The sequence below is a fragment of the Azospirillum humicireducens genome (genome assembly GCF_001639105.2).
In the GTDB taxonomy this organism is placed as follows: Bacteria; Pseudomonadota; Alphaproteobacteria; order Azospirillales; family Azospirillaceae; genus Azospirillum; species Azospirillum humicireducens.
Map to the genome: position 1 here is coordinate 1 of NZ_CP028904.1, position 115,343 is coordinate 115,343.

Sequence of the window (115,343 nt, forward strand, 5' to 3'; positions counted from 1 at the left end):
CCTTGAACCCCTGCCCAAGCTGCTGGCGGCGGCATAATCACGCCCTGAATCCGCCTGAATGGCGGTTCCGGGAGCCGAGGAGCGCGAAAAGACGCTCAATTCTGATAAAAACGGGCTTCAGAACCTCCATTCTCAAGCCTAAGCGTGGGAAAAAGGCCAGAATATGTTCGTTTTCCGCGCCCTGCTAGGCCCGGTTCGCTGCTGTGTCGAACGAGCGGACTGAACCGCACTCTCCACAACCCCACAACGCCCAACCGCGTCTCCTGCCTTCCCCAAATCGGAAGACACTCGATGATCAGAATTGGTCAGATTCGATCATACTTGATGGGTTGAGCCCGTCTGATTGCAGATGAAGTATATAAGAATCAGAAATATGGAAGATGTTCTTTCAGGAAATCAGACGTGATTTTAGAAGTACTCAATCAAACTGGATCCAAAATGACGGTCGGTTCGGTGGGTGCAAAGGATTATTGATGAAAATGCCGGAAAGAACTGCAGCCACCCACGCTCTTGCGCTGATCTTTTCGGTCGCGGGCGTCGTCTTGCCGATGGTTCCGGCCATGGGGCAGACGCTGCCCAACGCCGGCTCCCTACAGCGGATGCTGCGGGACGGCGTGCCCGACCTCGCCCCGCAGCGGCCGCCGGCGGCACCGGCCGTACCGGAGGAGGCGCCGGACACCGGCCCCCGCCTGCTGGTGAAAGGCTTTGTAATCGAAGGTGCGACGCTGATCCCGCAGGCCGAGCTTCAAACACTCCTGCGCGGGCGTGTCGGCAAGGAGCAAAGCCTGCGCGATCTCCAGGACGCAGCGCGGAGCATCGCCGACGCCTACCGCGATCGCGGCTATTTCGCCCGCGCCTTCCTTCCGGCCCAGGATGTCATCGACGGCATCGTGCGCATCCGGGTGGTCGAAGGGCGCTTCGGGCGGGTGATCCGGCAGGACGAGTCGACCCGCACCGATGGGGCCTTCGTCGAATCCGTGGTCGCCGCCCGCTTGAAGCCGGGGGAACCCTATTCCCTGGCGGATCTCGAGCGCGGTCTTCTGCTGGCCAACGACCTGCCGGGTGTCAACGCGGACGGTACCCTGAAAGCCGGGGCCGCGCCGGGCACCAGCGATCTGGAGCTTACCGTCCGCGACGCGCCGGTCGCCACGGCCCAGATCGGCGCCGACAACGCCGGCACGCGGAGCACCAGCCGCCACCGCACCAACGCGGGGCTGTCGCTGAACGGCCTGACCGGGTACGGCGACCAGCTGGCGGTCAAGACGATCGCATCGACCCGGTTGACCTATGGCCAGGCGGGGTGGAGCGTCCCGCTGGGGCCGGACGGCTGGCAGGCCGGGCTGCTGATGACGGCGCTTCGCTACCGGCTCGGCGGCCCATACGAGGATACCGATGGGCACGGAATCGCGATCACGCAGGGTGCCTCCGTCTCCTTTCCGCTGATCCGCAGGTCGGCGGAGACGCTGCGGCTGCGCGCCTCCTACGAGCATGGCCGCTTCGACGACGACATCCTCGGCGAACCCCTCCACCGCAAGCGGATGAACAAGGGCAGCCTGGCACTGGTGGGCGACCGGTCGGACGGCTGGGGCGGCGGTGGTCTGAGCAGCTATCAGTTCGTGCTGACCAGCGGCGTCCTGGATCTGTCGCGGCTGGCCGCCGACCTTGCCTTGGATGCGCAGTCGAGCCGCAGCGACGGCCGGTTCACCAAGCTCTCCTTCGAGGTCCAGCGCGATCAGGCGCTCACAACCGACATGTTTCTCCGCGCCCGCATCGCCGGCCAATGGTCCGGCGGCAATCTCGACAGCTCCGAGCAGTTCGCCCTGGGCGGTCCGGGTGGGGTCCGGGCCTATCCGGTCAACGAGGCGTCGGGGGACAGCGGTCTCCTCGCCACCCTGGAACTGCACCGGCCGTTCACCGAGGGCTGGGCCTCCGGCCTCGACCTGTTCGGTTTCGTGGACGCCGGCGTGATCCGCCAGCATGCCGACCGATGGGACGGCTGGGACGCGGGCAGCGACGTCCCCAACAGCTACCCGCTGTTCGGTGCCGGCGTCGGCGCTTCCTATGCGGTGTCGGGGCGCCTCGGCATCGCCCTGACCGCCGCGGTGCCGGTCGGGGCGAACCAGGGGGCGGCCACCTCAGGCTACAACCAGGATGGAAGCCGGACCGGTCCCTGGGTCTGGTTCTCCGTCACCACGATGTTCTAGGTGTGAGGCGACGATGTATGATCACGGCGGCATGAACCGGGCCTTCCGGCTGATCTGGAACCGCGCCAAGGGGCGATGGGTTGTCGCACCTGAGACAGCGAAGGGAGGCGGATGGACAGTCGGCGCCGTCGCGGTTGCCGCTCTGATCGCATCCACCGGCCCAGCGCGGGCGGAGCCCGCCACGACCGCTCTGCCAACCGGCGGGCAGGTGGTCGCCGGGTCGGTGAGCATCGGCGCCAACGGCTCCAGCATGACGGTGACGCAGCAGTCGGCGCGCGGCATCGTCAACTGGAAAAGCTTCGATGTCGGATCGGACGCCAGCGTCACCTTCAAGCAGCCCGACTCTTCGTCGGTGACCTTGAACCGGGTGACCGCGGGAGCGGGCAGCGTGATCGCCGGCAAGCTGTCGGGCAACGGCAAGGTCTATGTCGTCAACCCCAACGGCGTGCTGTTCACGAAAACCGCGCGGGTCGATGTCGGCGGGCTGGTCGCCTCGACCGCCGATATCGCCGACAACGACTTCATGGCCGGGCGGGAGGTGTTCACCAGCAACGGCGCCACCGGCTCGGTGATCAATCAGGGCACGATCAATGCCGGCGACGGCGGTGCCGTCGTGCTGATCGGCGGCACCGTGTCGAACCAGGGAACCATCAACGCCCGCAACGGCAACGCGGTGCTGGCGGCCGGCGCCAAGGTGACGCTGGATGCCGGGGCGAACGGCCACCTGAAGATTGAGGTTGACGGTGCCACCACGGCGGCGCTGGTGGAAAACGGCGGCCTGATTTCCGCCAGCGGCGGACAGGTGGTGATGACGGCGAAGGGCGCCAGCGAGGCGGTGTCCTCCGTGGTGTCCAATACCGGCACCGTCGAGGCGCAGACCCTGGGGTCGCGGGCCGGCAAGGTGGCGCTGCTGGCCGGGATGAAGGGCGGCGAGGTCAAGGTCGCCGGAACCATCGACGCATCGGCCCCGTCCGGCGGCAATGGCGGGGCGGTGGAAACCTCCGCCGCCAAGGTGACGGTGGCCCCATCGGCCAAGGTGACGACACTGGCGGCCAAGGGCAAGACCGGCAACTGGCTGATCGACCCCTACAACGTGACCATCTCCACGGCGGCGGACAGCGGGGCCGGCTTCACCGCCACCGCCGACGACACGGTGATCAACGTCACCACCCTGACCAACGCCCTGGCGTCCACCGGGGTGACCGTTTCGACCGGATCAAGCGGCAGCCAAGCCGGAAACATCACGGTTGCGGCGCCGATCAGCTGGAGCGCCAACACCACCCTGACCCTCGACGCGGCGGGCAGCATCGCCATCAACAAGGACATCACGGCGACCGGAACCAGCGCCGGCCTGAGCCTGACCTATGGTGGTAACTACATCCTCGGCGGCGGCGCCCGCGTCACCCTGTCGGGGGCGAGCGCCGCGCTCAGCCTGGGCGGTACCGCCTACACGCTGGTTCACGACGTGACGGCGTTGCAGAGCATCAGCGGCAGCGGGAATTACGCCCTGGCTGAAGACATCGACGCCGCCGCCACCAGTTCATGGAATTCCGGAGTCGGCTTTACCTCGATCGGTACGGACGCTGTCCCTTTCAGCGGGACGCTGGCCGGCCTGGGCCATGCGATCGACCGCCTGACCATGAATAGTTATCTGTTGGGTAACAAGTCAGGTCTGTTCGGCTTTACCCTGGGCGCGACCTTGCGGGACTTCACCCTATCCAACGTGTCGATTACCGGCACTGCGCGGGTGGGCGCCGTGGTGGGATGGTCGTCTAACACGTCTCTGACGAACCTCCATGTCACCGGCTCGGTCAGTGGCTATCAGGAGGTGGGCGGGATTGCCGGCTGGTTCAGCGATTCAACGATGACCGGATCATCGTCGACTGCATCGGTAACAGCGACGTCCAACACGGCCGGCGGGCTGATCGGAAACGGCTATTACGGTGTTACCGTCAGCGATTCCTATGCGACCGGTGTGGTAAGTGCTTCGACCAAAGCCGGCGGCTTGATCGGCGAGGTCAGCACCGATGGTTCAACCCTCACGCTCACCAATGTCTATGCCAGCGGTGCGGTCTCCGCTCCCACGGCGGCGGGTGGCTTGGTTGGCAGCGTCACAGGGGTTGGCACCACCGTCAATGCCACCAACGCCTATTGGGATGCCGATTCCACCGGGCAGAGCAGCAGCGCCGCCGGCACCAGCATCACCAACGCCAACGCCTATACCGAAGCCACCTACAGCGGTTTCGACTTTACCAACACCTGGGTGACGCTGGCCGGCGAGACGCGGCCGATGCTGCGCAGCGAATATTCGACCGTTATCTTTACGCCGCACGCCCTGCAATTGATGCAGCAGGATCTGACCGCCAGCTACAAGCTGGGCGCCAACCTGTCGATGACGCCGGCGTTTACCGCCAGCGGCGGCTATTACGGCGACGTCTGGGGTTCATCGGGCTTCAAGCCGGTCGGGGACTTTTCGGGCAGTTTCAACGGCCAGAGCCATACCATCGCCGGGCTGACCATCAACCGCGGTTCGACTCAGGAAGTCGGATTGTTCGGCGTCTTGACGGGGGCGGTTTCCGATGTCGGTCTCGTCGGCGGCAGCATCACGGCCAGTGACAGCAGCGGTTCGCTGGTCGGCAGTATTCCATCGACGGGTACGGTGACGCGCAGCTATTCGACCGCCTCGGTCTCGGGCACCGGCAATTTCATCGGTGGTCTGGTCGGGATAAACGATGGCGCGATCTCTCTGTCCTCCTTCGGCGGGGCGGTGACCACCACCGGTTCAGTGGTTGGGGGCTTGGTCGGCGGCCTTCTTTCTTCGGGGACCATTTCCGATTCCTACGCCACCGGCTCGGTCAGCGGCGCGAATTGGATCGGTGGCCTCGTTGGCGCCATGTATGGCGGGACAATAAGTCACGCCTATTCTACTGCCAGGGTCTCTGGGCCTGGAAATAAGGGCGGACTCACTTCAGGCGGCACCGGAACTGTCACCGAAAGCTACTGGGACACCCAGACCTCGGGAACAGGCGTTGGCCCAGGGACGACCAGAACGACGGCCCTATTGCAGGGTAGCCTGCCCACCGGTTTTTCATCCGCGATCTGGGGGACGGGAACCAACCTTTACCCCTATTTCAAATGGCAATACAGCACGACGCCGGTCGCGGTATCGGGAAGGGCGTACAGCGACGCCGGCGCCAGCGCGCTGGCCGGCGCTACGGTCACCGCCATCTCCAACGGCGCCTCGCTCGGTTCCGCCATCACCGGGGCCAACGGCTATTACTACATCCTCAAGCCGTCCGGCTCGATCAACACCAATGGCGCGCTGGCCTATCTCGATGGTCAAGCGACCAAAGCGGCGGCCTTCGGCGACACGGTGGCGGCGACCGGCGTGACCGGTCTCAATATCTATGGCTCCTCTATCCATCTGGTGACCGGTGAGAGCAGCCTGAGCGCCACCAGAACCGCCTATACCACCACCATGGGGTCGTATAGCGATACCGATCTGTCGTCATTTTTGTCTTCCAGCACTTTCGGCACTCTGACCACCGCGGCGGGATACGGCGTCTATCTTGACGCTTCATCCGGCTATTCCCTCAACACCGCGCTGGGCTCGGCGGGGCTGCTGTCGCTGACCAGCGGCGGCACCTTTGGGGTGAGTGGCACGGTCGGGCTGTCCGCAGCCGGCGCCTTGTCGGTGAACAGCCCGCTATCGTGGAGCGATGCCTCGACCCTGACGTTGGCCACGACCAGCAGCGGCAATATCACCCTGGGCAATACGGTCAGTGGGACGTCTGGGCGTCTCAATATTTCCGCGGGCGGGACGGCGACTTCCAGCAGCAGCTTGAGCGTCGGGACGTTCTCGCTGACCGGCGGCACCTGGAGCCAGATCGCCTCCTCCCTGCCCAGCTTCAGCGCCACCGATTTCCGCCTGACCACCAGCGCCAGCTTCATCCGCGCCAAAAGCGGCGATGGCTCGGCGGCGACCCCTTACACGATCGCCGACGCTTACGGTTTGCAGGGGATGGCATCGACGGCGCTGGCGACCAAGAGCTTCAAGCTTGGCAATGACATTGACGCCAGTGGAACGGCCAGTTGGAATTCCGCGGCCGGTTTCGTTCCGGCCGGCGACGGCACGACCGCTTTCACCGGTGCCTTCGACGGGCAGGGATACGCCATTTCGGGGCTGACGATCGCCCGACCGACCACCGATTACGTGGGTCTGTTCGGCGTCATCGGCGCTGGCGGCACCGTCAACAACGCGCGCCTGTCGGGGACGGTTTCCGGGCGAAGCTATGTCGGCATGCTGGCCGGACGGAACCAGGGGGTGATTTCGGGAAGTTACAGCACCGGCACCGTTACAGGGAGTGCCGCCGGCTCCTACGTCGGCAATCTGGTGGGGGAGAATAACGGCGGCACCATCGGTACGTCCTTCGCCACCGGGTCGGTCAGTGCGGGCGGCTCCAACCTGGGTGGGCTGGCCGGGGCCAACGACGGCGCCGGCAGCATTCAAAATTCCTATGCCACCGGGGCGGTGAGCGGCACCGGCGGCACTTCGGACAGCATCGGCGGTCTGGTCGGCTTGAACAGCGGCACCGCCACGGTCACCAACAGTTACGCAACCGGTTCGGCGACCACCAGCGGATCGGGGACCAACATCGGCGGTCTGATCGGACAACTGACCGGCGGGACGGCCAGCGGCAGCTTCTGGAACACGGCCAGTTCCGGCCTTGGCGTCGGCGTCGGTTCCGGGACGGTCGCCGGGGTCACCGGGCTTGATGCCGCCGGCATGAAGACGCTGTCGAACTTCACCGCCGCCGGCTGGAGCGCCGACGATCAGGGCGGCACCGCAACGACGTGGCGGGTCTACGACGGCTATACGGCGCCGCTGCTGCGTGGCTTCCTGACCAGCCTGACGGTGACCGGTGGCAGCGGCACGAAAACCTACGACGGCAGCGCCAGCACCACCAGCGTCGGCACGCTGACCTATGCGCCGGGGGGCTATACCACCGCTTTGGTCAGCGGCACGGCGCGTTATGTCGCCAACAGCACCAATGCCGGCACCTATTCCGGCGGTTCATTGACGCTTGGCGGGCTCTATTCCAGCCAACTCGGTTATGACATTACCTTCGCGCCCGGCACGCTGACGGTGAACCAGGCGGCGTTGACCGTGACCGCCAACAACGCCAGCAAGACCTACGACGGGCTGGCCTACAGCGGCGGCAACGGCGTCAGCTACAGCGGCTTCGTCAATGGCGAGACGGCGGCGGTGCTCGGCGGGACGCTGGCCTATGGCGGCACCGCCCAGGGTGCGGTGAACGCCGGCACCTACACGCTGACCGCGTCCGGCCTCAGCTCCGCCAACTACGCCATCGCCTACGCGCCCGGCGCGCTGACGGTGAACCAGACGGCGCTGACGGTGACCGCCAACAACGGCACGAAGACCTACGACGGGCTGGCCTACAGCGGCGGCAACGGCGTCAGCTACAGCGGCTTCGTCAATGGCGAGACGGCGGCGGTGCTCGGCGGGACGCTGGCCTATGGCGGCACCGCACAGGGCGCGGTGAACGCCGGCACCTACACGCTGACCGCGTCCGGCCTCAGTTCCGCCAACTACGCCATCACCTACGCGCCCGGTACGCTGACAGTGAACCAGGCGGCGCTGACGGTATTGACGGTGACCGCCAACAACGCCAGCAAGACCTACGACGGGTTGGCCTACAGCGGCGGCAACGGCGTCAGCTACAGCGGCTTCGTCAATGGCGAGACGGCGGCGGTGCTCGGTGGAACGCTGGCCTATGGCGGCACCGCACAGGGCGCAGTGAACGCCGGCACCTACACGCTGACCGCGTCCGGCCTCAACTCCGCCAACTACGCCATCTCCTATGTGCCGGGCACCCTCACCATCAATCAGGCGGCGCTGGTGGTGACCGCCAACAACGCCAGCAAGACCTACGACGGACTGGCCTATAGCGGTGGCAACGGTGTCAGCTACAGCGGCTTCGTCAATGGCGAGACCGCGGCGGTGCTCGGTGGAACGCTGGCCTATGGCGGCACCGCACAGGGCGCAGTGAACGCCGGCCGCTACACGCTGACCGCGTCCGGCCTCAACTCCGCCAACTACGCCATCTCCTATGCGCCGGGCACCCTCACCATCAATCGGGCGGCGCTGACGGTGATGGCGGGCAACGCCACGAAGACCTACGACGGACTGGCCTATAGCGGTGGTAACGGTGTCAGCTACAGCGGCTTCGTCAACGGCGAGACCGCGGCGGTGCTCGGCGGGACGCTGGCCTATGGCGGCACCGCACAGGGTGCGGTGAACGCCGGCATTTACGCGCTGACCGCGTCCGGTCTCAGCTCCGCCAACTACGCCATCTCCTATGCGCCGGGCACCCTCACCATCAATCGGGCGGCGCTGACGGTGATGGCGGGCAACGCCACGAAGACTTACGACGGGCTGGCCTACAGCGGCGGCAACGGCGTCAGCTACAGCGGCTTCGTCAATGGCGAGACGGCGGCGGTGCTCGGCGGGACGCTGGCCTATGGCGGCACCGCACAGGGCGCCGTGGACCCCGGCCGCTACACGCTGACCGCGTCCGGCCTCAGCTCGGCCAACTACGCCATCACCTACGCGCCGGGTGCGCTGACGGTGGACAGCATCGTGAACGGCGGGGGGAGCACCACACCGGTCGCGCCCGCGTCCGACGCGCCGACGGCGAGCACGCTCATCCGCATCACCCGCGCGGCGAGTGAAGGGGACAGTCCCGGCGGTACGGCGGCCGGTGACGGGGTCACACCCGCCGGCGGGGGCGGGGCGTTTCGTTCCCCGTCCAACGCTCCATCCACACCGGCGCAGCCCGTCCTCGTCGTCGCCCCGAACCCGATCCGGGTGGGGAGCGCGCCATGACCCGCCCCTGGCATCATCGTGGACGGAAGGGTGTTCAAGGACCTCGCCGGTGGTGCGTCCTCGCCGTCCCGGCGATCGTCGCCACCATCGCCGGGCATGCGGCGGCGACCGGCCTGCCCGGCGGCTCCAGCGCTCTGCGTGAAACCTACGACCGGTGGGAGGTCGCGTGCGTCGCCCAGGAGACGTCGCCCCGGTGTTTCATGATGCAGACCTTGCTCGACGGGGAGTCCCGGCAGCGCCTGCTGACCGTCGAGGTGCTGCCGGCTCCCGGCGGCACGGCGACGGCGACCCTGATCATGCCGTTCGGTCTGGATCTGGCCAAGGGCGTGACCCTGTCCTATGGAGATGATGCAAAGGGGCCGAGTCGGCCGATCACCACTTGCCTGCCGATCGGGTGCATCGTCCCACTGGCGTTCGACGCCGCCACGATCGCCGGCTTGAAGAAAGCCGCGACCCTGACCGTCGGCGCGGTCACCATGGATGGCGGCAAGGCGGTTCGGATCCCGGTTCCGCTCAAGGGATTTCCGGCCGCCTTCGCCCGGATCTCCGCGATGTCCAACTGAGGGCGCGCCGACCGCGCAGCCGCGATCTTTTCCACTGCCGCGGTCGTGGCGATATCCGCTACACAAAGCGTTCCAGCATCAGCCAGGTTGCAGCGCACCGATGTTCGACCTCAAGACAATCGTCGCCGTCCTGTTCTTCAACGCGCTGATGCAATCGGTCGTGTGGACACTGATGTGGTTGTCCTTGCGCCGCTTTGCCGCGTTGAAGTTCGTCGCCGGCGGGCTGCTGCTGGTCGCCATCGGCCTTTTCCTGTTCATGCAGCGGGAAACGCCCCCCGAGCCCTGGCGCGTCATTCTCGACAATCTGCTGATCAAGGCCGGTCTTCTGATGCTCGCCGACGCGCTGGCACGTTTTCTGGGACAGCCGCGCTATCCCCGGCTCGCTGTGGCGTGGTTCGGTCTCCACGCGGCGATCTGGAGCACCGCGGTCATTCTCACCCCGAGCGATCTCGGCCCGCGCGTCCTGTCGGCGGTGATCTACACCTCCGTCGTCATGCTCTTCATGTGCGCGACCCTGATGCGCGACCGCAGCCAGCCGAGGGCGTTGCGCTGGATCACCATCGGCATTCTGGTGGAATACATCGTGGCGATCAGCGGCGTGTACCTGATGGGAGTCACCCTGCGATCCGGCGGCACGGCCGAGACGGCGGTCCTGACGAACGGCGATGGTTGGTTCTTCCTGCAGGCGAACCTGTTCCTGATGGCCTATTTCGGCTGCATGCTGTTCATGGTCAGCAACCGATTGGCCGTCGATCTGAGGATGCAGAACCACGCCCTTGCCCAGGAAGTCCAACGGCGGCGCGAACTGGAGGCGGAACTGTCCGCCAGCCTGGAGGCCGAGATGGCGCTGCGCAAGGATCAGGAACAGTTCATCCGCATGGTCGGGCATGAATTCCGCACCCCGCTGGCGATCATCAAGCGGGCAACGGAGATGACCGGCCTGATGCTGCCCAATCCCCCTGCCGGCGTGACCGAGCGTCTGGGATGGATCGACGATGCGGTCAGCCGGCTGATCACCCTCATCGACCGGTTCCTGGTGATCGACAGCCGGGATGGCGGGGTGCTGCAGATCGAGGACATCGACGTCAACGCCATGCTGGAGGATGTCGACCGCCATTTCGAGGCGTTGGGGATGGCCCCGCGGCTGCGGGTCGAGCCCTATCCGGGCACGTTGATCTACCGCGGCGATCCCGACATGCTGCTGACGGTGATGATCAATCTCGTGGACAACGCGCTCAAATATTCTCCGCCGGACAGCGTCGTCGATGTCCGGGTGTCGAGCATCGACTCTGCCATTCTGCTGATGGTGACAGACGCTGGCATCGGAATCCCCGAGGAGGAGAAGGGCCGGATCGGAAGCCGTTTCTATCGCGCGTCCAACACCCGCGCGGCGACCGGCACCGGCCTGGGGCTGTACAACAGCCGCCGGCTCCTGGCCTATCACAACGGGACGCTCACGCTGGCCCGGCGCCAAGTCGCCTCCGGGGGCGACCCCAAGGGCGACCGCAGGAACGGTGGCGCGGGAACGGTCGCCACGGTCAGGCTACCGCTGCCCGGCCCGAACGCCGCCATGGACAGTGCGCGAAAGGTCGATGCACCATGAGCTGGATTCTGGTGGTGGAGGATGAGCCGGCACTGCGCGCCGATCTCGTGACGTATCTCGGCATGCGGGGCTTCACCGCGGAGGGGGCGGGGTCCGCCGCCGCCATGGCGGAGCTGATGGCGACGCGACCGGATCCGGCCGTGGTGATCCTCGACATCGGCCTGCCCGACGGCGACGGGCGGGAAATCGCGCGCCGGCTGCGCGCAGAGCGCACCTGCGCGATCATCATGCTGACCGCCCTCAGCGAAGCCGACGAGCGGGTGCGCGGCTATGACAGCGGTGCCGACATCTACATGGTCAAGCACACCTCGTTGCGGGAGATCGAGGCGGCGATCAACAGCCTGCTCCGCCGGATCCAGGAACCATCTCACCGGACGCAGCAGTCCCCCCCCCGACCCTGGGTCCTCCACCGGCCGAGCTGGAGCCTGATCGCTCCCGATCTCAGCGCGGTGAAGCTGACCGCCACCGAGGTGGCGTTTCTGACCGTGCTGATGAACACCATCAACGAGACCTGCCTGCGCGACGACCTGGTCCACGCCATGGCCCGCCGCTATACCACCTTCGACAATCGCCACCTCGACGCGGTGGTCAGCCGCCTGCGGCGCAAGATCGCCAAATCCACCGATCTTCCCTCGCCGATCAAGGTGATCTATGGCACCGGCTATGCCTTCACCAGCCCTGGACGGATCGACTGAGATGATGTGCATGCTCCCCTTTCCTCGGCATCGGAGTATGCCGGGATGCGGTGTTTGTCTGACATTGCAGTGGAGGGCAGTGTGGCCGAGGGCTCTGTTGCAAAGTTGGCAGGAAGGCGGCGAAATGGCTGGATGCTGTTGGGAGCCAATCCGTGTCGGGCTTCACGGGGCGCCACTTCGAGGGTGAGATCCTGCTGTGTGGGGTGCGCTGGGACTGCCGGTACGGCGTCAGCTGCCGTGATCTCGAGCAGATGACGGCCGAGCGCGGCGTCGCCGTCGATCAATCAACGATCTACCGCTGGGTGCAGAAGGACGCCCCGGAGATCGAGACGCGGCCACGCTGGCAGCGGTACTGCCCCCGATCAACCAGCTGGCAGGTCGACGAGACCTACGTCAAGGTGGGCGGCAAGTGGGCCTACCTGTACCGGGCCGTCGACAAGCATGGCGACACCATCGACTTCTCCCTCTCTCCCTCGCGCGACACCGCCGCCGCCAAGCGCTTCCTGTCCAAGGCGCTGAACGGTCTGAAGGCGTGGGAGACGCCGACGGCCATCAACACCGACAAGGCGCCAACCTATGGGCCGGCCCTGGCGGAACTGGAGGCCGAGGCCGTGCAGTTCATCAGCCGACAGCTCGAACTCCAGGACGCACAGCGTCGGCGGTGATGTCCATATCCATCATCTCCCGCCTGCCGGCCAACTTTGCAACAGAGCCCTTGGTCTTCCAGGTGCAGAAGGTCGCCTCGCTGACCCCGTGCCGGCGGTACATGTCCGCCGTTTTCTGCCCGGCCTCCTGCTCCTTCAGGATGCCGATGATTTGCTCCTCGCTGAACCGGCTGCGTCTCGTGTGTCCGTCTTCTCTCGATGACGGACTCTACCCAGTCCTGGAGGAGTTTTCGGGTCTCGGGTCAGAGGCCGTCGATCATTCCCCGATGATCGCAACAGCACGTGTCCAACCCGCAGATGCACCGCGGATCTTGTGGGGAAAGCAGGACATCATGAAGCCGAAAGGCGGCAGGGCTTCCAGATTGTGCAGCTTCTCCAGATGGCAATAGCCGATGTCGCGCCCGGCCTTGTGCCCTTCCCAGATCAGACTCTTGTCGCCGGTCTCGACATATTTCTTCGCGGTGTAGGAGAAGGGGGCGTCCCAGCTCCAGCCATCGGTGCCGGTCACCCGCACACCGCGTTCGAGAAGGTACATCGTCGCCTCATAGCCCATGCCGCAGCCGGCGTTGATGAAGTCATCATGGCCGTAGCGCGAGCCGGCGCGGGTGTTGACCAGCACGATCTCCAGCGGTTGCAGCGTATGGCCGATGCGGGCGAGTTCTGCCTCCACCTCCGCCGCGGTGACGACATGGCCGTCGGGCAGGTGGCGGAAATCCAGCTTCACACCGGGTTGGAAACACCAGTCCAGCGGTACCTCGTCGATGGTGATCGACCGGCGCGGCTCGCCCAGCTTGGCGTCCATCGTCGGATGGAAATGGTAGGGCGCATCGAGATGCGTGCCGTTGTGGGTGGTCAGCCTCACCCATTCCGCCGCCGCCGCCTTGCCATCCGGCAGATCCTCGCCCTTCAGGCCTGGGATCAGCCGCTCGAAGGTCGCGACTGACTCGTCATGCGTCTCATATTCGATCGTCGGGCGCAGGCCCGGGGGATCCGAAAAGACATCGTTTTCAAGATAAATGGAAAGATCGATCAGACGGCGAGCCATGGCTGGTCCTCCCCATGGGTGATTTTCTGAGCCTAACCACCCGGTTTCACTTGAGAAATTGATTGTCATGATCATGACAATCGGCGATACAGATGATCTGTTCCTATCGATTGCGCCGGCAGTGACCGCATGAATTTCAACCGTTTGGATCTGAACCTGCTGGTCGCCCTCGACGCCCTGCTGGAGGAACAGAGCATCACGCGCGCCGGCGAACGGCTGCATCTCAGCCAGTCGGCGATGAGCGGGGCGCTGGCCCGGCTGCGCGACTATTTCGGCGACGAGCTGCTGGTTTCGGTCCGGCGCAAGATGGTGCCGACCCCCCTGGCAGAGCTGCTGCGCCCCCGCATCCGCGCCATCCTGCTGGACATCCAGGCGACGCTGGAAACCCGGCTGGACTTCGATCCCGCCAGCGCCAAGCGCCATTTCCGCATCATTGCGTCCGACTATGTGCTGGCGGTGCTGGGCATTCCCGCCGTCACAAAGCTGTCGAAGCTCGCCCCCGGCATCACCTGCGAGTTCCTGTCGCAATATGCGCAGCCGACCGATCTGCTGGAACGCGGCGAGGCCGATTTCCTGATCATGCCGCACCCCTACCTGTCGCCCGACCACCCGTCGCGGCAGCTGTTCGAGGACGATTACGTCTGCGTCGTCTGGAAGGACAACGAGCTGGTCGGCGACAGCCTGACCGAGGCGGAGTATCTGGCGCTCGGACACATCACCACCCGGTTCGGCAACACAAGGCGCATGCCCTCCTTCGAGGAATGGTTCGTCTCCAACGGTGGCCGTGCCCGCCGGCTGGAGGTCGTGACGTACGATTTCAACTCCGCCATCCAGCTGGTGATCGGCACCCAGAGGGTGGTAACGGCCCACCGCCGGCTGGCAGACCGGCAGGCCCGCTTCCTGCCAATCCGCCTGGTGCCGTTGCCGTTGCCGATGCCCAGGCTGGCCGAGCATCTGCAATGGCACCAGTATCAGGACAGAGATCCGGCCAACCGCTGGATGCGCGACCTGCTCGCCTCCTGCGCCGAACGGCCGGACGGCTGATCCGGCCGGCGCGCCCGATCACGGCATCAGGTGCAGGTCGGGCAGCTTCGCGCGCAGCTCCTCGCTGAACTCGCCGTGCAGCAGCACGAAGGCCATGCGGGCGATGCGGTCGGAGCGGTTTTCCCACGCATGGTCCGTGCCGCGCTGGACCACCACGTCGCCGGCCCTCAGAGTGACCTCGCTGTCGGTCAGGATCAGCACCATCTCGCCCTCCAGCACGATGCCGTAATCCACCGTGCTGGTGCGGTGCATCGGGCTGCGCACCCCGCCGCCGCCGGCCGGGAGGAAGTCGATGATGCGGATGGCGCTGCCGCCTTCTTGGGGGTGGATGGCCGGGCGGTCGCTGGTCGGTTCTTCCGCCTCGACCGAGGTGATCGGCGCCGGGCTGCGGCCGGTGCCCCAGATCTCGTAGAAGCGGGCACCCGGCAGGGTCCGGCTGTGCGGCGGCGCTTCCACCGCCAGCGCGACGGAGGCGCCGGCGGCATCATGGCCGGTGACGATGCGGCGGCCCTGATAGGGGCTGTCTTCCTGGCTCACGCTTGCGCTCCCATTCAGGCCGTGCGGCCGCCGAGGGTCTCGGCCACCCAGTCGGCGATGTAGTTGGCGGCGTTGTCGCTGTTGTCGAAGCTGCTGTGCTGGATGCCGCCCTCGCGCGGGGTGAAGATCTTCAGCTCGCGCTTCGGGCTGTTGACCAGCTGCTCATAGCTGCGGTGGGCGTACTCCAGCGGGATCTGCTTGTCGGCCTCGCCATGGGTGACGAGGAAGGGCACACGGATGCGGTCGAGCACGCCGTCGAGCGTCACCTTCTCGGCGATCGCCATGAACTCGTCCATGTCGCGGGCGCCCCAGACCCAGCGGACATGGTCCCAGTAATGCGGCACCGGGCGTTCGCCCTCGCGGGCCAGCCGGCGCTTCTGCACCTCGCCCCAATTGTGGTTGGCGCCCCACACCACGCCCATGGCGAAGCGCGGTTCGAAGGCGACGGCGCGCGGGCAGTAATAGCCGCCGAGCGACACGCCCTCCAGCCCGATGCGCTTGGGATCGACGTCGGCCCGGCCCTCCAGCCAGTCGACCACCCGGCTCGCCCAGGCCTCGCTGTCGTAGCGGGCGGTCATGCCGTGCAGGCGCAGCGCCTCGCCGGTGCCGGGCTGGTCGATGATCAGGGAGGCGATGCCGCGCTTGGCCAGCATGCGCGGCAGGCCGACGCGGTATTTCATCTCCTTGGTGCTGTCGAGGCCGTTGACCTGCACCAGGATCGGCGCCGGCCCCTCAACGCCCTCTGCCACGCCCTCTGCCCGGACATAGAGGCCGGAGATGTGGGCGTCGCCATAGGGGATCTCGACCCGCTCGCAATTCTCCTTCGCCAGCCGGACTCCCTTGCGGAACACCTCCTGGAAGCGGGCGTAGAGGGCGGCGCGGCCGTCGCTGCCATGACCCTGCATCCGTTCCGCGGTGATCAGGTAGGTGGCGGCGCGGTTCAGCTTGTCGCCAGCCGACATCAGCCGTCCCTGCGCCTCGTCCTCCGCCGCCAGTTCGCAGAGCTTGTCGGCCATGGCGACCCAGGACTGCATGAACAGGCGGGTGCCGGCGTCATCGCCCTGCTTCGACACGTCGAGCAGCGGCGCGCACATCTCCTCGATCTCGCCGATCTTGGCGCCCATCTCCAGCGCCAGATCGACCGACAGATTCCAGACATAGTTGGTCGGGAAGTAACGGAACATACCCCATCCCCTTCTTGATCATTTCATCGCGTTGCGGACCAGCGCGTCGGCCGATCCGTCATGGCGAAATCCCAGCCGCTCCGCCGCCGTCGCCACCAGCGGCGGGAAGCTGCCGAAGACGGCCTCCAGCCCGGCGTCGGGGGCGTAGGCGATGCGGTCGCGGCAGCCGGCGCCGAAGCGGCGGGCCAGCGCCTCCACCACCTCCGCGATGGTCAGGCGCAGGACCGGCAGCGGCCAGACGCGGCCCGCCTCCAACGCCCGCCCGTCGAGCCGCGCGGCATGCAGCAGATTGTCGACGCAGCAGTCCGCCGACATCCACCAGGCGACCGCCTGGGGCGACACCGGGCAGACATAGGGTTCGCCCGCCGCCGCCGCCCACATCAGCTCGCTCATGAAGGCGGAGCGCAGCCCGGCGGAGGCGGCGCGCGGCCGGGCGACGATGCCGGGCAGCCGCAGCGCCCGGCCGTCGATGCGGCCGATGCGGCTGAGATCCTGCAACACCAGCTCCGCCGCCAGCTTGTGGGCGCCATAGCTCAGCACCGGGCGCGGCAGGGTCCGGTCATCCACCGGCGAGGGCAGCGGCGCGCCATAGACGGCGATGCTGCTGGCGAAGACGACGACCGGCGCGGCTTGTCCACCTGCGGAGCGGTGTCCCAGACGGTCGAACAGAGCGAGCGTCGCGTCGAGATTGACCCGCCGTCCGGCCTCGTAATCGGCCTCCGCCGCTCCGCCGGCCAGGCTGGCGAGGTGGAACACGACGTCCCCGCCGCCATCCTTGAGTGCGGCGTCCAGCGTCTGGTCGTCACCGAAGCTGCCGTGATGGCGGCGCAGCCGGGCATTCTCCGGCACCCCGTTGAAGCCCAGGTCGATCAGGTCGATCCGCTCGATCGGCGCAGCCAAGGCTTCCTCTTCGAGCAGCCGGGCGACCAGCCGCCGCCCGACGAAACCGCCGGCGCCGGTGATGAGGATTTTCATCGCGCCGCACCCTGTTGCGGAGCCTCGGCGGCAATCACGCGCTGGTCGATCGCACCGAAGAGGGGGCCGCCGTCGTCGCCCCTGGCCTCCATCCGCACCCGGTCGCCGAAGCGCATGAAGCCGGTGCGCGGCGCACCATGCTCGATGGTTTCGATGGCGCGGCGCTCGGCGATGCAGGCGGATCCGGCGCCGGGCTCGGCGCTCGACACCGTGCCGGAGCCGACGATGGTTCCGGCATGCAGCCGGCGGGTGCGGGCGGCATGGGCGATCAGCTCGAAGAAGCTGAAATTCATCCCGCCGCCGTTGGGATGGCCGAACCACTCTCCGTTCCAGTCCACCCGCAGCGGCAGATGGACCCGCCCGTCGCTCCAGGCCCGGCCAAGTTCGTCCGGCGTCACCGCCACCGGCGCGAAGGAGGTCGAGGGCTTGGTCTGGAGGAAGCCGAAGCCGGTCTTCATCTCGCGCGGGCCGAGGGCGCGCAGGCTGACGTCGTTCAGTTGCAGGACCAGCTTCACATGGCCGGCGGCCTCGGCGGCGGTGCAGCCCATCGGCACATCGTCCGTCATCACCGCGAACTCACCCTCGAAATCGATCCCCAGCGCCTCGTCGGGCAGCGGCAGATCGTCGTGGGGGCCGAGGAGATCGTCGGAGGCGCCCTGATACATCAGCGGGATGGTGGCGGCATCCTCGATCGGCGGCAGATTGTAGGCAAGCTGCAACAGCCGGCCATGGTTGAGGAAGGCCGACCCATCGACCCATTGATAGCCCCGCGGCAGCGGCGCGTGGGCCTGCGCCGGATCGAAGGCGAAGGCGCCATCCGCCGTTCCGGCCTCCAGCGCGGCGGCCAGCGACAGCAGCGGCTCCTCGCACTCCGCCCAGCGTTCGACGGCATCCTGCAAGGTGGCGGCGATGGGGGCGGCATCAATGGCGCGGGTCAGGTCGCGGGACACCACGACCAGCCGGCCGTCGCGCCGCCCGTTCTTCAAGCTGGCGAGTTTCATGACATCCGGCCTCCTGCCGGTCGCAACGGGGATCAGATCGGCTGGGCGGTCAGTTCCAGCATCTGCCGGACGATGGGGGAGCGGTCGATGTCGACCTTGTTCATCTCCCACTCGCCGATCTGGATCGAGGTTTCGGCGATGTATTTGCAGCGCGGCAGGCGGCGGTCCATGTAAGCGGCGAAGACCCGCTCCAGCGGTCCGCCGCGCTCCAGCTCCTCGGCCAGCACCAGCACATCCTCGATCGCCATGCCGGCGCCCTGGCCCAGATGCGGGGTGGTGGCGTGGGCGGCGTCGCCGATCAGCACGACACGGCCGCGATGCCACGGCTCCGGGGTGAAGACCACCTCCAGCGGCTTGTAGACCACGCCCTCGGGGTCGGTGATCTCCTCGCGCAGCTCGCCGATCAGGCCGCCGAAGCCGGCCAGCCGCTCCCGCATCAGGGCGGGCAGCTGCGCCGTCTCCATGCGCGGATTGCCCGGTTCGACCGAGGTCACATACATGTACATCAGCTCGTCGGTCAGCGGCACCAGCCCGGCATTCGCCTCCGGCCCGGTGAAGGACATCAGATGGTCGACCTCCGGCCTGCGGCGGAAATTGTAGCGCCAGACCGATTGGCCGGTGAAGCGCGGGCGCACCGCGTCGCCCCACAGCAGGCCGCGCACCTTGGAGAACAGTCCGTCGGCGCCGATCACCAGATCGTAGCGTTCGCGCCGGCCGTCGGTGAACAGGATGTCCACCCCGTCGCCATCGTCATTCAGCGTTTCGACGGTGACGCCGAGACGCAGCGAGGCGCCCAACTCGGCCGCCGACGCCACCAGCACATTGTGCAGGGCGCGGCGCGATACGCCGACATTGGCCGGATAATCGGGACCGGCCAGCCGGTGCCCCGGAATGGTGGCGATACGCCCGCCATCGGTGCGGTAGATGCTGACATTGTCGAAGCTGAAGGCGGAATCGAGGAAATGGTCGAGGATGCCGAGCTGGGCGATGGCGCGCACCACGTTGCATTGCACGATGATGCCGACGCCGTAGACCGTCCAGTCCGGCTTCACCTCAACCAGATCGACGGCGAAGCCGCGGCGGCGCAACGCGATGGCCGCGCCCAGTCCGCCGATGCCGCCACCCACCACCAGGATCTTTTCGACGGGTTTCATGCTTTTCGTTCCCTCCGGAGACCGGCGGATTCGCCGCCGGTCCTTGGCCCATTCCTTGTTTTCCAGGCTTTTTGAGTCCAGCTCCGCCGCGTCATTTCCGCGGCGGCAGGAATTCCTTGTAGAACTCGACGTCCCACGGCACCTCTTCCTGCATGAAGTGCGGCATCGAGTGCATCCAGGTCGCGGTACCGAAGCGGAACTCCCACTCGCGCGGGATCCAGTTGTCGTCGAGATAGTCGCTGTCGGCGCCGTATTCGGCCTCGCCGCCCGCCGGGCACAGCAGGTAGCAGAACAGGGCCGAGGCGATGCGGTGGCGGCCGGTGCCGAGGAAGCCGTGCTTCCAGCCCTGGCGCGTCATGTAGTTGGATCCGACCATCACCTCGTCGATGTCCTCGACACCGAAATTGCAGTGGTGGAAGGCCGGGTGTCCCGGCATGCCCGGCAGCTTGCAATCGGCCAGGAACATGTTGTGGTGATCGTTGGCGCCGTCGCAGCGGCTGTAGATGCCGACCTGCTTCTGGTGGTCGGACAGGCGGAACTTCAACCGGTCGCGGAAGAAGGCGAAGCTCTTCCAGTAATCCTCCACCGCGAAGACGACATGGTTCAGCGTCTTCGGCCGGGCGCGCCGCTTCCATTTGCGGTGCTGGTTCAGGCGGCCGACATGGCCCGGCGCGTTCAGCGGATCGGGGGCGTAGACCACCTTCTTGCGGTTGAAGACCCGCAGGCCGACCGGCAGGTCGCAGTCGGTGCGGAAACGCGCCGCCCCGTCCGGCCCGACCGTCACCTCGCGGTCGCTGCCGATGTCGCGCACCAGCCGGTCGAAGCTCTCCTGGCTGTCGACGCCCCAGATGGTCTCCTTGACGCCATAGCCCTGGTAGGTTCCCTTCGGAACGCTGGGATGGCCGTAGGGACGCAGCAGGACGGTTGAGCCCTCATCGAGGCGGAAGACGCTCTCCTCCGCGCTGCGCGACAGCAGCGGAAGGCCGAAATCCTCGAAGAAGCGGGTGCTGAGATCGAGATCCTCGACCCCGTACAGGACGGTATCGATGCCGACGATGGCCATGATGGAAGCCTCTTGATCAGGTGGCGTGCGACCATGCGGGAACCGGGACCGGGGCGCCGTCCGGGCAAGCCGGGGGCGTGGCGCACGGCGGCGCACGGATCAGCAGGGATGAATTCGGGAAGCGGCGGTCGGAAAGGTCGGTGAAGATCGTTCGTTGTCCGGACTGTTATTTCATACTGCACATTGGCCGAACCGCTGACCAATGGTCTGTTGCGATGTCTTGCATCGGTGGGACCGATGCATCGTCGGCGAAGGCTCGTCGTCCGTGATGCATCGGTCCGGCCGGATCAGAGCGGCGGCAGGCCGGGCAGAGTGGCGAGCAGCTGCGCCTCGACGGCACGGATGGCGCTGACGTCGAAGCCGTCCATGTCGGCGCGGAAGGCGTCGCTTTGCATATAGGCGGCGTTCACCGCGGCGATGTCGGCCCCTGGCGCGAAGGAGACCAGGGCGAGGACACGGGCCGGCGCGTCGGGATCGACCGACCGCCAGACGCCATGGACGGTGATGCCGAAGGCGGGCAGGCTTTCAAGATGGCGCGGCCAATGGACGGACAGGTAGCGGTCCGCCGCCTCGGCGCTGGCGAGCGTGTAGGTGCGAAGTTGGAACATGGCTGGTCCTTAAAAGGGTGGCTGTGGGTCAATCGGCGATCAGCGTACCGCCATCGACGACGAGCGTCTGCCCGGTGACGAAGGCGCCCGCCGGGCTGGCGAGGAATAGGACGGCGCCGGCCACCTCCTCCGGCGCCCCCATGCGGCCGAGCGGCGTGCGGTCGAGCCGGCGGCGCAGCGCCTCGGGTTTCTCCTTCAGCGGCCCGGCGAAGGCGGTGTCGATCAGACCGGGGGCCACCGCGTTGGCGCGGATGTTCGCCGCCCCCCATTCCACCGCCAGATTGCGGGCGAGCTGAGCGTTGGCCGCCTTGGTCAGCGCATAGACGCCGAGATTGCGGTTGCCGCGCAGACCGGCGAGGCTGGACATGACGATGATGGACCCACCGCCACCCTCCGCCATGAGGGGGGCGGCGATGGTGCAGAGCCGGACCGTGGAGTCCAGGTTGATCGTCATCATGGTCCGGTAGGCGTCGTCCGACACCCGGGCGCTCGGCCCCTCCTCCAGCGTGACGCCGGCATTGGCGACCAGGCTGTCGAGGCGGCCGAAGCGGTCGAGCGTGGCCGACAGCAGGGCGGACAGCTGTTCCGGCCGGCGGACGTCGCAGGCCACGGCCAGAGCCGTCAGGCCCCGGCCGCGCAGCCCGGCCGCCGCGGATTCGCAGGCCGCCCCATCCTCGCTGGACAGCACGACCGCCGCCCCGGCGAGGGCCGCCTGCTCCGCCACCGCCAGCCCGATGCCCCGGCCGGCACCGGTGACGACCATCACCCGACCGTCCAGGCGGAACAGCGGGCTTCCGCCGGCCCCTTCATGCTGCGATGTCATGACGATGCTTCCTTGTTGGGACCGTCAGAGCTTGAAGCCCACATTGAACCACAGGTTGTTTCCCTGGGTCCGATGTTCGGCCACCAGATCGCGCTGCCAGGATCCGCTGACATGCAGTCCGGGACTGAAGCTGTAGGTCAGCGACGGGCCGATGGCGAAGGCCTTGCCCTTGTTGCCATCGGAACCGACGCCGCGTCCCTTGTCGTCGGTGAGCTGCTGATAGGCGTAGCCGACCAAACCGACCTTGGTCGGGCCGAAATTCCAGCCGACCGCGTAATCGATATACAGCTCGTTGCCGGACGTGTAGTCGGTCGCCGTGTTCTTGGTGTTGAAAACGACGCGGGGCACCAGGGAGAGATCCAGCCCTTGCGGGTCGAAATACTTGTAGCCCAACACCGGCTGGATCGCCCAGTGGTTGGCCCCGATGTTGAACATGTTCTCCTTCTTGTAGCGGCCGGTGGGGGCGGCGATGTCCAGGCCGACGACCAGGGAATGGCCGTCCATGTGCCAGACCAGCCCGGCCGTTCCGGTCACGTCGGCGATGGAGGTCTGGGTGTCGCCACGGCCCATGATGCTGAGATCACCATGGACGACGGGAAGCACCAGCTGCCCCCAGACGTCCGCCCCCGCCAGCTTGATGTCGCTGACATGCAGTAGACGGAAGGTGTTGGAATAGGTCTTCAGCGAAAAATCTATGGGGATCTTGTTGCCGTTGCCGTCATTCAGACGGTTGGCTGCGTAAAAGTTCGTTTGCGACAATATATAAGTGCCGGGGAAGGGCGGAATGCCGGCGCCGTAGAACTGCGCCGAACCGCCGATATATTGCGAAGTTCCCCCTTCCGTCGCTTCGGCGGGGCTGGCGGCGAGGCCCAGCCATCCCGCCACGGCAACGGCGAGGGCCAGCGAGGAAACTCCACCGGAAATGCGGCTTTCACGAGAGTGCGCCATTACAGTCATCGTTCCCTTCCTGTCTTTTTTTGAATGCGGGGGTTTGTGCCGCCCCTCTGGATCGGGGGCGGTTCGGTCCGGCTTTTCGTGTTATTGGCCGGCTTCTCTTTATCGGCCGGTTTGGGTGCCGCGCAGGGTCAGCGTGGCGGTCACGGCAAGCAGAAGGCCGCAGAGGGCGAAGATCCCGATCGCGCGAACCAGTCCGCCGGACGCATGCTCGACGGCGGCCACGACCAGCGGGCTGAGGAACTGGCCGATGAACACCGCCCCCATGAACAGCCCGGTGCCGCGTCCGCGCAGATCGAAGGGCAGTTCGGCCATCGCCACCGTCAGCAGCAGCGGCAGCGCGATGCCCCAGCCGAAGCCGTGCAGAACCGCACCGGCGACGATGCTTGGAAAATCGCCGGCCATCGCCATCGCCAGCAGCCCCAGCCCCATGCCGGCGAAGGCCAGCGCCGCCATCAGCGGCGTGGATTTGCGCGACAGGCGGCGGAACAGCAGGGCGCCGACGGGGATGGCGAGACTGCCGGTGGCGGTCGCCAGCCCGATCATCTGCGGCGAGGCGATGCCCTGGATCGCCAGGAGAAAGCCCATCTGGATCGGCACGATGTAGAACAGCAGGCTTGCCGTCAGCACCAGCAGGCTGACGGTGGCGAAGCGCCGCCAGGGAATGGCGGACGCGGTCTCCACCGTCTTGTGAAGCTCCTTCGGCGCCTCTTCAACCAGGAACAGGATGACCGGCGCGAGGAAGGCCGCCAGCCCGTAGATCGCGAAAGGCGTGCGCCAGCCCTGCTCGCCGAGCAGGCCACCCACGGCGATCAGCGGAATCGCCGACAGCGAGGCCACCACCGACTGCATCGCCAGCCAGCGTTCCCGCTCGCGGCCCTGGTTGTGATCGCAGATCAGCGTGGTCGAACAGGTCATCACCGCCGCCTCGCAAATCCCCAGCAGCGCGCGGGCCAGGATGATCGCCGGCAGATGGTCGAGCCAGATCGGCGCCACGCCGCAGGCCGCATAGACCAGCAGGGCGGCAACCAGCAGGCGCTTGCGCCCGAAGCGGTCGGCCAACCACCCGGCGAGCGGTGAGAACAGGGCCAGCATCAGCGCCGGGATCGTGATGGCGACCGGAACCAGAAGTCCGGCGTTCGGATCGGCGGCGAAGGCCCGGCTGATGTCGGGAATGACCGGAGCGACGAGAACCGCCGCCATCACCGGCAGGATGACCGGCAGAATCAAGGACACGGATTGTGCGGTGGCGGCGCGCGACGGCACCACCTGCACCAAGGCATCGGACATCATGCACCCTCCCAAGGACGCGGTCCCGCACGGCCGGCAGCGGCGGCCATGGCGGTTGAATTTATGATTGTTGGTGGAAAGCGGCAGCGATGCCGAACTTTCAAATCCGGCGGCCATCTTGTGCGGCCGTTCCATCATCAGTCTACAAATCTGTTTGCGATGCGTGAAATCTTTCCTGCCGATGCGTCATATCGTCTGGACGGATGGATGGCCGGTTGCGCTCCTGTGGTTCACTCGGATTGGGGGGCTTCACCCCGCCGGCGACCATGCGGTCGCGCGCTGCGCATGACGGGTTCGTGTGGAGCCTTGCCCACGGGCGTTCATGCCGATGCCCTGGGAAGTGACGCCCACCCCCAGCGGCGATGTGGCGGAAGCCAGCGGCGAATGGGCGGGACCATCTCGGCCATCGGATAGGTCAGCCCATAACAGGCTGAGCCAAGATCCGCGTAAACCCGTGTCCACCGACCCGGTGCATGCCCGGTCGCCGGGCTTGCTGCCATTTCGGAGGAGGCTTATGTGCCTGCTGCGATATGTCGGTGCGCACCCTCGACGATCCTGTCCTTGAGCCACTGAACCCCAGCGTCGCTCCGGCGCTTCGAATGCCATTGCACATGCTCGCGGATGAGCGGTGCAGGCATCGGCAGCGGGTAGACGGCAAGCGGGTACAACCGGCTGAAATGAAGGGCGTGTAGACCGTTGAGCAGCGCGAGACGATCGGTTTCGATGACCGAGGCGAGCACCGAATTGAAATTGTCGACCCTGACTTCGACGTTCACCTTGAGGTCGGTACCCCTGATCAGTCGCTGAACGAAGGAAGGGGCACGCCCCGGGCCGAAGCGGATGTCCACACAGGGGCGTTCAAGAAACTCCTGCATCGTCAGAGTGCCGTTGCGCGCCGGCGCCCCGTTCCACGCTATCACTGAAAGCCGGTCTTCGAACAGGAAGCGGGCCGGGTGATCGGCGAACAGATAATCCTCAATCGTAATGAACAGATCGACTTCACCACGCTGGAAGCACTCCGCATGTTGGGCTGTCGGCGTGGCGAGATCGAATGTCAGCCTCGGCGCAACCTTTCTTATGTTCCGCAGAACTTCGGCCAGCATCACGTCGTATACATAGTCCGAAACCACAATGTGGAACTGCCGTTCCACCGTCGCAGGGTTGAACTCGATTGGTGTGGTGATCGTCGCGCGGACCAGGGTCAGGACTTCGCGCACCCGGCCGGCCAATTCGAGGCCGGTCTCAGTGGGCATCATTTTGTTCCCCACCTGCACCAGCAGGTCGTCGCCGAAGAACTGACGAAGACGTGCCAGCGAACCACTCATGGCCGACTGGCTCATGTTCAACCGCCTTGCGGCTCCGGAAACCGAGCTTTCCTCGATCAGGGCGTCGAACACGACAAGGAGATTGAGGTCCAGCCCGTCAAAACGCACGTCATTCCCCTGCGATGGCCGCGAACAGTTCAAGTTGACCAATTGGTGTTGGAAAAAGCAATCAGTCTTACCGATAGGTTCTATCCGAAGAAACGCGTTCCCGCTGCGGCGGGCGGCGGCTAGCCTCAGCGGACCGAAACCAGACTGCCGGGGATGGCCATGACAGGCAGTTTTCACCGCTGCGCCCATGAGGGCGACCACCCCATCGTGCGTCGCGACGGCCAGTCGCTGGTCGTCGATATTCACTGCCATCTTGCCGTCCGGCGGGCCGACGCACGCCTGCGGGAGGTTCTTCCCAACGCCCCGGCCGCGATGCCGTTCACCTCTTCCGCATCGCAGGCGGTGAACGGCAGCATGTTTGCCGCCATCGCCTCCCGCCTGCACGGCACGGAGGAGCGGCTGGCGGATATGGACCGCCTGGGCATCGATGTCCAGGCGATCAGTCCCTCGCCGGGCCAGTATTTCTACTTCACGCCGCCGGAACTGGGCCGTGAACTCAGCCGGATGGTCAATGATGGCTTGGCGGAGGCCGTGTCAGCGCACCCGGACCGGTTCGTGGCGCTCGGCAACGTGCCTTTGCAGAACACCGGGATGGCGATTGCCGAAATGCGCCGTTGCGTGACGGAGCTGGGCTTTCGCGGGGTGGAGATCAATTCGAACGTGAACGGACGGGAACTCGCCGATCCTGAATTTCGTCCCTTCTTCGCGGCGGCCGAGGAGCTTGGCGTTCTCGTCTTCCTGCATCCGCTTGGCTTCACGCATGGCGAGAGGCTGACGGAATACTACCTCAACAACATCATCGGGAATCCGCTGGAAGCAACCATCGCGCTCTCCCACCTGATCTTCGGCGGCGTGCTCGACAGCCATCCCGGTCTCAAGCTTTGCGTGGCCCATGGCGGTGGATATCTGCCGAGCTATTGGGGAAGGATGGATCACGCTTGGCGGGTGCGGCCGGAATGCCGGACCCACATCGCGCACGAACCTTCGCATTATCTCCGTCAGGTCTGGCTGGATACGCTCGTGTTCGACCGGAGCCAGCTCGATGCGCTGCTGCGCGTGCATGGACCGGAACGGCTGTGCCTGGGCACGGACTATCCCTTCGACATGGCCGAGCCGGACCCGCTGGCCTTCCATGCCGACTTGGAGCCGCAGATTCGTGATCGCATCCTCGGGCTGAACGCCGCCCGGTTGCTGGGGCTGCAAACGGACCGGATTACCTGAAATCCAGTGGGCTTCGACGGGCGAATCCGATCGTCAAACAAAGAGCCGAAGTGTCAAGCGATTGATTTTATTCGCATGACGCTTTGGGAAAAGTTCAACGGGAGAAACGTCATTGAGCTCAGTACTCATCATCGGCGGCGGTATCGGCGGAATGGCGACGGCTGTTCGTCTTCGCCAGCTTGGCCACACCGTCAAATTGATCGACATCGATCCCCAATGGCGTGTCTACGGCGCCGGCATCACCGTCACCGCCCCCACATTCCGCGCGTTTCGCCGGCTTGGCCTGTTCGACAGGATCGTGGAGCATGGCGCTTGCGTGATCGGGCATGAGCTCTTTCACTACAGCGGTGCGCCGATCCATCGGTTCGACGATCCGGAGCTTGAACCGGGGCTGCCGGCGGCGGGCGGGATCATGCGGCCGGTTCTTCACAAGATCATGTCCAGCGAGGTCCGCCGACTGGGCGTGGATGTCGTGCTGGGCGTCGGCGCCGAGCGGATCGTCAACCAGCCCGACCGGGTTGAGGTGACCTTCACCGATGGAACGACCCAGTCCTTCGATCTGGCGGTGGCGGCGGACGGAATTTATTCGAAGACCCGGTCCATGCTGTTCGCCAACGCGGTGACGCCGACGCCGAACGGGCAAGGCAGCTGGCGCATCGTGGCCAAGCGGCCGGAGGGGTTCACCCGCACGCAATTCTATGTCGGGCATGAGAATCTGGTCGGCATCAATGCGGTGTCCAGGGACGAGGTCTATCTGTTCATCCTCAACCCCGATCCCGACCGCAAATGGATCGAGCCGGCCGAACAGCCGGCCATGGTCCGCGCGCTGCTGGCCGATTTCGGCGGCGCCGTTGCCGCCATCCGCGACTCCGTGAGCCAGTCCAGTTCCATCGTCTATCGCCCGCTGGAAGCCGCGCTCCAGCCGGCCCCCTGGCACAGCGGGCGTGTGGTGCTGATCGGCGACGCCGCCCACGCCACCACGCCGCACCTGGCCTCCGGCGCCGGATCGGCGGTGGAGGACGCGATGGTGCTGGGCGAGGAACTGGAGCGCTCCGGAAGCGATGTACCGTCCGCGCTCGCGGCCTTCACCGCGCGCCGCTACGAGCGCTGCCGGATCGTGGTGGAGAGCAGCCTGGCCATCGGAGCCCACCAGCTCGCACGCGGGCCGGCCGCCCGGCTCGGCGAATTGATGGGCGCGGCCAGCCATGCCCTGGCTGCGGACTATTGAAGCGATCAACAGGACTTCGGGAGAGGCGAATTGTCTGGCATCAACGGGATCGAGACGATCATCTACGGTGTGGAGGACGTGCCCCTTTGCACCCGCTATTTCACCGACTTCGGCCTGCCCCTGGTGACCGCCGACGCGAAGGCCGCCCTGTTCGAACTGGAGGAAGGCTCCAGCGTCGTCATCCGGCCGCTGGCGGATGCGGTTACCGAGGGGCAGCGGCTTGTCGGCTACGGTGTCCAGAAAGTGATCTGGGGCGTTCCCGATCAGAAGCACCATGACCGGGTGGTCGCCCGCTTGCGCGAAGTGACCGAGGTTTCCATCGACGACGAAGGCACGGCGCATTTCCTAGACTGTGACGGTATTGCAGCCGGGATCCGCGTCTATCCGAAGCGGACGGTGTTTGGCGCGCCCGATCCGGTGAACAGCCTCGGGTCGATCCATCGCCTCAACCAGCTGCGCAAGTGGAAGCTGAAAGCCAGCCCGAAGACGATCCAGCACGTCGTCTATCAGGTGCCGGATCCCCAGGCCAGCTGGCAGTGGTATCGCGACGTGCTGCAATTCCGCCTGTCCGACATCCAGCGGGGATTCGGGATCTTCGCCCGCGCGCCCGGCACGAAGGATCACCATTCGATCTATTGGCTGAAGTCCGACCTGCCATTTCCAGGATTGGACGGGAAGGTTCGCTTCAATCATGCCAACTTCGGCGTCGAGGACATCGACGAGGTGATGATCGGCGCCAACCTCATGGAGCGTCGGGGTTGGCAGAAATCGACCTGGGGCCTCGGGCGTCATCGCATCGCCAGCGCCATTTTCCTCTATCTTCCATGCCCTGCAGGCGGCGAGGCGGAATATGGCTGCGACAGCGACATGCTGGACGACAGCTGGGTCCCGCGCACCTGGGATGCCGCTTTCGGCACCATGACCTTCATGCACAACCTGCAGCCCTGGATTTTCGACGAGGCGCCATGGGACGTGGGCTATGTCGACGGCGTCACGCCGGTGCGCAAGGAGAAGGGGCATCGCTGAGGCTGGGGGCAGACCTGGCTCCCCACCGCGCCTGGCGGTTTCCCCACAAGGCATATCGATTGAACGATGGCGCTCCACCGATCGAGGGCGGGCGCTGAAAGGACAGCGAATGGCAGTGACCGAACAGGCGCGGCGCGTGATCGAAGCGGCGGTTCTGAAGCAGGAGGCGCGCCGTTGTGCGGCGCTCGTCGCGGACGACATCGCCATGCTCGACGAATTGATGGCGGATGATCTGGTGCATGTCCACACCACCGGGATCGTCCATGGAAAGGAGCAACTGCTTGAGCACGCCAGCCGCTTCCTGCGGTTCTACGACGTGCGGCGGGGCGATCTGCTGGTGCGTGTGCCGGCCGAGACGGTCGTGATCGTCACCGGCCCCATGACCAATCTGGTCGGGCGGCGCGACACCGATGAGAAAATCGAGGTCAACAGCTTCGTCACGCAGGTCTGGGCGCTGGAAAACGGGGCGTGGCGGGCGGTGAGCTTTCATGCGGTGAAACAAGCCTGAACGGGATCCGTTCAGCGGCATCGCCGCAGGCGGGACAGACCACGGCCTCATAGAGTTCAGAGCGGAGATCAATCGTGTCACAACACCACGCCATCGGCACGGCGACACACCGCGGGCGCAGCTTCGCCTGCGTGATTCAGGATGATCGGGTCTGGGACATCGCCAGCCTTCCCGGCCTTGCCCGGTTTGGCGACACGCTCGCCATCTTCGAGGCGTGGGACGAGGTGGACGCGAAACTGTCGGCGATCATGGCGGCGCCACCGGCGGACGGGGCGGTCGATCTCGCCGACGTTCGGCTCGAAGCGCCGCTCCGGCCGCGCCAGATCGTCTGCAGCGGTGCAAATTATCGCAAGCATGTGGCGGAACTCAGCGCGAAGCAACCCGATCCCGCCACGGAAGGGCTGACCTCCGAAGAGCGCCTGGCACGGGCGATGGTCATGATGGACGAACGGGCACGAACCGGCACGCCCTACGCGTTCGTCAAGCTGCCCTCGGCGGTGACCGGCCCCTATGACCGGATCATTCTGCCCAGGGGAGCGGCGGAGCCGGATTGGGAATTGGAACTCGGCGTCGTCATTGGTCGGCCCGCGCGCAACGTCTCGCGAACCGACGCGCTGTCGGTCGTCGCGGGCTATCTCGTGACGAACGACATCACCGTTCGGGACCGGGTCTACCGGCCGGACCTGAAAGCGATCGGCACCGATTGGCTGTCGTCGAAATGCGCGGAGACATTCCTGCCCACCGGGCCGTGGATCGTTCCCGCGCGCTTCGTACCCGACCCGCAGAACCTGCGGATCACGCTCGCACTCAATGGGCGGATCATGCAGGACGACAGCACCGCCGACATGATCTTCGATGTGGCGCGCCAGATCGAGTATGTCTCGTCCCGGGTGCGGCTGCTGCCGGGCGACATCCTCTGCACCGGTTCGCCAGCGGGCAACGGCACGCACCACCAGCGTTTCCTCCGACCGGGCGACGTGGTGGAGGGAACGATCACCGGGCTTGGCACACAGACGCTGACATGTGTCGCCGAGAGCGACCGAATGGACTGAAGAGCCATTGGTATCGATATAGGATAGCCATCCGCCCATGCTGCTAAGCATGGTTTCTCCAGATCGGGCCACAGGCCCGGCCTGAAGAAACCTGCTTAGCATTACAGTTGCGAGACGGTCTGGGTTTCCCGTCCAGTCCTTGGGCAGGTGGAGCCGCCGATCGATGAAAGCATGTCCCTTCGACGAGTTGTAGGCGGCGAAGACGCCGATCTGGCAGTTGGTGATCTTTCCCGCCGAGCCGGTGTACTGGCGCCCGACGCCGCAGGAGGCCTTGCCCTGCTTGAGGAAGCCGGTTTCGTCGATCGCCAGCGTGGCGTCCGGTTCAGCCAGGGCATCGAGCGCGTACCCGCGGACCACGTCGCGCAACGCGTCGGCATCCCAGGAGGTCCGGCCGAGCACCGCCTGCTGACGCCAGGGATCCGTATCACCTGCGGCTTCGCCGCGCATCCACCCAGTCTTGCGCCGCTCCGGCCAGAGCAGCCCGTCCAGGAACGCGCCGGCTGATGCCGACGTGCGGGACTGCGAGAACTAACTGCGGCCGCAGCCGGGCCTTGGCTCCACGCAACTCGTCTGACCACAGCCCCAGCAGGTCCTCGACCGCGACACCGGACATGGCAACCTCCCAAAGCCTGCTCAACAGGCGGGAGGCCGATCCATCGCAACTGTAATGCTAGGGCTGATCCGTGACCGATCCGCGGAGTTGGGCTCGCGCCAAACGACGCTGTTCGGTCGCCCGACGCCGGCTGGACGGAAGCGTTTGAGCTTCGGCTGCACGCGGGGCGGGCTCCTGCTGCGCGGTGCCGGTGACTTCCTCGCCAAGCAGTCGGGCCAACCGGGCGATGGTCTGGTGTTCGAACACGCGGATCACAGGAACCGATCGACCGAAAGCCTGGGTAAGGCGGCCAGCCAACCGGGTTGCGAGCAGGGAATTGCCGCCCAGCGCGAAGAAGCTCTGGTCGGTGTCGATGACCGGAACTCCGAGCAGGTCAGACCAGACGGCGGCGATCCGCGTCTCCAGTTCAGACCGCGCCGGCCGCGTCCCGCTCGTCGCAACCTCCGCCCGCCACAGTGCCCGTGCCGCGAGCGCCGCACGGTCCAGCTTGCCGTTCGTTGTCAGGGGAAGCGCGTCCAGCACCGCGATGGTCGTCGGGACGAGGGCCGGCGGCAGTGCCTGGAGGAGGCTGTCCTGCAGCTCCGCTGTGGAAACGCCCTTCGGGTCCGCCGCCACCACGAAGCCGGCAAGCCGGTCGCCGGTGGCGTGGTGGGGATCGCGCACCGCGATGACCGCCGCCTGTCGGATACCGGGTTGCTGGCCGAGCAGGGTTTCGATTTCTCCCAGTTCGACACGCAGCCCATTGACCTTGACCTGGGTGTCCCGGCGGCCGAGGAATTCGACGAGGCCGCCGGGGCGCCAGCGTCCCCAGTCGCCGGTGCGGTAGAGACGCTCCCCCGTTGTAGGGTGGATGATGAAACGGTCGGCCGTTTTCTCGGCGTCCCGCCAATAGCCGCGTGCCAGCCCGATACCGCCGATATGGATCTCGCCGACGACCCAGTCGGGGCAGGGCGCCAGTTCGGCGTCCAGCACATGGATGGTTTGGTTGGCGAGGGGTTGGCCGTAGGGGATGCTGGACCAGTCGCCCGGCAGCCCGTCGATGCGGTGGGCGATCGACCAGATCGAGGCTTCCGTCGCTCCACCCAGCGCGATGAGATTGGCCGGCCCCGGCCGGCCAAGGAGGCGGCGGCAGAGGGGGAGCGGCAGCCAGTCGCCGCTGAGGAGAATCGTTCTCAGGGCGTCCAGTTCCCCAGCCGCACCGACATCCTCCAGATGGTCGTGGAACAGCTGCAGCAGGGCCGGCACGCTGTTCCAAACCGTCACGCCATGGTCGCGGATCAGGCGCCGCCAAACTGCCGGCTCCGGCGCGGGGGATGGCTGCGGCATCACAATGGCACCGCCGGCGGCCAGCATGCCGAAGATGTCGTAGACCGACAGGTCGAAGCTGAGCGACGAGACCGCCAGACAGGCGTCTTGCGGCCCGATTCCATAGCGGGCGTTGATGTCGAGGATCGTGTTGAGCGCCGCGCCATGGTCGATCATCACGCCTTTGGGCGTGCCGGTCGAGCCGGAGGTGAAGATCACATAGGCCAGATCGCCGGGACCGGCGGGGTCCGGAAGCGGCGGAGCGGCGGGGCCGTCCGACAGCAGGTCCCGCCCCACCGGCAGGCGGGCGGGGTGGCCGTCATCCGGCCTGGCATCGCCGTCGCCCGCTGGAACCAGAGCCAGCTTGGCCCCGCTCTGCTCCAACAGCGCGGCGATGCGGCCGGGCGGCAGGGCGGGATCGATCGGGAGATAGGCGGCGCCCGCCTTCAGAATGGCCAGCACGGCGACGACCTGTTCCCAACCCCTGGGCAGAACCACGGCGACCACCGGGCCGGCGTTGTCGGTCCGTCCGGTGGACCGACCCACGATCCGGCCGGCAAGTCGGTCGCTGGCATGGTCCAGCTGCCGGTAGGTCAGCGCGACCCCGTCCTGGCGCAGGGCTATGGCCTGCGGTCGCAGGCGTGCCTGCTGCAGAAAGGGATCATGCAGGCGGCGGAAGCGGCCCTGGGGACCGTCCTCGGGCGTCCAGCCGGTGGCGTTGATCGCGGCCCGCTGCAGGGCCTGGGCCTCGGGGAACGGATCGGGGCCGGAGGCGTTCCAGGCGCCATCGCCGGCAGCGAGGCCGTGCAGGAAGCTCCGGTGCACCTCGGCGATCAGCGGGATCACCCCGTCCGGGAAGGCGTCCGCGACATGATCCCAGTTCAGCACCAGATCCCCGCCGCATTCGAGGGCCTGATGGTCGAGCAGCGTCTGCGGGGTCTGCACCGCCGCCCGGACGATCCGGCCGAAGCGCGCAGCGGCGTCGAGATAGCTGCGGCCGGTCCCCAGTGCGCTGGTGAAGACGAAGGGCATCAGCGCCTTGTTGGGGGCGTTGCGGGCGGCGGCGACCTTCGACAGCGCCTCCACCCCGCTGACGAGGCTGTGGTCGAGGTCGCGCCACAGCTGCCGCTGAAGGGCATGGGCCATCGCCTCGAATCCGGCGCCGGGTGCCGCATCGACCTCCAGCAGGATCAGCGAGGTGAAATCGCCGATGACGCGGTCCAGAACGAGCGTCGGCGAGGAGCGGTCGAACAGGGTGGCGGTCAGGGTGAAGTGGCGATCGACGGTCCAGCGCGCCAGCGTCGCGGCATAGGCGGCCATCAGCAGCGCCGAGCCCGTGAGGCCGCGGGCGTGGGCACGCGCCTGCAGCTGCCGCCAGTCTTCGGCGGGCAGGATGGTCTGCACCCGTGCGAAGCGGGGCGGGGTCAGCGTCTCGACGGCGCGGACCAGCGGAAGCTGCGGCCCGAGCGGCAGGGTGGCGGCCCGTTCCTCCCAGTAGCGCCGGGCGCGCGCCGCCTGGGGGGAGGCAGCCAGCCTTTCGCGTTCCCGCACATAGGCCTGGAAGCCGGCGGCGTCCGGCGCGGGAAGTTCGGCGGCCGTGCCGTCATAGCGGCGCGACCACTGGTCGACCCAGAGTTCCAGCGACTTGAGGTCGAAGATCAGGAGGTCGAAGCCGATGTGCAGAAGCCAGCCGCGCTCCGCAAGCCGCGTCAGCCGGATGTCGAACAGCGGCCAGCGGTCGGCCGGCAGAACGGCTTGCTCCATGGCGTCGCGCAACGCGGCGATCCGCTCCGCAGCGACCTCCTCCGGCAGCCCGCGCAGATCGCTGCGGGGAATGGCGAGGCGGGGGACCGACGCCAGGACGCGCTGCATGCCATCGGCGCCGACGACCGCCCGCAGCATCGGGTTGGCGTGGATGGTGGCGTTCAACGCCTCCTCCAGCCGGTCGGGATCGAGGTCGTCCGCCTCGACTTCCAGATAGCCGTGGGCAGCGACGCCTCCCAGCTCGAAAACAGGGTCGCGGCCCAGCCAATAGGCACGCTGGATGTCGGTCAGCGGGAAGGGTGCATGGGGATCCCCGCCGGTGCCGCCGCTTTCGGCAAGGCCGCTTTCCTCTCCGCCGGGGACGGAGGACGAGGCCGCCGCCCGCCGGATCAGGTCGAACCAGCTCTCCACACTGGGCGATGCCGCCAGGGCGCTGAAGGGGACGTCGATCCCCTGTTGGGCGAGCAGCGCCGGAAGTTTGATCAGCGACAGCGAGTTCAAGCCCAGCTCGATCAGGTTTTCGTCGATGCCGAACTCGTCGGGTTCGGCGCCCAGCTCGCGCGCCGCGAAGGCGTGCAGGGCCTCCACCGTCCAGGCGTCGGGGGCGGTCGGGTCGGACATGGCGCTCATGCTCGGCTGGAGGGGGTGGAGGGCGGGGCCTGGTCGGCGCCGGACGCCCCGCCGCTCCGTTCACGGGTCCAGTGTGCCACCTGCCGCTGGATGAACCACTGGATGATCTGGCTGAACAGCGGGACGACGAAGTCGGGATCGAGCCCGTGTCGCTCGGCCCAGCGCCGCCGTTCCGGCAGCATCGCGGCGACCCGCTCGGGTGCCGGGATGCTGGCGGCGTCCGGCTTGAAGCGCGCAGCGGTCAACACATAGCCCAGCCGCAGGCCCAGCAGCCCGACGATGGTCTCGTCGATGCGGTCGATTGCCTGCCGCACGTCGCCCAGATCGCGGCAGGCGTCGGGGGAGGCGGCGCGGAGGCCGAGCGTTTCCGGCGTCAGGATCGGCGATGGCACAATCGGCGATGTGTCGTTCGGCTGTTCCGTCATCATCTCAGCCCTCCGTTCCGGTGGCGGGTTCGGCCTGGTAGGCCTGCTTCAGCATCTCGCGCAGCACCTTGCGGCTGACCTTGCCGACGCCGGTCTCCGGAAAGCGGTCGAGAAAAAGGAACTGATCGGGAATCTTGTAGGCGGCGATCCCCTTCGAACGCAGATGGCGGGTCAGCGCCAACGGCTTCAGCCCGGCATCGCGGAGGATGACGAAGGCACAGATCCGCTCCCCCAGTTCGGGATCGGGCAGTCCGACCACGGCGGCGTCGTGGACCCCCTCATGGGCGAGCAGCAGATTCTCAACCTCCTCGGGCGACAGCTTCTCGCCGCCCCGGTTGATCTGGTCCTTGTCGCGCCCGGACAGGATCAGCGACCCGTCCTCCATCACCCGGACGATGTCGCCGGTCCGGTAGAATCCGTCTGGCGTGAAGGCGACTTCATTGTGCTCGGGGATGCGGTAGTAGCCGCGGATCGTATAGGGACCGCGGGTCAGGAGCTGTCCCGGCTCTCCCGGCGGAACGTCGTTGCCGGCCTCGTCGACGACGCGGACCTCGTCGCCCGGCGACATCGGCCGCCCCTGGGTCAGGGCGACGGTCTCGTCGTCGTCGTCCAGCCCGGTATAGCAGATCAGCCCCTCCGCCATGCCGAACACCTGCTGGAGCCGGCATCCCAGAGCCGGGCGGACGCGGCGGGCTGCCTCGCTGGCCAGCTTGGCGCCGCCGACCTGGAGGGTCCGCAGGCTCGACCGGTCGCGCTCCGACTCCGGGGCCGCCTGCATCCACAGCAGCGCCAGCGGCGGCACCAGAGAGGTGATGGTCACACGATGCCGCTCGATCAGGGCGAAGCCGGTCTCCGGTCCGGGATCGGGCGCCAGTACCGCCGTGCCGCCCGAAACCAGCGTCCCCATCACGCCGGGGCAGGCGAAGGGGAAATTGTGGGCGACCGGCAGGGCGCAGAGATAGACGGTGCCGCCGTCCATCCCGCTGGCCCGCGCCGCGGTGGCGATGTTGTAGAGATACTCGTCGTGGCGGCGAGGGATCAGCTTCGGCACGCCGGTGGTGCCGCCGGAAATCTGGAAGACAGCCACGTCGCCGGCGGCGGCGGCGTCCGGCGGGACCGGCCCGCTCCAGGTGCGCAGCGAGTCCAGCGGCGTGAACTCCTCCGCCGCGCCGTCGATCACGACATGGATCAGATCGGGGGCTTCCGCCCGCACCTCCCGCGCCAGGGCGCGGTGGTCGAAGCCGTTCAGCCGGTCGGCGGTGACGAACAGCTTCGCTCGCGTGAAGGCGCAGAAGCGGCCGATCTCCAGCCGCCGGTGGGAGGGCAGGGCGAGGACCGGGACGACCCCCAGCCGGGTCAGCGCCAGCACAGTCTCGACGAAGGCGACGCCGTTGGGAAGCTGGACCACCGCGCGGTCGCCCCGGACGAGCCCGAGCGCCGCGAAAGCGCCGGCCAACATCTCTGCCCGGCGGCCGAGCTCGGCGTAGGAAAGCTGGATTTCGCCTTCGATCAGCGCGGTCTTCGCGCCGTGCCGGGCGGCGAGACGGGCCAGCGTGCCGGCGAAAGTCTCGTCGCCCCAATATCCTGCGGCGCGGTAGCGGTCGCGGTCAGCCTCCGGCCAGCCGGGGCAGTCGGCGTTCAGCGCGGCGTGCTCGTCGATGTGCATGACGGTCCTGTATGGGATGGGAGCGGTAACGGTATGGTCAGAAGCCCGGCGCGGTCGGCTCCGCCGCGGACAACCCCAGCGCCGTCAACATGGTCTTGAGCTTGGTCGCGGTCTCCTCCAGCTCGGCCTCGGGCCGGGAACCGTCGACGATGCCTGCCCCGGCGAACAGCCGGGCGCGGTTGCCGCGGATTTCGGCGCAGCGCAGTGAGACCGCCCATTCGCCGTCGCCCGCGGCATCGCACCAGCCGACCATGCCGGCGTAGAGGCCGCGGTCGAAGCCCTCCAGTTCGGCGATGGCGGCAACGGCCCCGGCGGTCGGTGTGCCCCCGACCGCCGGGGTCGGATGCAGGGCGAGCGCCATGTCCAGCGCGCTGGCCCAGGGTGCGCGCAGTTCACCGACGATGGGGGTGGAGAGATGGATGATCGGCCCGGCGGCGACCACGCCGGGCGTGGCGGGAAGCTCGATGGTCCGGCAGAAGGGGCGCAGAGTCTCGACGACGGCGTGGGCGGCGAAAGCGTGCTCGTGCCGATCCTTCCCGGAGGCGAGCAGCCGTTCGATGCGGCGCGCGTTCTCCGCCGGATCGGGGCTGGCGGCGATGGAGCCGGCCAGCGGGTTGGCGAAGACCCGCCCGCCCGCCTTGCGCACCAGCAGCTCCGGGCTGGCGCCGAGGAAGACGCCGGCTTCCCGCCCGTCCTCTGCCGGGAGGGGGACCGAGTAGAGGAGGCTTCCGGGGTGGCGGCGGATCAGGGCGGTCAGGACCCGGCAGGGGTCGATGGGATCGGCAACCTCCAGATCGAGACTGCGGGCAAGCACCAGCTTGGCGAGCTCGCCATCCGCGATGCGGGCCAGCCCGTTCTCCACAGCCCGCCGGTAGCCGTCGGGGTCGGGCCGCGGATGACTGCGCAGCAGGCGGGGGGGCGCCGGCGGTCCGGGGAGCCGCTGCAGCGCGGCCTGCCAGCAGGCGGGGGACAGCCGGTCCAGGCGGCGCGGCACGACCAGCCGGCTCCGGCCGGACGGGTCGAACGGGATGGCGCCCATCACGACCGGCGCGCGCCCGGCGCGCCGGGCGGCCTCCAGCAGGTGGGCGACGCGGCGGGCCGGATCGGGATCCGTTTCAGCGGGTCCGGCCTGATCGCCGATTCCCTGCCCGACGAGGCGCTCCGAGGGCGACAGGAAGACCACGGAGTCAGCGAGATCGGCCGCGCCGGCGAGTGGAGCCAACGGGTCGTGGCCGGCCAGCGGGGCCATTGTCAGGAGATGCGTCATCGCGCGGTGTCCGGGGTTCGGTTGACGTCGACTCCGGCGGGGGGAAGCGTCCGGATGTGAGCCTCCAGCGCCGCCAGCGTGCTGTGGACGAACAGGTCGGTGACGTGCAGGTCGATCCCCAACTCGTTGCGGATGCGCGCATGCGCCTCGACCAGAGCCAGGGAGGTGGCGCCCAGTTCGAAGAAGCCGGCGTCCGGCGGCAGCGACCGGCCTCCGCCGATGGCGTGGAGAAGGATGTCGCGAAGGGCGGCACGCGGCCCGGCCGGCATGGACGGGATGGCGCCCCGCCCGTCCCGATCGGGCGGCGGTTCGGATTGTGGATCGGGCAGGAGGGCCGTCAGCGCACGCTGGTCGATCTTGCCGTTGGCCGAGAGCGGAAGTGCCGCGTGGACGCCGATGCGGCGCGGAACCATGTAGCCCGGCAGCAGATTGCGGCAGTGTGCCCGCAGGTCCGCCTCGGTCGGGGCGCTGCCCTCCGTCCGGGCGATATGGGCGACCAGCTGGCCGCCGCTGCTCCGCTCCCCTTCGCCGCAGGAGGCGGTCACGCCCTGGATCAGGGCGGCGGCGCGCGCCACGGCCGGGTGGCGTTCGAGCGCATGGACGATCTCGCCCAGCTCGATCCGGTGGCCGCCGAGCTTCACCTGCCCATCCTCGCGTCCCAGGAACTCCAGTGTTCCGTCCGGCCAGAAGCGGCCGAGGTCACCGGTGCGGTAGAGCCGTCCGCCGCGGTCCGGCGCCTCGATGAAGGCGGCGGCGGTCCTGTCCGGATCGCCCCAATAGCCGGATGCCAGCCCCAGCCCGCCGATGTGCAGTTCGCCGGTCACGAGGTCGGGGCGGTCGGCGCCGTACCGGTCCAGCACACGGTAATGCTGGTGGCGCAACGGTAGTCCGTAGGGGACGGAGGTCCAATGGTCCGGCACCTCGTCCACCGCCTGCCAGTTCGACCAGATGGCGGCCTCGGTCGCGCCGCCAAGCGCCACCAGCCTTGCGCCGGGCGCCAGCGCGCGCAGCCGGCCGCACAGGCCGAGCGGCACCCAATCGCCGCTGACCAGCGCCAGCCGCAGCCCGGCAGGCGGCGCGGTTCCGGCGCCGCCGCACCACACCAGCAGCATGTCGAGCAGCGTGGGCACCGAGTTCCACACCGTCACGCCATGGGCGGCCATCAGGCGGTGCCAATGCTCGGGGTTGCGCTCCTGTCCCGGATCGGGAAGCACCAGAGCCGCGCCTGCGGCGAGCGGGGCGAACAGATCGTAGACCGACAGGTCGAAACTCAGCGCCGACAGGGCGAAGACCCGGTCGTCCGGCCCCATGCCGAAACGAGAGGCCATGTCGTCCAGCGTGTTGTGCACCGCCCCGTGGGTCATCGTGACGCCCTTGGGGATGCCGGTCGATCCCGAGGTGAAGATGACATAGGCCACCTCGCCGGGGCCGGTCGGCGCACGTTCCGCTGCCAATTCGGCCAACGGGGCATCGGGCATCGGGTCGCCCAGGGAGATGGGCAGGTCGGGCGTGCCGTCCCCGGCCGGCTGTGCGCCGTCCGCCGCGACGATCCGCACCGCCGGCCGCACCTGTTCCAGCATCGGCGCGACGCGCGCTGCCGGCAGGTCGGGCGCGATGGGCACAAATGCGGCACCGGCATGCAGCGCCGCCAGCACGGCGACCGCCTGCAACGGCCCCTTGTCGAGCTGGACCGCAACCCGATCCCCCGGCCGCACCCCGGCGTCGCGCAGCCTCCGTGCCAGACCGGCGGCGCGACGGGCCAGATCGCCATGGCTGAGCCGCCCGCCGCTCCACAGCAGGGCGTCGGCCTCGGCCGTGTGGGGAAGGCGGTTCCAGAATGCGCCGGCGAGGCCGTCGGCGGGCGGCGCCGCGGCGGGGGCCGGCCGGTGGATGGCGTCGCGCACCGCCATTTGGGCGGTCGGCGGTCGGCGGTCAAGCGGACGGTCCCACAGCGTCTCGTCGTCGGCCAGAGCCTCCAGCGTCTGCCTATAGCAGGCGAAGGCGGCGGCCACGGCGTCGACATCGAGCGCCGTCCGGGCAACGTCCCAGTTGAAGCCGAGCCCCCCCCTCTCCTCGTAGAGCTGATGGTCGAGCGCCACCTGCGGGGTCTGGCTGACGCCATGGACCTGTGTCCAGCCCAGCGCGTCGACGGCGTCGGCATCGTCGCCGATCAGCAGGCTGGTAAAGACCACCGGCATCAGCGAGCCGCTGAAATCACCCCGCCGCCTCGCCAGTTCGCGCAGCAGATCGACGCCGGAGACGGCGCTGTGTTCGAGCCGCTCCAGCAGGGCGGTCCGGGTCCGCGCGGCCTGCTCGGCGAACGGCCTGTCCATGCTGCCGAAGCCGAGCAGCGTGGTGTTGGTGAACTCGCCCAGCACCCGCGTGATGTCCGGGTGCAGCGGCGGCCGGTTGAACAGGGTCACATTCAGCGCGACATCCTCGTTGCGGCTCCAGCGCGACAGGACATTGGCGAAAACCGTCGCCAGCGCGCTGGTCGGCGTCACGCCGCGGACGCGGCAGAAGTGCTTCCAGGCATCCCAGCGCGCCTTGGGCAGATGGCCGTGGAGGCGGGTGAAGCGGCCTCGCCCCGCCTCCTCTCCCTCTCCGCCGCCGCTCCGCCGCGGGGCCGGCAGACTGGGTGCCGGGGGCAGGGCGTCGAGCGCCGCGTCCCAATAGCGCCAGGCGCGCGCCCGCTCGGCTTCCGCGTCTGCCCCCTGGGCGGCGGTCACCACGTCGCGGAAGGTCAGGGCGGGGGCGGGCGGCTCGGGCTGGCCGTCGAGCATGGCGAACCATTCGCGGAAGAAAAGCTGGCTGCTCCAGGCGTCGAGCGCGATGAGATCGACGCAGGAATGCAGCCGCACGCGGTCGCCGTCGCGCGTCCAGTGCAGGTCGAACAGCGGCCAATGGCCAGGATCGCGGACCTTCTCGCCGATCTCCCGCCGCAGGCCGGCAATCCGTCCGGCCCGCTCTGCCTCGGGCAAACCGGTCATGTCGGTGACGGGGATGCGGTAGGTCGGCACCGTTTCCAGCACCACCTGCTGCCCGCCGGGCCGCAGCACGGTCCGCAGCATCGGATGGCGGGCGATCACCCGGTTCAGGCACTCCTCTGCGTGGGCGAAATCCACGCCCCTGCGTCCAGGCAGGCGCTCGAACTCGATGTAGCTGTTGGCGGCGACCCCGCCGAGGTCGAGCGCGTCTGAACGGCCGACCAGATAGGCCTGCTGGATCGGCGTCTGCGGGAAGGGAGCATGGCGGTTGTCGGGATCGGCGCGCAGGCCGGGCGCTGCGGCTCCATCCGCTTCGCCCGCACTGAACCGATCGATCAGTGCCTGCCTGTGCGCCTGGACCCGTGCCTTCAGGTCGGCGGTCATCGCCCCGGCCGGAGCCTTAAAGCGGAGCTGGCCGCCTTCGATCCACAGATGGATCCGGTGGCGCTCGAGCTCGTCGAGCAGCTGAGGGAGGCTCATAGCGTGCCCTCGGTCATGGCCTGCGGCGCATGGCTCTTGGGGGTGGCGCGCCACGCGGCGGCCTGTTCCGGATCGATCATCCCGCCGACCATCCCGTGCAGATACAGCCGGTCCGGCGGCAACCCGAGCAGGCGCGACAGCTCCTCCGGCGGCAGGTCGCCGAGCTGGCAGAGGCCGATGTCGGGCAACCCGCGCTCTGCAAATCCGTCCTCCGCCAGTCCGGCGGCGGTCTGTTCGAGAAGCTGGCACATGGCGCCGCACTCGATCAGCGCGAAGGGCAGGCTGGCGCCCTCGTAGAGCGGAAGGATGCGGTCGAGCGCCGCGGCGAAGACGATCAGGAACCGGCCTTGGCCGACCCAGTCGCGGTTGCCGGCGCTGAGCCGTCCGAGGTCGGGGATCCGCTCCGGCGCCGAACAGGCGACCAGACGGTGGCTTTCCGGGTCGTACCAGTAGCCGCCGCCCGCCAACCCCTCGACCCGACCATCGGGAATCAGCAGGTAGGTTTCCACCGGGTAGAGGCCGCCGGCCGAGGCGTATTGGAAGCGCTCCTCCCCATCGGCATGGTGGCGGCGCAGCGCGCCGAGCAGCAGGCCGAGTGCATCCAGCGGCAGCACGCCGTCGTGGAAGCATCGCCAGCTCCGCCGGTTCGGCTGGGCGATCGGGACGTCATCCCGGTCGAGGGGGACGGACTCGCCGGAAAAGACCGGACGGGCCAGCCCGTTCTTGAACAGCCGCCGCGCCACCGGATCGGCGATGGCACGGCTGCGGCTCAGCCGGTCGCGCAGGCGGCGCTCGCCGGGCCAGATCGGAGCGTCGGTCCGGTTGGCCGTCAGGCCGCGCACCAGCGCCACCAGATCGGGCATCGCCACCGCGCGGGCCAGCTCGGTCAGGGCGGGGCGGCAGCCGTATTGGGTTTCGATCCTGTTGGCGAGCGCGATCAGCTCCAGCGAAGTGGCCCCCAAAGCGACGAGATTGTCGGTCATCGCGACGGCGGGTTGGTTCAGCGTCCGCGCCACCATGTCGAGCACAGCAACCTCCACCGCGTCGCCGGCCGGCGCCCTGCCGGTGCGCGCTGGTTGGGCCGGCAGCCCGGCGGCCAGCGCCTTGCGGTCGAGCTTGCCGTTGGCCGTCAGCGGCCACGCCTCCACGAAGCCCCAATGGGCCGGCAGCATGTGGCCGGGCAGCAGGGCGGCAAGATGATCCTGAAGCGACGAAGGGGCGGGCGGCGGCACGGTGGCGCTCTTCACGAAGGCGGCCAGCCGCGGGTGACGGCCGTCGCCGACCGCGAGGATCTCCGCATCCTCGACGGCGGCGTGGGTCTTCAGGGCGCGGGCGATCTCGCCGGTCTCGACACGGAAGCCGTTGATCTTGACCTGTCCGTCGGCGCGCCCCTGGAAGACGATCACACCGTCCGTCCGATAGCGGCCGAGGTCGCCGGTGCGGTAGAGCGGCAGACCGGTCCGCGGATGCGGGAAGAAATGGCGCCGCGTCTTCTCCGGATCGCCGTGGTAGCCGGTGGCGAGCCCGTCGCCGGCGATGAACAGATCGCCGGTCTTGCCGGGGGGGCAGAGCGACAGCGCCTTGTCCAGAACGAAGACCTGCTGGCGGCCGAGCCCCCGGCCATAGGGAATGCTGGTCCAATCCGGGTCGACGGAGTCGATGGGGTGAGCGATAGACCAGATGGCTGCTTCGGTGGCCCCGCCCAGGCTGACGATCCGCGCGGCCGGCCACAGCCGCCATGCCCGCTCCGGCAGATCGAGCGGGATCCAGTCTCCACTGAGGAGGACGGTGCGCAGCGCCGGGGCCGGGGACGTGCCGCCGACCTCGTGGTAATCCGCCAGCAGGGCGAACAGGCCCGGCACCGTGTTCCAAAGCGTCACACCGGCCTCGGCGCAGAGCCGGTGCCAGTGGGCCGGGTTGCGCTGTTGATCGGGGTCGGGCAGCGCCAGCGCCCCGCCGCAGCCGAGCACGCCGAAGACATCATAGACCGACAGGTCGAAATGCAGCTCCGACAGGCCGAGCACGCAATCGTCCCCGCCGATGCCGAAGCGGCGGCTGACGTCGCGGATGGTGTTGACGGCGGCGGCGTGCGTCACCGTCACGCCCTTGGGCTGTCCGGTCGAGCCGGAGGTGTAGATGATGTAGGCGCAGTCCTGCGGGCCGGCGCCCTCCAGTGCCGCCAGCCCGGCCGGATCGCCGTCGCCCGTGGCGTCGAGGTCGAGAGAGCGGCCGGCAACGATGTCGCGCAGGCTTTCAGGCAGCTGGGATTTGTACAGCAGCAGGTCGGGGCGCAGGTCGGCGAGGATCCGCGCCTGCCGCGCGGCCGGCTGGTTGGTGTCCACCGGGACATATGCCGCGCCGGCCAGCGACACCGCCAGACAGGCGGCGATCTGGTCGGGGGATTTCTCCAGCAGCAGGGCGACGGTGGCGCCGCGCCCGAGGCCGCGCTCCCGCAGGGAGGCAGCGATGCCGGCCACCCGCCGCGCCAGGGCGGTGTGCGTCAGAATGCGGTTGGAGGTGCGGATCGCCGGCCGGTCGCCGCAGCCGGGCAGCGCTTGCAGCCATGCGTCGGCGAGCCGCGCCTTGCCGTCCTCCGGCCCCGGCGGGACGAGAGGAGGTTCGATCATCGCGGCGTCTGGATCCGGCATGGCGGCGGAGGCGCGGTCGATGCGCGACGGATCGTCGGCGAGTTCGGCGATCAACCCGGTGAAGCGGTCGAACAGGTCGCGCGCCACCTCCGGCGCCAGGGCATTGACCGCCACGTCCCAATTGACCAGCAGCGCCCCTTCCCACTCCATCACCTGATTGTCCAGGATGACCTGCGGGGTTTGCGACAGCGACAGCACCGGACGGCCCGGCTGCGCCTGGGCGTCGGCGAACAGGCGGGCGTCGTTCTGGCTGAGCGTGCTGGTGAAGACCACCGGCATCAGCGGCCCCTCGAGATGCCCGCGCGCCCGGGCCATCTCGCGCATCACCGCGACGCCGCTGAAGGCGCTGTGCTCGATGTCGCGCCATAGCGCGTTCTGCAGCCGGGCGAAGCGTTCCCGCCGGGGCATCGGCAGGCGCAGATCCATCTCGAACAGCAGGTTGGTGGTGAAGTCGCCGACGACGCGGTCGATGTCGGGATGGACCGCCGGCCGGTCGAACAGTGTCATGTTCAAGCAGAAGTGGCGCGTCTCGCTCCACACCGCCAGCGCCTCGCCGAAGAGGCCGAGCAGCACGCAGGAGGGCGTGACACCCAGTTCCGCCGCCAGGACCTTCAGCCGGTTCCAGGGGGCGGGCTCGATCCGCTGCGACAGCCGCTCGTAGATCGGGCGGCCGATCCGCTCCAGAGGACAGGGCATCGGCAGCTGCGGCGCCGCCGGCAGGTCGGCCGCCCGCGCGCACCAGTAACGGCGGGCGCGATCACCGTCGTCGCTCGTCCGGCCTTCGATCACCTGCTTGAAGGTGATCTCCGGCTCCGGCAACTGCAGGCCCGGATCGCGGTAGAGACGTGCCACCTCGTCGAGGATGGTCAGGATGCTCTGCTGGTCGGTGACCAGAAGGTCGAAGCGCAGATGGATCCGCGTGCGGCCGGTCGGCCACAGGCTCAGTTCCACGTCGAACAGCGGCCAGCGCTCGCGCGCCGGCAGGTCGCGGGCGAGGCGGCGGCGCAGGGCCGCCAGCGCCCGTTCGGCGCAGGCTTCGGATCCGCCGCTCCAGTCATGCAGTGGAATGTTGAGGTCCGGCACCATCTCGCGGACGCGCTGGCGGGTGGCGTCGAGAATCTCGGCACGCAGCATCGGATGACGCCGGACCATGCGGGCCCAGGCGTCGCGGTAGCGCCGGACATCCAGCGTCTCGCAATCGATCTCGTAGTAAAACTGGCAGGCGGTGCCGCCCAGCGGCAGGTCCGGATCCCGGCCCAGCAGATAGCCGCGCTGGATTTCGGTCAGCGGAAAGGGCGCGTGCGGGTCGGGATCGCCGGCGGGCGCCGGCGGCGCCGTCTCGTCCAGGTCGAGCAGCCGGCTCAGCAGCGCCGGATCGAAGGGCGGCGCGGTCAGGGTGTCGGAGGGCATGATCGCGGGTCCTTGGGAAAACGTGATGGTCCTGCGGGCCGGTTCAGGTCTGGCCGGCTTGGCGGCGCAGCGATTGGCGGTCTTGCTCGGACAGGCTTTGGATGTGCAGATACGCGAGTGCCGTGGTCGCGGCGCCGGGGATGTCGTCGAGCCGGCGGGCCAGCAGGGCGGGGGTGCGGTTCGCCAGGAAGTCTGGCAGTGCGAACTCCACCTGGAGGATTGCGCGCAGCCGCGACAGCAGCCGCACGGCCATGATCGAATCGCCGCCGAGCTGAAGGAAATCGTCGGCCGGCGACAGCGTCTCGACCCCCAGCGTCCGCGCGAAGAGCAGCATGGCCAGCCTTTCCAGCGGAGGGCCGTCGGCGGGGAGCGTGGCGGCGTCCGCCCCTGGGGATGGCGGCTTGCCGGTGAGGTCGTGACGTGCCCTTGCGGTGCGGTCGACTTCGCGCAGGCGCTGCTCGATGTCGGTGGGGCTGACCAGCACATGACCGTGGCCGCTGCGCAGGATCCGCCACAGGGCGGTGAAGCCGTCCTCGGCCGCGATGGCGCGCTCCTTGCGCCCGAGGAACATCGCGCTGTCTCCGGTTGCTTGGCCGAGCGCGCCCAGCTTCTCCCAATTGTCCCAGCCGATGGTGACGACGGGGAAGGGGGCTGTGCCGGACCCTGCCAGGAAATCGAGCGCGAGGTTGGCGGCCATGTAGTCGGCGTTGCCGTATCCGGAGGTCTCCCCGGCCAGCGAGGAGAAATTGACCAGGAAATCCGGCATGTGACTGGCGAAGGCCACCATCAGCGCTTGCGCGCCCAGCAGCTTGGCCCGGTGGTTGGTGTCCCGCTCGGCCAGGGTCAGATCTTGCAGCGTCTGCGGAACATAGCGCCCGGCCAGATGGAAAATGCCGTTCGCCGGGCGGCCTTCGCGCAGCAGGGCCGCGGCGATGGCGTCGAGCAGGGTCCGGTCGTCGGCCGAACCGGCAACCAGCGTCAGCGTGGCTCCCCGATCAATGCAGTCGGCGAAAACCGGATGGCGCGACGGGTCGGCGCACAGCTCGGCGGAAAGGCTGCGGGCGATCACCACGAGGTGGCAGCGCCAGCGGGCGAGCCGTCGCAGCAGGTCCAGCCCCAGGCCGCCGGTGCCGCCGGTGACCACATAGGTGCCGCCCGGACGGATCGGGTGGCCGGCATCCTCGTCTTCGGGCAGGTCCGCCGGCACGATCCGCCGTTCCCACAGGCGTCCGTTCCGCAACCCCAGCGACAGCGCATGCAGTGCCGGATCGGCGCGGCGCCGGGCCTCGATCTCCGCCAGGATGGACGGGTCGGGAAGGCGGTCGGCATCGAGCCAGCTTGCCTGGACGCCGGCATGCTCGAACGGGATGGCGCGCAGCACGCCGAGCGCCAGCGCCTGCTCGCAGCGGGGCGTCTCGGTGCCGGCGATCGCCGCAAGGCGGTCGGTCACGAGAAGGAGATGGCCGACGATTCCGCCGGGCAGCAGGGTCTGGGCCAGCCTGACGAGGCTGTCATGGCCCTTCGCCTTGTCGTTCGCCGGATCCCGGCCGTGCAGCCAGCCGAACAGGCAGACGGCGTCGCGGACGCCGCGCTCCTCCAGCCTGGCGGCGAGAAGGCGGAAATCGGCCGCGCTGCCGGGACGGAGTTGAAAGGAGCAGTCCGGATCCTCCCGATATCCCGATCCGGGATGGACGCGCAGTGCGCCGGCTTGCGGCGGGAAGGGGATGGAACGATCCGGCAGGAACAGCAGGAGCGGCCGTCCGCCGATCCCCTCCCTCCCCGGCCGGGCAGGGCGGCCGCAGATGGCCGAGCGCCATTGCGGCACGAAGAAACGCTCGTCCGGGGGAAGGACGCGGTCCGGTGACGGACCCCGCTGCTCCGCCAGAGGAGGCAGCAGATGGCGCACCCGCTGGAACGGATAGCCGGGCAAAGGTCTGCGCCGCCACGCGCGGCCAAGGATCGGCAGGTCGGAGCCGATGTCGTGCCCGTCCACCCAGAGCTGGCCGAGCGCCGCGAGGAAATCCACGGCCTGGCTGTCGCGCGTCACCATCGTCGGCAGGGCGGCAACGCCGGCGTCCCCGCGTCCGATCATCGCGGTGCAGCTGCTGCCCGGCCCCAGTTCAAGCGCTGTGGCGTCGGGCCAATGGCGGCGCAGGGTCTCGATATTGTCGGAGAAACGGACGGTCCGCCGCAGGTGGCGCACCCAATGGTCCGGCGTGGCGATGGCGCCGGGATCGGCGAGGCCGCCATCGGCGTTGCTCAGCACCGGGCAGGAGGGGCGGCCGAAGGCGACGGTCCGGCAGACCGCCGCGAAGGAGTCGAGGATCGGTTCCATCAGATGGGAGTGGAAACCGTGGGAGACGGCGAGCCGCCGGCTGGCGATGCCGTCGCGGCGCAGATTTTCCGCCAGGGTGTCGAGGGCGCCCGGCGCACCGGCGACGACGCAGCGGTCGGCGCTGTTGATGACGGCCAGCGACAGGGCGCCATGCAGGTGGGGCTCCAGCCGCGCCGGCCCGGCCTGCACCGCCAGCATCCCCGCAGGAGGCAGCCCGGCCATCAGGCGGCCCCGCGCATGAACCAGCCGCAAGGCGTCCTCCAGCGGGAAGACGCCGGCCAGACAGGCGGCGACATATTCGCCGACGCTGTGCCCGAGCAGCACCGCCGGCCGCAGTCCGGCCTCGGTCAGCGTGCCGGCCAGGGCGTACCCGGTGACGAACAGCGAGAGCTGGCTGTGCAGGGTCGGGACCAGCGCCTCGTCGTCCCTTCCATAGAGCAGGTCGCGCAGATCGCGGCCGAGCAGCGGCTCCAGCAGGGCGGCGCAGCGGTCGATGCGGTCGCGGAAGCCTGGGAGGTTGCGGTAAAGGGGCTCCCCCATGCCGGCGAACTGCGCGCCCTGGCCGGGGAACAGGAAGACCAGCGGTCCCGGACCGGAGGAGGGGGCCACACCCGCGCGGCGCGGACGGATGAGCGCGCCTGCTTCGATCCGGTGGGCCGCCTCGCCTGCGTCCGCGGCGACGACGGCATGGCGGTGGGCGAAGCGGCGGCGGCCATGCAGCAGGGTGGCGGCATCGTCGGCCAGCGGGCGGTCCGGCTCGGCTGCCCAGGCGTCGGCGAGCCGGCGGTCCAGCTCCGCCCGGTCGCCCTCGCAGCGCACCGACCATCCCAGCAGGACCGGGCTTCGCTCCTCCACGCCGGTCTCGATGACAGGCGGCGGGCCAAGGAGGAGATGCACGTTGGTGCCGCCGAAGCCGAAGGAGCTGACCGCCGCCAGCCGTCCCCCATCCCGGGGCAGTTCGGTCGCCCGGTCGCAGATCGCGAAGCGCGTGCCGTCGAGGGCGAGCAGCGGGCTGACTCCCGCCAGATTCAGCGTCGGAGGCACCGTGCCGCTGCGCACGACCAGCACCGCCTTCAGCAGGCCGGCCAGCCCGGCCACTGTGTTCAGATGTCCGACATTGGCCTTGACCGAGCCGATCAGGCAGGGCGTGCGTCCGGCGCCGTAGACCCGCTTGATCGCCTCGACCTCGATGGGGTCGCCGATGGGCGTGCCGGTGCCGTGCGCCTCGATGTAGGACACCTCGTCGGCCTGACGACCGCTCAGCCCCAGCGCCTCGGCCAGCACGCGGGCCTGGCCGGCAACGCCCGGGGCGGTGAAGCTGGCGCGGTCGCGCCCGTCATTGTTGGCGGCCGTCGCCTCTATGACGGCATAGATATGGTCGCGGTCCGCCAGCGCGTCGTCCAGCCGCTTCAGCACCAGGGCGGCGACCCCGTTGCCGCCGACGATTCCGTCGGCGCCGGCCGAGAAAGGGGCGATGGTGCCGCTCGGCGACATCGGTCCGCCTGGGTCGGCGCGGTAGCCCTCCTCGAGGTCCATCGACACCGACACCGCCCCGGCCAGCGCCATGGCGATTTCGCCCTGCAGTAGCGACTGCACCGCCTGATGAACGCACAGCAACCCGCTGGAGCAGGCGCTCTGCACCACGCTGGCAGGCCCGGTCAGGTCGAGCACATGGGCGGTGCGGCTGGCGAGGAAATCCTTGTCGTTGCCGATCAGCATGGCGAAGCACTCCGCCGCCCCATCGGCGTAGGAGCGCGGACCGACATGCCGCAGGACGTAATCGTTGAAGCCGGCGGCGGCGAAGACCCCGGTGACGGGGAGATTCCCGCCCTCGCCGCCATATCCGGCATCCTCCATCGCATGCCAGGCGGTTTCCAGGAAAAGCCTGTGCTGCGGGTCCATCAGAGCCGCCTCGGACGGGGCGAAGCCGAAGAAGGCGGCGTCGAAGCACTCCTTGTCGGCCAGTGCGAAGCAGGACCTGACCCGGCCCTCGCCGCCGGAGGGGCCGCGCACCACCCCGGATTCGCCGCGCTCCAGCATCCGCCAGAAGGCGGGGACGGAGCCGGCGCCGGGGAAGCGGCCGGCCACGCCGATGATGGCAATGCGGTCGGTGCAGTCGGGGAGGGGCTGCGGCGAGTCCATCACGGATCGGTCCTTGGCGGGCATGCAGGTGCGGCCATGCGGGGCGATTGGGAATGGCCGGAGTCTCCGGCGGCGATGTGGGCGCGGTCACGCGGGGCATCGCGGGGGCGGCGGGACTCTCCGGCTGGCACGGCGGGCAAAGGGCCTTCGTTCGGGAAGGCTGGGGGCTGCGTGCGGCGCTCATTCTAACCGGGCATCGCATCCCTGTCCGGCCGGAGCGGGAGGTTTCACAGCCGGCGATGGACGAATCGCCGGCTGGAACAAGGGGATGCGCTCAGTCGGCGCGCTCAAGCGCCGCAGGCGTGGCGTTGACGAAGGCCTGCCAGCAGGGCGAGGAGTCCTGCGCCATGCGCAGGAAGCGCCGCATGTCAGTCTCGCTGTTGTCGCTGACGGCGGACAGTTCGATGCGGTTGTCCTGCAACTGCACCGCCGACTTGTCGAACAGGTTGAAGCAGCCCTTCATGTCGAGCCGGCAGCGCATGGTGGCGTTCAACTGGCGCAGCGGGCGTCCCTCGCCCCGGCAGACCAGCACGAGCTGCTGCGCAAGATCCGCAACGACCGCCGCCAGGATGTATTCCTGCGGGTTGGGCGCCTCGTTCAGCCCGGCGGCCGGCACCGGCTGGTCGACCGGAAAGCGGGCCGGCAGCGACCAGCGTTCCTGCCGCCAGCGGCGGTCGCGGAGGCTAACGTCGAACTGGGTGGCGTTGCGCCAGGCCACGTCGACGCCGAGGTCGAGCGGGTCGCTGCCCTCCGCGTCGCCAACCGTGCCGCCGCTTTCCTCCGCCGGGGCGAACAGGCCGCCGCTGCGGAAGCCGGAGGGCAGGTGGCGGTAGTCGAGTTCGATGGCGTTGGGCAGGGTCACGGTGATGTAGTTGGGCGAGAAGCGCGCAACGTTCATCATCATCTGCTTGTACTGCCACCAGCTTCCGTCGGCGGTCAGGTTCACCAGCGCCGACAGGTCGGTCAGGCGCGTGCGCGCCCGACGCGCGGCCGCCTCCACCTTCAGCCGGTCGATGGTGATGCCCTTGTAGGAGGCGCCCTGAACCAGGATGTTGGCGATGCAGGCGCCGAGCCCGGTCATGAAATAGTCGGCCGGGGTGGGCGGTGCCGTCGGACCGGGATCGGTGTGGTGCCCGGCGCGGAAGGAGAAGTCGCGGCCGAGCCGCTTGCTGCCGAAGCGCAGCGGCAGGGTGCGGATCTCCATGGCCAGCCCGCCCAGCCACTCCAGCCCGACGCCGTAGAGGATCTCGTTCTCGCCGGGAACCTTGCGGATCTCGTGGACGAGTTCGCTGACGGCGGCGACGTTGATGCCGTTCTTCATTCGTTGATGTCCCCGATGGTGGCCAGCGCCTGGGTGAAATCCGCCTTGAGGTCGGCGACGTCCTCGATCCCGACCGACAGGCGCATCAGGCCGGGATTGATGCCGATCTCGCGGCGCTGTCGTTCGATCAGGCTGCTGTGGCTGGTGTTGAAGGGCATGCTGATCAGCGATTCCACGCCGCCCAGGCTGGTCGCCGCCTGGACCAGGGTGAGCGCGCTCATCAGCTTCAGACCGGCGCGGTCGCCGCCCTTCATCTCGAACGACACCATCCCGCCGGCACCCTTGACCAGCAGATCCGCCGCCCAGGGATACGGATAGCCGGGCAGGTCGGGGTGGTGGACGCGGGCGATGGCCGGGTGGGCCGCCAGCCAGTGCGCCAGTTCCCGTGCGCCCTCGCAATGCGCCTTCATGCGCAGCGACAGTGTCTTCATGCTGCGTTCCAGCAGCGAGCAGTCCTGCGGGTTCAGGCTGCCGCCCAGCTTCAGCATCTGCCCCCAGACCATGTCCATGTATTTGCGGCTGCCGGCGGCGCAACCGGCGACGAGGTCGCTGTGGCCGTTCAGATACTTGGTGCCGCTGTGGATGACGACGTGGGCGCCGTGGTCGATGGGGGTCAGGCAGCAGGGCGACAGGAAGGTGTTGTCGAGCACCAGGAACAGGTTGTGCCGCGCCGCCATCTCCCCCAGCTCGCGCACCGGGGCCAGCTTCAGCAGTGGGTTGGTCAGCGTCTCGAAGAACAGCAGTTCGGTGTTCTCCTGGATCGCCGCCTCGATGCCCGCGGCGTCGGTCGGGTCGACGAAGCTGACGCTGCGCCCGAACTGGTGCATGTCCTCGCGCATCAGGTTGTAGCTGCCGCCGTAGATGTCGCGGGCGGTGACGATGTGGCCGCCGCGGTTGGTCAGCGCCAGCAGGGTCGCGCTGATCGCCGCCATGCCGGAGGAGAAGACGATGGCGCTTTCCGCATGCTCCAGCGCCGCGATCTTCTCCTGCACCGCCCACTGGCTTGGATTGCCGTAGCGGCTGTAGATCGGGTAGTCCCGGATCATGCCCTGGTCGAAGGCTTCGTAGCTTTCCGGCTGGAACAGGAAGGTCGTGCTGGCGAAGACCGGGGTGCCGACCGCCCCGGTGATGGGATCGTTGTAGGTGCCGGCATGGACGGCCAGCGTCCCCGCCCCGTGCGAGCGCGGGTCGAGACTGGTCTGGTTCTCCATGCGCGGGCCGGCATTGCGCGACCGCGTGAGCTGGTCGGCCCATTCCGTCTTGGCCGAGACGCCGGTCGCTTCGCTGCGGAAGCGCCCGGCCCACTCCTTAAAGATATTCTTTTTCAAGACATGCTCCAGCCGCGTGTTGAAGGACCGACGCCGCCCGCGCGCACAGCGCGTCGCCGTCCGGTCCCTGGAAGATGTTGATGCCCACCGGCGCTCCCCGGTAGGAGGGCTCGCCGATGCCCGAGCCGTCGCGCCCGAAGCCGAGCCCGATTCCGAGCAGGCCGGGCAGCGCGTCGCCGTCCGCCGTGCGCAATTGCCCGTCGCTGCCGACCATCACCGCGCTGCCGTTCCTGCCGGCGGTCAAAGGGCGGTCCTGGGCGTCGGCCAGCGGCGGCAGGTTGGGGCGGTAGCCGGTGGCGGCGACCACGGCATCCATGCCGCGCAGGGCGTCGGCGATGTCCGCCTCGTCGGGGCAGGGGCGCAGCGTGACCATCGGATGCTGGCCGGCGAGGATCTGCTCGTAGAGCACGCGCGACCGCGTATAGAGCCCCTGGAAACGGAAGACGCGGCCGCTCGCCGGACACAGGTCGGATTCAGGATCGAAGCGCTCTCCCGCCGCCCGCGCCAGGGAGGCGCTGCGATGCATGCGGCGGATCGGCCCGCTGTGCAGCAGAGTCAGCCGCAGGCCGCTGCCGGCATACAGCTCCAGCAGCTTGTGCAGGACGGAGAAGGCGCTGTGCGAGGCGCCGACCACGGCGATCGACCGTGCGCCGTCGGGCAGCAGGGCGGTCACGTCGCAGGGGCGTACCACCGCGTCGGAATGGAGCAGCGGGACGCCGGCATCGGCGGCGGCGCGGCGCAGACCGTCGGGCAGATGGGGGGCGCTGCCGGCGGCCAGCACGGCGATGGGACTTTCGAAGCCGCGTCCCTGGGCGAGATGCAGCCGCCAGCCCTCCGCCGTCCGGCTGACCCGCGTCACCGTCGCCCCGTAGGCGATGCGGCTGTTGGGATGGCGCCGCATGGCCTCGACGGTGAGGCGGCGGGCCTCCGCCACCAGCAGCGCGACAAGCTGGAGGGAGATCGCCCGGTTGCCCGCCATACGGATCATGCGGCCGGCCGGTCCGTCGAGCAGCGGTCCGAACAGCCCGTCCGGCGCGATGCCGTCGAGGAAGTCGGAGGCGTCGGAGTTCGACGGGATGTCGTAGTTGACGCCGACCGGCAGCAGGGCCTCGGCGCTTCCTTCACGCTCGTGGATCAGCAGGCCGCGGGCGAGCAGTTCCGGCAGGATGCCCCGGCGGTCGGCGGCGATGAGGAAGCTGGTGCAGCCGGGGCCGAAGCCGACGATCTGGCAGACGGGGTTGGTCATCCGTGGTTGTTCCTTTCGCTCGGAAACGGCCGGTCAGGCCGGTTGCCTTTGGCTCAGGCGGGGAAGCAGGAGCGGGGTCAGCGCCGCGACGATGCGGTCGCGGAGGGCGTCGGCCTGGGCAGGCTGGTGCAGGAAGAAGTGATCGCCGGGCAGAACCGCGACATCGAACGTACCGCGTGCCACGTCCCTCCAACGATGCAGAGCGTCGCAGGGGACCTCCGGATCCTCGGCGCCGCCGAAGACCAGCACCGGGCAATCCAGCGGATCGGCCAGCGGTCGCGACGAGACCGCCTCGCTGAGCCGGAAGTCGGCGCGGATGATCGGCAGCATCAGGCGCATCAGTTCGCGGTTCTCCAGCACCTCGGGCGGCGAGCCGTTGAGGCTGCGCACCTCGGCCAGCAGATCGGCGTCGGCGAGATGGGCGCGGCGGCGGACCGGGACGATGCCCGCCGGGCTGTGGCGGCCAGAGGGAAAGAGGGCCAGCGGAGCGTTGCCGGACTGGAAGCGCCGGGCGATGCGGTAGCCGAGCGCCGCCCCCAGACTGTGCCCGAACAGCGCCCATGGGCGACGGAGCCGAGGCTCCAGCTCGACGCAGAGCCGGTCGACCAGTGCGTCCGGATCCTGTTCCAGCGGCTCGGCCATGCGGACGCCGCGGCCGGGAAGCTCGATCGGCCGGACGGAGATCCAATCGGGAAAGCGCGCGTCCCAGCCGCGGAACACCGCGCTGCTGCCGCCGGCGTAATGCAGGCAGAACAGATCGACGCGGGCGTCCGGCTTCTTGTCCTGGAAGGGCAGGCAGTTCATGGGGTCTCCGCGGGGGGATGGACGTTCGGGCCGGGGTGCGGAAGGCGGTGCTCCGCCTGGGAGCCCTGGCGCAGCACCGCCTTCCACAGCGCTCCCAGCGTCGGCGCCTGGAAGATCGTGGCGAGATCGAGGGGAACGCCGAAGCGCTCGCGGATGGCGGCGGCGAGATGCACCGCCAGCAGCGAATTGCCGCCGGTCTCGAAGAAATTGTCGTCGGGCGAAGCCGGCAGGTGGCCGGTTATCCGGCCCCACAGTTCGGCCAGAGGCGGCAGGCCTGCGCTGCCGGCGGGGAGGGCCGCGCCGTCGGGGCCGCTCGGCTGTTCCTGTGCCAACCGCTCCTGCGCCAGCCGCGTCAGCGCCTTTCGGTCGCGCTTGCCATTCGCGCTCAACGGCAGCTGTTCGACGGCCAGGAAGCGGTCGGGGACCATGTAGCGCGGCAGACGTTCCGCCAACCAGGCGGCGACGGGCGGTTCCTGCGCCTCCGCACCGGCATCGGCCGGTCCGGCCGGGCGGAAGCAGGCGACGAGCTGCGGCCTCCCAGCCGCGTCCGGCACTGCCAGCACCTGGACCTCGGCGATGCCGGGATGCTGCGACAGATGGTTCTCGACGTCGCCGGCCTCGATCCGATGGCCGCGGATCTTGAGCTGGAAATCCTTGCGGCCGAGGAACTCGACCGCGCCGTCCCCCCGCAGCCGGCCGAGGTCGCCGGTGGCGTAGAGCCGGCGGCCGCTGCGGTGGGTGATGAAGGCGGCGGCGGTGCGTTCCGGGTCGTTCAGATACCCCTCGGCCAACCCCCGCCCCTCGATGTGGATCTCGCCGCGCACCCAGGGGGGGCAGGGCGCGCCGTCGGCATCGAGAACGTGGAGCTGCTGGCCGCCCAGCGCGAAGCCGTAGGGAATGGAGGTCCAGTCCGGCTCGATGCGCCCGACCGGGAACTGGTTCGACCAGATCGACGCCTCGGTGGCGCCGCCCAGCCCGTGGAAGCGGATATGCGGGTAGCGGTCGCGCACCAGCCGGGCGAGCGGCAGCGGTATCCAGTCGCCGCTCAGCATCAGCAGGCGCAGGGAGGCGAGGTCCGGGCAGGGGTGCCGCGCGGCGGTGGCGAACGCCATGTCGAGGAGCGCCGGGACCGAGTTCCACACCGTCACCCGCTCGGCAGCGCAGAGCGCCAGGATGGCGGCGGGGTCGGGATGCTCGCTGTCGGCCGGGACGACGATGGCGGCGCCTGCGGCCAGCGCGCCCCAGATGTCGTAGACGCTGAGGTCGAAACTGAGCGCCGACAGGGCGAGCAGCCGGTCGTCGGCCGTCACGCCGAAGCGGGCGTTGAGGTCGAGGATGGTGTTGAGCACGGCCCCATGCGCGATGACCACGCCCTTGGGCTGGCCGGTCGATCCCGAGGTGTAGATGACGTAGGCCGGATCGCCCGCCCGCCGCTCCGGCCGGTGCGGAACAGTGCCGTCGGCCGGGCCGGGATCGGCGGGGAGGCGCCGCACCCCGTCGGGCAGGGCGGCCGGGCTGTCCGTGAGGATCAGGCGGCAGCCGCTATGGGCGAGGATGGCGTCGCGCCGCCGCTGGGGCAGCCGGACGTCCAACGGCAGCCAGACCAGCCCGGCCAGCGCCGCCGCGACGACGGCGACGATTTGCCTTGTGCCCTTCGCCAATTGGATGGCGATCAGGTCGCCGGGACGCGCGCCTTCGGCGCGCAGCGCGGCCGCCAGCGCGCCGGCCCGGCTGGCGAGCTGCCGGTAGGTCAGGCGCGTGCCGTCGGCGGCGGCCAGCGCCTCGCGGTCGGGCGTGCGTGCCGCCTGGGCGATGAAGACGTCCGCGAGGTTTCGGTCGCCGGCCTCCACGAGAACCGGCGCCGGCGGCGGCAGCTCCGCCGGAGCGGCCTGCGCCGGGTCGGGCCGGTCCCATGCCGCCGGATCGGCGAGCAGGGCGTGGAGCGCGCGCTCGTGACGGGCGGCGATCGCTTCGGGGACACCCTCCTCGAAGATGCCGGCGACGTGATCCCAGAAGCAGATCAGCCCCTCATGGTTCTCGATCACCTGATGGTCCAGCCAGACCTGCGGCGTGCGCAGATGGCTGCCGACCAGGGTGAAACGGTCGGTGTGCCGGGGCGGGAGGGGCGGGGTCGTGCCGCTGATTCCGCTGGTGAAGACGAAGGGCATGGCCGGCCGGTCCCCGCCGCGCTCCTGCTGCAGCCGGCGCAGCAACGAGACGCCGGAGACGTCGGCGTGGCCCAGCCGCTCGGCGGTCAGCGCCTGCAGCCGCCGGGCCTGCTCCAGGAAGCTGCCCGCCGGGTCGCACTCCACCAGGGTGGTGTTGCTGCAATTGCCGGCCAGCGCCGGCAGGTCGGGATGCTCGAAGGGGCGATGGTTGGCCAGCACGTTCAGGGTGAAGCGGCGGTCCTGCACCCAGGGCCGCAGCGCCGCCGCATAGAGGGCGAGCATCGTCGCATTGGCGGTGATGCCGCGCCCGGCGGCCAGTGCCTTCAGCCGCTGCCAACGCTCCGGATCGAGCCGGCCGGACAGGCGTCGGAACTCCGACCACAGGGGGGAGCGCCCGGTGACGGGCAGGTCGGGCGGCGGCGGCAGGGTTTGGAGCCGCGCGTTCCAATAGCGGCGGCTCGCCTCGGAAGGGGGCGGCAGCGCCAGGACATAGTCGCGGTAGCCGAGCGCCGGCGGGTGCTCCGGCCCGATGTCGTCGAACAGGTGGCGCAGCAGGTCGCGGAAGATCATCGACAGCGACGGTCCGTCCACCACGATCAGCCGGATCGCCAGCAGCAGCCGGTCGTCGCCGCCCTCCAGCCGGACGAGGGTCGCCGCCAGCGGCGGACCGCAATCGAGCGGCGGCAGGGTGTCGGGATGGGCGGCGCAGAGATGCGCCAGCCGCCGCTCCGCCTCCTCGGCCGTGACGCAGCTGAGGTCGACGACGGTCAGCGTGCAAGGCGCTTCGCCGGGGCGGGCGATGACCTGCGTGCCGTCGGGCTGGAAGCGGCTGCGCAGCACCTCGTGCCGCTGCTGGACGCGGTGCAGCGCCTGCTGGAGCCGGTCCGGGTCGAGCGCGTGAAAGCGGACGTGATGGAAGAAGCAGGGGATCGCCGACTGGGCGTAGCCGCCATGCTCGCCCACCCAATATGCCGCCTGCAAATCGGTCATCGGGAAGGGTTCGAAGCGGCGGTCGGGCTGAGGCTGCAGGGCTGGCTTGTCGCTGCCGCGCGACAGTCCCGACAGTTCGGCCAGCAAGGCGTCGCGGTGGCGGGCAATGCCGGCGCGGACCGCTTCGGTCATGGCGCCCGGCGGGGCATGGTAGCCGAGCCGGCCCTGCGCAGCCGAAAGCCGGATGCCATCACGCCGCAGCCGCTCCTTCACCTGGGCGAGTGTGGCGAGGGTGTCGTCCGTCTGGACTTCGTCCGGGCGCATCAGATCACCCCGCTCTCGAAGGCGTCATCCTGATCGCTGCCCTCTGCGGGGGCGGCGATCAGCAGGGTGGCGAGCTGCGCCGCCTGATCCTTCAGGACCGGAAGGCGCAGCAGAGTCGCCAGGTCGGGCGCCGTCCCGAAGCCGTGCCGGATGCGGCTGGCAAGCCGCGTCATCAGCAGGGAATCTCCGCCCAGTGCGAAGAAGTTCGCGCCGGCCGTGGTCACGGGCTGGTCCAGCACCTCCGTCCACAGGGCGGCGAGGCGCTGCTGGGTGTCGCCCTCCAGCGCCTCGCCCTCCGGCTGGGCCGGTGGCGGCCGGTCGGCGAGGACGGACTGGAGGCGCGCCCGGTCGATCTTGCCGTTGACGGTCAGAGGCAGGCGGGAAAGCTGGTGCCAGCGCTGCGGAACCATCGCGTCCGGCAGCCGTCCGCGCAGCCAGCCGTCGAGGCTTTGCGGATCGAGCACCGCCGCGCCGTCGCCGTTGCGCGCCAGCACGACATGGTAGTTCATCGCCTCGGCCGGGCTTCCCGCCTGCGGAATGGCCGCCTGCCGGGCGAAGCCGGCGGCACCCAGCACCGCCTGCCAGCGCTGGGCGTCCAGCATCGGCAGGCAGCTTTCCAGCCGCTCGTCCTCGTAATGGCTGAGCCCTTCGACGAAGCCGAGGCTGACCAGCTGGAAGCGGGGATTCAGTGTTCCTTCGACCAGAAGCAGATGGCCGCCCGGCTTCAGCAGCGACCGCAGCAGCCGGCTGCTGCGGTTCACGTCCATGGCGTCATGCAGCACGTTGGAGCCGACGATCAGGTCGTAGGAGCCGGGGTCGAGGCCCTGGAGGACCGGATCCTCGTTGATGTCGTAGAGGCCGAACCTCATCTGCGGCCACGCGGCGAAGGCATTGCGGGCGTTGTCGAGGAAATAGCGCGACAGGTCCGTGAAGTCGTAGGTGAAGTCGGGGGTGGGAACGGCCTTCAGGATGGCGTGGGTGACGCTGCCGATGCCGGCGCCGAACTCCAGGATGCGGAGCGGACCGGCGTCCTGGCGTGCCTCGAGCAGCCCGCGCGCGGCCTCTCCGGCGATGGCGTTGAAATGGGCCGAGATCGGATTCTCGCGATACCAGCTTTCGGCGAAGTCGGTACGTCCGCCCTCGAACATCAGCTCCAGCGGGTTCAACGTGCCGTTCAGCAGATCGGCCGGCCGGGCGATGCAGCGCTCGTAGAGCGACCATATGCGGCGCTCGTAGGGCGCGCCGGCCGCCGCCCGGCGGGCGATCCGCGCATGCAGGGCGGCGCGTCCGCCGGTCGGGCAATCCGCTCCGGCTATGAGGGGCGTCGCGGCATAACGTCCGTCGCCCATTTCGGTCAGGATTCCGTCCTCGCACAGCACGCGCAGCCAGCTCTGGAACAGTTTGCCGTAGAGCGGAGCGACGCCGAGCGCGGCGTGGAGGTCGTCCGATGCCGCGGTGTCGCCCGCCTCCCGGAAGAAACCGGCCCCGCGCAGCGTGTCCAGCATCACCCAGGTGCTCAGCTGCTCCATGTCGGCGAAATGCTGCCGGTAGCGGTCGAGGTCAAAGCCCTCGGGCAGCCGGTCGCAGGCGCGGTGGCCGCGGTCCAGCCCCTGTCGCCAATCCCTGTCGGGCAGGGCGGCGCCGGTTGGAGGCGTGGCGTCGCGCCTCACGGTGAAGAAGGCGTGGAGCTGCGGGCGCGGGGCGCCACCCACCAGCACGGCGGCTTGCGCCACGTCCGGGTGGTCGGCCAATGCCGCCTCGATCTCGCCGGGTTCGATGCGGGTGCCGTTCAGCTTGATCTGGCTGTCGATGCGCCCGAGGATCTCCAGCACCCCGTCACGGCCGAGACGGCCGAGGTCGCCGGTGTGGAACAGCCGCTCGCCGCTGCGCGGATGCGGGCGGTAGCGCTCGGCCGTCCGGGCCTCGTCGCGCCAGTAGCCGAGCGACAGGGCCAGACCGCCGGTGCAGATCTCCCCGGCCACGCCGACCGGGCAGTCCTGACCGATCCGGTTCAGCAGATGGCAGGTCTGGTTCTCCAGGGGGCGGCCGTAGGGAATCGTCGTCCCCTCTGGGTCGAGCGCGCCGATGGGATGGTGGGCCGAGACGATGGCGGTTTCGGTCGGGCCGCCGATGCTGTGGATCCGGCAATCCGGCCAAAGGGCATTGAGGCGGCGCACGAGGTCCGGTGCGATCCAGTCGCCGCCCATCATGACGTGGCGCGGGGCAGGCAGTTCGGCGCCGGTCAGCGCCTGTGCATCGAGCAGCATGGCGATGAAGGCGGGAACGGCGTTGAGGATGGTCGGGGCGTGGCGTTGCATCAGCTCCAGCCAATGCAGCGCGTCCTTGCTCCGCTCGCGGTCCGGCAGGATCACGGCGCCGCCGCAGGCCAGCATGCCGAAGACGTCGTAGACCGACATGTCGTGGTGGAAGGCGCAGAGCGACAGCGTCCGGTCGTCCGGTCCGGCATCGAGCCGCCGGTTCAGTGCGCGCAGCGTGTTGATGGGTGCGCGGTGATCCAGCACGGCCCCCTTCGGCTGGCCGGTGGTGCCGGAGGTGTGGATGATGTAGGCGGGATCGCCCGCGTCCTGGCGCCGCGGCGGCGGGGCGGCCGGCTCGTCGCCGTCCTCTCCATCGAGGGACAGCGCGGAGACGTCGATGCGCAGAATGCTCTCGGGCAAATCCTCGGGCAGCTCCGGCGTCGGGCCGGCGGTCAGGATGGCGAAGGGCTGGAGGCCGTGCAGGATGGCGGCGAGCCGCTCGCTGCCCTGCTCGGCGTCGAGCGGGGCATAGCAGGCCCCCGCCGCCTGGATCGCCAGGGCGGCCAGCACCGCGTCGGGCTGCTTGGCCATCGCCACCGCGACCGGCTGCGAGGCCGGCACCCCCAGAGCCAGCAGATGCCCGGCCAGCCGGTCGACCCGGCGCTGCAGGACGCCGTAGCTCCAGCCGCCCTGCGGGCCGATGACCGCCACCGCATCGGGCGTCCGTTCCGCGCGGGCGCGCAGCAGGTCGGGCATGCGGTCGTCCGTGGGCGGCTCGCCCGGCACCGACAGGGCGGCGGCGACCGCCTTGTCGGCGTCGGTGCGCAGATCGGGAACCGGGGCCTCCCACAGCGCCTCCTCCTCGGACAGGCGGGTGAGGAAGGCGGTGTAGGCGGCGAACATGCCGTCGATCAGCTCCGGGTCGAACAGATCGTCGGCGATGAACCAGCGCGTCACCAGCGCGCCGCCATATTCGGTCGCCTGATAATCGAGCCAGACCTGCGGCGTCTGGTTGATCTGGTAGACCTGCCGTTTGGTGAGTTCCCAATCGGCGCGCGACGGATCGTCGAAATCCATGCCGATCATGCTGGTGAAGACCACCGGCATGTCGATGCCGGCCGCGCCCGTCGCCGCCTCGCCGCCTCGGTGACGGCCGAGTTCGCGCATCACCCGGATGCCGTTGAAGTCGCGGTGACTCAGCGCCTGCCACAGATCGTCCTGGGTGCGCCGCGCCGCCGGCAGGAACAGGTCCCCCTCCGCCGCCGAGACCGGAAGCAGCATCAGCGAGGTGAAGTCGCCGCAGATGTCCATCACCTGCGGGTGAACGTTCCGGCGGTTGAAGTAGGTGATGTTCAGCGTGAAGTCCGGTGACCGGCTGTAGGTGGCGAGCAGTTGCGTGAAGGCGGTCAGCAGCGCGCCGCTGGCGGTCAGGCCCAGCCCGGCGGCCCGTGTCTGGAAGCGCTGCCAGAGGGCCGCCGGCAGCCGGTGGTCCAGCGTGCGGAAGGTCGGCCGCTCGATGCCGCCGGGTGCCCGGCGCAACGGCAGGTCGGGGGCGGGCGGAATGCGGTCGAGCCGCTCCAGCCAATGGGCGCGCGCCGCCTGCCAGCCCGGCGTCCCCTCCTGCGCCCGTTCCGCCAGCGCATAGTCGCGGAAGGACAGGGTCAGGGGCGGCAGCTCGGCCTCGGGATCGTCCAGCAGGCGGGCCAGTTCGCCGAAGACGACGCGGAAGCTCTGGATGTCGAAGACCAGCAGATCCATGTCGAGATGGACGCGCGCGATGCCGCCCGGCAGGCGGCTGACCGTCAGCTCGAACAGCGGCCAGCGCTGCGGGTCGAAGACCTGATAGGACATCCGTTCACGGATCCCGGCCAATGCGGCGTCGCGCTCGGCGTCGGGAAGGCCGCGCAGGTCGCGTTCGACGACGCGGTAGGGCCCGACCGTCTCCAGGATTCGCTGCTGACCGAAGGGAGTGACGACGCAGCGCATCATCTCGTGGCGGGCGATCAGCCGGTTCCAGGCGCGCTCCAGCCGGCCGACATCGAGATCCTCGAGCTCCAGTTCGATGTATTCGTGGCAGGAGACGCTGCCCAGTGTCATGCCGCGCTGCCGGCCGAGCCAGAAGGCCTGCTGCAGGTCGGTCAGCGGGAAGGGGTCGTGGCGCTCCTCCGGCCGCGGGGTGACGACGAGCTGCCCCTGGCCGAGAGGGCGGGAGAAGTCGATGTCGTCACGGCCGATCAGGCCGCGGATGTGGGCGGCCAGCGCCGAAACCGTCCGGTGTTCGTAGCCGACCGTCGGCGGCAGCTGCAGGTCGAACCGCTGGTTGATGAGGTGCGTCAGCTCCAGGAAGATCAGGGAATCGACGCCCTGCTCGGTGAGCGGACGGTCCGGGTCGAGCGCGTCGCTGGCGAACTTCAGCCGCTCGCCGATGACGCGGCGCAGATAGGCGGCGAGCTTCGCCTCCTGCTCCTCCGGCGGCAGGCCGGAAAGCGACAGGTCGATGTCTTCGCCGGACTGGCGCAACGCCGCGAGCTGTTCGGCCAGCAGCGGGCGCAGCGCGCTGCGTGTCGCCGGCAAACCGCCGACCGCCGCCGCCAGCGCCTGCGGATCGACGGCGATGGGCATGCGGCCGCAGGTTCCCTCCCCCCACAGCGTCTGCTTCAGCAGGGCGTTGAGCACTGCGAAGCCGGCATCGGCCGGGATCGGCTTCAGGCTGGACTTCTCCAGCCGCTCCAGCTTGGCGGCGCCGTCGCGGATCGTCGCCAGCTGGCCCCAGGCGACCGACAGGGCCGGCACGCCCTGCGCCCGCAGATGGGCGGCGAAGGCGTCCTGCCAGGCGTTGGCGGTGTTGTAGGCAGCACCCGGCATCGCCAGCAGCGCCGCCGCCGAACTGAACAGGCAGAACAGGTCGAGCGGCTGGCCGCGCAGCGCCTCGTACAGCACGAGGCTCCCGGCGACCTTCACCTCCGCCGTGCGGGCGAAGGTCGCGGCGTCCTGGTCGCGCAACAGCGTGCTGAGGCCGGCGTGCGCGGTGTGGAACACCCGGCGCACCGGCTGTTCCAATTTTTCCAGCGCCGTGCGCAGGGCGTCGGCGTCGCGCAGGTCGGCGTCGAGGCGGTGGACACGGGTGCCGCCGGCCTCCAGCGCGGCGATGCAGGTTGCCTGGGCATCGTCGGGGGCGCGGTGCAGGACGAGTGCGAGGTCGCGACAGCCCTGCTGCGACAGCCACTGTGCCAGCGCCCGGCCGACCGCGCCGAAGCCGGCCAGAAGCGTGACGCCGGGCCAGGGCATGGGGTCGCTGTCCTGGCGGGCCGGGATCGAGTCGACCACCGGCTCGTACAGCCTGCCGCCGCGCATCAGCAGCGCCGCCCCCAGCGCGTGCAGGTCGGCGAGCGGATCGAGCAGGGCGGCGGGGTCGCAGTCCTCCCCGACGTCCAGGCAGCCGAGGGCCAGTTCCGGATGCTCGTTGCGCAGGCAGCGCCACAGTGTCATCACCGGCCAGAGCGGGCTGGCCGGCTGGCCGCTGGCAAGGTCGGACGCGCCGCTGACCAGCAGGGCAATGCGGCAGCGCCTGTGCACCCGGGCATGGCGCAGCCAGCCGACGCTGCGGTCGACCGCCTCGCACAGCGCCTCCATGCCGAAATCGGCGGGAAGCGACAGCGGCCGGGCGTCGACGATCTGGTCGAAGATCCCGTTGGCGATCTTGCCGGCGATGCCATCGGCTTCGTGTGTCACGCGGTGGCCCGCCTGCCGCGCCGCTGCCGCCAGGGCCGCCGCGAAGGTACCGTCGCCCAGCACCAGCCAGGATTCGGAGGCGGCGGCGCGGCCGACCCGCTGCTGGTAGAGCTTGGCAAGCTCCTGCCAGCGCCAGCTCCAGAGCTGGATCGCCGGGCCGTCGTAAGGCTCCGGCACAGCCTCTTCGGGAACCGCCGCCGGGCCGGGGGCTGGTCGGGCAGCAGGCCTCGCCGGCCAGCAGCGGGTCGGGGTGAGGCGGAGCGGCGGCAGGTCGGCCCAAGGTCCCTGGAAGCTGCCGTAATGGTCCGCCAGCGGAGCGTCGTAGCCGGCGCGGTAGAGCTGGGCCACCCGATCGGCCAGAGTGGTCTCGCGCTCGTGCAGAATGTCGCAGGAGGGCGGCAGGACGCCGATGCCGCGCAGCAGCCGTCCGAAGGTGCCGTCAGGGCCGATTTCGATCACCCGGTCGATCCCCAGCCCGGCCAGCCGTCGGCCGAGAGCATGGAAACGCACCGGCTGGCGCGCCTGGGCGACCCAATAGTCGGCATCGGGCTGGCCGGGGACCAGCAGGTCCGCGGTCAGGCTGGACAGCATCCGGCAATGCGAGTCACCCGGCAGCGGCTCCGGGCAGGCCGCGCGCAGAGGACCTTCGATGGCGTCCATGGTCGGCGAATGGAAGGCGCGGTTCACCGGCAGGGTACGGAAGGGAATGCCGAGGTCGGCCAGTGTCTCCTTGACGGGCTCCAGGTCGGCAACGGCAGCGCTCAGGGTGCAGCGTTCCGGCCCGTTGACGGCGGCGATGGCGACGCGCGGATGTCCGGCCAGCAAGGCGTGCAGCCGCTCCTCGGGCATCGGCACGGCGATCATGGCGCCGGGTGCGGTCCTGTGCTCCATCAGCAGGGCGCGTTGGGCCACCAGCGGGATGGCACGGGACAGGTCGAGATGGCCGGCGGCGACCGCGGCGGCGAACTCGCCGATGGAGTGGCCGAAGACGAGGTTGGGCAACAGGCCCCAATGGGCCAGCAGGGTGGCGGTGGCGTGCTGCCAGGCGAACAGCGCCGGCTGGGTGTAGAGCGTGCGGTCGAGATCCGCCGCGTGCTCCGGGTCGAACATCGCACGTCCGAGATCGGGGATCCCCGCCTCTGCGAATCCGGTGAGGCAGCGGTCCAGTGCTGCGCGGAAGACCGCGCTGTTCCGGTAGGCGTCGGCGCCCATGCCGGAGACCTGGCTACCCTGGCCGCTGAACATCCAGGCAGTGCGGCCGGCTTCGCGCACGGTCGAGGGGATTGCGCCGCGCAGCGCCCGCGCCAGTTCGCCCGCCCCGCTGCCGGTGACGGCGAGGCGGTGGCGCCCATGCTCGCGCCGCAGCGCCGCGGTGGCGCATTGGGCGGCGAGGCCGTCGTCGCTCAACCGCTCGGCCAGCGCCGCCGCCTGGGCCGCCAGATTGGCCGGATCGTGGTTGGCGCAGACCAGGACATGACGGGCGGGCGGCTCGTCGCGCTGCGGGGCGGAGGACGGCGGCTGCTCGACGATCACATGGGCGTTGGTGCCGCCGATGCCGAAGGAACTGACCGCGGCGACGCGCCGCTCGAACCGCTCGGGCCAAGCGGCGGTCTCCGTCAGCAGCCGGAAGGGACCGGCGGCGAAGTCGATGTGCGGGTTGGCCGGTTCGCCATGGAGGGTGGCCGGCATGGCGCCGGTCTTCACCGCCATCACCGCCTTGATCAGGCTCGCGATCCCGGCGGCGGTGTCGAGATGGCCGAGATTGCCCTTGACCGAGCCGATGGCGCAGTTGCCCGATGGCACCCCTTGCCGTCCGTAGATCTCGGCGATGGCCTGGACCTCGATCGGGTCGCCCAGCGGAGTGCCGGTGCCGTGCGCCTCCAGCAGCCCGATGGCGGCGGGCTCGACGCCGCTTCGCTCCAGGGCGGCAAGGATGGCGCGCTGCTGTCCGGCCTTGCCCGGCGCGGTGTAGCCCAGCTTCTGGCGGCCGTCATTGGCCACCGCCGATCCGCGGATGACGGCGTGGATGACATCGCCGTCGGCGATCGCGTCCGCCAGCCGGCGCAGCGCCACCAGCCCGACGCCGTTGCCGGCGACGATTCCGGTTCCGGCGGCGCCGAAGGGGCGGCAGTGGCCGTCCTGGGAAAAGATCATGCCGGGCTGGGCGAGATAGCCGATGCCCTGCGGAAAGGAGATCGCCACGCCGCCGGCCAGCGCCGCATCGCATTCTCCGCGCATCAGGCTCTCGCAGGCCATGTGGACGGCCACCAGCGAGCTGGAGCAGGCGGTCTGCACCGTCATCGCCGGCCCGGTCAGGTCCAGCTTGTAGGCGGCGCGGGTGACCAGATAGTCCTTGTCGTTGCCCATGAGCTGCTGGAAGCTCTCGGGCTGGGTGATGCGCTCCGGCGCGATGGGGGGCAGAAGCGACTGGTAGGTGCTTTGCCGGCAACCGGCGAAGGCGCCGATGCGCAACGGCCGGCCGGTCAGGTTGGCGCTGTCGAGAAGCCGGCGGCACTCCTCCAGGAACAGGCGGTGCTGCGGGTCCATCAGCTCCGCCTCGCGCGGCGAATATCCGAAATAGGCCAGATCGAAACGGTCCGCATCCGCCACGCGGGTGCCGGCGTTGACGTAGCCGGGCTGCGCCGCGACCGCCGGGTCGATGCCCTCCGCCGCCATGTCCTCCGGGGTCAGCGGCCCGACCGACTCCACCCCGCGCAGCAGATTGTCCCAGAAGGTCTCGACGTCCGGCGCGCCTGGGAAGCGTCCGGTCAGGCCGGTGACGGCGATGGAGTCCTGGTGTGGCATGGCGTTTCCCGAAGGTCGGCATCGACCGGCGCTCTGAGCGGCCGGGAGCTGGGGAAGGAGAATCGGCTAGCGTTAGACACCGGAGGCGCATCCGCGGACCGCTCCGCACCGGAGCATCTTTGCCCGCAGCGGGAGTTTGCCCGTCCGTCCTCCGTCGCCCTTGTGGAGCCGCCGCCCTCCGCATCATAACGAGAGGTGTTGCGAGGAAATGATAACCAAAGGTTTAGAAACACGATGTTGCAAATGATGGGAGCCGCTGCTAGGCTTTCATGCGAAGGCAACGGCTGCCCGTCGCCAAGTGCCGCCGATGGCCGCTTCCGTCAGGAGCATGACGGTGGATGACGGGGCGGCTTGTTCGCGCAGGTCCGACGATGGTGGATGCCCGGTTGGGGCGGGAGCCGGACCGACGGTGCGCATGCTGAAACCCCCACAACCGGATGAACGGATGGATCGGATGTCGGACGCGGCGGAGTGTCCCGCTGCGGTGAAACAGGCCGGGGCGGAACGCCGTCCCGATTATCTCGCCAGCTTCCGGCTGCTGCTTCGCCACGCGGCGGGGGTGCGGCTGCGGCTGATCGTGGCGGTGCTGCTCGCCACCCTGTCGGTGCTGTGCGAACTGGTGCCGGTCTGGGTGGTATGGCGGCTGACCGTCGCGGTGATTGACGGAACGGCAACGCAGGCTCTGTTCGCCCAGCAGGCGGTGCTGGCGCTGGCGGCGATCCTCGCCGGTTACGCGGCGCTGACGGCGGCGCTGGCCCAGTCGCACATCGTTGCCTTCCAGGTCATCCATGATCTGCGCATGGCGCTGGCCCGCCACCTCGCCCGGTTGCCGCTCGGCTGGTTCGCCGGGCGGCGGAGCGGCGGCGCCAAGGCTCTGGTGATCGACGAACCGGAGAAGCTGGAGCTGATCGTCGCCCACGGCATTCCTGAGGGGACGAGCGCGGTCGCGACCTGGCTGGCGGTCTCGCTCTGGCTGTTCGCGGTGGACTGGCGGATGGCGCTGGCCTCCGTCCTGCTCACGCCGGTCTCTTTCATACTGATGGCGCGGGCGATGACGCGGACCGGCCGCTTCGTCGCCGACTATCAGCGGGCGGGGGAGCGGATGAATGGGGCCATCGTCGAGTATCTCGCCGGCATGCCGGTGGTGAAGATCTTCAACCGCAGCGGCGAGAGCTTCGCCGGGACCGCCGACGCGGTGCGCGCCTACACGAACGTGGAGACGGCGATGGGGCGCGCCTACATCCCTCTGGGCAGCGGCTTCTCCGCACTGGTGCTTTCCAACATCGTCGTCATCCTGCCGGTCGGGCTGTGGTTGCTGGCGGCCAATGCCATCGATCTGCCGACGCTGTTGCTGTTCGTCATCCTCGGCGCCACCTACAGCCAGCCTCTGCTGAAGCTGTTCGGATTGTTCCAGCAGCTCGCCCAGGTTTCCATCGCGTCGATGGCGGTGGCCGACGCGCTGGCGGCCCCGCCGCAGCCCGACAGCGGGCGGCGCATCGAGCTGCCCAACCGCGACATCGTCTTCGAGGGCGTGCGCTTCGGTTACGAGGACGGGCCGGAGGTGCTGCACGGCATCGACGCCACGGCGCGGACCGGGACGGTGACGGCGCTGGTCGGCCCGTCGGGCTCGGGCAAGAGCAGCCTCGCGGCGCTGGTCCCGCGTTTCCACGATGTGCGGGCCGGCCGCGTCACGCTGGGCGGGGTGGACGTGCGCGACATCGGCCTCGACCAGCTGATGGAGGAGATCGCCTTCGTCTTCCAGGACAGCCTGCTGTTCTCCGGCACCATCGCCGAGAACATCCGGTTCGGAGATGCCCGCGCCACCGACGAGCAGGTGCGCGCCGCCGCCCGCGCCGCCCGCGCCGACGGCTTCATCGCGGCGCTGCCCGACGGCTATGCGACGCGGTTGGGCGGGCGGGGCGGCGTGCAGCTGTCCGGCGGCGAGCGCCAGCGCATCGCCATCGCCCGCGCCATCCTGAAAGACGCGCCGGTGATCGTGCTGGACGAGGCGACCGCCTTCGCCGACCCCGACAGCGAAGCGGCGATCCAGGAGGCCATCGGGGCGCTGGCGCGCGGCAGGACGCTGCTCGTCGTCGCCCACCGGCTGAACACCATCGCCGACGCCGACCAAATCCTCGTGCTCGACCGCGGCCGCATCGTCGAGTCCGGCCGGCAGGAGGAGTTGCTGGCCCGCAACGGGCTGTACGCCCGTCTCTGGGCCGACTACACCGAGGCGCAGGCACTGGCCCTGCGCCCCGACCGACGCCCCTGTGCCCTCAACGCCTGCGTGGATGCCGCCGAATGACCATCATTGCGCATTCCCATCGCCATGATCACGACCATGACCACGATTGCGGCGCTGCGCCCCGCTCCGACCTGGCGAGCCTGCGGCGGGTCTGGGGCATCGCCGGCCCGTTGCGCGGCAAGGTCGCGCGTGGAATCGTTTTCCGTTTCCTGCAGTCGATGGCGCTCGGCCTGTCCTTCGGGGTGGTGGTCTGGGTGGTTGCCGGGCTGGCCGACGGGCGGCCGATGACGGCCGGATGGGCGTGGCAGGCGACCGGGCTGATGGCGGTTTCACTGCTCGGCCAGCTTCTCTTCGCCTATCTCTCGACCTGCGAGGTGTGGATCGCCAGCTACGAGCTTGCCGGCCAGCTGCGGCTGTCGATGCTCGACCATCTGCGCCGGCTGCCGATGGGCTTCCATCTGGCGCGCCACAAGGGCGACACGGTGACGGTGCTCACCACCGACATGCAGATGGTCGAGGTCTTCTTCGCCGACGCTTTGCCGCGCATCGCCCAGGCGCTCGGGCTGCCGCTGGTGGTCTTCCTCGTCCTGCTGCTGCGCGACTGGGTGGTGGCGCTGGCCACCGCCTCCTCCGTCGCCGCGGCGGTGCCGGTCTTCCTGTGGTCGAGCCGCAGGCTTTCGCTGCTCGGCATCCGCCGCCAGGACGCCCAGGCGGAGGCCGGCGGGCGGATGATCGAGTTCGTCCAGGGCATCGCCGTGATCCGCGCCTTCAACCGGATCGCCAGCGGGCAGGAGAGCTTCCGCGCCGCGCTTGAGGACCTGCGCGACATCTCGGTCCGCATGGTGGTGACGCTGATCGTTCCCGTCGTCGCCATCGCCGTCATCGTCATGCTGGGTGCGCCGCTGACCATCTGGGTCGCCGGCCAGCGCCATTTCGCCGGGGAGCTGCCGGTGGGAACGCTGATCACCACGCTGGTGCTGCTGTTCTCCATGTATGCGCCGCTGCTGGCGTTGATCGGGGTCATGGAATCGACCCGCATCGCCGATGCGTCGCTGACCCGGATGGACCGGATCATGTCGGCGCAGCCGCTTCCCGTACTGGCGGCGCCCCATGCACCCTTCGGCTTCGCCGTGCGCTTCGACCGGGTCGGCTTCGGATACGCGCCGGGCAAGCCGGTGCTGCGCGACGTGTCCTTCACGGTGCCCGAACGTTCGATGACGGCCATCGTCGGGCCGTCCGGCTCGGGCAAGAGCACGATCCTCAACCTGCTGCCGCGGTTCTGGGATGTGGCCGGCGGCGCCATCACCATCGGCGGCACCGACCTGCGCAAGATGAGCGAGGAGCGGCTGAACGCGCTGATCACCGTGGTTTTCCAGGACGTCACCCTGTTCGCCGGGACGATCTTCGACAACATCGCCTTCGGGCGCCCCGGCGCCGACCTTGCGGCGGTGGAGGCGGCGGCTCGCGCCGCCCAGGCCCACGACTTCATCCAGGCGCTTCCCGACGGATACGCCACCCGCGTCGGCGAAGGCGGGGCCACCCTGTCCGGCGGGGAGCGCCAGCGCGTCTCCATTGCCCGCGCCATCCTGAAGGACGCCCCCATCGTGCTGCTCGACGAGGCCACCGCCGCCATCGACCCGACCAACGAGCGGGCCATCCAGGCGGCGCTGGCCCGGCTGGTCGCCGACAAGACGCTGATCGTGGTGGCGCACAAGCTGTCGACCATCCGCGCCGCCGACCAGATCCTGGTGCTGGACCGCGGCGCCATCGTCGAGCGCGGCCGCCACGATTCTCTGCTGGAGGCCGGCGGCCTCTATGCCCAGCTGTGGAGCCACCGGACGCGCGCTGCCGGCTGGAGGATCGCCAGGGAGGATAGCGTGGGAGAAACGGCATGACGGGGCACAAACCGGCGGAGACCCGCCCGGGCCGGCCGGCGCGGATCTCGCGCGAGGCCATCGCCGCCGCCGCGCTGGAGATCGGGCTGGCCGAGGTGACGCTGGCGGGCATCGCGGCACGGCTCGGTGTGGACCATTCCTCGCTCTACCGCCATGCGAAGGGGCGTGACGACATCCTGCTCGCCGCCGCCGATCTCGCCATCGCGCAACTCGACTGGCGGACCGACACCGGCGATTGGCGTGTCTACCTGGAACGGCTGGCCGAATCGCTGTGGGATCTCTACGAGCGCCATCCCGGCCTTGCCGACGTCCATCGCACGCTGGGCGACACGCCGGTCTCCGGCATCCGCGCCTTCGCCGAAGCAGTGCGGCGGCTGCAGGAGATGGGATTCGCGCTGGAGGATGCGGTGCTGGTTCTCGACAGCGTGACCGATATGACCGCCGACGCCTTTTCCGGCTGGCAGGCGCTTGGCCGCAGCGGAGCCCAGGGAACGGCCGCGGAAGGCGTGACCATGGCCGAAAAGGTCCAGCAGGCCTGGATGCGCGCCGCGGCCGAGGATCCCGACATCGCCGGTCCGGTCCAGGCGATGATGGGGGTGGTGCGCGGCACGCCGAAACGCTGGTGGGGCCGCAAGCTCGCCATGCTGCTTGACGGGGCTGCGGCGCTGCGGTCAGGAAGAGGAGGATCGTCAGGGGAGGAGATGAGCCGTCACCCTTCGCCGGGGAAGGGCGAACCATCGACACGGAGCGGAACTCTGAAATAGGACTTATTTAGTCCTGTATCTTGCCTGACGCTGAAACTCGGCTTAAGATTGCGGCAGGTGCGAGCAAGAGCCTTCGGTCCCGGTCAATCCGGGCGCGGTCAGCCAGCATGCCCGACCCTTCGGGGGCGGGCCTTTCTGAATCCGTTCCTGACGATTGGCATTCGGGTGATGGCATGACCGGCTCTTCCCTTCAGGCATCGGCGCACCGCGCCGCAGTGTCCACCCAGGATTTCCGCAAGGCATCGATGTTGTTCTGCGGCTACTCCCTGCTGCAGGCGGCTCCGGCCGCCGCATGCGGGGAAGAGAGGCCGCTGTTCGCAGGAATGCTGGGGGCATCGGCTCTGAAATCGGGAATAAACCTCAGCACCGCCCAATTCACCGCGCTGCGCGACAGCGAGCATTCCGCCCTCTTCCCGCGCTCTCTCAGCTTCGTGATGGCCCTGGAGGGGCAGTCGTCGGAGTTCGATCCGGGCAACGGCCGGTCGCGGATCGCCTTGAAGCCGGGAGAGGCAGCGCTGTTCAGCTTCTCCGACACGGTCGGCACCACCGGCCGCTATTGCCGGGGACAGCGCAGCAAGTCGGTGCTGATCCAGTTGCGCTCCGATCTGATCGCCGACGAGAGGCTGGCTGCATTCGTCGACGCCCGCACCCGCGAGAGCGGCATGCTTTCGCTAGGAACCTGCCCGCAGCTCAATTTCCTGTGCGGGCAGCTCTTCGACCCGACCCTGTGCGGGACGGCCGGTTGCCTGCTGCTGGAGAGCCGGGTGTTGGAGACCGTCGCCCGCGCCATCCAGAAGCTGGAACTGGACACACCACGGTCAGTGTCGGCGGCGGTGGCTCCCGCGGCGGCGAGCGGGCGCGGACCTAGCTCCGACGCAGCGAAGATGGCGCGGGTCCGCGACCGGCTGATGGCCGAGCCGGAGGGCGACCACAGCCTCGTCGCGCTGGCGCGCGAGGCCGGAGTCAGCGTGTCGGGCCTGAAGACCAAGTTCCGCGCGGTCTATGGCCAGACTGTTTTCGCCTTCCTGCACGATCTTCGGATGGAACGTGCGCGGGCCGGGTTGGAGAGTGGCGGCTGGACGGTGACGCAGGCCGCGCATTTCACCGGCTACCGCCACGCCAGCAACTTCTCGACCGCCTTCCAGAAGCATTTCGGGCGCTCGCCCGGCCGTGGCTGCGGCCAGCAGCTCTGTCCTCCCGCATAAGCATTCTGGCCTCGGGCATAAGCCCGGCCTGTGGCGGCGCCGTCTGCGGATCCACTATGGTTTTCCCGCAGTTTCCGCCACCCGGTGCCCATCGTCGGCGGTGCTCGCGACCGTGGCATGCCCGTGCCGTCAGGCCCGCCGCCGCATTTTAAGACCCTGGAGATTTGAATGCCGTTTGAAAGCCGGGCGCGACTGGCCGCGCGGTCGCCCAGTCATCTGTTTGCCGAACCGCTGTCCGTCGGTGGCGCGTCTTCCAAGGAGCCCGCCGCCGTCCGGTCGATGCTGCTGTCCGGTGCGGCCGCCGTGTCCCTGACGGTTTGGCTCGCCGCCGGTGCGGCCGCCGCGCAGGAGGCGAAGGCCGGCGAGGCCGCACAGCGCGCCCCCCAGCTTGCCGAGACGCAGGCCCAGGAAGCTCCGATCATGCTGGAGGCCATCACCGTCGGCGCCCGCCGCCGCGCGGAGCAGGCCATCGACGTGCCCGTCAGCCTCACCGTGGTCGGCGAGGAAGCCCTGAAGGAGCAGCATGTCGGCAAAGTCGAGGATCTGGCGCGTCAGGTCGTCGGCTGGCAGCAGCCGAACTACGGCGACGATCCCCGCACGGCCCAGCCGATCATCCGCGGTGTCGGCACCTTGTCGACCCTGCTGTCGCCCGACAACAGCACCGCCCCGACCTTGATCGATGGCGCGCCGCTGCCGGCCTTCGCCGCATCGAGCCAGCTTCTCGACATCGGACAGGTGGAACTGCTGCGCGGCCCGCAGGGCACGCTGTTCGGCCGCAACTCGACGGCCGGCTCGATCAATCTGACCAGCGTCGTCCCTGGCCCGGAAACCGAGCGCCGTGTGACGGTCGAGATCGGCACCGACGGCTACAAGAAGGGCGAGTTTCTGGTCGGCGGCGCCATCAGCCCGGACTTGTTCGGGCGCTTCGCCGTGCGGCTGAACCGGCAGAACGACTACCTGGAGAACGATCATCCCGGCCAGTCCGGCATCGGCGCCTACAACACCGGCGCCGCCAAATCCTCCTTCCTGTGGCAGGCGTCCGACCGCACCCAGGTGCAGCTGACCCTGGCCGGCGAGCGCGACCGCCGCGACACCGGCTATTCACTGCGCCTGCCCGGCCGCAATGCGTACCAGGAGGCGCCGTCCTTCCGCCGCGACATGGCCTATGCGACGCTGAACGTCTCGCACGAGCTCGACAGTTTCGCCATCAAGTCAACCACCAACTTCACCTATTACAAATTCAGCAGCACGGCCGACAACACCGACGGCTACCTGTTCAACGCCGCCTTCGGACTGCCGGTCGGTTTCTTCGCCTATGACCGGGAGATCGCCAAATCCGACGGCAAGGAGAACCAGTTCTATCAGGAGCTGCGGGCCCACTCGCTGAAGGGTGCGCCGCTGAACTGGGTGGTCGGCGGGGTCTTCTCCTACAACGATTACAACGAGGACTCCGAAGGCACGTCCAACTTCTTCCCGACCATCGGCGGCAAGCGCCACGTCAACCTGACCTCGACCTCCTCGGCGATCTACGGTGATGTCGCCTATCCCTTCGCCGAGCGTTTCGAGGTTGGCGGCGGCCTGCGCTACACCCACGACGTCAAGTCGATCAACCACCGCTACGCCGGCACCGGGGCGCTGGGCACCGTTTCCGCCTATGCCCAGGACAGCAGCCGCGACTTCGACATGTTGTCCGGCCGCGCCTCGTTGAGCTACAAGCCGACCGAGCACAGCCTTGTCTATGCCAGCGTCACCCGCGGCGCCAAGGCCGGCGGCTACCCGCGCTTCACCAACAACGCCACCACCGGCAACCCCGAGAACGGCTACGGCAAGACCGGGATCTGGGCCTACGAGGTGGGCATGAAGGCGGATATCGGTTCCGCGACCACCCTGACGCTGGCCGGCTTCCGCAACGACGTGACGGGCGAAGCGATCTTCGTCTACAACCCCGTCACCGGCACCTTCCCGATCGAGAGCTTCGATCTGAAATCCTACGGGGCGGAGGCGGAACTCCGCAGCGATCTCGGCCACGGCTTCTCGGTGACGGCGCGGGCGGCTTTGACCCGGGCGGAGATCACCGGCGCCCCGGCGTCGATGTCGAGCCATGTCGGCAACAGGGTTCCGAACGTCCCGACCTTCGACGGCGGCGTCGGGTTGAATTACCGCACGCCGGCCGATGGGCTGGGGCTGGGCAGCGATTCCGAGCTGACCGCGTCGGTCGCCTACCGTTTCGTCGGCAAGCGCGAGGCCGACACCGCCAACAACTTCAAGCTCGACGCCCAGAACATCCTCGACGCCCGGCTCGGCGTCACCGTCCGCAACGTCACGGTCTACGCCTTCGGCGAGAATGTGTTGAAGGAGACGGTGGACCAGCAGGGCTCCAACATCGCGCCCGGCGTGAACTCGGTGGTTCCCTCGCGCGGCCGCACGGTCGGGCTCGGCCTGAGCACGACCTTCTGAACGACCTGACCATCCAAACCGGATCGAACGCGGAGAGCATGCCATGAAGCGGTCGCATTGGGGGCTGATCGCCAGCCTCTACGTGACGCAGTTCCTGCCCGTCGCCTTCTTCTTCATGGGGCTCCCGGCGATCCTGCGGAAGGAGGGAATGGCGCTGGAGCAGCTCGGCGTCCTCTATCTGCTGGGTTTCGTCTGGGTCCTGAAAATCCTGTGGGCGCCGCTGGTGGACCGCGTCGGCTTCGGCCGGCTGGGGCACCACCGGGGCTGGCTGATCCTGACGCAGGGGGCGATGATCCTGATGCTGTTGCTGATCGGGCAGACCGATGGGATCGCGCAGTTCCCGCTGCTGGTGGGGCTGAGCCTGGTGCTGACGGTCTTCTCGGCGACGCAGGACATCGCCACCGACGCGCTGACCTGCCGGCTTCTGCCGGCGGAGCAGCGCGGTCTGGGCAACAGCGTCCAGGTCGCCGGCGGCCTGATCGGCATCCTGTTCGGCGGCGGGGCGCTGCTGGCGCTTTACCCGACGCTGGGCTGGAGCGGCTGCATGGCGCTGATGGCCGGGATTCTGGCGCTGAGCCTCGTGCAGATCCTGCTGTTCCGCGAACCGCCGGCGGACAAGCCCGTGGGAGCGCCGCGTCCGGGATACGCCCGGCTCTGGAGCTTCTGGCGCCAGCCGGGAACCGCCGGATGGGTGCTGGTGATGGTGACGATGCCGGTCGGGATCGGCATGACCTTCGGCGTGCTGACGCCGATGCTGGTCGATGTCGGCTGGTCGCTCGAACGGGTCGGCTTCGCGCTCAACATCGTCGGGTCGCTCGTCGGCCTCGTGGCGGTCTTCGCGGCGGGCTGGCTGCTCCAGCGCTTCGGGCGGCGGCGCGTGCTGGTCGCCGCGGCGCTGGCGCAGGCGCTGATCATCCTGTCGGTGCTGCCGCTGGCGGGAGGCGCCAGCAGCGAGATGGTGGTGATGCCGTCGTTGGCGCTGGTCTTCCTCATCCACAACCCGCTCACCACGATCCTGGTCACCATCATGATGGACCGCGCCGGGAAGGGAACGGAGGGCACCGACTTCACCGCGCAGTACAGCCTCTACAGCTTCATGGGCTTCCTGTCGGGTGCCATGGCGCTGCAGATCGCCGGGGCGGCCGGCTATCCGGCGATGATCCTGTGCGCGGCTCTGGTCGCCTTCGTCGCCTGGGGACTGGCCTTCCGCCTCTATCGCGAGGCCGGTGGGGAAACGGGGGCGGTACATCCGGTCGATGCGGGCGGATTGCTGCCCGAGACGGGAGGCAGGATGCGGTGAGCCGCGCATCGAAGTAAGGGTTCAGATAATGCCAAGACGTAACTCAGGATTTTAAAATAAAAATCCCGCGATCCACGCGGGACCGTGTCGACTGCGGTGACGGCATGACCATACGGGAGTGGTTTATCCATGAAGCACGAGCATGAAGGGCAGACGGTGGACGGGTCCGCCGACCTCGGTACGCTGACGACGTTGTCCTGCGGCAGCGCCTATCGGGTGAAACATCTGCGGGTCGACGGCAGCATCGGTCTGTTGACTCTGACGGGGACCATCGAGCGCGATTGCCGGGTCTTCCTGCCGGCGATGGAGGATGGCGTCCTGATGCTGTTCTCCCAATCCGGACGGGCGACCCTGATCGCGGACGGCATGGAGGCGTTCGCCTGCTGCGAGGCCGGCGCCGGCCGGCTGGTCTATCACCGGACCTTCCAGGGCGCTCTGATGCTGCACAAGGCGGCCGACCTCTCGCTGGTGGCCGTCAGTCTGCCCTTCGATTTCCTGTGCCGCACCCTGAACAGTCGGCTTCCCGAAGCGCTGCGCCGGGACGCGGAATCCGACCGGCCCGACTGCTTCCAGGACGAGATCCGGCTGTCAGCCGCGATCCAGTCGGTCCTGCACCAGATTGCCAGCGTCCGGCTGAGCGCGGACCTGCAATCGATCTTCCTGACCAGCAAGACCTACGAACTGATCGCCCTCGGTCTCGAACAGTTCTGCCTGGGGAGCTGCCCCTGCGGGCTGTCCGCGGCGGACATCGCCCGGCTGAAGAAGGCCCGCGACATCCTGGAGGAGAATCTTGTCGACCCGCCCTCGATCCTCGAGCTGGCGCACCGCGTCGGGATCAACGACTGCAAGCTGAAGAAGGGCTTCAAGGCGCTGTTCGACACCACCCCCTTCGGCTACCTCAAGGAGCGGCGGATGATCGCGGCGCGCAGCGCACTGCTGGAGGGGGCGGTATCGGTCACCGAGGTCGCCAACCAGGTCGGCTACACCAACCTCGGCCATTTCGCGGCTGCTTTCCGCAAGCAGTTCGGGACCCCGCCCAAGGGCTTCAAGAAGCAGTCGCAGGACAAGCTGTACGGTGCCGCCAAGGCGCTGAACTGAGAGAGTTCTCGATGGCCGTGCCGTCGTGCGCTCTCCCCGGCGCCGCAGGTCTTCCGGGCCGGTTCGGCCCCCATCGGGAAGGAAGGCGTCAGCGATGCATGCGAAGTCGGCAGACGCCTGGACCTATGACCATGGCTTCGGCCAGGATCAGGTCCGGCCGGAGGAGTTCCGGACGCTGCTGCCCGCCGGGCTGGGGCTGCTCCATCCGATCGTCGAGGCGCGGCGCTGTCCCGGCGGACCCGTCTGCTGACCGGCCGGTGGTCAAGCCGCAGTCGACAGCAGCGCTTCGGCATCGGCCACGGACAAGGGGCGGGCGAACAGGTAGCCTTGGGCGTAGTCGCAGCCGATCCCGGTCAGGACCGCCCGCTCCTCCTCGGTCTCGACCCCTTCGGCGACCACCTTGAGCCCGATGCGGTGGGCCAGTTCGACGATGCCGCGCAGAAGCGATTCCTGCCTGGGGTCGCTGCCGAGCGCGCTGACGAAGCTCTTGTCGATCTTCATCACGTCGAACGGCAGGCTGCCGAGATGGGACAGCGAGGAATAGCCGGTGCCGAAATCATCCATGCACAGCGCCACGCCCAGCGCATGGAAGCGTTCCAGGATGGTGCGGGCCTGATCGTGGTCGGCGACGGTCATGCTTTCCGTCACTTCGATCTTCAGCCCGTCGGCGCGGCCGTCGGCCAGATAGTCCAGCATGTCGTCGACATAACGTTCGTCCCACATCTGGCGGGCCGACAGGTTGACGTTGACGGTCAGGGCAGCGCCCCCGGCCATGCGGCGCCAGCGCCCGAGCTGTTCCACCGCCCGTTCCAGCACATGGCGGCCGAGCGGCAGAATCTGGCCGGTCTCCTCGGCGATCGGGATGAACTGGGCCGGGCTGACCAGACCGAGGTCGGGGTGGCGCCAACGCACCAGCGCCTCGAACCCGGTGAGCCGCCCGTCGGGGAGCGACACGATCGGCTGATAGACCAGGAAGATGTCGCCGGCCTCCAGAGACGGGGTCAGATCGCGTTGCAGGCGGCTGCGGATCAGGATCGCTTCGCGCAGGGAGGCGTCGAACAGCACGGTGCGTCCCTTGCCATGTTCCTTGGCGCGGTAGAGCGCGATATCGGCGTCGCGCAGCAGGCTGTCCGGATCGTCACTGGTTCCATCGTCGACCGCCAGTCCGATGCTGAGTCCGACCCGCAACTCCATGCCGCCGGCACAGAGCGGGCGCTGGAAGACGGTCTCCAGCGCCTGGGCGCGGGCGATCGCCGACTCCTGTCCGGTGGGAACCGCGATGACGAACTCGTCACCGCCCAGCCGGACGACGAACTCTCCCGGTTCCAGCAGGCCGGCGATCCGCTCCGCCGTTGCTATCAGGACGCGGTCGCCGACCGCATGGCCCAGGCTGTCATTGACGACCTTGAAGCCGTCGAGGTCGAGAAACAGCAGCGCCAGATCGCGCCGTCCGGTGCCCTGCACCGCCTGCCGCTCACCCAGCCAGCGGATCAGATAGGCGCGGTTGGGCAGCCCGGTCAGGAAATCGTGGGTGGCCTGATGGACCAGCCGGGCTTCGTAGGATTTGCGCTCGCTGACATCGGCGGCGGAGCCGGCGAGCCGCGCCACCCGGCCGTCCGGACCTGCAGCGACGATCCCGTGCAGATGAAGCCAGCCGATGGCGTCCTTCTCCCCGTCCTTCCGTGCCCCGTCCGGGGGGAGGACGCGGAACTCCACGTCGAAGCTGGCGCCATCCGCCCCCTGTTCCCCCTGCCGGATCGCGGCGAGCACGGCATGCCGGTCGTCGGGATGGACATGGGCCAACAGTGCGGCGATGCCGGGTTCCCCACCATCGGCAGGCAGGTGGAGCATCTGGCGCAGGCGGGGCGACAGGTAAAGGTCGCCGCTCTCCAGATCCCAGTCCCACAGCCCGTCATTGGCGGCGGCGGCGGCCATGGCATAGCGGCGCTCGCTCTCGCCCAGCCGGCGGCTCTTCTCCTCGATCGCAGCGAACAGGTCGCGCAGGGCGATCCGGCTGTCCTCCAGGCTGCGGCCGAGAAGCCCCAGCTCGTCGTGCCGGAAGCCGCCATGTCGGGCGTCCGATCCCAGCCGCTTGCCCCGGCCCCAATCCGAACTCTGGAAGGGGCGGTCGAGGTCACGGCGGGCCAGCCGGCGGGCGTCCTCCACCAACCGGCCGAGCGGACCGACGATGCGGCTGCGGGTGAACCACACCGCCGCGCCGGCCAGCCCCAGGACCAGCACGGCGATGATACCGCCGCCGACCGCCATCAGCCTTTGCAGGTCCTCGATGTCGTTCAGGGTGGCGGCGGTCAGGCGGGCCCGCTGCGCGCTGAGATGGCTGTTCAGCGCCGCCAGCCCCTTCACCGCATCTCGGCGGCAGGCGTCGAACGCCTCATCGGGGATGGCTGCGGCCGGATCCTCCATCTGCACCTGGATGGCGTCGAGAAAGGCGGCGATGGCGGCGATGGCCCGCGCCTCGTCCTCGCTGGGGGTGACCATGTCGCGGTAGATCGCCAGATTGGCCCGCGCCAGGGCCAGGGATCGGTCCAGCGCCGCATGATCGCCGGCACTTGTCCTATTGCCCTCCCGGAAATGGTCGATGACGCCGCCGAGGCCGAGATGCCCGCGCACCTCCGACAGCGCGTCGGACTTGGTGGCAGCCTGCAGATCGTAGTCGCGCCAGCCGTCGGCAACCGCATCCATGCCGCGCATCAGTTGCAGCCCGACCGCCATCATCGCGCCAAGACAGACCACCAGGGCCGCCGCCAGCAGCAGCGCCGAGCGCGCGATGGTCAGGGTCCGGCGGCCCGTTCCGGGGATGGCCCGCTGGCCGGTCTTGCCGGGCATGGCTCCGGATTCTTCACTGACAATGTCGGTCACGCCGGCCTTCCCTCTTCCCCGCAGCCTATGGAGATCACGCGCGCAGCGCCTGGGAGAAGCTGTGTGCCGCACCCTCCAGACGCCTGGTCTCGCTGCCGAGCGATTGTGCGGACGAAAACATGCTTTCCGCAACCGTTCCAGCCTGTTCGGCGGCCTGTGCGACCTCGGAAATCGCAGCGCTGACCGCTCCGGCCGCTCCGGCGGTCTCCTGGATGTTGCGGGCGATCTCGCGTGTCGCCTCGTCCTGCTGGGTGACGGCGTCGGCGATCTCCTGCGCCATGCGGCAGACCTGCTCCAGGCTCCCGCCGATGCCCTGGATGGCGCCGACCGCACCGTCGGTGGCGTTGCGGATCGTCGCGATCTGCTGGGTTATGTCCTCCGTCGCCCGGGCGGTCTGGTTGGCGAGGTTCTTCACCTCCTGGGCCACCACGGCGGCCGAGCGGCAGAATCTGGCCGGTCTCCTCGGCGATCGGGATGAACTGGGCCGGGCTGACCAGACCGAGGTCGGGGTGGCGCCAACGCACCAGCGCCTCGAACCCGGTGAGCCGCCCGTNGGCTGGCAACGGTGGCGGAGGAGCGGTCGGCCTGTTCGACCGCCGCCGTGGTCATGGCGACCGAGCCGCGCACCCGCTGGCCGATCCCGGCGATGGATGCCGACAGCTCCTCGGTGGCGGCGGCGACCGCCTGGACTGTTCCGGCGGTGCGGGCGGCGGCGGCGGAGACCTCCTGCGTGCTGCCGATCGTCCGGGAGGAGGAGGAGGCCAAATCCTGCCCCGTGCGGTGAAGCGCGCCGGCCCGTCCGGCCAATGCGGCGGCCAGCGCACCGATCTCCGCCTCGAAGGAGCGGAGGTCGCGTTCCAGCGTCTCCTGGCGCCGGCGCGCCTGTTCCGCATCGGCGCGTTCGCGGTCCCCCGCGGCGCGCAGCCGGACGAGCCCGTCGCGGAACACGCCGACGGTGCCGGCCATGGCGCCGATCTCGTCGCGGCGGCCGGCCAGCGGAACGGCGCTGTCAAGATCGCCGCCGGCCAGACGCTGCATATAGGCGGCGAGTCGGGCCAGCGGATGGACGATGCGGTGATGGGTGAACCACAGGAACAGTCCGGCGATGGCGACCAACAGCACCAGCGCGACGCCGCCGCCGGTCAGCACCGTGCCGTTCAGCGTGGCGATGCTCTGGCGGTTGGCTTCGCCGAGGGCGGCACGCGCCCGCGTCAGTTCGCCGTTCAGCGTCCGCATGGCCGCCACCGCCGGCGCGGTGTCGAGTGCGGCGGTGCGGGCCAGCCGGTCGAGCGGGGTGCGCGCCGCCACCGCGGCTTCCGCCTCGGTCAGCTTGCTTTCCATCTGCGCCAGTGCGGCGGCGATGGTGTCGATCGCCGTGCCCTCGGCCGGGCTCAACTCGCCGGCATAGCGATAGACCTCCAGATTGGCGGCGGCGGATTTCAGGCTCTGCCGCATGTCGGCGGCGCGGGCCGGATCGCCGGTCAGCAGATAGTCGCCGAACCGGTGGATCACCCCGCCGAACCCCAGCGCCCCGCGCAGGTCGGACAGGGCGTCTGCCTTGGCCGCGGCCCCCAGGTCGTAGGCGTTCCAGCGCTCGTCCACCTGCCGGATACCCTGCACGGTGACGACGCTGACCGCCAGCACCAGCAGAAGCACGGCGACCAGCCCGGACGACAGCAGCCAGCCGAGCCGGGCGATCTGCCGGTGTGCGGAGACTTGAAGACCATTCGGGAAACTGTTCTGCGTCGCGGTCATTGGCGGTCTCCCATCCGGCGGCGGCTGAAGCGAAGAAGCAAATGGTCGACCGACAGCCGTCCGCCGCCGCGAACGATCAGGCCGGCGAGCAGCAGCATCCAGAAATAGTGTTGCGGATTGCTGAAGGCCGGGTTCGCGGTGCCGAGCACGAACTGGATCACCAGCGCCATCGCCAGCAGTGGCACCGCGGCCAGCCGCGTCGCCAGCCCCAGCACCAGCAGGACCGGCATGGTCAGTTCGGTGGCCGTCGCCAGCAGGGCGGCGACCTCCGGAGGCAACAGCGGCACCCGGTATTCCTCCTGGAACAGGAAGAGGGTTGCCGGCCAGTCGCCGATCTTCTGCAGGCCGGAGCGGAAGAAGATCGGCGCCATCGTCAGCCGGACGGCGAGGTCGAACAGAGGCGCCGCATGGCGGTCGAGCCATCCGGCGACATGGTCGCGAATGTCCGACAGCCGGGCAAGCCGGGCGGGGAGCGCCCAAAGCTGAGCCAAAGAGCTTGCGTTCGATGACGTCATGGGTCGATCCCTTCGCGTCCGGTGAAGGAGAGGGGCCGGTCCAGTGCGAAACCGGCCAGCAGCCGGTTCTGCAACAGCAGCGCCAGCAGGGATTGGAGGTCGGCTCCGGCCGTCGCCTCATCCGCGGCGGCTTCGTCCAGGGTGGCACCGGCCAGCAGCCCGGCGGCGAGCGCGCCATCGGCCGCAGTCAGCCGGGTGCAGCGCACCTCGCCTCCTGCGGTGCAGTCGCTTCCGTCTCCCGGAACGCGGCCGACCAGGACCGTTTCCGGCTGCGGCGCCGGCATCGTGGCGTCATCCTTCCACAGCGCGTGGATGTTCCAACCCGACCGCACCAGCCGCAGCGACGGGTGGGGAGCCAGCCGCAGGGAACCCGCCTGCTCCGGCGGGATGGCGGCGAGCCGGGCGAGGTCGAGCGGCTCGGCGTCGGCGGCGAACAGCGCCTCGTGCATCGCCCAGTCGAGCCGGGCGAGGTCGGGCGCCCAGGGTGGAACATTGTCGGGTGGTTCAAGGTCGGCCAGCCAGTCGGCGAAGCCGGCGCCGTAGCTCCATAGCATCGGAAGGGTGGGCGGGGCCTCCGAGGCGAAGCGGCAGGCGAGCGTGGTGAAGCGCTGCTCGCCCAGCCGCACGTCCATGATCCGGTGCAGCGTGGGATGGGCATGGCCGAGAACGGCGGCCAGCGACCCCATCACCGTGTTGCGGTAGACCGCCAGCCGTCCGGCCGGCAAATCCGCGCGCAAGGCCCCGGCGACCGCGGGATCGCCGCGCAGCAGGAAGGCGGCGAAGTCGCGCTGAAGCGTCGCAAGTTTCGCGTCAGCCGGCACAGTGGACCTCCGGGTTCTTGGCCGGCATTTCGAATTGTCGCATCCGGGCATCGAGCAGCCGCTGCGCTCTCCCCGCCTCGGCCAGGAGGAGGTCGAGCGGCGGCAGGTCGTTGTCCCATTCGATCAGCACCGGCCGCGGCCCGACGCGGTCCAGCACATCGGCATAGAGCGCCATCACGGCGTCGCCGACCGCGCTGCCATGATCGTCGATCAGCAGCTCCTCGCCGCCGACCGTCATGCGGGCGTGTCCCGCGAGATGCAATTCGCCGACGGCGTCCGCCGGGATGGCAGCGAGCCACGCCGTCCGGTCGAAGCCGAGATTGACCGAGGAGACGTAGAGGTTGTTGACGTCCAGCAGCAGGCCGCAGCCGGTGCGGGCCACCAACTCCGCCAGGAACTCCGCTTCTGGAATGACGCTTTCGGCGAAGGCGATGCAGGCCGCCGGGTTCTCGACCAGGATGCGCCGGCCGAAGACGTCCTGGGCATGGTCGATGTTGCGGCGGACCCGGTCGAGGCTGTTCTCGGTGTAGGGCAGGGGCAGCAGGTCGTTGAGGTAGGTGGCGTCGGTGACGCTCCAGGACAGGTGTTCGGAGATCAGCCCCGGTTCCAGCCTGTCGTAGAGCGCGCGCAGCCGCATCAGATGGTCGGGGTCGAGTCCCCCGGCGCTTCCCAGCGACAGGCCGACGCCGTGGCAGCTTACGGGCAAGTCGCGGCGGACCCGCAGGATGCCGGTCAGACGCGGACCGCCCGGAACCAGATAGTTTTCCGGATGGATTTCGACCCAGGGGACCGGGCAGCCGGCCGCGACGAACGCCTCCCGATGCGGCTCGCGCAGGCCGATGCCCGCGGCGGTCGGCACCGTCGGGGCAAAGGCGGAGGAGGACGTCGCGGCCATCGCCTCAGCCCTTCTTCTTCGGGTTGGCGCCTTCGAACGGCTTCAGCGATCCCATCTCCGTCTCGCAGGTGCCGGCCTTCACCAGCTTCCAGTCGCCGCCGTCATAGGTCAGGTTGGTGTTGCCGGCGCAGGAATGCAGGCCCTTGGCATGGGCGCAGCCATTCTCGCCCGGCTTGGAGATGCCATAGCACTTCTCCATGTTGGACTGCGCGGCGGCCGGGCCGGCCATCAGGGTCAGGGCGCCGGCCAGCGCGCCGGCGACGGGGAGCAGGGTCAGGCTCTTGGCGACGGTCTTGGTGGCGGTCATGGTCGTGTTCCTCTGTTGCGGGATGGCCGGCTTCGGTCAGGATGCCGGTACGCGGTCGTGCAGCAGGTCGATGAGGGCCTGCGGCTCCGGGCGTTGGGTGAAGTCGGCGTCGACGGCGGCAAAGCGCACGACGCCGCTTGGCGACAGCAGATAGGTCGCCGGGATCGGCAGATGCCAGGGCTCTCCTGGCGGGCGGCCCTGGCGGGCGTTGAGGTCGAGGCCGCGGTCGCGGTAGAGATCGCGCAGATCGTCCGGCACGCGGTAGACGAGGCCGTAGCTGCGCGCCACCATCGCTCCCCCATCGGACAGGATGTCGAAATCCAGCGCGTTGCGTTCGGCCAGGGTCAGGCTGTGGTCGGGCAGTTCCGGCGACACCGCGACCAGCCGGGCGCCCCCGGCGGTCAGTTGCGGCAGCGCCAGCTGCATGGCCCTGAGCTGGGCGCAACAATAGGGACACCATTCGCCGCGGTAGAACAGCAGCACCACCGGTCCCCGTTCGAGCGTCTCGTAAAGCGACACGGTGCGGCCGAGATGGTTCGGCAGGGCGAAGTCGGGAGCCTGGAGTCCCGGGCGCATCGCTCCGAACTCGACTCCGCGCGCCTTCAGATCGGCGATCACCCGGTCGAGCATCGCCATCACCTCCGGCGACATGGTCTTGCCTGCCTGCGCCCGGATGCTGCGGAGTTGGCGTTGAAGTCGCATCGGGCGTTTCCCTGTCGGCGTGTTCCTGTATCCGATCCTGTCAAAAGCCGGATTTGCGAAACATAGGGGGACACGCACAATATCTTTGCGCAAAATGCACGAATGCGCCCGGCGCCTGGCGGGCGGTAACCGGGGCGGGGGATCGGGGGAAGAGATGGATCGGCTCGACGATCTGACGGTGCTGGTGGAGGTGGTGGACAGCGGCAGCCTTTCGGCGGCGGCGGAGCGGCTCGGCCTGTCCGCATCGGCGGTCAGCCGGCGCATCGCCCAGATGGAGAACCGGCTGAACACCCGGTTGCTGGCGCGCACGACCCGGCGGATCGCGCTGACCGACGCCGGGGCGACCTTCTGTTTGCGGGCCCGCGCCATCCTGGCTGCGCTGGACGAAGCGGAACAGTCGCTCTCCGAGATGGGCGAGGAGCCGCGCGGCACCTTGCGCATCACGATGCCGGTGATGTTCGGGCAGATGCTGGTGGCACCGCTGCTGCCCTCCTATCTGCGCCGTTACCCCGGCGTTTCGCTGGAGGCGAGCCTGAATGATCGTGTGCAACGGCTGATCGACGAGGGGTTCGATCTGGCGATCCGGGCCGGGCGGTTGGCCGATTCCAGCCTGATCGCACGGCGGCTGCGGCCGTTGCGCCGCCATGTGGTGGCCAGTCCGGACTATCTGGAACGGCGCGGCGTGCCACAGTCGCCGGCCGATCTCGCCCGCCATGATTGCCTGACGCTGCTGTCGGGCTCCGGCCGGTCTGAGTGGGAATTCATGGTCGGCGACCGGCGCGAGATCCTGCGACCGACCGGCGGCTTCCAGGCCGACAGCCTGTGGCTGCTGCGCCATGCCGCAGTTGGCGGGCTGGGGCTGGCGCGGCTGGCCGACTTCATCGTCGAGGACGATATCCGCGCCGGGCGCCTCGTCCCGGTCCTGTCCGCGCTGGAGGTGACGGACGAGGCCATCCATGCCGTCTATCCGGCGACCCGTCATGTCTCGCCGAAGGTGCGCAGCTTCATCGAGCATCTGCTGGCCGGGCTGGGCCGACCGGGATCGGCCGACCGGATCGGCACCCCGGAGGCACCAACCGATGAGAGGGATGGGGCGTCATGACGGGTGCCCCGGAAGGGAGGGTTCGCCAAGCCGGCGAATTGACAAATTTTGCCATTGCCCCTATGTCTGTCGCCTGATCGGACTCAGGAGCCTTCCATGGCGACGATGAATGTCAGTCTTCCGTCGGAAATGGTCGACTTCGTCGAGCATGAAGTGGCGACGGGCGGCTACGCGTCGTCGAGCGAGGTGGTGCGGGAGGCATTGCGCCTCCTGCAGCGGGACCGTGCGCAGGAGCAGGAAAAGATCGCCATCCTGCGGCGTGAAGTCGCTGCCGGCTTGTCTGCGGCGGCGCAAGGCGACTTCTCCTCACGGTCGGCCCTGGACATTGCCGAGCAGGTTGCCCGGGAATGAGTCACCTGCTCACCGGCCCGGCCGAGCGTGACATCCTGGACATCCTGCGCACGACACGGACACGGTTTGGAACCGCCCAGCTGCGCACCTATGCAATGCTGATCGACAAGGCGATCCACATGGTTGCAGAGGATCCCGACCGGCCGGGAATGCTGCCGCGTCCGGAACTGGGGCCCGACGTTCGCCTGTTCCATTTGGAGCTTGCGGCGGGCAGGCGCGGTGCCGCCGCGCACTGCCTCTACTACACGACCGGCCTGTTGCCGGGAGGGACGGTCGGCACGATCATCCTGCGCGTGCTGCATGAGGGCATGGAACCTCGCCGCAAGGTGGCGCGATCCCTGACAGGTCCGGCTTCCTGACTGATCGGCAGCGTGTTGCACGGACGCGACGGCTCTGCTGAAAGTCCGGATTCACGCGTCAGCCGATACCGTTGCGACCGGGCGACAGGACACCGGCCGGGTCGCCCACCGCACGCAGTTCCGCCAGCAACGCAGCCGCGGGCGCCTGGCGCAGCGTCTCGGGCACCGGCAGGCCGTTCGCCAGACGATAGGGCACGAATCCGCGCTCCAGCGCTGCTCCGATCAGGTCCCGGTAAGCGGACAGGGCCGCCTCGTCCGCTCCCGGCAGCGCCCGGTCGAACCCCAGCGTGAAATAGCTCAGCAGGCAACGGAAGCCGTTGGACTCGAGTCCGACATTCAGGTCGATTCCAGCCTGTTCCAGCCGGTCGCGCGCCCAGGTCAGGTAATCGGCCAGCGCCCGGAATTCGAAGGGAAAGGCGAGGCAGAGCCAGATCAGCCCGCAGCCGTCGCGGTCGGGATCGGCGGTGGTGAGATCGGGATGCCGCTCCTGGCGCCAGTAGACCGTGCGCAGGTTGCGCCCATCCGGCACACCCAGCCAATCCTCGAAGCCTTCGACCCAGGAGCCGTCGCGCCTTGCGACATCCACCTCCACCGCGCGGGACACCGCGGCGAACCGTCGGGACAGGCGGTCGGCGCGGGCCTCCAGTATCTCCGGCGCCTCCGCGCGGATCATGGCGGAGGCATGCCATTCGTCCAGCGCCGCCGATGCCAGCCGGTCGGCCGGTATCGCCATGCGCACCTCGTCCAGTGCCAGCCACTTGATGCCGTTCCACAGGGTCAGCGACCGGTCGGGCAGGGATTGTTCGCATTGGCAATCGCGCCATACCTCCATGAAGGCGGGCAGGGCATCGAGGCCGCCGATGTCCACCGACAGGATGGCGAGGTCGCTGGGCATGGGCTCCAGCCGGATGACGGCGCCGGTCACCACCCCCAGGTTCGACTGGCTGAACAGCCCGTCGATCAGCGGCCCGGCCGGCGCCGGGTCGAGCCCGACCGTCCGCTCCGCGCCCAGCGGCCCGCAGCCGGTCTGCAGCCGTCGTCCATCCGGCAGGGCGACGTCCAGCTCGCACAGCGACGTCCAACGCTCGCCCATGCTGCCGTCGCCGCGGTCGAGGGCGTTGGCGAGCGCGCTGGCCTCTGCCGGCCCGCCGATGACCGGCACGAAGAAGCGGTCGGTCCTTTCTGCCAGGAAGTCCGCCAAGGCCTTGAACGTGACCCCGGCTTCGACCCGCACCAGCCCGCGCCGCCCATCGAAGCCGGAGATGCGGTCGAGCCGGCGGAGATCGAGGACGACGGCCCCGTCCCTAGTCGGCGCCCGCGATCCCATGCCCCAGTTGGCGCCGCGGCTGACCGGATGGACCGGCAGGCGGTGACGGGTCGCGACCGCCAGGCAGGCGGCCGTCTGGTCGGCGTCGCCCGGACTGACGACGGCCGAAACCCGGACATCCGGCGCGAAGGTGCGGCGGCCCCAGTCCAGGCGTTCGGCGTCCCCGGTCCGGACATGCTCCGGCCCGACGATGCGGCGCCACTCCTCCAGCGCGTCGGCAGGCAGTTCGGCGCCGAAGGGGGAGGCGACGGGGGAGGTGGTCGGCAAGGGCATCGTGGCAATCCCGTCAGCTGTCGTCGGTTCGACAATGCGTGTCCCGTCGGCCGGTGCATGTCGGCCGGCGCATCCTCGCAGATCGTGCATCGATGGCGGCATCCCGTATTCATGGTATGGTGATTTTCCGCAGCGGCCCGGTATGATGAGATCCGGGTCGAACCGTAGATCCGGCAGTCTTCAGGGGGCGTCACAGTGGATCAGGCACGGTCAGCCGCCAGAGTTGACCACGTCATCTCGGTGATCCTGGTGGAGGACGACGCCCCGACCCGGGAATTCCTGGCTGCGTCGCTGGCTGCGGGCGACGGCATCCTTTTGCAGGCTTCCGTCGGGACGTTGGGGGAGGCGCGCACCGTTTTGGAGCGCTGCCGTCCGAGCGTGTTGGTGACCGATCTGAAGCTGCCCGACGGTCATGGCAGCGAATTGATCCGCGAGGTGCGGCAACGGATGCCGGAGACGGAGATCATGGTGATCTCCGTCCTTGGGGACGAGCTGTCGGTGATGCAGGCGGTGCGGGCCGGCGCCTCCGGCTATATTTTGAAGGACGCGCGGCCGATCGACCTGATCGCGGCGGTGCATGACCTGATCAATGGCCGGTCCCCGATCTCCGCATCCATCGCCCGCCATATCATCCGCCAGACCCAGGCCGCGCCGCCCGCCAAGGCGGAGGAAACGCCGCCCGCCCTTACCCCGCGGGAAATGGACATCCTGTGGGGCATCGCCAAAGGCTTCACCTACAACGACATCGCGGCGCGTCTGGGGATCAGCCGACAGACGGTTCCCAGCCATATCAAGAACATTTACCGAAAACTTGAGGTTAACTCCCGAAGCGAAGCGGTCTACACTGCGGTGGAGCGGAGAATCATCAAGCTGTCGGACTGATACCAGTGAGCCAACACATCGCCGGATTGCCGGCGTCCGGTCCGAGCTTGCCGATCCGCCTGCGGGCATGGCTGAAGGGCCGCGGCCCGCTGCTGGTTGTCTATTACGGATTGGCCATCCTTTTCGGTCTCGTCCTGGTGATGGCGACGCCGTCCACGCCGAGCGGCGTTCAGCCCATCGCGGAGGCGCGCTTCGCCCCGTCGGCCGCGGGTCGTCCGATGGACAATCCTCCGCTCGAAGCGATGCCGCCCGACGCGGCCACCGTGCCGCTTCCTTACCGCTGCAAGGCGGTTCCCCATCCCGTCGGCTGCTTCGGCCTCTTCCAACTGACCTTCCGCTACACCGCCAGCCAGGATGAACCCTGGTCCATCCATGTGCCGATCCTGTCCGGTCGCATCACGCTGTGGGTGAACGGAGCGCTGCTGGCCGACAGCCAGACCATCCAGTCGGACGCGGTCGTCAACCAGGCGATTCCGCTGATCCAGCGGGTGCCCACGCCGCTGCTGAGGGAGGGAGAGAACCGGATCGACATCCGCATGGAGGCTTGGAGCCAGTCCGGCGGTTTTCTCGACATGGTGCTGGTCGGTCCGGACCGCTTGCTGCGTTCGGCTTATGGCGAGCGTGAATGGATGATGGTCACGCTGCCGCGCCTGCTGGTCGCATGGCAGGCCGCCTTGTGCCTGTCCCTGCTGATCGTATGGATCGGTCACCGTGATGAGCCGATCCATCTGGTGATGAGCCTGATTCTCGGGCTGGGGGTGCTCCAGGGCCTGCCGATGTTCAGCATCGAACCGAACGGGTTTGAAAGGCTGTTCCGCGTCGTCAATTTTGCCGGCCAGTGGCAGGGAGCGCTTCTGCCCTTCGTGATGTGCCGTCTGGTCGGCCGTGAACTGGCCGTTCCCATCCGGTTTCTGCTGGCGGTTCCGGCGGTGATCGCGGTTGCATTCCTGATCGCCGCCATCGACCCGGCAAGGCTGCAGCAATGGTTCGCACTGCTATGGCTGGTGGTCGTCATTCCCTGGGCCGTCGCCATGCTGGGCTGGTCGGCCTGGATCCTGATTTCGGCGGCGATCAGGCAGAACCATGCCCCTGCCCAGATCGTGCTTGGCAGCCTGATCGTCATCATCATGATGGCCGGCCACGACATCCTGTCGGTGACCGGCGTTCTCGATCTGCGCGTTCCGTCGATGACACGCTATATGGCGCCGTTGCTGATGACCGTGATCAGCGCGACGCTGATGTGGCGGTTCGCCAAGGCACTGGGCGAGGTCAGCCGCTTCAACGACGTTCTGCGGCGCGAGGTGGCGACGGCGGAGGCCGAATTGCGGGCAAGCTTCGACCGCGAACAGGCGCAGACCCGCACCGCGGCGCTCGAAAGCGAACGGCTGCGCCTGACCCGTGATCTGCATGACGGGCTGGCCGGTCAGCTGGTGTCGATCGTGGCCCAATGCGAGCTTCCGCAGCACGACTACCGCCGCATCGGTGCGGCGGCCCGGCAGGCTTTGGACGATCTGCGGCTGGTCGTGGCGTCGCTCGACGACGTCGGCAACGACCTGGGCATGATGCTGGCCCAGTTCTACGACCGCATCGGTCCGCAGCTCCAGGCCCAGGGGATCGAACTCGACTGGCAGATGGCGCCGCTGCCCGACATCGAGGGGCTCAGGTCGGAACATGCCCTGACCCTGTTCCGAATCCTGCAGGAGGCGGTCACCAATGCGGTGCGCCATTCCGGCTGCCGCCGGGTCGCCATCGTCATGGCGCCTGCACCGGGCAGCAACTCCGAAGGCGGTCCCGACGGGGAGGGGCGGTTCGCGGTCCGCATCGTCGTGCGGGATGAAGGCAGGGGAATTCCGGGCGGAACTCCGGGCGGGATCGCTGCCGCACGTTCCGGCAAGGGGCTGAACAACATGCGCATGCGCGCGGCGTCGCTGGGTGCCGAACTGACCCTGCTCAGCGGATCCGACGGAACCCAGGTCATCATCGACCTGCCGTTCCTCCTCCCCGGTTTCCGAGACATTCAGTAGAAAATTACCCGATTTTACACCACTGAAACTTGTAAGAAAGCGGGATTTTCAAGGTCTCCCATAAACATGGGATTACCTCGAACGGATAGCACCCATACAAATGATTTGGCGCGAACTTTGCGCATTTCCCGGCCGCGACGAATGCCGGGTCGAATGACTTCCGATCATCCAATAACCAGGGATTGCAATCATGAGCAAGATGCAGGCGGCGATGGTCGAAATCCCCGATGACGAGCTTGTCGTGGTTGTCGGAGGGACCGGCACGACCAATGCTCAATCGGGTCATGCGCAAGAGGATGAGAACGGGGTCAGCGTCAGTGTCGGTGTCGAGGTTGCCAGCACTTCGGGCAGTGTCGGTGTTTCCACCTCCACCAGCCACAACATCGGCGGCGCCACCGTGACGGCCGAGGCCGGGGCCGGCGCAAGCGGATCGGCCGGCGTCACAATCGGATCGGGCGGCGTGACCGCCACGGCTGAGGGCTTTGCCGGCAGCCAGGGCAGCGTTTCGATTTCGAGCGGGCCGGTGACCGGTACCGTCAGCTACGAGGCAGGCGTCGGCGGCAGCGCCAGCGTGTCGGTTTCCGTCACCGGGGTGGAGGCATCCGCCTCCGGCTCGGTCGGCGTGTCGATGACCACCGAGGTTTCGGCCGGCGGAAATGTCGGCAACGGCGTCACGGTCGAGGGTACGGCCAGCCAGACCATCGCAATCGGCGCCGGCGGCGAGGCAACCGCCTCCATCGGAGCTGGCGGCGTCAATGCCGGGGCCAGCGGCTATGCCGGCATCTATCAGGAAGTCTCGGCTTCCGTCACCGTTGGTGACAACAATGTCAGCGGCACCGGACAGGTGGGCTACATCAGCGGCGGGTCGGTCGGTGGCGGCACCGAGGTCACGGCCGGCTATTCCGACGGCCATGTCACCATCGGAACCGGCGTCAGCGTCGCGGTCGGCATCGGCGGCGTCTCGCTGAGCAGCGAGGTCTCCGTCAACACCGCTCCGCTCGAACATGCCGGCGCCCAGGCCGTGAGCGCGACGGGTGCGGGGGTCACCGATGCGGCGCACTCAGTGGCCAGCAGCGCGCAGAGCACCGCCGGCACGGTCAGCAGCACGGGCCAGTCGGTCGTCACCGCTGCGACCCCGGCGGTGACTGACGCGGCGCACACGGTGTCCAACACCGCCCAGAGCACCGCCAACACGGTCAGCAACACCGCGCAGTCGGTGACGCACGATGTGTCCAACACGGCGCAGAACACCGTCAACAGCGTGGCAAACACGGCCAAGAGCGTCACCAATTCCTTCAAGAGGAAGATGAAGAAGTGGTGATACCGGTCGGGGCGGTAGCGGACGGCAGAGCGGCATGAGCGACAGCGCGACGACGGAACGACCGGGGACGGCGCCGTCGCCGGCCGGCGGCAATCCGGCTGGGTCGGGGGACAAAGGCGGCAAGGCGAGCTTCCGTGCCGAAGCGGCTGCCGCCGCCACCTCCGTTTCCCAGGTGGACGATGCCCTGGAGGTGGTGCGACCGCCGGTTCTGGCCTTCTGCGTCACGCTGGCGTTGCTGGTCGTCGGGGTCGCCGTCTGGGCGTCCCTCACCGATGTGCCGATCAAGGTCACCGGTCAGGGCATCCTGGTCAGCCCGGCCGGCGTCATCGACGTGGTGTCGGAATCCAGCGGCCGGATCAACGACATCCGCTTCAAGCCGGGCGACGTGATCCGCGTGGGCGATGTCGTGGCGCTGGTCGACCAGAGCGAGCAGAAGCTGCGGCTGGCCGAGGCCGAGGGCGAGTTGCAGGATGCCCTTGCCGCCCGCGACGACATGCGGCGTTTCCAGGAGCGCGACCTGCAAGCCGACGAGATCTGGCGGCAGGCGCGCGAGCAGGCGGTCAACGGCAACATCGCCTCGCTGCAGGAACGTCAGCGCATGATGACCGAGCGCGAGGAGTTGGTCCGCCAGCTCGCCGACCGCGGTCTCACCACCCGCGACCGCGCGATCTCAGCCAAGATCGAGCTGTTCACCATCCGCTCCGACCTGGAGGCCCAGCGCAACGAGCTTCAGACCATGACGCTCGACGCCGCCCGCCGCCAGACCCAGCGTGAAAAGGACATGCTGGCGGCCGAGCAGCGGGTGGCGACCGCCTCGCGCGCGGTCGAATCCGCCCGCGACCGCCTGCAGCGCTATGCCGCCGTCCTGTCGCCCTATGGCGGGCGCGTGGTGGAGGCGAAGGCGAACATCGGACAGGTGGTGTCGAGCGGCGCCCCCATCGTCAGCGTCGAACGCGACGGCGCCCTGCCCGGACAGGGCAGCGATCTGGTGGCGTTGGTCTATGTCGGGGCTCAGGACGGCAAGAAGCTGCGCCACGGCATGGAGGCCGACGTGTCTCCGGCATCGGTCCGCAAGGAGGAGCACGGCCATCTGGTCGGCCGCGTCGACCGCGTGGCAGACACACCCGCCAGCAGTGTCGGCATGCTCCGCACCCTGCAGAACGACGCGCTGGTCGGCGAATTCCAAAAGACGCTGCGCACCCCCTTCGAGATCATGATCCGGCTGGAGCGCGACCCGGCAGGCGCACTGCGCTGGTCGACCGGCAATCCGCCCAAGTTTTCGATGGATGGCGGCACGCTGGTGTCGGTGGAGATCACGGTGCAGAAGGTGCGGCTGATCGCGCTGGCTCTGCCGATCCTCCAGCAATGGCTTCGGCTGGACTTGAGCAACGTGGCGGCGGAGCCGGTCCCGGAGCGGGGCAAGGCTCCCGCCGCCGCGCCGGCCTCCTCCGGGGCCTGAGATGCGCACCCCGTCGATCCTGCAGATCGAGGCGGCGGAATGCGGAGCCGCGGCGCTCGGCATCGTTGCTGCCCATTACGGCCGCTGGCTGACGCTGGAGGATTTGCGCGAGCGGTGCGGCATTTCCCGCGACGGCAGCCGCGCCGCCAATCTGGTCCAGGCTGCCCGTGAGCTGGGCTTGCAGGCCCGCGGTGTGCGCACCGAGCCGGAAGGGCTGCACGAACAATCGGGACCTATGATCCTGCATTGGGGAATGGACCATTTCCTGGTGCTGGAAGGACGGCGCGGGCGCTGGTGGTACCTGAACGACCCGGCGCGTGGCCGCCGCCGCGTCGACGATGCCGAATTCCGCCGCCAGTTCACCGGCATCGCCCTGCTGATGGCGCCGGGACCGGAGTTCCGCAAGGGCGGCTCCGCCCCCAGCGCGTTGCGCGGCCTCGCCCGCCGGCTGCGCAAATCCTGGGGCGCGGTGTGGTTCGCCGCGGCGATCAGCCTGCTGCTGGCGATCCCCGGCATGCTGTTCCCCGCCTTCCGCCAGATCTTCATGGACAGCGTCCTGGTTGGTGGTCTGGCCGACTGGATGACGCCGCTGATCGGCGCCATGCTGACGGTCAGCATCGTCACCCTCACCTTCACCTGGCTGCAGAAGAGCGTGCTGCACCGGCTGGAGACCCGTCTGGCCCTGCTCGGCGGCATCGGCTTCATGGAGAGGGTGCTGCGGCTGCCGATGGGCTTCTTCGGCCAGCGCGGGCCGGCGGCGGTCGCCGACCGCATCATGCAGAGCGACCGGCTGGCCGAACTGTTGGCCGGGGAGATCGGCGGCTGCCTGTTCGCCATTCTGACCGCACTGACCTATCTGGCGGCGATGGCCTTCTACCAGCCGGGTCTGGCGCTGGTCGCCGTGATTGCCGCTGCCAGCCTTGCGCTGGCGCTGGCCCTGCTGTCGCGCCAGTTGGAGGAGGGGCAGCAGCGTCTGCTGAACGAGTCGGCGCAGGAAGGCGCCGATGCCAAGCAGGGGCTGCGCATGATCGAGACCTACCGCGCCGCCGGGGCGGAACGGCTGCTGTTCGAGCGGCTGGTGGCCCGCCATGCCCGCGTGCTGAACATCCGCCAGTCGCTGATGCTGCGCCGCGCCGTTCTGCGGCTGCTGCCGGCCTTTGTCGGCGGGGCGGCGTCGGCCGCGGTGGTCACCATCGGCGGCGGCATCGTCGCCGAGGGCGGCATGACCATCGGCGCCATGATGGGCTTCCTGGTGCTGCTGTCGGCTTTCCTGGCGCCGGTGTCGCGCCTCGTCCAGCTCGGTGCCCGCATCCAGGAGGCGCGGTCCTATCTGCGCCTGCTCGACGACACCATGCAGCATCCCATCGCCGAGGAGTTCCGGCAGACCCAGCCGCAGCAGGCTCCCGCCGTGCTGCGCCGGCTGACCGGGCGGATCGAACTGCGCGACGTGACCTTCGGCCATTCGCGTCGGGCGCCTCCGCTGATCCGCGGCCTGTCGCTGACCATCGAGCCGGGCGAGCGGGTCGGAGTGGTCGGCGGCTCAGGCTCCGGCAAGTCGACGCTGGCCCTGCTGACCGCCGGCCTCTACGAGCCCTGGTCGGGCGAGGTGCTGCTCGACGGCAAACCGCTGCGCGACGTTCAGCGCCGGGTGCTGCGGCAGAGCGTGCAGGTCGTCGATCAGAACGTGACCCTGTTCGAAGGCACCGTGCGCGACAACATCGCCCTGTGGGATCCGACCGTGTCGGACGAGCGGCTGTTCGCCGCCGCCCGCGATGCGGTGATCCACGACATCATCATCGACCGCCGCGACGGCTACGCCTCCATGGTCAGCGAAGGCGGCGCCAACCTGTCCGGCGGCCAGCGCGCCCGCATCGAGATCGCGCGCGCCCTGGTGCAGAACCCGCGCATCCTGGTGATGGACGAGGCGACCGCCGCCCTGGACGACCACACCCAGGCGCAACTGCTGTCCAACCTGCGCCGCCGGGGATCCACCATGCTGGTGATCGCACACCGACTGACGGCGATCCGCGACTGCGACCGGGTCCTGGTGATGCAGAGCGGCGAGATCGTCGAGTCCGGCCCGCCGGCCGAACTGGCGCGCCGCGCGGGTGCCTTTTCCACGCTGATGCTGAGCATGGCCTGACCGGATGAGCCGCCGATGACGACCGCCGCAGACGCGACCGCAACCGCCGCAGGCGCAACCGAAGCCCTTGCGGCCGAAAGCTCGGAGGCTGGCCGCGTTCCCGTCATCGACTTCCAGCAGCCGCCCGTGGCGCTCGAACCCGCCGGGTCGGTGTGGTTCCTGGAGCAGGGCGAGGCGGACATCTTCGCCGTCGCCGCCATGGGCGCCAATGCCGGATCCCGCCTGTTCCTGGGACGGTTGCCGGCCGGCAGCCTTCTCGTCGGCATCGACGCCTTCATGCAGGGGCTGATCGCGGTGCCGGCCGCCGGTTCCAGGCTGGAGACCGTCGCCGATCCGCTGGAGGAGATCGAACCGGACGCTCTGCTGGCCGGGATGGAATCCTGGTCGTCCACGCTGATTTCCGGCATCGCCGCCATCCTCTGGCACCCTGAGCGCATCGACCGGCAGGCGCGGTCCGGCACGGCGGCCGACCTGGCCGAATCCCAGCTTGTGATGGTGCAGGAAGCCGGATTGTGGTGCGCGGTGCCGGCGCCCGGCGCCCTGCTGCTGGAGCAGGAGATGGTCCAGGGCATCATGCCGCTGCCGCCGCGCGCCTGGCTGAAGGCGGCGGGGCCGATGCGCATCGTCTTCGGCCGCCGTCCTCTGCACCGCGACCTGCCGGCCGCGCTGACCGGCATCCATGCCCTGACCGCCGCCTGCGGCGAGATGCTGATGGGCGCCCGCGGTCTGGCCGAGGCCGACGAGGCCGGGCGCCTGTCGCTGCGTGGCGCGCGCGAGGCGGAGGAGGGCGAACGCTTCGTCCATCTGGCCGGCCGCCTGCTCGACCATGCCCGCAAGGTGCCGGCACGGTCGGACGGCGGTGGCCATCACGACCCGCTGTTCGCAGCGATGAGAGCGGTTGCCGCCCGCACCAACCCGCGCCTGCGGTTGCGCCGGCCGACTCTGCTGCGTGAGCGCGACCTCGACGTCCAGCCGACGATGGAGGAGATCGCCCGTGCCTCCGGCCTGCACATCCGTCCGGTGACGCTGATGGAGGGCTGGTGGCGCCGTCCGCTCGGTCCGTTGGTCGGGGCGAGGCTGGACGGCATGCCGGTCGCGCTTCTGCCGAGCCGGCGCGGCTACGAACTGCTGGCCGGCGAGGATACAAAGCCGGAGGCGGTCACCGCGCAGGTCGCCGCGGGCCTGTCCCCTTCGGCCTGGACCATGGTGGAGCCGCTGCCGGACCGTCCGCAAACGGTCGGATCGCTGATGCGCTTCGTGCGGACGCCGCCGGCCTTCTGGCTGCTGACGCTGGCGGTGGCCGCCCTGGGCGCGCTGCTCGGCCTCGCCATGCCGTTCGGGATGAAGTTCGCCTTCTCGTCGCTGGTGCCGGCGCGCGACCATGCCGGTCTGTTCGAACTGGGCATCCTGCTGGGCGCGGTGGCCGCTGTCACGCTGGTGATCCAGCTCGTCGGCGAGGTGACGCGTCAGAGCATGCAGACCATGCGCGAGGCCGGGCTGCATGCCGGCCTGTGGGACCGTGTGCTGCGGCTGCCCATGCCGGTTCTGCGCCAGCATTCCGCGGGCGACATGGCGGCGCGGGTGGGCATGGCGATGGCATTGCCGCTGGCTGCCCAGGGGTTCATGGTCGCCGGCATCGGGACCGGCGCGGTGCTGATGGCCAGCATCTTCGCCATGGCGTCCTTCCATGGCGGCGGCGCGGTGGTGGCGCTGCTGGCGCTGGCGGTCCAGCTCGGGCTGGCGGCCCTGTCGGCGGTGCTGCGGGCGCGGGTCTACAAGCTGGGCGAGGCGCTGAACGGGCAGGCCGATTCCCTGGCGATGCAGTTCCTGACCGGCATCGCCAAGCTGCGTCTGGCCGCCGCCGAGCACTGGGCGCTGGCCCATTGGGCCGAGCGTTTCATCGGCATGCGCGAGAAGCGCATGGAGGTGCAGGAGATCGAGGGCCGCATGGCGGCGGTCAACTCCGCCCTGCCGGTGCTGGCGATGGCGGCACTGTTCCTGGTCTTCCATGCCGCCGGGACCGACAGCGCCAGCATCGTCGCGATGATGACCGCCTATATGATCGCCAACGGGGCGGCGGCGGCGCTGGGTGACAGCTTCGGCGCCTTCTATCAGGTCTATGCCGCCCGCGGCTTCGCCGATCCGGTGTTGCAGTGCGCGCCGGAACCGGCGCTGGGGCGCATCGATCCCGGTCGGCTGTCCGGCCGGATCGCGGTCAGCGGGCTGTATTTCAACTATGCCCAGGCGGAAACCCCTGTTTTCGCCAACCTGAATCTGACCATCGCCGCCGGCGAGTATGTGGCCATCCTCGGCCGGTCCGGCTGCGGCAAATCCACCCTTGTCCGGCTGCTGCTGGGGCTGGAGCGGCCGCGGGTGGGCAGCATCACCTATGACGGCAACGATCTGTCCTCGCTCGACCTGGGGCTGTTGCGGCGGCGGGTCGGCACGGTGCTGCAGGGGGCGCAGCTGCCGCCGGGTGCGCTGATCGATGTGGTGCGCGGCCTGAGCGATGCGACCGAGGCGGAAATCTGGGACGCGCTGGCGGCATCGGCCATCGCCGACGAGATCCGGGCGATGCCGCTGGGCGTGCGCACCCCCATCGCCGATGCGTCGCGCACGCTGTCGGGCGGGCAGGTGCAGCGGCTGCTTCTTGCCCGCGCGCTGGTGACCAAGCCCGACGTGCTGATCCTCGACGAGGCGACCAGCGCGCTCGACAACGCCACCCAGGCCGCGACCATCCGCACCCTGACCTCGCTGGACTGCACCCGGATCGTCATCGCCCACCGGCTGGAGACCATCCGCGGCGCCGACCGGATCCTGATCCTGGACGGCGGCCGCGTCGCCCATGCCGGCCGCTTCGCCGACCTGCAGGCCCGTGGGCTGCTGGGGGCGTAGCGCCTTCAGCCCGTCCGGTCCAGCCGCCGCAGGTGCAGCATGTAGAGTCGTGCGAAGCGGGTTATCAGATCGTGGAAGGGAAGCGGTTTGACTGCCGTGAAGGGCAGGGCCAGATCCCGCGGCCGGGCACCGGTCGCTTGGCGGGCGAGTTCCCGCCCCACCGCGGTGCCGAGCGCCATGCCGCGGCCATTGTAGCCGACCGCCCCGACCACACCGGGAGCCAGTTCGTGGAAATGGGGGCGGAAATCGGCGGTCATCGCCAGATGGCCGCTCCAGCTCCGGGCGATTGCCGGATCGCCGGCCTGGGGGAAGACACGGCGGATGCGTTCGCACACCCGCTCGCGCGCCCGTGCTTCGGCATTGGCGGAGCGGACCAGGGTGCAGCCTGAAACCAGCCGGTTGTCGGCGGTCCATCGGAAGAAATGCAGGTCGCCACGCGTGTCGCTGCAGGCCATGTCCGAGGGAAGCACGCTGTCGCGCAGCCGGGCCGGCAGCGGTTCCGTCACCATCTGGAAATTCAGCACCGGCACGATGGAGCGTCGAAGGCCGGGCCAGAGGTCGTCGGTATAGGCATTCGTCGCCAGCACCACGCGGTCGGCGGTCACGCTTCCCTGCGGCGTCGCCAGCCGCCAGCCGCCGCCGGCGCGTTCGATCGCCGTGACGGGGGAGGAGCCGTGGATCCGCACACCCAGGCCGATGGCGGCGCGCGCCAGTTCACGGGCCAGCGCCAGCGGGTTCACATGGCCGCCAGTGGGGGCGACCATCGCCCCGTGCCAGAAGCCGGTGCCGAGCGCCCGTTCGGTCTGGGCGGCGTCGAGCAGGTCGACCTCCGCCCCCAGCGCCCGCCATTGCGCGACCCGCTTCTCCACCGCCGGCATGCGGCCGGGCCGGTGGGCCGGCTGGATCCAGCCCTTTTGCACCCCCTCGCAGCGGATCTGGTAGCGCCGGATCAGGTCGAAGACCAGTTCGGCGGACCCGCCGACCATGCGGGCCAGCGCCGTCCCCATCTCCTCCCCATAGGCGGAGGTCAGGTTCGCCGGGTCGAGGCGGGACAGGGTCGGAATGATCTGGCCGTTGTTGCGGCCCGACCCGCCGAAACCGGGTTCCTGCGCCTCCAGCACGACGGCGCGCACCCCCTGTTCGGCAAGATGGATCGCGGCGGACAGGCCGGTCACGCCCGCGCCGACGATGGCGACGTCGGCCCGCACCGCCTCCTCCAGCGGCGGGATGTCCGGTGCGGCCACCGCGGTCGCCGCCCAATGGGAGTCGGGCATGGGCTGATGGGACCGGGCCTGCTGAAGCATGGTCATTGCGCGGCCTCCGCCGGGAGCAGCGCCTTCGCCAGCGCCACCCAATAGCTGGCGCCGATGGCGAGGTTCGCATCGTTGAAGTCGTAGGCCGGATTGTGCAGCAGGCAGCCGCCCTCGGCCGGTCCGTTGCCGAGCCAGATGTAGCAGCCCGGCCGCTGCTTCAGCATGAAGGCGAAATCCTCGGCGCCCATCGACGGCATGGGATCGTGGTCGATGTTCTCCTCCCCGACCAGGGCCGCGGCCACCCCGGCGCACAGGGCGGTTTCCGCCGGGCTGTTGACGGTCGCCGGATAGCGCCGCTCGTAGCGCACGCTGGCGCTGCAGCCGAAGGAGGCGGCGGTGTGTTCCGCCAATGTCCTCAGACGCGCCTCCACCATATCCTGCACGCTCTCCTTGAAGGCGCGCACGGTGCCGCGCAGCGTGACGTCGGACGGGATGACGTTCCAGGTGTCGCCACCGAAGATCCAGGTCGGCGACACCACCGCGCTGTCCAGCGGGTGCAGGCTGCGGCCGGGGATGGTCTGCAGCGCGGTCAGCAGATGGCCGGCAGCGGTGACGGGGTCGTTGCCCATGTGGGGCATGGCGGCGTGGCTGCCCTTGCCGTGGATCACCACCTCGAAGATGTCGTAGCTGCCCATCATCGGCCCCGGACGGAGCGCGATCTGCCCCAGCGGCAGGCCCGGCCAGTTGTGCATGCCGTAGACGCCTTCCACCGGGAAACGCTCGAACAGCCCGTCGGCGATCATCTCGCGGGCGCCGCCCTCATTCTCCTCCGCCGGCTGGAAGATGACATGCAGCGTTCCGGCGAAATCGGGATCCTCGGCCAGGATCTTCGTGGCTCCCAGCAGCATGGTCGTGTGGCCGTCATGGCCGCAGGCATGCATCCGGCCCGGATTGACCGAGCGGTGGGCGAAGCCGTTCGTCTCCTGGATGTGCAGGGCGTCCATGTCGGCCCGCAGCGCGATGGCGCGGTTGCCGGGACGCCGCCCCTTCAGCGTGCCGACCACGCCGGTGCGGCCCAGCCCCGTCGCCACCTCCAGGCCGAAGTCGCGCAGCTTGGCGGCGACGAAGGCGGCGGTCTCATGCTCCTCGAAGGCGGTTTCGGGATGGGCGTGCAGATGGTGCCGCCAGCGCCGCATTTCGGGCGCCAACGCCTCGGCGGCCGGGTCCAGGCGGACAGTCGCGGGAATGGTCATTCCGGGGTCTCCATGCTGCCGCTTGCGGGCAGGCTGTAGCGGAAGTCGCAGTGGCTGTCGCCCTGCATGATGGTCCTGGTCCGGGTGAAGCGGGCATCCGGCAGGTAGCCGCACATGAATTCGCCATCGCGGTTGCACGACAGGATGTCGCCGATCTCCTGCACGCCCATCTCGCGGTAGCTCTCCGCATAGCGGCACCGGGTGACGTTGAAGCCCAGCCGGTCCGGCGTGCTTTCGACCACCTCCAGCCGCAGGGCGTCGCCGGCGGTCCATAGGGCGAGCCGGTCGCGGAAGGTGGCCAGATCGGCGGTGCCGCGGGTGGCGCGGTCCTCCGCCGCCATGGCGGCGCCGGCCTCGCGCGCCATCGTCTCTATGGCGCGGGCGAGCACGGCCCGCGCCCGCTCCCGCCCGATCTCGGGCACCAGCTGGTCGTACAGCGCCTTGGCGAAGGCCGCCTCGACGCGCCGTCGGTCCAGGATCGGCATGGCGTGGAGCGATGGCGCGGCCGGCGCGGCAGGGATGGGAGGGGTTGCGTCGCTGTGGGTCATCGGTCCGCTCCTTCTTCAGCCGCCGAGATAGGCCGCCCGGACTCGCGGGTCGGCCGCAAGGTCAGCGGCACTGCCGGACAGCGTAACCCGGCCCGCCTCCATCACGTAGGCATGATCGGCGACGCGCAGCGCGGCGCGGGCATTCTGTTCCACCAGCAGGATGGAGGTGCCTTCGCCGCGGATCCGCGTCAGCAGGTCGAAGATCTGCTTCACGACCATCGGCGCCAGTCCGAGCGACGGCTCGTCCAGCAGCAGAAGCCGCGGCTTCGACATCAGGGCGCGGGCGATGCACAGCATCTGCTGTTCGCCGCCCGACAGCGAGCCGGCCTTCTGGGTCAGCCGTTCGCGCAAGCGGGGAAACAGGTCCAGCATCTCCTCCATTCGTGCGGCGCGGTCGTGGCGCAGGGCCCGCCCGCCCAGCAGCAGGTTCTCCCGAACCGTCATGGTGCCGAAGATCTGCCGCCCTTCGGGCGCCTGGGCCAGCCCGCGCCGCACCACCTCGTGGCTCGGGCTGTCGGTCAGGTCGCGGCCGTCGAACACGGTGGCGCCGCCGCTGCTGCGGTAGATGCCGGACAGTGCGCGCATCAGTGTGGTCTTGCCAACGCCGTTGGCGCCCAGCACGGCGACGATGGCGCCCTCGGCGACGTCGAGCGAGACGCCGCGCAGGATCTCCTGCGACCCCATCCGCACCGTCAGGTCGCGGACCTCCAGGATGCGACGGACGGCGTGGGCGGCGGCCGGGGCGGGGGCGTGAACTCCGTCAAGCGGCATCGTCTTCCACTCCCAGATAGGCTTCGAGGACGGCGGGGTCGCGCTGGACCTCGTCGGGCGTGCCGTCGGCGATCTTGCGGCCCGAGGCCAGCACGATGACCCGGCTGCAGCTTCCCATCACCAGCCCCATGTCGTGCTCGACCAGCAGGACGGTCATGCCGCCGGCATGCAGGCGGCGGATGAAGGCCGCCAGCTCGGCCGTTTCGGTGTCGTTCAGCCCGGCGGCCGGCTCGTCGAGGATCAGCAGCCGGGGCGAGGTCGCCAGCGCGCGGGCGATCTCCAGATACTTGCGCTTGCCGTAGGAGAGGTTGGCGGCGATCTCCCCGGCCTGATCGGCCAGCCCGACCCGTTCGAGCGCTTCCCAGCTGCGCTCGCTGACCGCGCGGCTGCGGGCGCCGCCATTGACCAGGGCCTGCCAGGGCGACTGGCCGGACCGGCCCACAGCGCCGACGGACACGTTGTCGAACACCGTCATCGTCGGGAAGACGCGCAGGTTCTGGAAGGTGCGGCCCATCCCCATGCGGGCGATTTGCCAGGGCTTGCACCCGGTGATGTCGCGCCCGGCGAAGGTCACGCTGCCCTCCGATGGCGGCGTGAAGCCGGTGATCAGGTTGAACAGGGTGGTCTTGCCGGCGCCGTTCGGGCCGATCAGCCCGACCAGCTCGCCCTCGGCGATGGCGGCGCTGACGTCGCCGACCGCCAGCAGGCCGCCGAAGCGCCGCGTCAGACCCTGGATGTTCAGAAGTGTGTCGCTCATGGTCAGCCTCACTTCCAGCCGACCGGCTTGCCGCCGGCGACGTTGGCCCAGCCACGGGCGAAGGCGCGGCGGACGAAGCCGAGCGCGACGCCTTCGGTCAACATGCCCTTCGGCAGCAGCAGGATGGACAGGAACATCGTCACCCCCACGGCGATCATGCGGTAGTCGCCGATGCCGCGGAGCGCCTCGGGCAGGACGATCATGAACAGGGCGCCGACAACCGCGCCGGGCAGGCTGCCCAACCCGCCGACCACGACCATCGCCAGGATCAGGATCGATTCCATGAAGCGGAAATTGTCCGGCGCGATGTAGGCGGAGGTGTGCGCCAGCAGCGCTCCGGCGATGCCGGCGAAGAAGGTGGCGACGACGAAGGATTCGATCTTCAGCCGCACCACGTCGACTCCCATGCTGTCGGCGCACTGGTCGTCCTCGCGCAGGGCCCGCAGCGCATTGCCGTAGTAGGAATGGGTCAGCCGGTGCAGCACCCAGAGGCTGGCGACGGCGATCGCGGCCACCACCAGATAGCGGCTGAGCAGCGTGTCGGCCTGCCAGCCGAACAGCTCGACCGGCGGGATGCCGCGGATTCCCATCGGCCCGCGGGTCAGGTCCACCCAGTTCAGCAGGATCACGTAGATCATCTCGCCGATGCCGAGCGTGGCGACGGCGAAATAGATGCTGACCAGCCTCATGGTCGGCAGGGCCACCAGAAGGCCGAACAGCGCGGCGATCAGCCCGGCTGCGGGTAGGGTGACGATGAAGGGCAGGCCGAGCTTCGTCGACAGCAGTGCGGCGGCATAGGCGCCGATGCCGTAGAAGGCGGCGTGTCCGATCGACAGCAGTCCGGCCGTTCCGGTGACATGGTTCAGGCTGGCCGACAGGATGACGAAGATCATCGCCGTGATGGCGATCTGGGCGAGGTAGCTGGATCCCGTCGCGGCGATGGCGGCCGGCACCGCGCCGAAGGCGACGGCCAGCAGCAGAAGGGTCCAGCCATGCTGCCGGCCGCGCCATGCGGCGGCGGGCAGCGCCCCGGTGTCCGGCATCGGCCGGGCGTCAGGCACGTTCACGTCCATGTCCGAACAATCCTTGCGGGAAGAAGACCAGCGTGACGACCAGAAGGCTGTAGGTGATCAGGTCCTTCCAGCCGCTGGAGAGGAATTCGGTGGCGATGCTCTCCGACACGCCGAGCAGAAGCGCGCAGGCGACCGCTCCTGGAATGCTGGACAGCCCGCCCATCACCATGGCGACGAAGGCCTTGACGCCGGGTGCGAACCCCATATGCGGCGAGATTGCGCCGTCATAGAGCCCGACCAGGATTCCCGCCGTCGCCCCAAGCATCGATCCGACGGCGAAGGTGGTGACGATGGTGCGGTCGGTGTCGATGCCGACATAGCGCGCCCCCAGCTGGTTGTTGGAGACCGCCCGGATGCCCAGCCCGGTCTGGGTGCGGTAGAGCAGGAACTGCAGGGCGCCCAGCATCACGGCGGAGGTGGCGAAGATCACCAGGCTGCCGCTGGCGACCATCACCGGACCGATGGCGACCGGTCTTTGCAGAAGATAGCCGGCCGGAATGCCCTGCATGTCGCCGCCGAACAGGTGCATCATCACCTCCCGCGTCACGATGGACACGGCCAGCGAGGACAGCAGGGTCGCTTCGCGCATGGCGCGGGATTTCTGGCTCGCCTCGTCGTTGAAGCGGCGGAAGGGGCGGAAGGCGATGCGCTCCAGCCCGACTCCCGCCAGCGCGCCGGCCGCCAGGACCAGCGGCACCACCGCCAGCAGCGGCGGGGCGAAGGCGGTGATGACCATCAGCCCGACGAAGGCGCCGACGGTATAGACCTCGCCATGGGCGAAGTTGACGACGTTGAGCACACCGAAGATCAGCGTGAAGCCGATCGCCATCAGGGCATAGACGCAGCCGATGGACAGGCCGTTGATGACCTGCTGCAAGAAGAAGATGTCGAAAACCATGGCAAGCTCCAGGCTTCGGGGGGCGTGCCCGCCGGCTTGGGCGGGACTGGCCCCCGCGGCTTTCGTCCGTCGGACGGATCGGGCGTGATGCCCGGAGGTGGCAGGCGCGGGACCGTTCAGGGAACCGCCACCACCTGGAACTTGCCGTCCTTCACCATCATCCGCGCCAGCGACTTGGACGGTTCGCGGGTGGCGGGGTCGAAGCTGGTGGCGCCGGTGACGCCGGGATAGGCGGTTGTGGATGCCAGCGCGTCGCGCAGGCTCTGGCGCGTCACCGCGGGGCCGGCCTTGGCCACGGCGTCGAGCATGATGCCGACAGCGTCGTAGGCCTGGGCGGCGAACATGCCGGGCTCGGCCTTGTAGCGCGCCGAGTATTCCGTCACGAAGCTGCGCACCGCCGGGTCGGGATTGTCCGGGGTGAAGGTGGTCGCCAGATGCAGCCCCTCGACCGATCCGCGTCCCAGTTCGATCAGCTTGGGCGAATAGAGGGAGCTGGTGCCGTAGAGCGGGATGGTGATGCCCAGCTGTTCGCGCTGCTGGGCCAGGGCCGCGCCCTCTTCATAGAACATGGCGAGATAGATCACGTCCGGCTTCTGCCGCGCGACCTTGGTCAGGATGGAGCGGAAATCGCGGTTGCCGGGGTTGAAGGCTTCGGTGGAGACGATCTTGCCGCCCTTGGCCTTGAAACCGGCGACGAAGCCGTCGAGCGCCGAGATGCCCCAGTCGTTCTGGATGTAGATCACCGCCGCCGACTTCAGGCCGCCGGCCAGGATCCAGTCGGCATTGTAGGGACCTTCGAAGGCCTGGGTGGTGATGTTGCGGAACTGCCAGGGGCTGATCTTGGTGAAGTCGGGATGGGAGGCGGTCTGTGACAGCTGCGGCATCTTCTCTGCGGCATAGATCTCGCCGGCCGCCATCGAGACGGTGGAGGAGAAATCGCCGATCACCCCGACGATCTTCGGATTGTCCAGGAATTTGCGGGCGATGTTGCGCGCTTCCTTGGGGTCGTCCTTGCTGTCCTCGAAGGCGATGGAGACGGTGGCGCCCGCCAGCTTGCCGGACTTGTTGAACTCCTCCAGCTTGATCTGCGCCGCGTTGCGGAACATCTCGCCATATTGGCTGCGGTCGCCGCTGAGCGGAGCCTGATAGCCGATGACGATCTCGCGGTCGGCCGCGGTTGCGGAACCGGCGGCCAGCAAGGTGCCGAGGACGGCGCCGAGGATGAGGTGCCTCTTCATGGTGCTGCTCCCTTTCGACGGGACGGGTTCGATGGGGCGGGGATCAATGCGCGGCGGCCGGGGCCGTACGGCCCGGCGTGATGGTCAGGTGGCAGCAGGTGCTGCGGCCCGGCTTCCAGGTGTCGACCTCGATGTCGAACCCGGCCGTCTCGAAGGTGCCCTTGTCGACCGAACCGGCGAGTTCGCACAGCGTCTCCACCGTCTCCACCGGCAGCTTCGCCTCCATCCAGGCCTCCTTCAGCGGGCAGGTGTGGAAGCGGATCTCCAGCACCTCGTCGGTGCAGCGCACGACCTCCGGCCCGAACTGGGCCTCGGCGTCGGGGATGAATTTCAGGAAGGAGTCCCTCAGACCCGCCAGATCGGCCGGGGCATGGGGAGCGAAGTTGTGCGCGATGGCCGCCCCCCGGCGGTAGATGGTGCGGGCCATGATCTCCCTGGCCTTGTCGTCGCCGATCTCCTTGCGCATCTCGTCGAAGGCGGCCTCATAGACCATGGCGCGGCTTTTCATTGCGTCCCGCAAGAGCTTGCGAAAATCGTCCATCGGTGAAGTCTCCTGTTCGTATCGGCTGCTTTTCTTGGTGGCGACAGCTCGATTTTTTCTTTTGTTCAGAGCGGCGCGCCGCCCTGAAGGAACTGCTCGATTCTCTCCTCGACCGCGGCGGTGTCGAAGCCGGCCTGCCGCATCCAGGATTCGTCATGGTAGGTGTTGCGGTAGCGTTCGCCGGAATCGCAGATCAGCGTCACCAGCGACCCGGAGCGGCCGGCATCCCGCATCCGCCCCGCGATCCAGCACAGCGCGAAGAAGTTCGTCCCGGTGGAGCCGCCGACCTTGCGGCCGAGGCGCCGCGACAGCACCCTCATCGCCGCCAGCGATGCGGTGTCCGGCACCTTGATCATCTGATCGATCACCTCGGGGATGAAGGACGGTTCGACGCGCGGCCGGCCGATTCCCTCGATCCGCGATCCGCGCTCGCAGGTCATCGTGCTGCTGCGGCTGGTGAAGCTGTCGTAGAAGACGGAATGTTCGGCATCGGGCACGCACAGCCGCGTGGCAAGATGGCGGTAGCGGATGTAGCGGCCGATGGTGGCGGCGGTGCCGCCGGTGCCGGCGCTCATGACGATCCAATCCGGCACCGGATGGTGTTCGTTGCGCATCTGGTCGAAGATGGACTGCGCGATGTTGTTGGCGCGCCAGTCGGTCGCCCGCTCCGCGTAGGTGAACTGGTCGAGATAGACCCCGCCGAGCCGGGTCGCCAGGGCGGCGGCCTCGGCATAGATCGCCTGCGAACTCTCCACGAACCGGCAGTGACCGCCATAGAGCTCGATCGCGGCGATCTTCTCCGCCGACGTTCCCCGCGGCATCACCGCATAGAAGGGCAGGCCGAGCAGCCGGGCGAAATAAGCCTCCGACACCGCGGTGGAGCCCGACGACGCCTCGATCACCGGCGTTCCGTTCCCGATGCGGCCGTTGCAGATGGCGAACAGCAGCAGCGACCGGGCAACGCGATGCTTCAGGCTGCCGGTGGGGTGGGTCGACTCGTCCTTCAGATAGATGTCGAGTCCGGCAAGGGCCGGGACGTCCAGTTTCAGCAGGGGGGTGTCGGGGGATCGCACCGCCTCGGTCTCCAGCAGCCCGATCGCCTGCCGAACCCAGTCGCTTCGGCCGGACTCGGGCAAAGGCGTGAAATCGAGGCGAACGGGGGGGAGCGAGGGCCGGGCGGCCGGCTGCGCGGACAGGATCCGCGGGGAAGCGGTCATGACATCCTCAAAGAGCGATGATGGCGTCGATCTCGACCGACGCGCCCAGGGGCAGGGCCGATACTTCGACGGTCGTGCGGGCGGGGAAGGGCGCCTGGAAGAAGCCGGCATAGACCTCGTTCACCGCCTTGAACTGGCCGAGATCGGTGACGTAGACGGTCATCTTGACCGCTTTGCCCAGGCTGGTGCCGGCGGCCTCGGCGATCGCCGCGAGGTTGGTCAGGCTCTGTCTTGCCTGGGCCGGCGCGTCCGTGCCGGCGAAGCTCCCGCTGGCCGGGTCGATCGGCAATTGCCCGGAGACGAACAGCAGGCCGGCGGCGATGCGGGCCTGCGCATAAGGGCCGATGGCGGCCGGGGCTTTCTCTGTTGCGACGTGATCGGTCATCGAACGGCCTTTGCTGTGATGGCGGGCGCCAGTTGCTTAAGGGCTGAGCGTTCTGCCCATTTCGGGGCAGGCGAATGCATACGAAATCAGCAAAAGAGAAAGGATTTTCTTCTTGCGAGCAGATTTGACAAAATCATTTGCATCATCCGCAGATTTCCAGAGGGTGCCCCATGACCATCGACGCCACCGACCGGAAAATCCTGGCGGCCCTTCAGGCCGACGCGGGCCTTTCGCTTGCCGATCTCGGCAAGCAGGTGGGCCTGTCGACGACTCCCTGCTGGCGCCGCATTCAACGCCTTGAGCAGGAAGGATATATCCGCAAGCGCGTTGTGCTGTTGGACAGGGCCAGATTGAATGTGGACGTGACGGTCTTTGTGGCGGTCCGTACCAGCAATCATTCTGCCGAGTGGTTGGAGAAATTCCGGAATGTCGTGGCTGGCATACCTGAGGTTGTCGATCTTTACCGTCTGAGCGGTGAGATTGACTATTTGCTGCGGGTGGTCATTCCCGACATCAAAGCATATGACGCTTTTTATAGAAAATTAATTGAAAGAATTGAGCTTCAGGATGTGTCGTCAATGTTTGCGATGGAGGAGATGAAATCGACAACGGAGATTCCCCTTTCCTACGCTTTATCATAGCAAATCATGATGATTTGCGGTCGAAAGGATGAACGCAGGTCAGGAATTAAATTACTGCCGCTTCATCCTTGTGAACAATAATATGCCACGGCGAAAGTGATAATTTTTTACTTTTTTGATCGAGCCCGCGCATAACAATAGAAAAGTTTTCCATATTTAAAGCAGAATGGAGAAAATTTCATCGCCAGCGGTATGAGGTGGCGCTGGACGCAGGCAAGCTGCTGTCATCGCGCACGGGGACAGGCCGGGGGACGAGCCCCTCTTCGACTACGAGATCGAGTGGACTGCCGTTTCGACGTCAACACGACCCGCGTCTTTACCCTGTCCCGGTTGGCGACGCGGCTCCAAGATTCCCGTCAGCCTGAACGCCGCATGGACGCACGCGCCATGACATGGCGCGCGCGTCCACGCAGCGTTCAATGGGGAGCCCGGCAAGCTCACCCGCTGCCTTGCATTGGAATTGGCCGGTTCCGTCGCGAAGACCCCGTACTCTCATGGAGCGGGGTCTTCAGGAAACCCGGTGTGGCTCACGCCCGCCGTCTCTGCAGGGCACGGGTGGCGAGGCACAATTCTTCGAACAGGATCTGCGCACCCACCTGGGCGGTGTTGCTGGTCGGATCATATTGCGGAGCCACCTCCACCACGTCGGCACCGATCACGTCCAACCCATCCAGGCCGCGCAGGATGGCCAGCGCCTCGCGCGAGGTCAGGCCGCCCACCTCCGGGGTGCCGGTGCCGGGAGCATAGACCGGGTCGAGGCAATCGACGTCGAAGGAGATGTAGACCGGGCCGTCGCCCACCACTTCGCGGGCTTTGGCGATGACTGCCTTGACTCCCATCTCCTCGACGTCCTCGGCGTGCAGCACCGTCATGCCGGACTCGTAGGAGAACTCCCAGAAGAACTCTGCGCTGCCGCGGATGCCGATCTGGATGGTGCGGTCCGGATCCAGCACGCCGTCGAGGACGGCGGTACGGAAGGGGCCGCTGTGGTGGAAGCGGGCGCCGTCGCCGACCCCGCTGGTGTCGCAATGGGCGTCGAAGTGCACCAGTCCGACAGGGCGGTCGCTGCCCAGGCTTTTCAGGATCGAACCGGTGATAGAATGATCGCCGCCGACCGACAGCGGAACGACGCCGGCCTTCGCCAGACGGGCATAGAAGGCCTGGATGTCGTGATGGCAGCTGTCATGGCTGAGATAATTGGCGAAGGGCACGTCACCGATGTCGGCGATCTCCGCCAGGGTGGCCGGCGCCAGCTTCAGCACATGGTCGTAGGGGCCGATGCGGTCGGTGTTGCGCAGCGCCCGCGGCCCGAAGCGGGAGCCTGCCCGGTTGGTCACGCCGAGGTCGAGCGGCACCCCGACCAGGGCGATGTCCAGCCCGCCGAAATCCGGCAGCGCGGCGACATCGGTGCGCAGCGGCGCATCAAGCAGGGTTCCCGCGTCGGAATAGGGCTGGCGCGGCGCCTCGGCCCCGCGGAACACAGCCTCCGCCACCGCCCGGAACTGGGAGTCGAAGAAATCGGCCGGCGTCGCGTTGCCGTAGCGTTCGCGCAGGCGCGCCAGCTTCGCACTGTCCACCATGTCGTGATCTCCTGTTCGATCGTGTTCTTGCTTGCTTTTCCTTGTTTTTACGCCGTCGCCAGGGCGGTCGTGATCTCGGCGGCGACGCGCTCGCCGGACCGGATGGCGCCGTCCATGTAGCCTGGCCAGCGGCTGGCGGTTTCGGTGCCGGCCCAATGGATCAGGCCGCAGGGCGCCGTCAGCGCCGGGCCGAGACGGGTCCAGACACCCGGGATCATGAAGCCGGCATAGCCGCCGCGCGAATATTCCTCCTCCAGCCAGGACAGCTCGATGAACTCGCGCACCTCCAGTGCGCGCGGGCCGAACAACCGCGCCAGCGCGTTCAGCACAGCGGTCCGCCGCTCCCCGGCGCTGCGGCCGGTCCACTCCTTGGCGTCCTCACCCTCGATGAAGCAGACCATCACGCCGGGCTGGCCGGAAGCCGGCGAATTGTCGTAGGTCAGGCTGATCGGGCCATCCTGGTTGACCGCCATGCCCGACAGCCCGTCCTCGCGCCAGAAGGGCGTGTCGTAGAAGCACTGGATCTTGATGCAGGCGCCCATCGGCATGCGCTGGGTCAGGTGGTCGCGCTGACCGGGCAGGGCGGGGCTGTAGCGCAGGCGCCCGGCAAGCGCCGGGGGCAGGGTGACGACGACGCGGTCGGCGCGCAGGGTGCCGCCGGCATGCTCGATGGTGACGCCGCTGCCGTCCTGGGTGATGGAGGTGACCGGACAGTTGAAGCGGATGTCGTCGCGCACGGTGTCGGCCAGCCGTTCGGCCAGATGCTGGGCGCCCTTGGTGAAGCGCCGTTCCTGCGCGCCGCCGGACATGCCGATCAGGCTGGCCAGCCCGCCGCCGGCCTTGATGTAGACCATCACATGCAGCATCGAAAGTTCGCGGGAGTCGGCCGCCAGCACCGAATTGGCCAGAAAACGCATCCAAAAGGCAGCCTCCGGCGTGTTGGCGGTGCGGACGATCCACTGCTCGAAGGTGATGCTGTCCAGCTCTTTGGCGTTGGGCGTCTCCCACGGGCGCTCGGCGTCGGCGCTGGCCGCCAGTGCGTCGAGGGCGCCGAAGATCGCTTCTGCATCGGCGAGGCCGACCGGCTCATGCGGCGGCATCAGCCCGGCGAAGCGCATCAGCTTGCCGTCATAGAGGCAGAGATTCTCGCCCGCCTCATAGGAGGGAAAGGTTTCGACCCCCAGTTCCTCGGCCAGTGCGATCACGCGGTCCTGGCCCGGACCGATCCACTGGCCGCCGACATCCACCGGCGTGCCATCCTGCGCCGCCTTGGTGTTGATGCGCCCGCCGACCCGGTCGCGGGCTTCCAGGACGGTGACGCGGTGGCCGGCGGCCTTCAGGGCGCGGGCGGCGGTCAGTCCGGCGAAGCCCGCGCCGATGACGGCGATATGGCGGGAAGCGGTGTGGATCGGGGTGTTGCCCATGGTGTCTCCGGGGGTGGGAGGGGGTTAGAGATACATGCGTTGGGCCGCGACGATCAGATTCTGGATTTGCTGTCTGGCCCGCGGCGTGTTGGCGGTGGCGAGCCACTGGAGGACGGTGCCGACGAAGCCGGTGAAGACGAAATTCGCCAGGCTGTCGAGGTCGATGTCCAGTGAGCCGGTCGTGATCTCGGTGGAGGAGGCGAGCGCGTCGCGGTACAGCAGCAGAAGCTCCTCGTACTTCTTCTTCCCCATCCACTCCGACCCGGGGGTCGTCAGGGCGTAGAGCGTGAGGTCGTAGAGCGTCAGCTGTTCTTCCGGTGCGCGCTGAACCTCGCTCCAGATGAAGGTCAGCAGATGGTCGATCCGGTCCCGCAGGGGTTCCGGCTTGGAAAAGGCCATATCCAGTTCCTGCCGGTAATGCGCGGTCAGATGGCCGAGCACGCTGAGCAGGATCGTTTCCTTGCTTTCGAACTGGTAATGCAGCGTCGCGAGGTTGATTCCCGCTTCCGCCGCGATCTTGCGTGTCGTGGCGCCATGCACACCCTCCTTGGCGATGACGGTGATCGCCGCCTGCAGGATGGTTTCGCGCTTGGCCTCACTCTTCGCTCTCCGTAGCACCTTCGGTTTCCTCCTTGGGTCGACGCGGGGCTGCGCGCGGAAAAGGCGCGCAGGGCCGGGCATTCCGGCACCATCGGCCGGCAGGGAACCGAAACTAGGTCAATTGACTAGTTCGTGCTAGGATTTATCGCGGGGAGGCCGGACTCTTGGTGCCGCCTTTGGGATCGATCGGCAGGATCGGTCCGATGCGCCGGCTCAGCGCCTCGGCGGCGCTCAGGCAAAGCCCGTCACGGAACCGCGCACCCACCAGCTGGATGCCGACCGGCAGCGGTGCGCGCACCACCGGAACCGAGATCGCCGGCACGCCGAGGAACGCCGTGACGCAGCATGGGCTGTGCGCCCGCAGGATCTCCAGCGCTTCGTTTTCGCCGACGGTGTCGTAGCCGACGGGGAAGGGAAGGGCCCAGGCCGTCGGCAGCAGCAGCAGCGGATACTGTTCGAAAAACAGCTGCCAGGCACGTTGGTAGGTGGCGCGGGCGGTGAAGCCGGCCAGCATCTCCTCGGCCGACAGGCGTGGCGAGAGGCCGGCGGTCAGCGCCTGGGAGCGACGCAGCGGCTCGTCGGCGAGCGCCATCGCCTGCTGCATCGCCGGGCCCTGCATCTCGGTGCCCAGCATCGCCATCCACAGCCGGGCGATCTCGGCGAAGCTGGGCGGCGCAGCCTCTTCCACGGCGTATCCGGCGTCGCTCAGCCAATCGACGGCCAGCCGCAGCGCATCGCGAACGGCGGGGTCGATGGCGTAATCCGGCGCTCCGGTGAACAGGGCGACACGCACCTTGGCGTCGTCGCCCTCCATCGCC

At 68.8% G+C, this 115,343-nt stretch carries 77 protein-coding genes and 5 pseudogenes (1 of these 82 running past the window's edge); 30 read left to right on the forward strand and 52 right to left on the reverse strand.

Annotated features, from left to right (window positions below; all coding sequences use genetic code 11):
- Positions 1 to 479: 479 nt before the first annotated feature.
- The 6 genes and pseudogenes from A6A40_RS22245 to A6A40_RS22270 form a co-directional block, all read left to right on the forward strand.
- Positions 480 to 2,204, forward strand: coding sequence for a ShlB/FhaC/HecB family hemolysin secretion/activation protein (locus A6A40_RS22245; protein WP_158279334.1), 1,725 nt, complete (start codon positions 480 to 482; stop codon positions 2,202 to 2,204).
- 31 nt (positions 2,205 to 2,235) lie between these two features.
- The gene (locus tag A6A40_RS31100) at positions 2,236 to 9,111 is read left to right on the forward strand and encodes an MBG domain-containing protein (protein WP_158279335.1); all 6,876 of its coding nucleotides are present in this window, start codon (positions 2,236 to 2,238) and stop codon (positions 9,109 to 9,111) included.
- On the forward strand, positions 9,108 to 9,674 hold the full coding sequence (locus A6A40_RS22255) for an invasion associated locus B family protein (RefSeq protein ID WP_108548086.1): 567 nt from the start codon (positions 9,108 to 9,110) through the stop codon (positions 9,672 to 9,674). The genes A6A40_RS31100 and A6A40_RS22255 overlap by 4 nt, the downstream gene beginning before the upstream one ends.
- A gap of 100 nt (positions 9,675 to 9,774) precedes the next feature.
- Positions 9,775 to 11,277 carry a sensor histidine kinase gene (locus tag A6A40_RS22260; protein WP_158279336.1) on the forward strand — a complete coding sequence of 501 codons (1,503 nt, stop codon included), beginning with the start codon at positions 9,775 to 9,777 and terminating at the stop codon, positions 11,275 to 11,277.
- Positions 11,274 to 11,972, forward strand: a complete 699-nt coding sequence (locus A6A40_RS22265; protein ID WP_108548088.1) for a response regulator transcription factor — start codon at positions 11,274 to 11,276, stop codon at positions 11,970 to 11,972. The genes A6A40_RS22260 and A6A40_RS22265 overlap by 4 nt, the downstream gene beginning before the upstream one ends.
- Positions 11,973 to 12,124: 152 nt before the next feature.
- Positions 12,125 to 12,580: pseudogene (locus A6A40_RS22270) on the forward strand (IS6 family transposase); the annotation flags it as partial.
- Between the two features lie 106 nt (positions 12,581 to 12,686).
- Here A6A40_RS22270 and A6A40_RS22275 read toward each other — a convergent pair.
- Positions 12,687 to 12,815, reverse strand: a pseudogene (locus A6A40_RS22275) (transposase); the annotation flags it as partial.
- A gap of 78 nt (positions 12,816 to 12,893) precedes the next feature.
- Positions 12,894 to 13,682, reverse strand: a complete 789-nt coding sequence (locus A6A40_RS22280; protein WP_108548089.1) for a cyclase family protein — start codon at positions 13,680 to 13,682, stop codon at positions 12,894 to 12,896.
- A 129-nt stretch (positions 13,683 to 13,811) separates the two neighbouring features.
- Here A6A40_RS22280 and A6A40_RS22285 point away from each other — a divergent pair, with 129 nt between their 5' ends.
- Positions 13,812 to 14,726 (forward strand): LysR family transcriptional regulator, encoded by a 915-nt coding sequence (locus tag A6A40_RS22285; protein WP_108548090.1) that lies wholly within the window; start codon positions 13,812 to 13,814, stop codon positions 14,724 to 14,726.
- Between the two features lie 18 nt (positions 14,727 to 14,744).
- Here A6A40_RS22285 and A6A40_RS22290 read toward each other — a convergent pair whose 3' ends face one another.
- The 11 genes from A6A40_RS22290 to A6A40_RS22340 all read right to left on the reverse strand — a co-directional run bounded on the left by A6A40_RS22290 (position 14,745) and on the right by A6A40_RS22340 (position 25,748).
- The gene (locus tag A6A40_RS22290) at positions 14,745 to 15,263 is read right to left on the reverse strand and encodes a cupin domain-containing protein (protein ID WP_108548091.1); all 519 of its coding nucleotides are present in this window, start codon (positions 15,261 to 15,263) and stop codon (positions 14,745 to 14,747) included.
- Between the two features lie 14 nt (positions 15,264 to 15,277).
- Positions 15,278 to 16,447: an alpha/beta hydrolase family protein gene (locus A6A40_RS22295; protein WP_108548092.1), complete on the reverse strand. Its 1,170-nt coding sequence runs from the start codon at positions 16,445 to 16,447 to the stop codon at positions 15,278 to 15,280.
- An 18-nt stretch (positions 16,448 to 16,465) separates the two neighbouring features.
- The gene (locus A6A40_RS22300; RefSeq protein ID WP_108548093.1) at positions 16,466 to 17,422 is read right to left on the reverse strand and encodes an NAD-dependent epimerase/dehydratase family protein; all 957 of its coding nucleotides are present in this window, start codon (positions 17,420 to 17,422) and stop codon (positions 16,466 to 16,468) included.
- Entirely contained in the window at positions 17,419 to 18,423 is a 1,005-nt protein-coding gene (locus A6A40_RS22305; protein WP_108548094.1) for a fumarylacetoacetate hydrolase family protein, read from the reverse strand. The genes A6A40_RS22300 and A6A40_RS22305 overlap by 4 nt, the downstream gene beginning before the upstream one ends.
- A 32-nt stretch (positions 18,424 to 18,455) precedes the next feature.
- On the reverse strand, positions 18,456 to 19,577 hold the full coding sequence (locus A6A40_RS22310; RefSeq protein WP_108548095.1) for an FAD-dependent oxidoreductase: 1,122 nt from the start codon (positions 19,575 to 19,577) through the stop codon (positions 18,456 to 18,458).
- A 91-nt stretch (positions 19,578 to 19,668) separates the two neighbouring features.
- On the reverse strand, positions 19,669 to 20,640 hold the full coding sequence (locus tag A6A40_RS22315) for a VOC family protein (RefSeq protein WP_108548096.1): 972 nt from the start codon (positions 20,638 to 20,640) through the stop codon (positions 19,669 to 19,671).
- Between the two features lie 287 nt (positions 20,641 to 20,927).
- On the reverse strand, positions 20,928 to 21,248 hold the full coding sequence (locus A6A40_RS22320; RefSeq protein WP_108548097.1) for an NIPSNAP family protein: 321 nt from the start codon (positions 21,246 to 21,248) through the stop codon (positions 20,928 to 20,930).
- 28 nt (positions 21,249 to 21,276) lie between these two features.
- Positions 21,277 to 22,071, reverse strand: coding sequence for an SDR family NAD(P)-dependent oxidoreductase (locus A6A40_RS22325; RefSeq protein WP_108548098.1), 795 nt, complete (start codon positions 22,069 to 22,071; stop codon positions 21,277 to 21,279).
- Positions 22,072 to 22,095: 24 nt separating this feature from the next.
- Positions 22,096 to 23,019, reverse strand: a complete 924-nt coding sequence (locus A6A40_RS22330; protein ID WP_158279337.1) for a SphA family protein — start codon at positions 23,017 to 23,019, stop codon at positions 22,096 to 22,098.
- Positions 23,020 to 23,127: 108 nt separating this feature from the next.
- Complete coding sequence (locus A6A40_RS22335) at positions 23,128 to 24,318, reverse strand: MFS transporter (RefSeq protein ID WP_158279338.1); 1,191 nt, start codon at positions 24,316 to 24,318, stop codon at positions 23,128 to 23,130.
- A 509-nt stretch (positions 24,319 to 24,827) separates the two neighbouring features.
- Positions 24,828 to 25,748 carry a LysR family transcriptional regulator gene (locus A6A40_RS22340; RefSeq protein ID WP_158279339.1) on the reverse strand — a complete coding sequence of 307 codons (921 nt, stop codon included), beginning with the start codon at positions 25,746 to 25,748 and terminating at the stop codon, positions 24,828 to 24,830.
- A 153-nt stretch (positions 25,749 to 25,901) separates the two neighbouring features.
- Between A6A40_RS22340 and A6A40_RS22345 the strand changes: the two genes are divergently transcribed.
- The 5 genes from A6A40_RS22345 (at position 25,902) to A6A40_RS22365 (ending at position 30,783) form a co-directional block, all read left to right on the forward strand.
- Entirely contained in the window at positions 25,902 to 26,969 is a 1,068-nt protein-coding gene (locus A6A40_RS22345; RefSeq protein WP_236783962.1) for an amidohydrolase family protein, read from the forward strand.
- A 112-nt stretch (positions 26,970 to 27,081) separates the two neighbouring features.
- Positions 27,082 to 28,197 (forward strand): FAD-dependent monooxygenase, encoded by a 1,116-nt coding sequence (locus A6A40_RS22350; protein WP_146191612.1) that lies wholly within the window; start codon positions 27,082 to 27,084, stop codon positions 28,195 to 28,197.
- A gap of 30 nt (positions 28,198 to 28,227) precedes the next feature.
- Positions 28,228 to 29,223, forward strand: a complete 996-nt coding sequence (locus A6A40_RS22355; protein ID WP_108548104.1) for a VOC family protein — start codon at positions 28,228 to 28,230, stop codon at positions 29,221 to 29,223.
- A gap of 109 nt (positions 29,224 to 29,332) precedes the next feature.
- On the forward strand, positions 29,333 to 29,731 hold the full coding sequence (locus A6A40_RS22360) for a nuclear transport factor 2 family protein (protein WP_158279340.1): 399 nt from the start codon (positions 29,333 to 29,335) through the stop codon (positions 29,729 to 29,731).
- Positions 29,732 to 29,805: 74 nt separating this feature from the next.
- Entirely contained in the window at positions 29,806 to 30,783 is a 978-nt protein-coding gene (locus A6A40_RS22365; RefSeq protein ID WP_236783963.1) for a fumarylacetoacetate hydrolase family protein, read from the forward strand.
- Positions 30,784 to 30,891: 108 nt separating this feature from the next.
- Here A6A40_RS22365 and A6A40_RS22370 read toward each other — a convergent pair.
- The 14 genes and pseudogenes from A6A40_RS22370 to A6A40_RS22435 all read right to left on the reverse strand — a co-directional run.
- Positions 30,892 to 31,396 (reverse strand): annotated as a pseudogene (locus A6A40_RS22370) (IS701 family transposase); the annotation flags it as partial.
- 57 nt (positions 31,397 to 31,453) lie between these two features.
- Positions 31,454 to 35,086 carry a non-ribosomal peptide synthetase gene (locus A6A40_RS22375; RefSeq protein ID WP_158279341.1) on the reverse strand — a complete coding sequence of 1,211 codons (3,633 nt, stop codon included), beginning with the start codon at positions 35,084 to 35,086 and terminating at the stop codon, positions 31,454 to 31,456.
- 5 nt (positions 35,087 to 35,091) lie between these two features.
- Positions 35,092 to 35,472: an isochorismate lyase gene (locus A6A40_RS22380; RefSeq protein WP_236783984.1), complete on the reverse strand. Its 381-nt coding sequence runs from the start codon at positions 35,470 to 35,472 to the stop codon at positions 35,092 to 35,094.
- 52 nt (positions 35,473 to 35,524) lie between these two features.
- Positions 35,525 to 37,186, reverse strand: a complete 1,662-nt coding sequence (locus A6A40_RS22385) for a (2,3-dihydroxybenzoyl)adenylate synthase (RefSeq protein ID WP_108548108.1) — start codon at positions 37,184 to 37,186, stop codon at positions 35,525 to 35,527.
- 37 nt (positions 37,187 to 37,223) lie between these two features.
- Entirely contained in the window at positions 37,224 to 38,453 is a 1,230-nt protein-coding gene (locus tag A6A40_RS22390) for an isochorismate synthase (RefSeq protein ID WP_108548109.1), read from the reverse strand.
- Positions 38,450 to 41,920, reverse strand: a complete 3,471-nt coding sequence (locus A6A40_RS22395) for a non-ribosomal peptide synthetase (RefSeq protein WP_108548110.1) — start codon at positions 41,918 to 41,920, stop codon at positions 38,450 to 38,452. Before A6A40_RS22395 ends, A6A40_RS22390 begins: the two co-directional genes overlap by 4 nt.
- Complete coding sequence (locus A6A40_RS22400; protein WP_108548111.1) at positions 41,917 to 45,978, reverse strand: non-ribosomal peptide synthetase; 4,062 nt, start codon at positions 45,976 to 45,978, stop codon at positions 41,917 to 41,919. Before A6A40_RS22400 ends, A6A40_RS22395 begins: the two co-directional genes overlap by 4 nt.
- A gap of 43 nt (positions 45,979 to 46,021) precedes the next feature.
- Positions 46,022 to 50,455 (reverse strand): type I polyketide synthase, encoded by a 4,434-nt coding sequence (locus tag A6A40_RS32220; RefSeq protein ID WP_158279342.1) that lies wholly within the window; start codon positions 50,453 to 50,455, stop codon positions 46,022 to 46,024.
- 274 nt (positions 50,456 to 50,729) lie between these two features.
- On the reverse strand, positions 50,730 to 51,776 hold the full coding sequence (locus A6A40_RS22410; protein WP_108548113.1) for an OsmC family protein: 1,047 nt from the start codon (positions 51,774 to 51,776) through the stop codon (positions 50,730 to 50,732).
- Complete coding sequence (locus tag A6A40_RS22415; RefSeq protein WP_236783964.1) at positions 51,773 to 53,104, reverse strand: trans-sulfuration enzyme family protein; 1,332 nt, start codon at positions 53,102 to 53,104, stop codon at positions 51,773 to 51,775. Before A6A40_RS22415 ends, A6A40_RS22410 begins: the two co-directional genes overlap by 4 nt.
- Positions 53,085 to 54,350: a SidA/IucD/PvdA family monooxygenase gene (locus A6A40_RS22420; RefSeq protein WP_108548114.1), complete on the reverse strand. Its 1,266-nt coding sequence runs from the start codon at positions 54,348 to 54,350 to the stop codon at positions 53,085 to 53,087. Before A6A40_RS22420 ends, A6A40_RS22415 begins: the two co-directional genes overlap by 20 nt.
- A 33-nt stretch (positions 54,351 to 54,383) precedes the next feature.
- Positions 54,384 to 55,154: a thioesterase II family protein gene (locus A6A40_RS22425; protein WP_108548115.1), complete on the reverse strand. Its 771-nt coding sequence runs from the start codon at positions 55,152 to 55,154 to the stop codon at positions 54,384 to 54,386.
- Positions 55,151 to 58,576, reverse strand: a complete 3,426-nt coding sequence (locus tag A6A40_RS22430) for a non-ribosomal peptide synthetase (protein ID WP_108548116.1) — start codon at positions 58,574 to 58,576, stop codon at positions 55,151 to 55,153. The genes A6A40_RS22425 and A6A40_RS22430 overlap by 4 nt, the downstream gene beginning before the upstream one ends.
- Complete coding sequence (locus tag A6A40_RS22435; RefSeq protein ID WP_108548117.1) at positions 58,576 to 67,371, reverse strand: hybrid non-ribosomal peptide synthetase/type I polyketide synthase; 8,796 nt, start codon at positions 67,369 to 67,371, stop codon at positions 58,576 to 58,578. The genes A6A40_RS22430 and A6A40_RS22435 overlap by 1 nt, the downstream gene beginning before the upstream one ends.
- Positions 67,372 to 67,816: 445 nt before the next feature.
- Here A6A40_RS22435 and A6A40_RS22440 point away from each other — a divergent pair, with 445 nt between their 5' ends.
- From A6A40_RS22440 to A6A40_RS30790, 8 genes are all read left to right on the forward strand, one after another.
- Complete coding sequence (locus tag A6A40_RS22440) at positions 67,817 to 69,676, forward strand: ABC transporter ATP-binding protein (RefSeq protein WP_236783965.1); 1,860 nt, start codon at positions 67,817 to 67,819, stop codon at positions 69,674 to 69,676.
- Positions 69,673 to 71,511 carry an ABC transporter ATP-binding protein gene (locus tag A6A40_RS22445; RefSeq protein ID WP_108548118.1) on the forward strand — a complete coding sequence of 613 codons (1,839 nt, stop codon included), beginning with the start codon at positions 69,673 to 69,675 and terminating at the stop codon, positions 71,509 to 71,511. Before A6A40_RS22440 ends, A6A40_RS22445 begins: the two co-directional genes overlap by 4 nt.
- Positions 71,508 to 72,275: a TetR/AcrR family transcriptional regulator C-terminal domain-containing protein gene (locus A6A40_RS22450; protein ID WP_108548119.1), complete on the forward strand. Its 768-nt coding sequence runs from the start codon at positions 71,508 to 71,510 to the stop codon at positions 72,273 to 72,275. The genes A6A40_RS22445 and A6A40_RS22450 overlap by 4 nt, the downstream gene beginning before the upstream one ends.
- Positions 72,276 to 72,448: 173 nt before the next feature.
- A complete protein-coding gene (locus tag A6A40_RS22455) occupies positions 72,449 to 73,480 on the forward strand; it encodes a helix-turn-helix transcriptional regulator (protein WP_158279343.1) in 1,032 nt (343 codons plus the stop codon).
- A 168-nt stretch (positions 73,481 to 73,648) separates the two neighbouring features.
- Positions 73,649 to 75,937, forward strand: a complete 2,289-nt coding sequence (locus A6A40_RS22460; RefSeq protein ID WP_108548121.1) for a TonB-dependent receptor — start codon at positions 73,649 to 73,651, stop codon at positions 75,935 to 75,937.
- Between the two features lie 43 nt (positions 75,938 to 75,980).
- Entirely contained in the window at positions 75,981 to 77,237 is a 1,257-nt protein-coding gene (locus A6A40_RS22465; protein WP_108548122.1) for an MFS transporter, read from the forward strand.
- 129 nt (positions 77,238 to 77,366) lie between these two features.
- A complete protein-coding gene (locus A6A40_RS22470) occupies positions 77,367 to 78,335 on the forward strand; it encodes a helix-turn-helix domain-containing protein (RefSeq protein WP_108548123.1) in 969 nt (322 codons plus the stop codon).
- A gap of 94 nt (positions 78,336 to 78,429) precedes the next feature.
- Entirely contained in the window at positions 78,430 to 78,585 is a 156-nt protein-coding gene (locus A6A40_RS30790; protein WP_158279344.1) for a hypothetical protein, read from the forward strand.
- A gap of 11 nt (positions 78,586 to 78,596) precedes the next feature.
- Here the strand turns inward: A6A40_RS30790 and A6A40_RS22475 are convergent, their stop codons facing one another.
- From A6A40_RS22475 to A6A40_RS22515, 9 genes and pseudogenes are all read right to left on the reverse strand, one after another.
- Entirely contained in the window at positions 78,597 to 81,182 is a 2,586-nt protein-coding gene (locus A6A40_RS22475; RefSeq protein WP_236783966.1) for a putative bifunctional diguanylate cyclase/phosphodiesterase, read from the reverse strand.
- Between the two features lie 67 nt (positions 81,183 to 81,249).
- Positions 81,250 to 81,630, reverse strand: coding sequence for a methyl-accepting chemotaxis protein (locus A6A40_RS22480; protein ID WP_236783967.1), 381 nt, complete (start codon positions 81,628 to 81,630; stop codon positions 81,250 to 81,252).
- Positions 81,631 to 81,649: 19 nt separating this feature from the next.
- Positions 81,650 to 81,768: pseudogene (locus A6A40_RS32455) on the reverse strand (EAL domain-containing protein); the annotation flags it as partial.
- A 1-nt stretch (position 81,769) separates the two neighbouring features.
- Positions 81,770 to 82,970: pseudogene (locus A6A40_RS32330) on the reverse strand (HAMP domain-containing protein); the annotation flags it as partial.
- Positions 82,967 to 83,461, reverse strand: a complete 495-nt coding sequence (locus A6A40_RS22495; protein ID WP_236783968.1) for a DoxX family protein — start codon at positions 83,459 to 83,461, stop codon at positions 82,967 to 82,969. The gene A6A40_RS22495 and the pseudogene A6A40_RS32330, both read right to left, overlap by 4 nt.
- 20 nt (positions 83,462 to 83,481) lie before the next feature.
- A complete protein-coding gene (locus A6A40_RS22500; RefSeq protein ID WP_108548126.1) occupies positions 83,482 to 84,306 on the reverse strand; it encodes an HvfC/BufC N-terminal domain-containing protein in 825 nt (274 codons plus the stop codon).
- On the reverse strand, positions 84,296 to 85,201 hold the full coding sequence (gene bufB / locus A6A40_RS22505) for an MNIO family bufferin maturase (RefSeq protein WP_108548127.1): 906 nt from the start codon (positions 85,199 to 85,201) through the stop codon (positions 84,296 to 84,298). Before bufB ends, A6A40_RS22500 begins: the two co-directional genes overlap by 11 nt.
- A gap of 4 nt (positions 85,202 to 85,205) precedes the next feature.
- Positions 85,206 to 85,508, reverse strand: coding sequence for a BufA1 family periplasmic bufferin-type metallophore (locus tag A6A40_RS22510; RefSeq protein WP_108548128.1), 303 nt, complete (start codon positions 85,506 to 85,508; stop codon positions 85,206 to 85,208).
- A 36-nt stretch (positions 85,509 to 85,544) separates the two neighbouring features.
- The gene (locus A6A40_RS22515) at positions 85,545 to 86,210 is read right to left on the reverse strand and encodes a peroxiredoxin-like family protein (protein WP_236783969.1); all 666 of its coding nucleotides are present in this window, start codon (positions 86,208 to 86,210) and stop codon (positions 85,545 to 85,547) included.
- 154 nt (positions 86,211 to 86,364) lie between these two features.
- Here A6A40_RS22515 and A6A40_RS22520 point away from each other — a divergent pair, with 154 nt between their 5' ends.
- From A6A40_RS22520 to A6A40_RS22530, 3 genes are all read left to right on the forward strand, one after another.
- Positions 86,365 to 87,312, forward strand: a complete 948-nt coding sequence (locus A6A40_RS22520) for a LysR family transcriptional regulator (RefSeq protein WP_236783970.1) — start codon at positions 86,365 to 86,367, stop codon at positions 87,310 to 87,312.
- A gap of 96 nt (positions 87,313 to 87,408) precedes the next feature.
- Positions 87,409 to 87,663: a type II toxin-antitoxin system ParD family antitoxin gene (locus A6A40_RS22525; protein ID WP_108548130.1), complete on the forward strand. Its 255-nt coding sequence runs from the start codon at positions 87,409 to 87,411 to the stop codon at positions 87,661 to 87,663.
- On the forward strand, positions 87,660 to 88,022 hold the full coding sequence (locus tag A6A40_RS22530) for a type II toxin-antitoxin system RelE/ParE family toxin (protein WP_108548131.1): 363 nt from the start codon (positions 87,660 to 87,662) through the stop codon (positions 88,020 to 88,022). Before A6A40_RS22525 ends, A6A40_RS22530 begins: the two co-directional genes overlap by 4 nt.
- A 58-nt stretch (positions 88,023 to 88,080) precedes the next feature.
- On the opposite strand, the gene A6A40_RS22535 is transcribed toward A6A40_RS22530, so the two are convergent.
- Positions 88,081 to 89,622 (reverse strand): FAD-binding oxidoreductase, encoded by a 1,542-nt coding sequence (locus A6A40_RS22535; RefSeq protein WP_108548132.1) that lies wholly within the window; start codon positions 89,620 to 89,622, stop codon positions 88,081 to 88,083.
- Between the two features lie 195 nt (positions 89,623 to 89,817).
- Between A6A40_RS22535 and A6A40_RS22540 the strand changes: the two genes are divergently transcribed.
- The 6 genes from A6A40_RS22540 (at position 89,818) to A6A40_RS22565 (ending at position 100,346) form a co-directional block, all read left to right on the forward strand.
- Entirely contained in the window at positions 89,818 to 90,504 is a 687-nt protein-coding gene (locus A6A40_RS22540; RefSeq protein ID WP_108548133.1) for a LuxR C-terminal-related transcriptional regulator, read from the forward strand.
- A gap of 5 nt (positions 90,505 to 90,509) precedes the next feature.
- The gene (locus tag A6A40_RS22545; protein ID WP_108548134.1) at positions 90,510 to 92,528 is read left to right on the forward strand and encodes a sensor histidine kinase; all 2,019 of its coding nucleotides are present in this window, start codon (positions 90,510 to 90,512) and stop codon (positions 92,526 to 92,528) included.
- A gap of 190 nt (positions 92,529 to 92,718) precedes the next feature.
- Complete coding sequence (locus A6A40_RS22550; RefSeq protein WP_108548135.1) at positions 92,719 to 93,849, forward strand: serine-rich family protein; 1,131 nt, start codon at positions 92,719 to 92,721, stop codon at positions 93,847 to 93,849.
- Between the two features lie 34 nt (positions 93,850 to 93,883).
- Complete coding sequence (locus tag A6A40_RS22555) at positions 93,884 to 95,308, forward strand: NHLP bacteriocin system secretion protein (protein ID WP_108548136.1); 1,425 nt, start codon at positions 93,884 to 93,886, stop codon at positions 95,306 to 95,308.
- Between the two features lies 1 nt (position 95,309).
- Positions 95,310 to 97,451 carry an NHLP family bacteriocin export ABC transporter peptidase/permease/ATPase subunit gene (locus A6A40_RS22560; RefSeq protein ID WP_108548137.1) on the forward strand — a complete coding sequence of 714 codons (2,142 nt, stop codon included), beginning with the start codon at positions 95,310 to 95,312 and terminating at the stop codon, positions 97,449 to 97,451.
- A 15-nt stretch (positions 97,452 to 97,466) separates the two neighbouring features.
- Positions 97,467 to 100,346, forward strand: coding sequence for an ATP-binding cassette domain-containing protein (locus A6A40_RS22565; protein WP_108548138.1), 2,880 nt, complete (start codon positions 97,467 to 97,469; stop codon positions 100,344 to 100,346).
- Positions 100,347 to 100,351: 5 nt separating this feature from the next.
- On the opposite strand, the gene A6A40_RS22570 is transcribed toward A6A40_RS22565, so the two are convergent.
- The 11 genes from A6A40_RS22570 to A6A40_RS22620 form a co-directional block, all read right to left on the reverse strand.
- Entirely contained in the window at positions 100,352 to 101,656 is a 1,305-nt protein-coding gene (locus A6A40_RS22570; RefSeq protein ID WP_108548139.1) for an NAD(P)/FAD-dependent oxidoreductase, read from the reverse strand.
- A complete protein-coding gene (locus tag A6A40_RS22575) occupies positions 101,653 to 102,852 on the reverse strand; it encodes a M20 aminoacylase family protein (RefSeq protein WP_108548140.1) in 1,200 nt (399 codons plus the stop codon). Before A6A40_RS22575 ends, A6A40_RS22570 begins: the two co-directional genes overlap by 4 nt.
- The gene (locus tag A6A40_RS22580; protein WP_108548141.1) at positions 102,849 to 103,400 is read right to left on the reverse strand and encodes an L-2-amino-thiazoline-4-carboxylic acid hydrolase; all 552 of its coding nucleotides are present in this window, start codon (positions 103,398 to 103,400) and stop codon (positions 102,849 to 102,851) included. The genes A6A40_RS22575 and A6A40_RS22580 overlap by 4 nt, the downstream gene beginning before the upstream one ends.
- 15 nt (positions 103,401 to 103,415) lie before the next feature.
- Positions 103,416 to 104,171 carry an ABC transporter ATP-binding protein gene (locus A6A40_RS22585; RefSeq protein WP_108548142.1) on the reverse strand — a complete coding sequence of 252 codons (756 nt, stop codon included), beginning with the start codon at positions 104,169 to 104,171 and terminating at the stop codon, positions 103,416 to 103,418.
- Positions 104,161 to 104,928, reverse strand: coding sequence for an ABC transporter ATP-binding protein (locus tag A6A40_RS22590; RefSeq protein ID WP_108548143.1), 768 nt, complete (start codon positions 104,926 to 104,928; stop codon positions 104,161 to 104,163). The genes A6A40_RS22585 and A6A40_RS22590 overlap by 11 nt, the downstream gene beginning before the upstream one ends.
- 8 nt (positions 104,929 to 104,936) lie before the next feature.
- A complete protein-coding gene (locus A6A40_RS22595; RefSeq protein WP_108548144.1) occupies positions 104,937 to 106,001 on the reverse strand; it encodes a branched-chain amino acid ABC transporter permease in 1,065 nt (354 codons plus the stop codon).
- Positions 105,982 to 106,899 carry a branched-chain amino acid ABC transporter permease gene (locus A6A40_RS22600; RefSeq protein ID WP_108548145.1) on the reverse strand — a complete coding sequence of 306 codons (918 nt, stop codon included), beginning with the start codon at positions 106,897 to 106,899 and terminating at the stop codon, positions 105,982 to 105,984. The genes A6A40_RS22595 and A6A40_RS22600 overlap by 20 nt, the downstream gene beginning before the upstream one ends.
- Positions 106,900 to 107,015: 116 nt before the next feature.
- Complete coding sequence (locus A6A40_RS22605) at positions 107,016 to 108,137, reverse strand: ABC transporter substrate-binding protein (RefSeq protein ID WP_108548146.1); 1,122 nt, start codon at positions 108,135 to 108,137, stop codon at positions 107,016 to 107,018.
- A gap of 43 nt (positions 108,138 to 108,180) precedes the next feature.
- A complete protein-coding gene (locus A6A40_RS22610) occupies positions 108,181 to 108,678 on the reverse strand; it encodes an L-2-amino-thiazoline-4-carboxylic acid hydrolase (protein WP_108548147.1) in 498 nt (165 codons plus the stop codon).
- A 65-nt stretch (positions 108,679 to 108,743) separates the two neighbouring features.
- Positions 108,744 to 109,895, reverse strand: coding sequence for a PLP-dependent cysteine synthase family protein (locus tag A6A40_RS22615; protein WP_108548148.1), 1,152 nt, complete (start codon positions 109,893 to 109,895; stop codon positions 108,744 to 108,746).
- 7 nt (positions 109,896 to 109,902) lie between these two features.
- Positions 109,903 to 110,280 carry a Rid family detoxifying hydrolase gene (locus A6A40_RS22620; protein WP_108548149.1) on the reverse strand — a complete coding sequence of 126 codons (378 nt, stop codon included), beginning with the start codon at positions 110,278 to 110,280 and terminating at the stop codon, positions 109,903 to 109,905.
- Between the two features lie 176 nt (positions 110,281 to 110,456).
- Here A6A40_RS22620 and A6A40_RS22625 point away from each other — a divergent pair, with 176 nt between their 5' ends.
- The gene (locus A6A40_RS22625) at positions 110,457 to 110,921 is read left to right on the forward strand and encodes an Lrp/AsnC family transcriptional regulator (protein WP_162363841.1); all 465 of its coding nucleotides are present in this window, start codon (positions 110,457 to 110,459) and stop codon (positions 110,919 to 110,921) included.
- A gap of 527 nt (positions 110,922 to 111,448) precedes the next feature.
- On the opposite strand, the gene speB is transcribed toward A6A40_RS22625, so the two are convergent.
- From speB to A6A40_RS22645, 4 genes are all read right to left on the reverse strand, one after another.
- Positions 111,449 to 112,501, reverse strand: coding sequence for an agmatinase (gene speB / locus A6A40_RS22630; protein ID WP_108548151.1), 1,053 nt, complete (start codon positions 112,499 to 112,501; stop codon positions 111,449 to 111,451).
- A 47-nt stretch (positions 112,502 to 112,548) separates the two neighbouring features.
- The gene (locus tag A6A40_RS22635; protein WP_108548152.1) at positions 112,549 to 113,925 is read right to left on the reverse strand and encodes a flavin monoamine oxidase family protein; all 1,377 of its coding nucleotides are present in this window, start codon (positions 113,923 to 113,925) and stop codon (positions 112,549 to 112,551) included.
- 24 nt (positions 113,926 to 113,949) lie between these two features.
- Positions 113,950 to 114,543 carry a TetR/AcrR family transcriptional regulator gene (locus tag A6A40_RS22640; RefSeq protein ID WP_236783971.1) on the reverse strand — a complete coding sequence of 198 codons (594 nt, stop codon included), beginning with the start codon at positions 114,541 to 114,543 and terminating at the stop codon, positions 113,950 to 113,952.
- Positions 114,544 to 114,667: 124 nt separating this feature from the next.
- Positions 114,668 to 115,343, reverse strand: partial view of an amidase gene (locus A6A40_RS22645; protein WP_108548258.1) — the final stretch only. It continues 776 nt past the right edge of the window; the window shows 676 of its 1,452 coding nt (coding positions 777-1,452); the start codon falls outside the window, past its right edge — the gene reads right to left on this strand; its stop codon occupies positions 114,668 to 114,670.

Coding starts and splice junctions, on each gene's coding strand:
- A6A40_RS22385 (WP_108548108.1), bottom strand. CDS start 37,186: ATGCACATCGACGAGCACGCCGCGCTGAACGCCGACTGCCCCGGCTGG.
- A6A40_RS22460 (WP_108548121.1), top strand. CDS start 73,649: ATGCCGTTTGAAAGCCGGGCGCGACTGGCCGCGCGGTCGCCCAGTCAT.
- A6A40_RS22335 (WP_158279338.1), bottom strand. CDS start 24,318: ATGATGTCCGATGCCTTGGTGCAGGTGGTGCCGTCGCGCGCCGCCACC.
- A6A40_RS22410 (WP_108548113.1), bottom strand. CDS start 51,776: ATGAAGAACGGCATCAACGTCGCCGCCGTCAGCGAACTCGTCCACGAG.
- A6A40_RS32220 (WP_158279342.1), bottom strand. CDS start 50,455: ATGGACTCGCCGCAGCCCCTCCCCGACTGCACCGACCGCATTGCCATC.
- A6A40_RS22595 (WP_108548144.1), bottom strand. CDS start 106,001: ATGGACGTGAACGTGCCTGACGCCCGGCCGATGCCGGACACCGGGGCG.
- A6A40_RS22325 (WP_108548098.1), bottom strand. CDS start 22,071: ATGACATCGCAGCATGAAGGGGCCGGCGGAAGCCCGCTGTTCCGCCTG.
- A6A40_RS22515 (WP_236783969.1), bottom strand. CDS start 86,210: ATGCGACTTCAACGCCAACTCCGCAGCATCCGGGCGCAGGCAGGCAAG.
- A6A40_RS22260 (WP_158279336.1), top strand. CDS start 9,775: ATGTTCGACCTCAAGACAATCGTCGCCGTCCTGTTCTTCAACGCGCTG.
- A6A40_RS22615 (WP_108548148.1), bottom strand. CDS start 109,895: ATGACCGCTTCCCCGCGGATCCTGTCCGCGCAGCCGGCCGCCCGGCCC.
- A6A40_RS22555 (WP_108548136.1), top strand. CDS start 93,884: ATGAGCGACAGCGCGACGACGGAACGACCGGGGACGGCGCCGTCGCCG.
- A6A40_RS22600 (WP_108548145.1), bottom strand. CDS start 106,899: ATGGTTTTCGACATCTTCTTCTTGCAGCAGGTCATCAACGGCCTGTCC.
- A6A40_RS22535 (WP_108548132.1), bottom strand. CDS start 89,622: ATGCCCTTGCCGACCACCTCCCCCGTCGCCTCCCCCTTCGGCGCCGAA.
- A6A40_RS22455 (WP_158279343.1), top strand. CDS start 72,449: ATGACCGGCTCTTCCCTTCAGGCATCGGCGCACCGCGCCGCAGTGTCC.
- A6A40_RS22525 (WP_108548130.1), top strand. CDS start 87,409: ATGGCGACGATGAATGTCAGTCTTCCGTCGGAAATGGTCGACTTCGTC.
- A6A40_RS30790 (WP_158279344.1), top strand. CDS start 78,430: ATGCATGCGAAGTCGGCAGACGCCTGGACCTATGACCATGGCTTCGGC.
- A6A40_RS22360 (WP_158279340.1), top strand. CDS start 29,333: ATGGCAGTGACCGAACAGGCGCGGCGCGTGATCGAAGCGGCGGTTCTG.
- A6A40_RS22605 (WP_108548146.1), bottom strand. CDS start 108,137: ATGAAGAGGCACCTCATCCTCGGCGCCGTCCTCGGCACCTTGCTGGCC.
- A6A40_RS22425 (WP_108548115.1), bottom strand. CDS start 55,154: ATGAACTGCCTGCCCTTCCAGGACAAGAAGCCGGACGCCCGCGTCGAT.
- A6A40_RS22560 (WP_108548137.1), top strand. CDS start 95,310: ATGCGCACCCCGTCGATCCTGCAGATCGAGGCGGCGGAATGCGGAGCC.
- A6A40_RS22475 (WP_236783966.1), bottom strand. CDS start 81,182: ATGCCCGGCAAGACCGGCCAGCGGGCCATCCCCGGAACGGGCCGCCGG.
- A6A40_RS22245 (WP_158279334.1), top strand. CDS start 480: ATGCCGGAAAGAACTGCAGCCACCCACGCTCTTGCGCTGATCTTTTCG.
- A6A40_RS22375 (WP_158279341.1), bottom strand. CDS start 35,086: ATGTCCGACCCGACCGCCCCCGACGCCTGGACGGTGGAGGCCCTGCAC.
- A6A40_RS22590 (WP_108548143.1), bottom strand. CDS start 104,928: ATGAGCGACACACTTCTGAACATCCAGGGTCTGACGCGGCGCTTCGGC.
- A6A40_RS22320 (WP_108548097.1), bottom strand. CDS start 21,248: ATGTTCCAACTTCGCACCTACACGCTCGCCAGCGCCGAGGCGGCGGAC.
- speB (WP_108548151.1), bottom strand. CDS start 112,501: ATGGTGGACAGTGCGAAGCTGGCGCGCCTGCGCGAACGCTACGGCAAC.
- A6A40_RS22470 (WP_108548123.1), top strand. CDS start 77,367: ATGAAGCACGAGCATGAAGGGCAGACGGTGGACGGGTCCGCCGACCTC.
- A6A40_RS22575 (WP_108548140.1), bottom strand. CDS start 102,852: ATGACCATTCCCGCGACTGTCCGCCTGGACCCGGCCGCCGAGGCGTTG.
- A6A40_RS22310 (WP_108548095.1), bottom strand. CDS start 19,577: ATGAAACCCGTCGAAAAGATCCTGGTGGTGGGTGGCGGCATCGGCGGA.
- A6A40_RS22635 (WP_108548152.1), bottom strand. CDS start 113,925: ATGGGCAACACCCCGATCCACACCGCTTCCCGCCATATCGCCGTCATC.
- A6A40_RS22330 (WP_158279337.1), bottom strand. CDS start 23,019: ATGGCGCACTCTCGTGAAAGCCGCATTTCCGGTGGAGTTTCCTCGCTG.
- A6A40_RS22450 (WP_108548119.1), top strand. CDS start 71,508: ATGACGGGGCACAAACCGGCGGAGACCCGCCCGGGCCGGCCGGCGCGG.
- A6A40_RS22520 (WP_236783970.1), top strand. CDS start 86,365: ATGGATCGGCTCGACGATCTGACGGTGCTGGTGGAGGTGGTGGACAGC.
- A6A40_RS22265 (WP_108548088.1), top strand. CDS start 11,274: ATGAGCTGGATTCTGGTGGTGGAGGATGAGCCGGCACTGCGCGCCGAT.
- A6A40_RS22465 (WP_108548122.1), top strand. CDS start 75,981: ATGAAGCGGTCGCATTGGGGGCTGATCGCCAGCCTCTACGTGACGCAG.
- A6A40_RS22390 (WP_108548109.1), bottom strand. CDS start 38,453: ATGACGCATCTCCTGACAATGGCCCCGCTGGCCGGCCACGACCCGTTG.
- A6A40_RS22620 (WP_108548149.1), bottom strand. CDS start 110,280: ATGACCGATCACGTCGCAACAGAGAAAGCCCCGGCCGCCATCGGCCCT.
- A6A40_RS22435 (WP_108548117.1), bottom strand. CDS start 67,371: ATGCCACACCAGGACTCCATCGCCGTCACCGGCCTGACCGGACGCTTC.
- A6A40_RS31100 (WP_158279335.1), top strand. CDS start 2,236: ATGAACCGGGCCTTCCGGCTGATCTGGAACCGCGCCAAGGGGCGATGG.
- A6A40_RS22510 (WP_108548128.1), bottom strand. CDS start 85,508: ATGACCGCCACCAAGACCGTCGCCAAGAGCCTGACCCTGCTCCCCGTC.
- A6A40_RS22585 (WP_108548142.1), bottom strand. CDS start 104,171: ATGCCGCTTGACGGAGTTCACGCCCCCGCCCCGGCCGCCGCCCACGCC.
- A6A40_RS22580 (WP_108548141.1), bottom strand. CDS start 103,400: ATGACCCACAGCGACGCAACCCCTCCCATCCCTGCCGCGCCGGCCGCG.
- A6A40_RS22345 (WP_236783962.1), top strand. CDS start 25,902: ATGGCCATGACAGGCAGTTTTCACCGCTGCGCCCATGAGGGCGACCAC.
- A6A40_RS22550 (WP_108548135.1), top strand. CDS start 92,719: ATGAGCAAGATGCAGGCGGCGATGGTCGAAATCCCCGATGACGAGCTT.
- A6A40_RS22315 (WP_108548096.1), bottom strand. CDS start 20,640: ATGGCCATCGTCGGCATCGATACCGTCCTGTACGGGGTCGAGGATCTC.
- A6A40_RS22610 (WP_108548147.1), bottom strand. CDS start 108,678: ATGGACGATTTTCGCAAGCTCTTGCGGGACGCAATGAAAAGCCGCGCC.
- A6A40_RS22445 (WP_108548118.1), top strand. CDS start 69,673: ATGACCATCATTGCGCATTCCCATCGCCATGATCACGACCATGACCAC.
- A6A40_RS22570 (WP_108548139.1), bottom strand. CDS start 101,656: ATGACCATGCTTCAGCAGGCCCGGTCCCATCAGCCCATGCCCGACTCC.
- A6A40_RS22255 (WP_108548086.1), top strand. CDS start 9,108: ATGACCCGCCCCTGGCATCATCGTGGACGGAAGGGTGTTCAAGGACCT.
- bufB (WP_108548127.1), bottom strand. CDS start 85,201: ATGGCCGCGACGTCCTCCTCCGCCTTTGCCCCGACGGTGCCGACCGCC.
- A6A40_RS22285 (WP_108548090.1), top strand. CDS start 13,812: ATGAATTTCAACCGTTTGGATCTGAACCTGCTGGTCGCCCTCGACGCC.
- A6A40_RS22280 (WP_108548089.1), bottom strand. CDS start 13,682: ATGGCTCGCCGTCTGATCGATCTTTCCATTTATCTTGAAAACGATGTC.
- A6A40_RS22565 (WP_108548138.1), top strand. CDS start 97,467: ATGACGACCGCCGCAGACGCGACCGCAACCGCCGCAGGCGCAACCGAA.
- A6A40_RS22440 (WP_236783965.1), top strand. CDS start 67,817: ATGGATCGGATGTCGGACGCGGCGGAGTGTCCCGCTGCGGTGAAACAG.
- A6A40_RS22430 (WP_108548116.1), bottom strand. CDS start 58,576: ATGCGCCCGGACGAAGTCCAGACGGACGACACCCTCGCCACACTCGCC.
- A6A40_RS22295 (WP_108548092.1), bottom strand. CDS start 16,447: ATGTTCCGTTACTTCCCGACCAACTATGTCTGGAATCTGTCGGTCGAT.
- A6A40_RS22420 (WP_108548114.1), bottom strand. CDS start 54,350: ATGACCAACCCCGTCTGCCAGATCGTCGGCTTCGGCCCCGGCTGCACC.
- A6A40_RS22400 (WP_108548111.1), bottom strand. CDS start 45,978: ATGCCCTCCGACACCCTGACCGCGCCGCCCTTCGATCCGGCGCTGCTG.
- A6A40_RS22395 (WP_108548110.1), bottom strand. CDS start 41,920: ATGAGCCTCCCTCAGCTGCTCGACGAGCTCGAGCGCCACCGGATCCAT.
- A6A40_RS22305 (WP_108548094.1), bottom strand. CDS start 18,423: ATGAAACTCGCCAGCTTGAAGAACGGGCGGCGCGACGGCCGGCTGGTC.
- A6A40_RS22300 (WP_108548093.1), bottom strand. CDS start 17,422: ATGAAAATCCTCATCACCGGCGCCGGCGGTTTCGTCGGGCGGCGGCTG.
- A6A40_RS22530 (WP_108548131.1), top strand. CDS start 87,660: ATGAGTCACCTGCTCACCGGCCCGGCCGAGCGTGACATCCTGGACATC.